Source organism: Azospirillum rugosum (assembly GCF_017876155.1).
GTDB classification, from domain to species: Bacteria; Pseudomonadota; Alphaproteobacteria; order Azospirillales; family Azospirillaceae; genus Azospirillum; species Azospirillum rugosum.
Genome location: NZ_JAGINP010000003.1, coordinates 115,344 through 230,686 on the forward strand (window position 1 = coordinate 115,344; position 115,343 = coordinate 230,686).

At 67.6% G+C, this 115,343-nt stretch carries 96 protein-coding genes and 1 pseudogene (2 of these 97 cut by a window edge); 58 read left to right on the forward strand and 39 right to left on the reverse strand.

Annotation, left to right across the window (positions count from 1 at the left end):
• Together J2851_RS05435 and J2851_RS05440 are read right to left on the reverse strand one after the other, a co-directional pair.
• Positions 1–2,059: the 5' portion of a tetratricopeptide repeat protein gene (locus J2851_RS05435; RefSeq protein WP_209764789.1), read on the reverse strand. Its footprint begins 11 nt before the window's first position; the window shows 2,059 of its 2,070 coding nt (coding positions 1–2,059); the start codon lies at positions 2,057–2,059; the stop codon falls past the left edge of the window.
• Positions 2,056–3,432 (reverse strand): GH1 family beta-glucosidase, encoded by a 1,377-nt coding sequence (locus tag J2851_RS05440; protein ID WP_209764791.1) that lies wholly within the window; start codon positions 3,430–3,432, stop codon positions 2,056–2,058. Before J2851_RS05440 ends, J2851_RS05435 begins: the two co-directional genes overlap by 4 nt.
• 104 nt (positions 3,433–3,536) lie before the next feature.
• On the opposite strand from J2851_RS05440, the gene J2851_RS05445 reads away from it, so the two are divergent.
• Both J2851_RS05445 and J2851_RS05450 read left to right on the forward strand, forming a co-directional pair.
• Positions 3,537–4,901, forward strand: a complete 1,365-nt coding sequence (locus J2851_RS05445) for a GH1 family beta-glucosidase (RefSeq protein WP_209764792.1) — start codon at positions 3,537–3,539, stop codon at positions 4,899–4,901.
• A 179-nt stretch (positions 4,902–5,080) separates the two neighbouring features.
• On the forward strand, positions 5,081–5,548 hold the full coding sequence (locus tag J2851_RS05450) for a Ros/MucR family transcriptional regulator (protein ID WP_246500434.1): 468 nt from the start codon (positions 5,081–5,083) through the stop codon (positions 5,546–5,548).
• A gap of 69 nt (positions 5,549–5,617) precedes the next feature.
• Here the strand turns inward: J2851_RS05450 and J2851_RS05455 are convergent, their stop codons facing one another.
• The gene (locus tag J2851_RS05455) at positions 5,618–6,913 is read right to left on the reverse strand and encodes a polysaccharide deacetylase family protein (RefSeq protein ID WP_209764793.1); all 1,296 of its coding nucleotides are present in this window, start codon (positions 6,911–6,913) and stop codon (positions 5,618–5,620) included.
• Between the two features lie 253 nt (positions 6,914–7,166).
• Here J2851_RS05455 and J2851_RS36670 point away from each other — a divergent pair.
• Positions 7,167–7,277 (forward strand): annotated as a pseudogene (locus tag J2851_RS36670) (helix-turn-helix domain-containing protein); the annotation flags it as partial.
• A 37-nt stretch (positions 7,278–7,314) separates the two neighbouring features.
• On the opposite strand, the gene J2851_RS05465 reads toward J2851_RS36670, so the two are convergent.
• The 18 genes from J2851_RS05465 to J2851_RS05550 form a co-directional block, all read right to left on the reverse strand.
• Entirely contained in the window at positions 7,315–8,076 is a 762-nt protein-coding gene (locus J2851_RS05465; RefSeq protein ID WP_209764794.1) for an SDR family NAD(P)-dependent oxidoreductase, read from the reverse strand.
• A gap of 118 nt (positions 8,077–8,194) precedes the next feature.
• Positions 8,195–9,844 carry an electron transfer flavoprotein-ubiquinone oxidoreductase gene (locus J2851_RS05470; RefSeq protein WP_209765071.1) on the reverse strand — a complete coding sequence of 550 codons (1,650 nt, stop codon included), beginning with the start codon at positions 9,842–9,844 and terminating at the stop codon, positions 8,195–8,197.
• Positions 9,845–9,875: 31 nt separating this feature from the next.
• Positions 9,876–10,706 (reverse strand): universal stress protein, encoded by an 831-nt coding sequence (locus J2851_RS05475; protein ID WP_209764795.1) that lies wholly within the window; start codon positions 10,704–10,706, stop codon positions 9,876–9,878.
• A gap of 141 nt (positions 10,707–10,847) precedes the next feature.
• On the reverse strand, positions 10,848–11,747 hold the full coding sequence (locus J2851_RS05480; RefSeq protein WP_209764796.1) for a hydroxymethylglutaryl-CoA lyase: 900 nt from the start codon (positions 11,745–11,747) through the stop codon (positions 10,848–10,850).
• Positions 11,748–11,749: 2 nt separating this feature from the next.
• On the reverse strand, positions 11,750–13,756 hold the full coding sequence (locus tag J2851_RS05485) for an acetyl/propionyl/methylcrotonyl-CoA carboxylase subunit alpha (protein WP_209764797.1): 2,007 nt from the start codon (positions 13,754–13,756) through the stop codon (positions 11,750–11,752).
• Positions 13,757–13,761: 5 nt separating this feature from the next.
• The gene (locus tag J2851_RS05490; RefSeq protein WP_209764799.1) at positions 13,762–14,544 is read right to left on the reverse strand and encodes an enoyl-CoA hydratase/isomerase family protein; all 783 of its coding nucleotides are present in this window, start codon (positions 14,542–14,544) and stop codon (positions 13,762–13,764) included.
• 14 nt (positions 14,545–14,558) lie between these two features.
• The gene (locus J2851_RS05495) at positions 14,559–16,166 is read right to left on the reverse strand and encodes a carboxyl transferase domain-containing protein (protein WP_209764801.1); all 1,608 of its coding nucleotides are present in this window, start codon (positions 16,164–16,166) and stop codon (positions 14,559–14,561) included.
• Between the two features lie 127 nt (positions 16,167–16,293).
• A complete protein-coding gene (locus J2851_RS05500; RefSeq protein ID WP_209764803.1) occupies positions 16,294–17,427 on the reverse strand; it encodes an acyl-CoA dehydrogenase in 1,134 nt (377 codons plus the stop codon).
• 102 nt (positions 17,428–17,529) lie between these two features.
• Positions 17,530–18,711: an acetyl-CoA C-acyltransferase gene (locus J2851_RS05505; protein ID WP_209764805.1), complete on the reverse strand. Its 1,182-nt coding sequence runs from the start codon at positions 18,709–18,711 to the stop codon at positions 17,530–17,532.
• A 24-nt stretch (positions 18,712–18,735) separates the two neighbouring features.
• Positions 18,736–19,908 (reverse strand): isovaleryl-CoA dehydrogenase, encoded by a 1,173-nt coding sequence (locus J2851_RS05510; RefSeq protein ID WP_209764807.1) that lies wholly within the window; start codon positions 19,906–19,908, stop codon positions 18,736–18,738.
• A gap of 246 nt (positions 19,909–20,154) precedes the next feature.
• Positions 20,155–21,648 (reverse strand): aldehyde dehydrogenase family protein, encoded by a 1,494-nt coding sequence (locus J2851_RS05515; protein ID WP_209764809.1) that lies wholly within the window; start codon positions 21,646–21,648, stop codon positions 20,155–20,157.
• A gap of 41 nt (positions 21,649–21,689) precedes the next feature.
• Positions 21,690–22,919, reverse strand: a complete 1,230-nt coding sequence (locus J2851_RS05520; RefSeq protein WP_209764811.1) for a phenylacetate--CoA ligase family protein — start codon at positions 22,917–22,919, stop codon at positions 21,690–21,692.
• A gap of 212 nt (positions 22,920–23,131) precedes the next feature.
• Positions 23,132–23,977 (reverse strand): ABC transporter ATP-binding protein, encoded by an 846-nt coding sequence (locus J2851_RS05525; protein WP_246500457.1) that lies wholly within the window; start codon positions 23,975–23,977, stop codon positions 23,132–23,134.
• Positions 23,978–24,056: 79 nt separating this feature from the next.
• On the reverse strand, positions 24,057–25,340 hold the full coding sequence (locus tag J2851_RS05530; RefSeq protein WP_209764813.1) for an ABC transporter substrate-binding protein: 1,284 nt from the start codon (positions 25,338–25,340) through the stop codon (positions 24,057–24,059).
• 37 nt (positions 25,341–25,377) lie between these two features.
• Positions 25,378–26,451 carry a branched-chain amino acid ABC transporter permease gene (locus J2851_RS05535; protein WP_209764814.1) on the reverse strand — a complete coding sequence of 358 codons (1,074 nt, stop codon included), beginning with the start codon at positions 26,449–26,451 and terminating at the stop codon, positions 25,378–25,380.
• Positions 26,452–26,466: 15 nt separating this feature from the next.
• Positions 26,467–27,354, reverse strand: a complete 888-nt coding sequence (locus tag J2851_RS05540; RefSeq protein WP_209764815.1) for a branched-chain amino acid ABC transporter permease — start codon at positions 27,352–27,354, stop codon at positions 26,467–26,469.
• 169 nt (positions 27,355–27,523) lie between these two features.
• Positions 27,524–29,458 carry a long-chain fatty acid--CoA ligase gene (locus J2851_RS05545; protein WP_209764816.1) on the reverse strand — a complete coding sequence of 645 codons (1,935 nt, stop codon included), beginning with the start codon at positions 29,456–29,458 and terminating at the stop codon, positions 27,524–27,526.
• Positions 29,458–30,339 (reverse strand): ABC transporter ATP-binding protein, encoded by an 882-nt coding sequence (locus tag J2851_RS05550; protein ID WP_209764817.1) that lies wholly within the window; start codon positions 30,337–30,339, stop codon positions 29,458–29,460. Before J2851_RS05550 ends, J2851_RS05545 begins: the two co-directional genes overlap by 1 nt.
• A 199-nt stretch (positions 30,340–30,538) precedes the next feature.
• Here J2851_RS05550 and J2851_RS05555 point away from each other — a divergent pair, with 199 nt between their 5' ends.
• The gene (locus J2851_RS05555) at positions 30,539–32,188 is read left to right on the forward strand and encodes an AMP-binding protein (RefSeq protein ID WP_209764818.1); all 1,650 of its coding nucleotides are present in this window, start codon (positions 30,539–30,541) and stop codon (positions 32,186–32,188) included.
• Positions 32,189–32,335: 147 nt separating this feature from the next.
• Here the strand turns inward: J2851_RS05555 and mmsB are convergent, their stop codons facing one another.
• Positions 32,336–33,226, reverse strand: coding sequence for a 3-hydroxyisobutyrate dehydrogenase (gene mmsB / locus J2851_RS05560; RefSeq protein ID WP_209764819.1), 891 nt, complete (start codon positions 33,224–33,226; stop codon positions 32,336–32,338).
• 65 nt (positions 33,227–33,291) lie between these two features.
• Entirely contained in the window at positions 33,292–34,431 is a 1,140-nt protein-coding gene (locus J2851_RS05565) for an isobutyryl-CoA dehydrogenase (protein WP_209764820.1), read from the reverse strand.
• 159 nt (positions 34,432–34,590) lie between these two features.
• Here J2851_RS05565 and J2851_RS05570 point away from each other — a divergent pair, with 159 nt between their 5' ends.
• The 3 genes from J2851_RS05570 (at position 34,591) to J2851_RS05580 (ending at position 37,598) form a co-directional block, all read left to right on the forward strand.
• Complete coding sequence (locus J2851_RS05570) at positions 34,591–35,280, forward strand: GntR family transcriptional regulator (protein WP_209764821.1); 690 nt, start codon at positions 34,591–34,593, stop codon at positions 35,278–35,280.
• 90 nt (positions 35,281–35,370) lie between these two features.
• Positions 35,371–36,921, forward strand: a complete 1,551-nt coding sequence (locus J2851_RS05575) for a malonate--CoA ligase (protein WP_209764822.1) — start codon at positions 35,371–35,373, stop codon at positions 36,919–36,921.
• 107 nt (positions 36,922–37,028) lie between these two features.
• Positions 37,029–37,598: a TetR/AcrR family transcriptional regulator gene (locus J2851_RS05580; RefSeq protein ID WP_209764824.1), complete on the forward strand. Its 570-nt coding sequence runs from the start codon at positions 37,029–37,031 to the stop codon at positions 37,596–37,598.
• Between the two features lie 97 nt (positions 37,599–37,695).
• Here J2851_RS05580 and J2851_RS05585 read toward each other — a convergent pair whose 3' ends face one another.
• The 3 genes from J2851_RS05585 to galE are packed head-to-tail and all read right to left on the reverse strand — an operon-like array spanning position 37,696 to position 40,466.
• Positions 37,696–38,883 carry a DUF2336 domain-containing protein gene (locus J2851_RS05585; protein ID WP_209764826.1) on the reverse strand — a complete coding sequence of 396 codons (1,188 nt, stop codon included), beginning with the start codon at positions 38,881–38,883 and terminating at the stop codon, positions 37,696–37,698.
• 13 nt (positions 38,884–38,896) lie between these two features.
• Positions 38,897–39,406 carry a MarR family winged helix-turn-helix transcriptional regulator gene (locus tag J2851_RS05590; protein ID WP_246500435.1) on the reverse strand — a complete coding sequence of 170 codons (510 nt, stop codon included), beginning with the start codon at positions 39,404–39,406 and terminating at the stop codon, positions 38,897–38,899.
• A gap of 40 nt (positions 39,407–39,446) precedes the next feature.
• Positions 39,447–40,466: a UDP-glucose 4-epimerase GalE gene (galE, locus tag J2851_RS05595; protein ID WP_209764830.1), complete on the reverse strand. Its 1,020-nt coding sequence runs from the start codon at positions 40,464–40,466 to the stop codon at positions 39,447–39,449.
• Positions 40,467–40,899: 433 nt separating this feature from the next.
• Here galE and J2851_RS05600 point away from each other — a divergent pair, with 433 nt between their 5' ends.
• The 13 genes from J2851_RS05600 (at position 40,900) to J2851_RS05660 (ending at position 57,816) form a co-directional block, all read left to right on the forward strand.
• Positions 40,900–42,612 (forward strand): type I secretion system permease/ATPase, encoded by a 1,713-nt coding sequence (locus tag J2851_RS05600; protein ID WP_281415994.1) that lies wholly within the window; start codon positions 40,900–40,902, stop codon positions 42,610–42,612.
• Positions 42,609–43,988 carry an HlyD family type I secretion periplasmic adaptor subunit gene (locus J2851_RS05605; RefSeq protein ID WP_209764832.1) on the forward strand — a complete coding sequence of 460 codons (1,380 nt, stop codon included), beginning with the start codon at positions 42,609–42,611 and terminating at the stop codon, positions 43,986–43,988. Before J2851_RS05600 ends, J2851_RS05605 begins: the two co-directional genes overlap by 4 nt.
• Positions 43,989–44,090: 102 nt before the next feature.
• A complete protein-coding gene (locus J2851_RS05610; protein ID WP_209764833.1) occupies positions 44,091–44,294 on the forward strand; it encodes a hypothetical protein in 204 nt (67 codons plus the stop codon).
• A gap of 514 nt (positions 44,295–44,808) precedes the next feature.
• Positions 44,809–45,630, forward strand: coding sequence for a calcium-binding protein (locus J2851_RS05615; RefSeq protein ID WP_209764834.1), 822 nt, complete (start codon positions 44,809–44,811; stop codon positions 45,628–45,630).
• Between the two features lie 88 nt (positions 45,631–45,718).
• Positions 45,719–48,073, forward strand: a complete 2,355-nt coding sequence (locus tag J2851_RS05620) for a glycosyltransferase (protein ID WP_209764835.1) — start codon at positions 45,719–45,721, stop codon at positions 48,071–48,073.
• A gap of 5 nt (positions 48,074–48,078) precedes the next feature.
• Positions 48,079–48,906: a class I SAM-dependent methyltransferase gene (locus tag J2851_RS05625; RefSeq protein WP_209764836.1), complete on the forward strand. Its 828-nt coding sequence runs from the start codon at positions 48,079–48,081 to the stop codon at positions 48,904–48,906.
• Positions 48,903–50,216: a glycosyltransferase family 4 protein gene (locus J2851_RS05630; protein WP_209764837.1), complete on the forward strand. Its 1,314-nt coding sequence runs from the start codon at positions 48,903–48,905 to the stop codon at positions 50,214–50,216. Before J2851_RS05625 ends, J2851_RS05630 begins: the two co-directional genes overlap by 4 nt.
• On the forward strand, positions 50,213–52,375 hold the full coding sequence (locus tag J2851_RS05635; RefSeq protein ID WP_209764839.1) for a glycosyltransferase family 2 protein: 2,163 nt from the start codon (positions 50,213–50,215) through the stop codon (positions 52,373–52,375). Before J2851_RS05630 ends, J2851_RS05635 begins: the two co-directional genes overlap by 4 nt.
• Positions 52,376–52,406: 31 nt before the next feature.
• Positions 52,407–53,720 carry a glycosyltransferase family 4 protein gene (locus J2851_RS05640; protein ID WP_209764840.1) on the forward strand — a complete coding sequence of 438 codons (1,314 nt, stop codon included), beginning with the start codon at positions 52,407–52,409 and terminating at the stop codon, positions 53,718–53,720.
• A 143-nt stretch (positions 53,721–53,863) separates the two neighbouring features.
• Complete coding sequence (locus J2851_RS05645; protein WP_246500436.1) at positions 53,864–55,042, forward strand: hypothetical protein; 1,179 nt, start codon at positions 53,864–53,866, stop codon at positions 55,040–55,042.
• 65 nt (positions 55,043–55,107) lie between these two features.
• Positions 55,108–56,295, forward strand: coding sequence for a polysaccharide pyruvyl transferase family protein (locus J2851_RS05650; protein WP_209764842.1), 1,188 nt, complete (start codon positions 55,108–55,110; stop codon positions 56,293–56,295).
• 211 nt (positions 56,296–56,506) lie between these two features.
• Positions 56,507–57,262: a hypothetical protein gene (locus J2851_RS05655; RefSeq protein ID WP_209764843.1), complete on the forward strand. Its 756-nt coding sequence runs from the start codon at positions 56,507–56,509 to the stop codon at positions 57,260–57,262.
• Positions 57,263–57,381: 119 nt separating this feature from the next.
• Positions 57,382–57,816 carry a group III truncated hemoglobin gene (locus J2851_RS05660; protein WP_209764844.1) on the forward strand — a complete coding sequence of 145 codons (435 nt, stop codon included), beginning with the start codon at positions 57,382–57,384 and terminating at the stop codon, positions 57,814–57,816.
• Positions 57,817–57,859: 43 nt separating this feature from the next.
• On the opposite strand, the gene J2851_RS05665 is transcribed toward J2851_RS05660, so the two are convergent.
• From J2851_RS05665 to J2851_RS05675, 3 genes are all read right to left on the reverse strand, one after another.
• Positions 57,860–58,357: a substrate-binding domain-containing protein gene (locus J2851_RS05665; protein ID WP_246500437.1), complete on the reverse strand. Its 498-nt coding sequence runs from the start codon at positions 58,355–58,357 to the stop codon at positions 57,860–57,862.
• Positions 58,358–58,405: 48 nt separating this feature from the next.
• Positions 58,406–60,823, reverse strand: a complete 2,418-nt coding sequence (locus J2851_RS05670) for a hybrid sensor histidine kinase/response regulator (RefSeq protein WP_246500438.1) — start codon at positions 60,821–60,823, stop codon at positions 58,406–58,408.
• A 139-nt stretch (positions 60,824–60,962) separates the two neighbouring features.
• On the reverse strand, positions 60,963–61,148 hold the full coding sequence (locus tag J2851_RS05675; protein WP_209764847.1) for a hypothetical protein: 186 nt from the start codon (positions 61,146–61,148) through the stop codon (positions 60,963–60,965).
• A 142-nt stretch (positions 61,149–61,290) separates the two neighbouring features.
• Between J2851_RS05675 and J2851_RS05680 the strand changes: the two genes are divergently transcribed.
• Positions 61,291–62,154, forward strand: a complete 864-nt coding sequence (locus J2851_RS05680; protein ID WP_209764849.1) for an LOG family protein — start codon at positions 61,291–61,293, stop codon at positions 62,152–62,154.
• 3 nt (positions 62,155–62,157) lie between these two features.
• Here the strand turns inward: J2851_RS05680 and J2851_RS05685 are convergent, their stop codons facing one another.
• On the reverse strand, positions 62,158–62,967 hold the full coding sequence (locus J2851_RS05685; protein ID WP_307419036.1) for a DUF3750 domain-containing protein: 810 nt from the start codon (positions 62,965–62,967) through the stop codon (positions 62,158–62,160).
• A gap of 142 nt (positions 62,968–63,109) precedes the next feature.
• Here J2851_RS05685 and J2851_RS05690 point away from each other — a divergent pair, with 142 nt between their 5' ends.
• Positions 63,110–63,574: a hypothetical protein gene (locus J2851_RS05690; RefSeq protein ID WP_209764853.1), complete on the forward strand. Its 465-nt coding sequence runs from the start codon at positions 63,110–63,112 to the stop codon at positions 63,572–63,574.
• A 499-nt stretch (positions 63,575–64,073) separates the two neighbouring features.
• Positions 64,074–64,466: a hypothetical protein gene (locus tag J2851_RS05695; protein ID WP_209764855.1), complete on the forward strand. Its 393-nt coding sequence runs from the start codon at positions 64,074–64,076 to the stop codon at positions 64,464–64,466.
• 211 nt (positions 64,467–64,677) lie between these two features.
• On the opposite strand, the gene J2851_RS05700 is transcribed toward J2851_RS05695, so the two are convergent.
• The gene (locus J2851_RS05700) at positions 64,678–64,953 is read right to left on the reverse strand and encodes a hypothetical protein (RefSeq protein ID WP_209764857.1); all 276 of its coding nucleotides are present in this window, start codon (positions 64,951–64,953) and stop codon (positions 64,678–64,680) included.
• Positions 64,954–65,102: 149 nt separating this feature from the next.
• Here J2851_RS05700 and exbB point away from each other — a divergent pair, with 149 nt between their 5' ends.
• The 5 genes from exbB (at position 65,103) to J2851_RS05725 (ending at position 68,721) form a co-directional block, all read left to right on the forward strand.
• Positions 65,103–65,945: a tonB-system energizer ExbB gene (exbB, locus tag J2851_RS05705; RefSeq protein ID WP_209764858.1), complete on the forward strand. Its 843-nt coding sequence runs from the start codon at positions 65,103–65,105 to the stop codon at positions 65,943–65,945.
• A 5-nt stretch (positions 65,946–65,950) separates the two neighbouring features.
• Positions 65,951–66,373 carry a TonB system transport protein ExbD gene (gene exbD / locus J2851_RS05710; RefSeq protein ID WP_209764859.1) on the forward strand — a complete coding sequence of 141 codons (423 nt, stop codon included), beginning with the start codon at positions 65,951–65,953 and terminating at the stop codon, positions 66,371–66,373.
• Positions 66,370–67,209 carry an energy transducer TonB family protein gene (locus J2851_RS05715; RefSeq protein ID WP_209764860.1) on the forward strand — a complete coding sequence of 280 codons (840 nt, stop codon included), beginning with the start codon at positions 66,370–66,372 and terminating at the stop codon, positions 67,207–67,209. Before exbD ends, J2851_RS05715 begins: the two co-directional genes overlap by 4 nt.
• Positions 67,210–67,468: 259 nt before the next feature.
• Entirely contained in the window at positions 67,469–67,660 is a 192-nt protein-coding gene (locus tag J2851_RS05720) for a hypothetical protein (RefSeq protein ID WP_209764861.1), read from the forward strand.
• Between the two features lie 98 nt (positions 67,661–67,758).
• Entirely contained in the window at positions 67,759–68,721 is a 963-nt protein-coding gene (locus J2851_RS05725) for a hypothetical protein (protein ID WP_209764862.1), read from the forward strand.
• A gap of 56 nt (positions 68,722–68,777) precedes the next feature.
• Here the strand turns inward: J2851_RS05725 and J2851_RS05730 are convergent, their stop codons facing one another.
• The gene (locus tag J2851_RS05730) at positions 68,778–68,987 is read right to left on the reverse strand and encodes a hypothetical protein (RefSeq protein ID WP_209764863.1); all 210 of its coding nucleotides are present in this window, start codon (positions 68,985–68,987) and stop codon (positions 68,778–68,780) included.
• Between the two features lie 183 nt (positions 68,988–69,170).
• Between J2851_RS05730 and J2851_RS05735 the strand changes: the two genes are divergently transcribed.
• A complete protein-coding gene (locus J2851_RS05735) occupies positions 69,171–69,515 on the forward strand; it encodes a hypothetical protein (protein ID WP_209764864.1) in 345 nt (114 codons plus the stop codon).
• Positions 69,516–69,537: 22 nt separating this feature from the next.
• Here J2851_RS05735 and J2851_RS05740 read toward each other — a convergent pair whose 3' ends face one another.
• From J2851_RS05740 to J2851_RS05755, 4 genes are all read right to left on the reverse strand, one after another.
• Positions 69,538–69,873: a hypothetical protein gene (locus tag J2851_RS05740; protein WP_209764865.1), complete on the reverse strand. Its 336-nt coding sequence runs from the start codon at positions 69,871–69,873 to the stop codon at positions 69,538–69,540.
• Positions 69,874–69,936: 63 nt separating this feature from the next.
• The gene (locus J2851_RS05745; RefSeq protein WP_209764866.1) at positions 69,937–70,158 is read right to left on the reverse strand and encodes a hypothetical protein; all 222 of its coding nucleotides are present in this window, start codon (positions 70,156–70,158) and stop codon (positions 69,937–69,939) included.
• A 57-nt stretch (positions 70,159–70,215) separates the two neighbouring features.
• Positions 70,216–71,781: a ribonuclease J gene (locus J2851_RS05750; protein ID WP_209764867.1), complete on the reverse strand. Its 1,566-nt coding sequence runs from the start codon at positions 71,779–71,781 to the stop codon at positions 70,216–70,218.
• A 424-nt stretch (positions 71,782–72,205) separates the two neighbouring features.
• Positions 72,206–73,183: a radical SAM protein gene (locus J2851_RS05755; protein WP_209764868.1), complete on the reverse strand. Its 978-nt coding sequence runs from the start codon at positions 73,181–73,183 to the stop codon at positions 72,206–72,208.
• Positions 73,184–73,345: 162 nt separating this feature from the next.
• On the opposite strand from J2851_RS05755, the gene J2851_RS05760 reads away from it, so the two are divergent.
• On the forward strand, positions 73,346–73,543 hold the full coding sequence (locus J2851_RS05760; RefSeq protein WP_209764869.1) for a CopZ family metallochaperone: 198 nt from the start codon (positions 73,346–73,348) through the stop codon (positions 73,541–73,543).
• 96 nt (positions 73,544–73,639) lie between these two features.
• Positions 73,640–74,812 carry a BON domain-containing protein gene (locus J2851_RS05765; protein WP_209764870.1) on the forward strand — a complete coding sequence of 391 codons (1,173 nt, stop codon included), beginning with the start codon at positions 73,640–73,642 and terminating at the stop codon, positions 74,810–74,812.
• Positions 74,813–74,976: 164 nt separating this feature from the next.
• Here J2851_RS05765 and J2851_RS05770 read toward each other — a convergent pair whose 3' ends face one another.
• Positions 74,977–76,800, reverse strand: a complete 1,824-nt coding sequence (locus J2851_RS05770) for a glycoside hydrolase family 15 protein (RefSeq protein ID WP_209764872.1) — start codon at positions 76,798–76,800, stop codon at positions 74,977–74,979.
• 169 nt (positions 76,801–76,969) lie between these two features.
• Between J2851_RS05770 and J2851_RS05775 the strand changes: the two genes are divergently transcribed.
• From J2851_RS05775 to gmd, 4 genes are all read left to right on the forward strand, one after another.
• Positions 76,970–78,724 carry a thiamine pyrophosphate-dependent enzyme gene (locus J2851_RS05775; RefSeq protein ID WP_209764874.1) on the forward strand — a complete coding sequence of 585 codons (1,755 nt, stop codon included), beginning with the start codon at positions 76,970–76,972 and terminating at the stop codon, positions 78,722–78,724.
• Positions 78,725–79,502: 778 nt separating this feature from the next.
• Complete coding sequence (locus J2851_RS05780) at positions 79,503–80,279, forward strand: response regulator transcription factor (RefSeq protein ID WP_209764876.1); 777 nt, start codon at positions 79,503–79,505, stop codon at positions 80,277–80,279.
• 129 nt (positions 80,280–80,408) lie between these two features.
• Complete coding sequence (fcl, locus tag J2851_RS05785; protein ID WP_209764878.1) at positions 80,409–81,377, forward strand: GDP-L-fucose synthase; 969 nt, start codon at positions 80,409–80,411, stop codon at positions 81,375–81,377.
• A gap of 113 nt (positions 81,378–81,490) precedes the next feature.
• Positions 81,491–82,561 (forward strand): GDP-mannose 4,6-dehydratase, encoded by a 1,071-nt coding sequence (gene gmd, locus J2851_RS05790; RefSeq protein WP_307419043.1) that lies wholly within the window; start codon positions 81,491–81,493, stop codon positions 82,559–82,561.
• Positions 82,562–82,642: 81 nt separating this feature from the next.
• Here the strand turns inward: gmd and J2851_RS05795 are convergent, their stop codons facing one another.
• Entirely contained in the window at positions 82,643–83,983 is a 1,341-nt protein-coding gene (locus tag J2851_RS05795) for a UDP-glucose dehydrogenase family protein (RefSeq protein WP_209764880.1), read from the reverse strand.
• Between the two features lie 679 nt (positions 83,984–84,662).
• Here J2851_RS05795 and J2851_RS05800 point away from each other — a divergent pair.
• From J2851_RS05800 to J2851_RS05905, 22 genes are all read left to right on the forward strand, one after another.
• Positions 84,663–85,883 (forward strand): glycosyltransferase family 4 protein, encoded by a 1,221-nt coding sequence (locus tag J2851_RS05800; RefSeq protein WP_209764881.1) that lies wholly within the window; start codon positions 84,663–84,665, stop codon positions 85,881–85,883.
• 133 nt (positions 85,884–86,016) lie between these two features.
• The gene (locus tag J2851_RS05805; RefSeq protein WP_209764882.1) at positions 86,017–87,597 is read left to right on the forward strand and encodes a lipopolysaccharide biosynthesis protein; all 1,581 of its coding nucleotides are present in this window, start codon (positions 86,017–86,019) and stop codon (positions 87,595–87,597) included.
• A gap of 425 nt (positions 87,598–88,022) precedes the next feature.
• Positions 88,023–88,733 carry a response regulator transcription factor gene (locus J2851_RS05810; RefSeq protein WP_209764883.1) on the forward strand — a complete coding sequence of 237 codons (711 nt, stop codon included), beginning with the start codon at positions 88,023–88,025 and terminating at the stop codon, positions 88,731–88,733.
• A gap of 46 nt (positions 88,734–88,779) precedes the next feature.
• The gene (locus J2851_RS05815) at positions 88,780–90,204 is read left to right on the forward strand and encodes a mannose-1-phosphate guanylyltransferase/mannose-6-phosphate isomerase (protein WP_209764884.1); all 1,425 of its coding nucleotides are present in this window, start codon (positions 88,780–88,782) and stop codon (positions 90,202–90,204) included.
• 121 nt (positions 90,205–90,325) lie between these two features.
• Entirely contained in the window at positions 90,326–91,423 is a 1,098-nt protein-coding gene (locus J2851_RS36495; protein ID WP_209764886.1) for a WecB/TagA/CpsF family glycosyltransferase, read from the forward strand.
• Positions 91,424–91,626: 203 nt separating this feature from the next.
• Entirely contained in the window at positions 91,627–93,090 is a 1,464-nt protein-coding gene (locus tag J2851_RS05825; RefSeq protein WP_209764888.1) for a sugar transferase, read from the forward strand.
• Between the two features lie 114 nt (positions 93,091–93,204).
• Positions 93,205–94,158 carry a UDP-glucuronic acid decarboxylase family protein gene (locus J2851_RS05830; RefSeq protein ID WP_209764890.1) on the forward strand — a complete coding sequence of 318 codons (954 nt, stop codon included), beginning with the start codon at positions 93,205–93,207 and terminating at the stop codon, positions 94,156–94,158.
• Between the two features lie 321 nt (positions 94,159–94,479).
• Complete coding sequence (locus tag J2851_RS35570) at positions 94,480–96,477, forward strand: carbohydrate-binding domain-containing protein (RefSeq protein WP_246500439.1); 1,998 nt, start codon at positions 94,480–94,482, stop codon at positions 96,475–96,477.
• A 243-nt stretch (positions 96,478–96,720) separates the two neighbouring features.
• On the forward strand, positions 96,721–97,203 hold the full coding sequence (locus J2851_RS36250) for an acyltransferase (protein ID WP_209764892.1): 483 nt from the start codon (positions 96,721–96,723) through the stop codon (positions 97,201–97,203).
• 165 nt (positions 97,204–97,368) lie between these two features.
• Positions 97,369–98,397: a Gfo/Idh/MocA family protein gene (locus J2851_RS05845; RefSeq protein ID WP_209764894.1), complete on the forward strand. Its 1,029-nt coding sequence runs from the start codon at positions 97,369–97,371 to the stop codon at positions 98,395–98,397.
• Complete coding sequence (locus J2851_RS05850) at positions 98,394–99,503, forward strand: DegT/DnrJ/EryC1/StrS family aminotransferase (RefSeq protein WP_209764895.1); 1,110 nt, start codon at positions 98,394–98,396, stop codon at positions 99,501–99,503. Before J2851_RS05845 ends, J2851_RS05850 begins: the two co-directional genes overlap by 4 nt.
• 26 nt (positions 99,504–99,529) lie before the next feature.
• Entirely contained in the window at positions 99,530–100,597 is a 1,068-nt protein-coding gene (locus J2851_RS05855; protein ID WP_209764897.1) for a Rossmann-fold NAD(P)-binding domain-containing protein, read from the forward strand.
• 37 nt (positions 100,598–100,634) lie between these two features.
• Positions 100,635–101,621 (forward strand): NAD-dependent epimerase/dehydratase family protein, encoded by a 987-nt coding sequence (locus J2851_RS05860; RefSeq protein WP_209764899.1) that lies wholly within the window; start codon positions 100,635–100,637, stop codon positions 101,619–101,621.
• On the forward strand, positions 101,618–102,829 hold the full coding sequence (locus J2851_RS05865; protein ID WP_209764901.1) for a DegT/DnrJ/EryC1/StrS family aminotransferase: 1,212 nt from the start codon (positions 101,618–101,620) through the stop codon (positions 102,827–102,829). Before J2851_RS05860 ends, J2851_RS05865 begins: the two co-directional genes overlap by 4 nt.
• A 259-nt stretch (positions 102,830–103,088) precedes the next feature.
• The gene (locus J2851_RS05870) at positions 103,089–105,362 is read left to right on the forward strand and encodes a GumC family protein (protein WP_343206566.1); all 2,274 of its coding nucleotides are present in this window, start codon (positions 103,089–103,091) and stop codon (positions 105,360–105,362) included.
• A 64-nt stretch (positions 105,363–105,426) separates the two neighbouring features.
• Entirely contained in the window at positions 105,427–106,665 is a 1,239-nt protein-coding gene (locus J2851_RS05875; protein WP_209764904.1) for a glycosyltransferase family 4 protein, read from the forward strand.
• 252 nt (positions 106,666–106,917) lie between these two features.
• A complete protein-coding gene (locus tag J2851_RS05880; protein ID WP_209764906.1) occupies positions 106,918–108,261 on the forward strand; it encodes an O-antigen ligase family protein in 1,344 nt (447 codons plus the stop codon).
• A 180-nt stretch (positions 108,262–108,441) separates the two neighbouring features.
• Positions 108,442–109,491, forward strand: a complete 1,050-nt coding sequence (locus J2851_RS05885; protein ID WP_209764908.1) for a glycosyltransferase family 2 protein — start codon at positions 108,442–108,444, stop codon at positions 109,489–109,491.
• Positions 109,492–109,752: 261 nt separating this feature from the next.
• On the forward strand, positions 109,753–110,709 hold the full coding sequence (locus J2851_RS05890; protein WP_209764910.1) for a glycosyltransferase family 2 protein: 957 nt from the start codon (positions 109,753–109,755) through the stop codon (positions 110,707–110,709).
• A gap of 688 nt (positions 110,710–111,397) precedes the next feature.
• Positions 111,398–111,667: a hypothetical protein gene (locus tag J2851_RS05895; protein ID WP_209764911.1), complete on the forward strand. Its 270-nt coding sequence runs from the start codon at positions 111,398–111,400 to the stop codon at positions 111,665–111,667.
• A 69-nt stretch (positions 111,668–111,736) separates the two neighbouring features.
• Positions 111,737–112,825, forward strand: coding sequence for a PqqD family peptide modification chaperone (locus tag J2851_RS05900; protein ID WP_209764912.1), 1,089 nt, complete (start codon positions 111,737–111,739; stop codon positions 112,823–112,825).
• Positions 112,822–113,820 carry a nucleotidyltransferase family protein gene (locus J2851_RS05905; RefSeq protein WP_209764913.1) on the forward strand — a complete coding sequence of 333 codons (999 nt, stop codon included), beginning with the start codon at positions 112,822–112,824 and terminating at the stop codon, positions 113,818–113,820. The genes J2851_RS05900 and J2851_RS05905 overlap by 4 nt, the downstream gene beginning before the upstream one ends.
• A gap of 30 nt (positions 113,821–113,850) precedes the next feature.
• Here J2851_RS05905 and J2851_RS05910 read toward each other — a convergent pair whose 3' ends face one another.
• Positions 113,851–114,264 carry a response regulator gene (locus tag J2851_RS05910; RefSeq protein ID WP_209764914.1) on the reverse strand — a complete coding sequence of 138 codons (414 nt, stop codon included), beginning with the start codon at positions 114,262–114,264 and terminating at the stop codon, positions 113,851–113,853.
• A 985-nt stretch (positions 114,265–115,249) separates the two neighbouring features.
• On the opposite strand from J2851_RS05910, the gene J2851_RS36500 reads away from it, so the two are divergent.
• Positions 115,250–115,343: the beginning of a LuxR C-terminal-related transcriptional regulator gene (locus tag J2851_RS36500; protein WP_209764915.1), read on the forward strand. The gene runs 674 nt beyond the window's last position; the window shows 94 of its 768 coding nt (coding positions 1–94); it begins with the start codon at positions 115,250–115,252; its stop codon lies beyond the right edge, outside the window.

Here is a 115,343-nt window from a genome sequence, read left to right on the forward strand (position 1 = left end):
CGAGGGCGCTGAGGAACCGGTCGCGGTCCAGGCGCGCATCGGAGGAGGGCGGGGCGGCGTCGAGCGCGTCGAGCAGGGAGCGGACCCGCTCGTCGAAGCCAGGCGCGCCCTTTTCCGTGAGGATCTGCACGAACACACCCCCGCCGCAGCGGAACAGGCGCCCTTCGGTGCCGATCGCCAGGATTCCGGGAGCCGCGCCGCGCCGGATCGCGTCGTCCGTGCCGGCGGTCAGCGCGATCTGGTCGAGGAAATAATGCAGCCGCCGCTCCGCCGTCCAGGAGACGAGGAAGCGCCGGACACGCTCGAACAGAGCGGCGACGGAGGGCTCCGGCAACAGGACCAGCAGGCCGCCGCCCACGCCGTCGTACAGGCGCGCGAGGTTGTCCGGGAAATATTGCAGGGCCAGCGGGCGTTCCGGGGACAAGGGTTCCAGGAAGGCCGCCGGGTCGGCCAGCACGCAGGCGTCGATGTCGGCCACCAGCAGCGGCGACCGGTAAAGCGCCATCAGGCGCGGCAGCCGCAGGAAGCGGGCGAAGGTGTAGAAGGTGGTGCGCGCCGCCCCGTCCAGCCCGGCGGGAGACGCCTCGGAACTCCAGCCTAGCCGGACACGTCGGAGCCGCCCGGCCAGCCCGGCGATGAAGGCCGGCGTGTCGGGGGTGGGATCGACGATGTGCAGGTGGACGGCTTGGGGGCCCGCCGCGAAGCGGTCGACGGAGGCGAGGAACAGCGGCCCGAAGCGGCGCAGATAGCCATCGTCGCAGGAGGCGACCACCACTGGGCCGGGGCCGGGCTCCGCCGCGCGCTCCAGCACGAAGGCCTCCTCCGACCGGGCCAGGGCGCCGGGGTCGAGCGCATCGACGCGGCGGGCGAACTCGTCTTCCAGCGACACGTGGGCCAGGAAGGGCAGGTGGGGCCGTGCCTCCGCGAACAGGCGCCGCGCCGTGGCGGTGTCGCCGCTGCGCGCCGCCAGGGAGCCTTGCAGGAACAGCGCCCAGGCGTGCAGTTCGGCGTCCGCGTCGCGCAAGGCGGCGGCGACCGGCGGCAGCAGGGCACTGACACGGTCCATCCGCCCGGCGGCCAGCAGCCTGTTGCACAGGCGCACGAGGTGGTAGTAGGCCGCCTTCCAATGGAAGCGCCCGCGCCGCCCGAGCCGGGCCATGGCGACGAGCGTGTCCGTCAGCCCGTCCAGGCGCCCAGCCGCCTCGAACAGCTCGGCCGTGCGCTGCCAGGGGGTCGGGTCGCCGGGGGTCAGCGCCATCAGCCGCCGGAAGGCGGCCAGCGCGCCGTCGGTGTCGCCGGCCTCGCCCAGGGCGGTGGCAAGCTGAAGCAGGCGGTCGGGGCGGTCGGGGACGAGCGCGGCGAGGCGGCGCAGCAGCGGCACCGCCTCCGCGGCCCGGCCGCCGTCGACCAGCGCGGCGCCGAGGTTCCCGGCCGCCTCCTCGAAGGACGGATCGACGCGCAGCGCGCGGCGGTAACCGTCGGCGGCCGCAATGGTCGCGCCGCGCGCCTGCGCCGTGCGGGCGAGGTTGAACAGGGCGCCGCGGTCGGCGGGCGCGCAGGCCAGCGCCGCGCGCAGCTGGTCCAGCGCGCCGCCGGGATCGCCCGATCCCTCCAGCGCCGCCGCGAGGTTCACGCGCGCGTCGGCGAAATCCGGGCGCAGCGTCAGGGCGTCGCGGTAGCGGGCGACGGCCTCGGCTGTGTCGCCCAACTGCCTCAGGACGTTGCCCAGGCTGAAGTAGGCGTCCGCGCTGGGCTGGAGCGCGATGGCCCGGCGCAGGCTGGCGGCGGCTTCGGCCAGCCGCCCTTCGGCGCGCAGCGCGCGGGCGAGGTTGGCGTGGTAGGCCGGGGCGCTGTCGCGCCGCGCGATGGCGGCCTCGATCAGCGCGATGGCGCGGGCGTTCCGCCCGGTTTGGGCGCACAGCACGCCGTAGAGGTGCAGCGCGTCGGGTTGGTCGGGCAGGGCGTCCACGGCCGCGGCGTAGAGCGGCTCGGCCTCGGCCAGCCGCCCAGCCTGGTGCAGCGCGGCGGCTTTGCGGAGGAGGTTCAGGGGATCGGTCACTCCCCAGATTCCGCCCCAGATTCCGCCAGGGCGCTGCCGATCAGCGCCGCGTACCAGTGGGCGGACTCCTTCGGCGTGCGCGTCTGCGTCGCGAAATCCACATGCACGATGCCGAATCGCGTGCCGTAGCCGCCCCCCCATTCAAAGTTGTCGAGCAGCGACCAGACGAAATAGCCGCGCACGTCCGCCCCGTCCCGCCGCGCGCCGGCCATCTGCGCGATGCAGGCGCGCAGGTAGTCGATGCGGGCGGTGTCCATCACGACGCCGTTGTCATCCGGCGCTTCGGGCGTCTTGGTGCCGTAGCCGTTCTCCGTCACGTAGATCGGCAGGCGGTAGCGGGCGGTGAGGTCGAGCAGAGCTTCCCGGAAGGCTTCGGGCTGGAGCGGCCAGCCGATGTCCGTGCGCGGCATGTCGGCCGGCGGCGACCCGAATCCGCAGCCCCAGACCATGGACGGGTCGGCCTTCGCGAACAGCGGCGCGTAGTGGTTCAGGCCGAACCAGTCCACGGGCCGCGCGATGCGCGCCATGTCGCCAGCCTGGACGTAGGGCTCGACGGCCCGGGCGATGCGCGGCGGGTAATGGCCGAGAATCTGCGCGTCGGGGAAGGCCAGGTTCCACAGCTCGTTGAACAGGGCGGCGCCCTCGACGTTGTCCGGCGAGTCGTCTTCCGGCCGGCAGGGCTGGACGCTGTGCACCGCGCCGATGGAGGCGCCGGGCACGAGGTCGCGCAGCACGTCCACGCCGGCCCCGTGAGCGAGGTTGACGTGGTGGATCACCTTCAGATGCTCCCCCCGGTCGGCAACGCTGGGCGCCCCCCAGCCGAGCGCGTAGCCGAACAGGGTGAAGACGGAGAACTCGTTGAAGGTCGCCCAGCGTTTTACCCGGTCGCCGTAGCGCTTGGCGCAGAGCACCGCGTAATCGGCGAACCAGCCCGCGCTGTCGCGGTTCGCCCAGCCGCCGTGGTCCTGCAAGGCCTGCGGCAGGTCCCAGTGGTAGAGGCAGGCCCAGGGCTCGATTCCCGCTTCCAGCAAACGGTCGATCAACCGGTCGTAGAAGTCGAGGCCCAGGGGATTCACAGCCCCCCGCCCGCGCGGCAGGACGCGCGGCCAAGCGATGGAGAAACGGTAGGCGCCGAGCCCGATGCGCCGCATCAGCGCCACGTCCTCGGCGTAGCGGTGGTAGTGGTCGCAGGCGACGTCGCCGGTGTCGCCGTTGTCGACTCGCCCCTTCAGCCGGCAGAAGGTGTCCCAGATGCTGGGGCCGCGCCCGTCCTCGGCCGCCGCCCCTTCCACCTGGAAGGCGGAGGTCGAGGCACCCCACAGGAAATCCGCGGGAAACCCGAGTGCGCTGGCGTTGGGGGACGGGCTGGTCATCGCTGGACGCTCCGCTGAAGGCTGCGGCCTCCATTATGCCTGTTTCTTCAGCACCCCGCCAAAGGTACTATCGCGAACGGAGTGGTCGCATGCGGGAGGGTGCCATGAGCGAAGACAGCGTTGCCCTTGCGGAGGCCGAATCCGCCGCCCCCCTGCGGCCGGATTTCGTTTGGGGTGTGTCGACCTCCGCATACCAGATCGAGGGCGCTGCGGCCGAGGACGGGCGCGGCCCCAGCATCTGGGACACGCGCTGCCGGACGGTGGGCGGCGTGGTGAACGGCGACACCGGCGACGTCGCCTGCGACCACTACCACCGTTACGCCGAGGACGTCGCGTTGATGAAGGGGCTGGGCGTGGACGCCTACCGCTTCTCCGTGGCGTGGCCGCGCGTCTTGCCGCGCGGGCGGGGGGCCGTGAATTCCCTGGGCCTCGACTTCTACGACCGCCTGATCGACACGGTCCTGGCGGCCGGCATCGAACCCTGGCTCTGCGTCTACCACTGGGACCTGCCGCAGGCGCTGCACGACCAGGGCGGCTGGGCCAACCGCGACAGCGCGGGCTGGTACGCCGACTACGCCGCGCTGCTCGCCCGCCGCTACGGCGACCGGGTGAAGCGCTGGATCACCTTCAACGAGTTCTCCGTCTTCACGCTGTTCGGCTACGCCATTCCCTGGGCGGCCCCCGGCATCACCGACCGGGAGCAGCACCTGCGCGCCATCCACCACGTGAACCTCGCCCACGGGGCCGGCGTGGACGTGATCCGCGACCTCGTGCCCGGTGCGTCCATCGGTGCCGTGCACAACCGGCAGCGCGTGCTGCCCGAAGGCGGCCGGCCGGAGAACGCGGAGGCGGCGGCGTTGCTGGACGAGCACTGGAACCTCGCCTTCTGTGATCCGCAGTTGTTGGGGTATTACCCACCACGCGTACAACGTGCGATCGAGCCCTTCGTCCGCGCCGGCGACATGGCGCGCATCGCGCGGCCCATGGACTGGTTCGGCCTGAACCACTATGGCCCCATCTTCGCGAAAACCGATCCGTCGACGACCTGGGGCTATGGCTGGGGGGAAGCCCCGCCGGATTCTCCAACCTATGGAGTCGGCTGGGCCATCTTCCCGGACGCGTTCCGGGACGAACTGCTGGAGATCACGCGCCGCTACCGCATGCCCATCGTGATCACGGAAAACGGCTGCGGCGGCAGCGATTCGCCCGACGAATCGGGCGCCATCAACGACCAGCACCGAATCAATTACCTCCGGATCTATAACGGGGCAATGCACGAGGCGATTCGCGCGGGAGCCGACGTGCGCGGATACTTCGTCTGGTCCCTGCTGGATAATTTCGAGTGGGGCAGCGGCTACGGCAACCGCTTCGGTGTCGTGCATGTCGACTTCGCGACGCAGAAACGCACGCCCAAAGCGTCGGCCCGTTGGTACGCGGATCTGATCAGGCGCCAGCGTTTTCGCGCCTGAGCCGGACAGCATTTCGCCGCCGTGGCGCACTACTGCCGTTCGACTGGCATGCGTCGGCGCGTGTCCTGCGTGAAACACATTACACAATTGCATGTTTATGTCGATGGACAGGCTTGCGCATCGCGCATCACTTTGCACATCCTCTCCTCTGGATCATTCGTCCTCAAAGGAAAACAAACATGCAGAGCAGCGACACCGAAGGGTCGGAGATGTCGAACACGGATTTGGTTGCGATGACCGGCAAGATCGTCGCGTCCTATGTCCGTTCCAACCAGATCGCCGTGAATGATCTTCCGAATCTCATTCGGGTCGTTCACCAGAGCCTCGCCGGCACCGGCCGCCCGGTCGAGCAGGAAGTCGTCGAGCTTCGCCCGGCCGTTCCCGTCAAGAAGTCGGTGAACCCGGACTACATCGTCTGCCTTGAGGACGGCAAGAAGCTGAAGATGCTGAAGCGCTATCTGCGCACGGCTTATGGCATGACTCCGGACGAATACCGCCGCAAGTGGGGCCTGCCGGCCGATTACCCGATGACCGCGCCGAACTACGCCGAGCAGCGCTCCGCCTTCGCGAAGTCGATCGGCCTTGGCAAAAAGGCCGCCGCCCCGGCCAAGCCGGCCCGCCGCGGCCGCGCCAAGAGCGCCGCCTGACGCGCCTTTCCGTCAGCCCGGCCCCTCTCCCCGATCGGGGGGAGGGGCGATAACACAGTGCCCGGCGCCTTATTTCTGGGCGATGCGCGGGGTGGCGAGGCTGTTCAGGCTGCTGATCCATTCCGACAGCGTCACGAATCGGCAGCCGCGCGTGCGCAGCAGCGCGATGGCCTTGGGCAGCGCGTCGGCGGTGGCGTTGTAGGTCGTGTGCATCAGGACGACGCTGCCGATGGCTCCCGTGGCCTCCACCTGGGCCATGATCTTGTCGGCGTCGCGGGTGTACCAGTCGCGGGTGTCGATGTTCCACAAGGCGGTGTTCATGCGCTCGCCCTGGACGACCTTCAGCGTGTCCTGGTTGTAGCGCCCGGCCGGCGGGCGGAACAGCACCGGATCGGCACCGGCGGCGGACAGGATTCGATTCGTCTCGGTGACCTCGTTGCGCTGCCCCTCGGTCGAAAGGTTGCGCATGTTGGGGTGGGTCAGGCTGTGGTTGCCGACCTCGTGCCCTTCCTGAACGATCCGCTGGATGATGCCCGGATGGCGGACCGCGACGTTCCCGATGGGGAAGAAGGTCGCCCGCACACGCTCGTTGCGCAGGATGTCGAGGATGCGCGGCGTCACCGACGGGTGTGGGCCGTCGTCGAAGGTCAGCGAGCACAGGTTCCAGCGGTTGGCCTTCAAGGCGCCGACGTCGACATGCGCATCGCTGCCCGGCACGATGGCGGCGAGCCGTGACAGGCGCGACGCCTGCCGTTCGATCTCCACCATCTCGCGGCTCTGGTCGGGCGTGTAGGTCACCACGCCGTTGCTGTCGCCATCCTCGATCGCCGAAGGCGGCCGGCTGGAGTCGCCGCCGGCCGGCGCATCCACCACGAGGCAGCTTCCGCCGCCGCCGACGATCCGGCGGCACATGAAGTTCGGGTCGAGGTCGGGCAGGGGCGCCGCCAGCAGGACATAGCCATCGTCCGGCACCCCGGGCTTCAGGAGCGCGACGCGCGGCACGAGGTCCGCGACCATGTCCGGCTGCCGGCGCACGACGTCCTTCCACGCGATCCAGGCGTCCACCTCCTTGCGGTAGGTTCCGAATTGGAGGGCCTTGGCGGAGGTGGGCGCCGGAGCCGTAGCCTCGGCCCGGGGAGACGGTTGGTCACGGCGGATCGTGGTGACCGTCGCCGCCGCCGGCAACGAGGCGTGCACGGCCGGTACGGACTCGGCCGCGCGGGCGGTTGCCGGCGCGGCCAGAACGGCCGCCGCTGCGACAACAAGCGTCGCGAAGAGCGGGCTGCGGTCTGGTAAGGAACGGGGATTCCGTCCGGACACCGAACCGAACAGCGGGGAAACGGACGAGCCCTTGCCTGATTTCATCTGCGATCGACCATCGTGATCGCCGCATTGTGGTCAGATTCGGGCGATACCCCTTATGAGATAGAGCAAAATTTCCACGGCCTCCACAGCGATCCGCGTTCCGGCTCACTTGTCACGGGATGGCAGCAATGTGCGGCCGATGCAATTTGCCATAATGTTCCTTATGGGATTTATGGGCGCAGCTGGGGCAGGTTCTATCCTAAAGTCCAACTCTTGTAACAGTACAAGGGCTTAGCGGCTTCAGGGGGTCCGGATGGGCACGCAGTATTCCCACATCGATCTGACGGAACGGCGGCGCATTCAGAAAATGCGTGACGCCAAGGTGCCGGTGGCGGTGATCGCGGCGGAGCTGGGCCGCACGCGGCAGCCCAGCCCTTTTCATCCCCGAAGTGCTGCGACGCTCACTGCGGTGCCATCCGGATGGCGCCGTCCAGGCGGATCACGTCGCCGTTGAGCATTTCGTTCTCCAGGATGTGCTGCACCAGACGCGCGTACTCGTCAGGCCGGCCGAATCGCTTCGGGAACGGGACGCTGGCGGCGAGGCTGTCTTGAACCTCCTGCGGCATGTTCAGCAGCATCGGCGTGCCGATCAGGCCCGGCGCGATGGTCATGACGCGGATTCCGCTGCGGGCGAGGTCGCGCGCGGCGCAGATGGTCAGCGCGACGATGCCGCCCTTGGACGAAGCGTAGGCCGCCTGCCCGATCTGCCCCTCATAGGCGGCGACCGAGGCCGTGTTGACGATGACGCCACGCTCCCCCGATTCGAGCGGGTCGAGCGTGCCCATGTCGGCGGCGGCGAGGCGCAGCATGTTGAAGGTGCCGATCAGGTTGACCTCGATCACCTTGCGGAAGTCGTCCAGCGCCATCGGGCCGTCGCGGCCGACGATTCGCTTGGCCGGCGCGACACCGGCGCAGTTCACCAGGACGCGGGCCGGGCCATGGGCCGCGCGGGCGTCGGCGACGGCCTTCTCCGCAGATTCGGCGCTGGACACGTCGCACAGCAGGCCCAGGCCGCCGATCTCCTCCGCCACCTGTTTCACCGCCGCCTCGTTCATGTCGAGCACGGTGACCTTGGCGCCGAGCTTGGCGAGGTGACGGGCGGTCTCCGCGCCCATGCCGGACGCGCCACCGGTGACGATGGCCGCCTGACCGTTGATCTGCATGGTGTTTTCCCCCTGAATGATGATTTTCGTAGGTTGGGTGGAGCCGCAGGCGCAACCCAACACCGCTGGCGTGGCGACGTGTGTTGGGTTTCGCTGACGCTCCACCCAACCTACGCGGTCACATGCCGCCGGGGTAGTTCGGGCCGCCGCCGCCTTCGGGCACGACCCAGTTGATGTTCTGGGTGGGGTCCTTGATGTCGCAGGTCTTGCAGTGCACGCAGTTCTGCGCGTTGATCTGCAGCCGCGGGTTCGTCCCGTCCTCGTTGCGCACGATCTCGTACACGCCCGCCGGGCAGTAGCGCGTCTCCGGCGCGTCGTAGAGCGCCAGGTTCACCCGGATCGGCGTCTGCGGGTCCTTCAGCGTCAGGTGCGCCGGCTGGTTTTCCTCGTGGTTGGTGTTCGACAGGTACACCGACGACAGCCGGTCGAATGACACCACGCCGTCCGGCTTCGGGTAGGCGATCTTCGGCGCCTCGCCGGCCTTCTTCAGCGTCGCGTGGTCGCCGTGCTTGTGGTGCAGCGTCCAGGGCGACTTGCCCTTGGTGGCCGTCTCGTAGGCGGCGTTGGCCAGCCCCGCCCACAGCCCCTTCTGGAAGCCCGGGCGGATGTTGCGGACCTCAAACAGTTCCTTCCACACCCAGGACGCCTTCAGCGCCTCCGGGTAGGCGGTGACCTCACGCCCGTTGGTGCCGCCGGTCAGGTGCTCGAAGATCGCCTCGGCCGCCAGCATGCCCGACTTCATGGCGGTGTGGTTGCCCTTGATCTTCGGCACGTTCAGGAAGCCGGCGGCGTCGCCGACGATCAGCCCGCCGGGGAAGGTGAGCTTGGGGATCGACTGCAAGCCGCCCTCCGACAGCGCGCGGGCGCCGTAGGCGATGCGCCGGCCGCCCTCGAAGGTCGGGCGGATGGCCGGGTGCGTCTTGTAGCGCTGGAACTCCTCGAACGGCGAGAGGTGCGGGTTCTCGTAGTCGAGCCCGACCACGAAGCCGACCGACACCAGGTTGCCCTCCATGTGGTAGAGCCAGCTGCCGCCGTAGGTCTTGGGGTCCATCGGCCAGCCGATGGTGTGGACGATCAGGCCGGGCTGCGACTTGGCGGGGTCGACCTCCCACAGCTCCTTGATGCCGATGCCGTAGGTCTGCGGGTCGACGCCGTCGCGCAGGTCGAACTTGTCGAACAGCGTCTTGGTGAGCGAGCCGCGGCAGCCCTCGGCGAAGATGGTCTGCTTGGCGTGCAGCTCCATGCCCGGCGTGTAGTTGCCGGTGCGCTCGCCGTCCTTGCCGATGCCCATGTCGCCGGTGGCGACGCCCTTGACGGCGCCGTCCTCGTCGTAGAGCACCTCCGCCGCGGCGAAGCCGGGGTAGATCTCCACGCCCAGCTCCTCGGCCTGGGCGGCCATCCAGCGGGCGAGGTTGCCGAGGCTGATGATGTAGTTGCCGTGATTGTGCATCTGCGGCGGAGTGAAGGGCGACTTCAGCGCCTTGGTCGGGGTGAGAAAGAGGAAGCGGTCCTCGCGGGCCGGCGTGGTGAGGGGTGCCCCCTTCTCCTTCCAGTCCGGGATCAGCTCGTCGAGCGCGTGCGGCTCGAACACGGCGCCCGACAGCAGGTGGGCACCGACCTCCGAACCTTTCTCGATGACGCAGACCGACAGCTCCTGCCCGGCCTCATTGGCCAGCTGTTTCAGGCGGATGGCCGCGCTCAGGCCCGACGGGCCGGCTCCGACGACGAGGACGTCGTACTCCATCACCTCGCGCGGGTCGCGATCCATCGCCTCAGCCATGTCGGTTTTCCTCTTTTTCTTAGTGGGACAACAATACGGGCAGGGTCATCTGCCGCAGAATCTGGCGGGTGTTGCTGCCGCGGCCGAACAGCGGGAATAAGGAGCCGCCATAACCGCCGAAGCCGCCCATCACCAGCAGGTCGGCGCCGTGGTCGGAGGCGCGCGACAGCACGGCGTCCATGGGCGTCATGGTGCTGATGGTCAGGCGCTCCTGCTCCGCGGTCACACCGTGGCTCGCCAGATGCTCCAGGATATCCACCTGAGGAACGTTGCCGCCCTCCCCTCCTCCGGGATGCGTGTGGAAGGCGAGAAGAAGCACCGACGACGCCCGCTTCAGCAACGGCAGGGCGTCGTTCACGGCGCGCGCGGCCTCACGGCTGCCGTTCCAGGCGATGACCGGGCGGTCGCCCAGGCGCGGGAAGCGGCCGGCGTGGGGCACGACCAGGATCGGGCGTCCGGCGTTGAGCACCACCTCCTCGATCAGGTCCGGCGGCACGCGGTTGTCGCCGTTCGGGTCGTGCTGGCCGAAGATGGCGAGGTCGACGTAGCGGCAGCAGATGGTCGTCTCGGAAATGACGTGGCCGTATTCGCCGTGGCCGAGCTGCCACCAGCGGCATTTGACGCCGGCCTCGCGCGCCTTCGCCTCGAAGCTGTCCTTCGCCCGCTCCGCCGCCTGGAGCAGCGCCGGCCCGGCCCGCCGCGTGACGATGCCGGCGCCGGAGGTCTCGCTCTGCGCGAACAGGCCGGTCAGGGTGGCGCCATGGCTCTGCGCCAGGGACAGGGCGAGGGTCAGGCGCTCTTCGCACCGTTCGGTGTCGTCCAGATGCACCAGCAGGTTCGTGTAGCTCATGGCACCCTCCCCGTTTCAATTGTGTCCCCTCTCCCCTCTGGGGAGAGGGTTAGGGTGAGGGGGTCCTGCTTCGCTGGGACGTCCGGCAGAAGCGCAACCCCCTCACCCCGACCCTCTCCCCAGAGGGGAGAGGGAGATTGACTACGCACAGCCCCGCGCGCGGGCGACCTTGGACGCCGTCGGACGGGCGATGGCTTCGCTGATGTAGGCTCCCGCCGCGACCAGCCTGTCCAGATCCACGCCAGTGTCGATGCCCAGCCCGTTCAGCATGTAGAGCACGTCCTCGCTCGCCACGTTGCCCGATGCTCCCTTGGCGTAGGGACAGCCGCCCAGGCCGGCGACGGAGCTGTCCACCACCGCCACGCCCAGCTCCAGCGCCGCCAGGATGTTGGCGAGCGCCTGCCCGTAGGTGTCGTGGAAGTGGACGGCGATCCGGTCCATCGGCACGCGCTCCGCCACCGCGGCGATCATCGCCTGGGCCTTGCTCGGCGTGCCGGTGCCGATGGTGTCGCCGAGCGAGATCTCGTAGCAGCCCATGGCGAGCAGCTTGCCCGCCACGTCGGCCACCGCGGCCGGCGCGATCTCCCCCTCATAGGGGCAGCCGAGCACGCAGGAGACGTAGCCGCGCACCGGCAGTCCCTGGGCCTTGGCGGCCTCCATGACGGGCGCGAAGCGCTCCAGGCTCTCGGCGATGGAGCAGTTGATGTTCTTCTGGCTGAAGCTTTCGGAGGCCGCGCCGAAGACCGCTACCTCGTCGGCCTTGGCGGCGAGCGCGCCCTCCAGTCCCTTGGCGTTCGGCGTCAGCGCGACGTAGCGCACACCCGGCTTGCGCCGGATTCCGGCGAAGACGTCGGGCGTGTCGGCCATCTGCGGGACCCACTTGGGCGAGACGAAGCTGCCGGCCTCGATCGCCGTCAGGCCGGCGTCGGTCAGGCGGTCCACCAGCCCGATCTTCACGTCGGTGGGGACGATCTGCTTTTCGTTCTGGAGGCCGTCGCGCGGGCCGACCTCCACCATGCGGACGAATTTGGGCAGGCGCATGCTCATTTCTCCTCCCCGACGTCGAGGACCAGCAGGTCCACGCCTTCGGACACCTGATCGCCGGCCGCGAAGTTCACGGCGGTGACGGTGCCGGCGGCCGGAGCCTTGATGGTGTGCTCCATCTTCATGGCTTCCAGCAGCATCAGCGGCGCCCCGGCTTCCACCGCCTGGCCGGGCTCGACCAGCACGCGGACGACGGTGCCCGGCATCGGCGCCGTCAGACGGCCGGAGCCGCCCTCCTGGTCAGCGGCGCGGGCGGTCGGGTCGTCGAGGTGCAGGCGCCACACCGACCCGTCCGACAGGATGGTCAGGTCGAGGCCCTGGAAGACCACCGTGGCGCGGGTGCGCACGCGGTCGATGGTGGCGGTCAGCGTCTCGCCGTCCCAGGCCACGTTCTCGGCGCGGATCGCCGGGCGGCCCTCCACCTCCACCTCGTAGCCGGTCGGGCGGAAATGCAGGGTCAGCGGGCGCGGCGTCTCGCCGTCGATCAGGCGCAGGTCATGGTGGTTGTCGTCGTTCAGGCGCCAGCCGCTGGCCGACAGCCAGGGCGAGTGCGGGTCCGACGCGGCGCGGCGGGCCTTCTTCGTCTCGGCGTTGCGGCGGAGCAGAACGGCGAGCGCCGCCAGCACCAGCCCGCGGTCAGGCACCGGAGCCGGCGGGGGCAGCAGGTCGGCGCGATAGCGCTCGATGAAGCCGGTGTCGATCTCCACCCCGCGGAAGGCCGGGTGCGCCGCGATGGCGCCCAGGAAGCCGACGTTGGTGGTGACGCCGACGACCTCGTAGGCGCCCAGGGCCACGCGCAGGCGGCGCAGGGCTGCGTCGCGGTCCTCGTCCCAGACGATCAGCTTGGCGATCATCGGGTCGTAGAACATGGTGACTTCGTCGCCCTCACGGACGCCGGTGTCGACACGGACATGCTCGTTTTCCGCCGGCGGGCGCAGGCGGACGAGGCGGCCGATGGCCGGCAGGAATTCCCGCTGCGGATCCTCGGCGTAGAGCCGCGCCTCGAAGGCGTGGCCGCGGCGGGTCAACTGGTCCTGCTTCAGAGGAAGCGTGCCGCCGGCCGCCACGCGCAGCTGCCACTCCACCAGATCCTGGCCGGTGATCTTCTCGGTCACCGGATGCTCGACCTGGAGGCGGGTGTTCATCTCGATGAAGTAGAAGCCGCCGTCCTCGTACAGGAACTCCACCGTGCCGGCGCCGACGTAGTTCACCGCCTTGGCGGCGGCCACGGCGGCCTCGCCCATGCGGCGGCGCAGGTCGTCGGGCAGGCTGGGGGCCGGGGCCTCCTCGATCACCTTCTGGTGGCGGCGCTGGATGGAGCAGTCGCGCTCGAACAGATAGACGCCGTTGCCGTGGGTGTCGCAGAAGACCTGGATTTCCACGTGGCGCGGCCGGCCGAGATACTTTTCCAGCAGCACGCTGTCGTCGCCGAAGGCGGCCTTCGCCTCGCGCTTGGCGCCGGCCACCGCGTCGGCGAACTCGGCCGGGGCGCGCACCACGCGCATGCCCTTGCCGCCGCCGCCGGCCGAGGCCTTGACGAGCACCGGGAAGCCGATGCGCTGCGCCTCCGCGGCCAGCGTCTCCAGGTCCTGCGCCTCCCCATGGTAGCCGGGGACGAGCGGCACGTCGGCCTGGGCCATGACGCGCTTGGACTCCGCCTTGGAGCCCATGACGCGGATCGCCTCGATCGGCGGGCCGATGAAGACCACGCCGGCCTCCGCGCAGGCCGCCGCGAAGCCGGCGTTCTCCGACAGGAAGCCGTAGCCGGGGTGGATGGCCTGGGCGCCGGTCTGCTTGGCCACATTCAGGATCACGTCGCCGCGCAGGTAGCTTTCGCCGACCGGAGCGGGGCCGATGCAGACGGCCTCGTCGGCCATCTCCACATGCATGGCGCGGGCGTCGGCCTCCGAATAGACGGCGACGGTGCGGATGCCCATGCGGCGGGCGGTGCGGATGACGCGGCAGGCGATCTCGCCGCGGTTCGCGATCAGAATCTTGTCGAACATCGGTCTCAGCTCCGCCACGCCGGTTCACGCTTGTCCAGAAAGGCGCCCACGCCCTCCTTCCCCTCGTCGCTCGCCCGCTGTCGGGCGATGCGCTGGGCGGTGTCGAGCATCACGTCGGTGCTCATCGGCCGGCGCGCCACGGCGCGGACCAGCTCCTTCGCCGCGGTCTGCGAGGCCGGGCCGCATTGCAGCAGATTGCGCAGGGTGGACGCTACGGCGCCTTCCAGCTCCTCCGCCTTCACGGTCTGGTGCAGCAGGCCGAGCCGCAGGGCTTCCGCGGCGGAGAAGCGCTCGGCCGTGAGGAAGTAGCGGCGGCAGGCGCGCTCGCCCATCGCGGCGATGACGTAGGGGCTGATGACCGCGGGGATCAGGCCAAGCCGCACCTCGGTCAGCGCGAAGCTGGCCGTGTCGGCGGAAATGGCGATGTCGCAGGCGGCGACCAGCCCCACCCCACCGCCGAAGGCCGACCCCTGCACCACGGCGACCGTGGGCTTCGGGCATTCGTCCAGCGTGCGCAGCATGGTGGCGAGGCCCATGGCGTCCTGGACATTCTCCTCGTGGCTGTAGCCGGCCATCTTCTTCATCCAGCCGAGGTCGGCGCCAGCGGAGAAGCTTTTCCCCGCCCCACGCAGCAGGACGGCGCGGACGGCCGGATCGGCGCCCAGCTTCCGGAAGGCGTCGGTCAGGTCGGCGATGACGTGCTCGTTGAAGGCGTTGTGCACCTCGCCCCGGTTCATGGTGACGGTGGCGACGCCATTTGCGGCCGTGTCGATCAGAATGTCGCTCATGCTTCGGACCCCCATCACATCCGGAAGACGCCGAAGGTGGTCTTCTCGACCGGCGCGTTCAGCGATGCCGACAGGCCGAGGCCCAGCACCATGCGGGTGTCCGCCGGGTCGATGATGCCGTCGTCCCACAGCCGGGCGGAGGCGTAGTAGGGATGCCCCTGGTGCTCGTACTGCTGGCGGATCGGGGCCTTGAAGGCCTCCTCCTCCTCCGGCGCCCAGCTCTTGCCCTGGGACTCCATGGCGTCGCGGCGGACCTGGGCGAGCACGCCGGCCGCCTGCTCCCCGCCCATGACGGAGATGCGGGAGTTCGGCCACATCCAGAGGAAGCGCGGGCTGTAGGCGCGGCCGCACATGCCGTAGTTGCCGGCGCCGTAGCTGCCGCCGATGATGACCGTGAATTTCGGCACCTTGGCGCAGGCGACGGCGGTGACCAGCTTGGCCCCGTCCTTGGCGATGCCGCCAGCCTCGTACTTGCGGCCGACCATGAAGCCGGTGATGTTCTGCAGGAAGACCAGCGGAATGCCGCGCTGGCAGCACAGCTCAACAAAGTGCGCGCCCTTCAGGGCGGATTCGCTGAACAGGATGCCGTTGTTGGCGATGATGCCGACGGGATAGCCGAAGATGTGGGCGAAGCCGCAGACCAGCGTCGTGCCGTAGAGCGGCTTGAACTCGTCCAGCACCGAGCCGTCCACGACGCGGGCGATCACCTCGCGCACGTCGAAGGGCTTGCGCGGGTCGCTGGGGATCACGCCGTACAGCTCGCGCGGGTCGTAGGCCGGCTCCTGCGGGTCGCGCAGGTCGAGGTCGATGCGCTTGGTGCGGTTCAGGTTCGACACGACCTTGCGCGCCATGGCGAGCGCGTGCGCGTCGTTCAGCGCGTAATGGTCGGTGACGCCGGAGGTGCGGGAGTGGACGTCGGCCCCGCCCAGATCCTCGGCGGAGACCACCTCGCCGGTCGCGGCCTTTACCAGCGGCGGGCCGCCCAGGAAGATGGTGCCCTGGTTGCGGACGATGATCGCCTCGTCCGACATGGCCGGGACATAGGCGCCGCCGGCCGTGCAGCTGCCCATGACCACCGCGATCTGCGGGATGCCCTGGGCCGACATGTTGGCCTGGTTGAAGAAGATGCGGCCGAAATGGTCGCGATCGGGAAAGACCTCGTCCTGGTTCGGCAGGTTGGCGCCGCCCGAATCCACCAGATAGATGCAGGGCAGGTTGTTCTGCTGGGCGACTTCCTGCGCACGCAGGTGCTTCTTGACGGTCAGCGGGAAATAGGTGCCGCCCTTCACGGTGGCGTCGTTGACGACCACCATGCATTCCTGGCCGGCGACGCTGCCGATGCCGGTGATGATGCCGGCCGCCGGGATGTCGTCGTCATAGACCTGGTAGCCGGCCATCTGCGACAGCTCCAGGAACGGCGAGCCGACGTCGAGCAGCTGGCGGATGCGCTCACGCGGCAGCAGCTTGCCGCGCGACAAATGCTTGTCGCGCGCCTTCGCGCCGCCGCCCTGCTTGATGGCGCCGACCTTCTCGCGCAGGTCGGCGACCAGCGCGGACATGGCGTCGGCGTTCGTCTGGAACTCGGCGGAGCGCGCGTTCAGGGCGCTCTTCAGGACGGTCATGGCCGTCGTCCTCCCGTCTTCTTCTTTGTTGCCGGTGTTGTTGCCGTTGGGTTTCGGCTTCGCCTGCACCCAACCTACGCGGTCATCCGTAGGTTGGGTGGAGCGCGGCGAAACCCAACACCCCCCTTTAAGAAGCAAGCGCGCGGCTGATGACCAGCCGCTGGATGTCGCTGGTGCCCTCGTAGATCTGGCAGACGCGGACGTCGCGGTAGATGCGCTCCACCGGGAAGTCGTTCAGGTAGCCATAGCCGCCGTGGATCTGGATGGCGTCGGAGCAGACGCGCTCCGCGATCTCCGAGGCGAACAGCTTCGCCATGGCGGCTTCCTTCAGGCAGGGCTCGCCCGCGTCGCGGAGGGAGGCTGCGTGCAGGACCAGCTGCCGCGCGGCCTCCACCTTCGTCGCCATGTCGGCCAGCCGGAAGGCCACCGCCTGGTGCTGGATGATCGGCACGCCCATGCTCTGCCGCTCCTGCGCGTAGCGGACGGCGTGGTCGAGGGCGGAACGCGCCATGCCCACGGACTGGGAGGCGATGCCGATGCGCCCGCCCTCCAGGTTGGCGAGCGCCACCCGGTAGCCGCCGCCCTCCGCACCCAGCATCAGGTCGGCCGGGATGCGGCAGTCCTCCAGCACGATCTGGCAGGTGTCGGAGCAGCTTTGGCCCAGCTTCTCCTCGACGCGGGCGACTTGGAAGCCGGGCGTGTCGGTCGGCACGATGAAGGCGGTGATGCCCTTCTTGCCGGCGTCCGGGTTGCTGACCGCGAAGACGATGGCGACGTCGGCGTTCTTGCCCGACGTGATGAACTGCTTGGTGCCGTTCAGGACCCAGTGGTTGCCGTCGCGGCGCGCGCGGGTCTTGATGGCCGCCGCGTCGGACCCGGCTTGCGGCTCGGTCAGGCAGAAGCAGCCGAGCTGTTCGCCGCGCGCCATCGGCTTCAGGAAGCGTTCCTTCTGCTCGGGGCTGCCGAATTTCAGGATCGGCATACAGCCGACGGAGTTGTGCACGCTCATGATGGTGGAGATGGCGCCGTCGCCGGCCGCGATCTCCTCGATGGCGAGCGCGTAAGCGACGTGGTCGGTGCCGGCGCCGTCGAACTCGTCGGGCACCAGCATGCCCATCAGGCCGAGCTGGCCCATCTCGGCCAGTTCCTCCCTGGGGAAGGCGCCGGTCCGGTCGCGTTCGGCGGCGGTTGGCGCCAGCCGCTCCGTCGAGAACGCGCGCGCCATGTCGCGCACCATCCGCTGCTCTTCCGTCAGCCGCATGTGTTTCCTCCCGAATGCCATTGCCCCCACCCTCCCCGCTTCGCGGGTCCCCTCCCTCCCCTGCGTAGCGGGGGAGGGTTAGGGTGGGGGCAATACTCCCCCTCAGACCAACTCCACCGCCACCGCCGTGGCCTCGCCGCCGCCGATGCAGAGCGAGGCGACGCCGCGCTTCAGCCCGTTCTTCTCCAGCGCCGCCAGCAGCGTCACCAGGATGCGCGCACCCGAGGCGCCGATAGGGTGGCCCAGCGCGCAGGCGCCGCCGTGGACGTTGATCTTGTCGTGGGGAATATCGAGTTCGCGCATCGCGGCCATGGCGACCACGGCAAAGGCCTCGTTCAGCTCAAAGAGGTCCACGTCCTTGGCCGACCAGCCGGCGCGCTCCAGCACCTTGTTGATGGCGCCCACGGGCGCGGTGGTGAACCAGGCCGGGGCCTGGGCGTGGTTGGAATGCGCCTTGATCTCCGCGATGATCGGCAGGCCCAGCTTCTCCGCGTTCGACCGGGTGGTCAGCACGAGCGCCGCCGCACCGTCGGAGATGGAGGAGGCGTTAGCGGCCGTTACCGTGCCGTCCTTGGCGAAGGCGGGCTTCAGCGTCGGGATCTTGGCCGGGTCGGCTTTCAGCGGCTGCTCGTCCTTGTCCACCACCGTGTCGCCTTTGCGGCCCTTGACCGTGATGGCGGTGATTTCCTTCTGGAAGCTGCCATCCTCGGTGGCGCGCTTGGCGCGGGCCAGGCTTTCCACGGCGTAGGCGTCCTGGGCCTCGCGGGTGAACTGGTAATGGGTGGCGCATTCCTCCGCGAAGGTGCCCATCAGCCGGCCGCGGTCATAGGCGTCCTCCAGCCCATCGAGGAACATGTGGTCGAGCACCTTGCCGTGCCCCAGCCGGTAGCCGCCGCGCGCGCGGTCCAGCAGGTAGGGGGCGTTCGACATGCTCTCCATGCCGCCGGCCACCATGACCGAGGCCGAGCCGGCCTTGATCAGGTCGGTGGCGAGCATCACCGCCTTCATGCCCGAGCCGCAGACCTTGGAGATGGTGGTGCAGCCCGCGGCCTCCGGAATGCCGGCGCCGATGGAGGCCTGGCGGGCGGGCGCCTGGCCGAGGCCGGCCGGCAGCACGTTGCCCATGAAGACCTCGTCCACGGCGTCGGGCGACAGGCCGGCGCGCTCCAGCGCCGCCTTGATCGCGGCGGAGCCGAGCTGCGGCGCAGTCAGGCCCTGCAACTCGCCCTGGAAGCCGCCCATCGGCGTGCGGGCGGCGCCCGCGATGACAACGGTGTCGGTCATGACCCTCTTCCCCTCCCTTGGCGCTTACGCCGTTTCCTTGAACAGCTCGCGGCCGATCAGCATGCGGCGGATCTCGCTGGTGCCGGCGCCGATCTCGTAGAGCTTGGCGTCGCGCAGCAGGCGGCCCGTCGGGTATTCGTTGATGTAGCCGTTGCCACCCAGGGTTTGAATGGCCTCCAGCGCCATCCAGGTCGCCTTTTCCGCGGCGTAGAGGATCGCGCCGGCGGCGTCCTTGCGGGTGGTCTCGCCGCGGTCGCAGGCCTTGGCGACGGTGTACACGTAGGCCTTGGCGGCGTTCATGATCGTGTACATGTCGGCGATCTTGCCCTGCATCAGCTGGAACTCGCCGATGGACTGGCCGAACTGCTTGCGGTCGTGGATGTAGGGAATGACCACGTCCATGCAGGCCTGCATGATGCCGAGCGGCCCGCCGGCCAGCACAGCGCGCTCGTAGTCCAGGCCCGACATCAGCACGTTCACGCCGCGCCCGACGCCGCCCAGGATGTTCTCCTCCGGCACCTCGCAGTCCTCGAACACCAGCTCCCCGGTGTTGGAGCCGCGCATGCCCAGCTTGTCGAGCTTCTGCGCAACGGAGAAGCCCTTGAACGACTTCTCGATCAGGAAGGCGGTGATGCCCTTCGGGCCGGCGTTGACGTCGGTCTTGGCGTAGACCACCAGCGTGTCGGCGTCCGGGCCGTTGGTGATCCACATCTTGGTGCCGTTCAGGACGTAGCGGTCGCCCGTCTTCTCGGCGCGCAGCTTCATCGACACGACGTCGGAGCCCGCGTTCGGCTCCGACATGGCGAGCGCGCCGATGTGCTCGCCGGAGATCAGCTTCGGCAGGTAGCGGCGCTTCTGCTCCTCCGTGCCGTTCTTGCGGATCTGGTTGACGCAGAGGTTGGAGTGCGCGCCGTAGCTGAGGCCGACCGAGGCGGAGGCGCGGGAGATCTCCTCCATCGCCACGACATGCTCCAGGTAGCCCATGCCGGCCCCGCCATACTCCTCCTCCGCCGTGATGCCGAGCACGCCGAGGTCGCCGAACTTGCGCCACAGCTCGTTCGGGAACTCGTTGGTCCGGTCGATCTCCGCCGCGCGGGGAGCGATCTCGTCGGCGGCGAAGCTGCGCACCGAATCGCGCAGCATGTCCGCGGATTCGCCGAGGTCGAAGTTCAGGGTCGGGTACTGGTTGGACAGCATGGTCTGGGCGCTCCCCCGATGATCGCTTTTTCTTTCTGCCATACGGCTGCGTATGGGACCGTACGGTAGCGTATGGACGTGGGCGTGGCAAGGGGTAGTGGGGAGTGGTCGTACTGGGCCCCCACCCTAACCCTCCCCCACCTTCGGCGAGGGAGGGAACTGCCGCCGGGCGTTCCTGAAAGCCCTCCCCCGCGAAGTGGGGGAGGGTTGGGTGGGGGCCCAGTGCGACCACTCCCCCACCCCACCTCACTTCATGTTGATCATGATCGTCTTCTTGTGGGTGAAGTGCTCCAGCATCGCCTCCAGCGAGGCTTCCTTGCCGAGGCCGGAGGCCTTCACGCCGCCGTAGGAGATGTTCGGCTGCACGACCAGGTTCTGGTTGACCTGGACGAGGCCCGCCTCCAGACGGTGCACCGCGTCCATGGCCAGCTTCAGGTCGCGGGTCCAGATGGTGGCGGCGAGGCCGTATTCGGTGTCGTTGGCCTGCGCGATCACCTCTTCATAGTCGGTCCAGCGGATGACGCAGCAGACCGGGCCGAAGATCTCCTCCTGCGCGATGCGGTCGCTGTTCTTCACGCCGGTGAAGATGTGCGGCTGGACGTAGAGGCCCTTGGTCAGGTGCTCCGCCGTCGGCATGGCGGAGCAGACATGCGCGGTCGCCCCGCCTTCCTTGCCGATGGCGATGTAGCTCTGCACGCGGTCCATCTGCTGCGGGGAGACGATGGTGCCGATGTCGGTCGTCTCGTCCAGCGGATCGCCCATCTTCATGGCGTCCACCTTCTCCTTCAGCTTGGCGACGAAGGCGTCGTGGATGCTGTCGTGGACGAAGATGCGGGACGACGCCGTGCAGCTCTGGCCCTGGCGGGTGAAGCGCATGCCGGCGATGGCGCCCGCGATGGCCTGATCCATGTCCGCGTCGGCGCAGACGATCATCGGGCTCTTGCCGCCCAGCTCCAGCGTCACCGGGATCAGCTTTTCGGCGGCGGTCTTGTAGACGATCTTGCCGGTCTCGACCGAGCCGGTGAAGGTCACCTTGTGCACGTCCTTGTGCGCGACAAGCGGTGCGCCGCATTCCGGCCCGTAGCCCGAGAGGATGTTCACGAGGCCGGCCGGCAGCACCGTGTTGATCAGCTGCACGACGCGCAGCACGGCAAGCGGCGCCTCCTCCGCCGACTTCACCACCACGGCGTTGCCCGCCACCATAGCCGGGGCGATCTTCAGCGCCATCAGCAGTAGGGGCACGTTCCACGGGATGATCGCGCCGACGACGCCGACGGGCTCGCGCACGGTCATGGTCAGCATGGACGGGTTGAAGGGCACCGTTTCGCCCTTCAGCTCCGGCGCCAGGCCGCCGAAGAAGACGAAGGCGTCGGCCAGCACGCCGGCCTCGACGCGCGATTCGGTGCGCAGCGCCTTGCCGGTCTCCAGCGCGATCAGCTTGGCGATCTCTTCCTTGTGGGCGTCCAGGATGCGCCCGCACTCGGCGACCAGCTTGCCGCGCTCGCGCGCCGGGCGCTTGGCCCACTCCTTCTGGGCGGCCTTGGCGGAAGCGACCGCGGCGTCCACGTCGGCGGCCTCGCCGAAGGCCGCCTGGGCGACGGTCTCGCCCGTGGCCGGGTTCACCACCGGGAAGGTCTTGCCCGAGGAGGCCGGGCGGAACTCCCCGCCGAAGAAGTGCTTGCCCGACAGCGCCGTGGCGAGCGCGAAGGGGTCAAGCTGCAGGTCGGTGCTGACGCTCATTTCTCAGGGATCCTCTTGGTATCGGGTCGTTTGTTCTTAGTTCAGGTCCGCGTGTCGTCGATGACCTTGCCGTCGTTCGGCAGGGTGCCGGGGGCGACGAACTCCACGGTCCCCTTCAATTTGGTGACGGACGCCAGAGTTTCACGCAAGGAGGACGCGAGCGCCTCGCCCGATTCCGCCGCCTCGCAGCGGAGAGTCATGGTGTCATTGGCGTCCTGCCGCCCGACGACCAGCCGGGCCTTGGCCACTTGCGGGTGGCGGCGGACGACCTCCGCGACCTGCTGCGGGTGGACGAACATGCCCTTGACCTTGGTGGTCTGGTCGGCGCGGCCCATCCAGCCCTTCAGCCGCATGTTGGTCCGCCCGCAGGGGCTCTGGCCCGGCAGAACGGCCGACAGGTCGCCGGTGGCGAAGCGGACCAGCGGGTAGGCCGGGTTGAAGATGGTCACCACCACCTCCCCCACCTCGCCTTCCGGTACGGGATCCCCGGTGCCCGGCCGCACGATCTCGATGATGGCGCCCTCCTCCACCACCAGCCCGGCGCGGGCCGGCGTCTCGTAGGCGACGATGCCGAGATCCGCGGTGCCGTAGCTCTGGTACACATTGATGCCGCGCCCCTCGTAGAAGGCGCGGGCGTCGGGCAGGAACGGGCCGCCGGCGACGTGGCCGACCTTGAGCGAGGATACGTCGAGGCCAAGCTCGTCGCCTTTCTCCAGGATGATCTTCAGGAAGTCCGGCGTGCCGATGTAGGCCTTGGGCTTCAGCTGCGCGATCACCTGGGCCTGCATCTCCGTGTTGCCGGTGCCGGCCGGGATGACCGCGGCCCCCAGCGCGTGCGCGCCGGTCTCGAACATCGAGCCGGCGGGCGTCAGGTGATAGGCGAAGCAGTTCTGCACCAGGTCCCCGCCGCGGATGCCCGAGGCGTACAGCGCGCGCGCGGAGCGCCAGGGGTCCTTCCCGTGCGGCTCCGGATCATGGATCGGGCCGGGCGAGGCGAAGACGCGGGCGAGTTGCCCGATGGCGATAGCGGCCAGCCCGCCGAAGGGCGGCGCGTCCTTCTGCAGCGCGATGAGGTCCGACTTGCGCGTCACCGGCAGCCGCGAAAGCGCGGCCCGGTCGCGGATCGAGGCCGGGTCGACGTCGGCCAGCAGCCGCGCGAAGTACGGCGCGTTCGCCCTGGCGTGCGCGATCTGCGCCGGCAGCGCGGCGAACAGCTCCGCCTCGCGCTGGTCGGGGGAACGGGTTTCGAGTTGGTCGTAGAAGTCGGACACCGATGCCTCCGGCGTTTTTCTTTGGTTCGGTGGTCGCGTTGGGCCCCGACGAGTTCTAGCGTTGGGCCCCAACAAGTTGTCGCATTGGGCCCCCACCCTAACCCTCCCCCATCTTCGACGGGGGAGGGAACTCCGCTGCTCCCGCGCTCAACCCCTCCCCCCGCGAAGTGGGGGGAGGTTGGGAGGGGGGCCCAGAACAACCACTCTTCAGGTCAAATCCACCGCTTGCGGCGCTTGAAGCTCTTCAGGTTCTTGAAGCTCTTGCGCTCTTCGTTGCCGCCGCCGAGGTAGAATTCCTTCACGTCCTCGTTGTTGCGCAGCTCCTCGGCGGTGCCGTCCAGCACGACCTTGCCGTTCTCCATGATGTAGCCGCGGGTCGCGGCTTGGAGCGCCATGCGGGCGTTCTGCTCCACCAACAAGATGGTGACGCCAAGGTCTTTGTTGATCTGGCGGATGATGCTGAAGACCTCCTTCACCATCAGCGGCGATAGGCCCATGGAGGGCTCGTCCATCAGGATCAGCTTCGGGCGGGCCATCATGGCGCGGCCGATGGCCAGCATCTGCTGCTCGCCGCCCGACAGGTAGCCGGCCAGCCCGGTGCGTTCCTTCAGGCGGGGGAAGTAGTGGTAGACCATCTCGATGTCGTCCTTCACGCCGCCGTCGCGGCGGGTGAAGGCGCCGAGGCGCAGGTTTTCCTGGCAGGTCATGTCGCCGATGATGCGGCGGCCTTCCATGACCTGGAAGATGCCGCGCCGGACGATCTGGTCGGGGTCGATGCCGTTGATGCGCTCGCCCGCGAAGGTGACGTCGCCGCGCGTGACCTCGCCGTCCTCGGTCTTCAGCAGGCCGGAAATGGCCTTCAGGGTGGTCGACTTGCCGGCGCCGTTGGCGCCCAGCAGGGCCACGATCTCACCCTCCGGCACCTCCAGGCTGAGGCCACGGAGCACCAGGATGACGTCGTTGTAGACGACCTCGATGTTGTTGACGGACAGCAGCGGCGCCTTGGCCGTGCCGGGAACCGGGGCCGGAGCGACCGCGGTGGCGGTTGCAGCGTTCATCATGCGGCACCTGATGCGTAGAAGGGCAAGGGTGCCCCCGTCGCCGCCCTTTCACGGCGGCGGCGGGGGCGCTCCGGACTTACCAGCCCAGCCACTCCGGCTTGCGCGGGACGTCGACGGTGGCGATCTTCTCCAGCTTGATCGTGCCGGCCTTCACCAGCTCGTCCACCGACGCGCCGGTCTCGCCCTTCACGTTGGCGCGGTAGATGTTGACCTTGTCCATGCCGCGGTGGTCGGTCTCGGTCCAGGTGGAGGGGACGCAGACGCCCTCAAGCCCGGCCGGGACCCAGTCCTTCTTCTGGTACATGCCCTTGCGGATGTTCGGGCCGGTCACGCCGCCATTGGCCTTCGCCCAGTCCATCGCTTCCTTCATGTAGAAGGCGGAGCAGATGCCGGAGACGTAGTGCACCGGGCGGTAGGCGGTGCCGGCCGCGTCGGACATCTTGGAGATGTCCTTGACCGTCTTCATGCCCGGCGCGTCGCCGCCCCAGATGGTGGCGGTGCGGACCGGGAAGATGACGCCGTTGGCGGCGGTGCCAGCGGCCTTGGCGGCGTTCTCGTCCATGCCCCAGACGTTGCCCATGAACTGCACCTGCGCGCCGACCGTCTGGCAGGCCTTCAGCACGGAGATGTTGGAGCCCGCCGTGTTGCCGAGGTAGGCGTAGTTGGCGCCGGCCTCCTTCAGGGTCAGGCACTGGGCGGTGTAGTCGCCCGGCGTCAGCGCGAACTGCACGGCCGGCAGCACGTCGAAGCCCAGCTCCTTGGCGAGCGCCTCGCCGGCCTCCTTCGGGGCGTTCGGGTAGGGGTGGTTGGCGCCCATGTGGACGTATTTCGGCTTGCCCGAGCCGCCCTTCTTCTTCCAGTCCTCGGCCGCCCAGGTCAGCATGGCGCGCAGGCCGTCGGAGTAGGACGGGCCATAGAAGAAGTTGTAGGGCGCCGGCTTGGAGCCGTGCGGGCCCTTGCCCGTCGGGTCGGTCAGGTGGCCGGAGTAGGAGCCGGAGTAGAACGGGATCTCGTCCTTGCCGACGAAGCCGGTCAGCGCCTCGGTGTCGGCGGTGCCCCAGCCCTGGATGGCCGCGACCTTGTCGCTGCCCGACGACCACTTCTTGTACTGGCTGATTGCGCGCGGCGCCTGGTAGCCGTAGTCCACCGTCTCCACGGCCAACTGCGTACCGCCGACGCCGCCGTTCTTGTTGATGTAGGCGAGCGCGTCGGCCACACCCTGCGCGAAGGGCACGCCCACGTCCGACGTGGCGCCCGACTGGTCGGCGAGGTGGCCGACCGGGATCTTCTGCTGGGCGTTGGCGGCGGCGGTGAAGGCCAGGACCGTGGCGGTCGCAAGCAGGACGGTCTTCATGGTCATAGTGCGTTTTCTCCCGTTCATTATGTTTTTCAGAAGCTTAGTGCGCGAAGGGATACAGTTTCCAGTAGGCCTTGATCTGCTTCCAGCGGTGGGCCAGCCCGTCCGGCTCGAAGACCAGGAACAGGATGATCACCAGGCCGATGGCCATCTCGCGCAGGAAGGCGATGGCGTCCTTCAGGTTCAGCGCGGCGTCGATGGCCGTGCCGGACAGGGCGGTGGTGATGGCCTGCATCACCTCCGGCAGCAGCACCATGAAGGCCGTGCCCATCAGCGACCCCATGATCGAGCCCAGGCCGCCGATGATGATCATGCCCAGGAACTGGATCGAGAAGAGGATCGTGAAGCCCTCCACCGACACGAACTGCAGGTAGTGGGCGTAGAGCGCGCCGCCGATGCCGGCGTAGAAGGCCGAGATGCCGAAGGACATCGTGCGGTACTTGGTCAGATTGATGCCCATGATCTCGGCGGAGAGATAATGGTCGCGCACCGCCACCAGCGCGCGCCCGTCGCGGGTGCGCATCAGGTTGGTCGCCAGGATGTACATCACGACCATGTAGACCAGCACGACGTAGAAGAAGCGCTCGTCCGTGTCGAAGGCGAAGCCGAACAGGCTGAAGGGCTCCGCGATGGTGCCGGCGGTGCCGCCGGTGAACCAGTCGGCCCGCGCGAAGAAGTCCTGGAGGATGTACTGCGCCGCCAGCGTGGCGATGGCGAGGTACAGGCCCTTCAGCCGCGCCGCCGGAACGCCGAACAGCATGCCGACCGCCGTCGTCATCACGCCGGCCAGCGGGATGGCGAGCGCCACCGGGATGGCGAAGCTGTTGGACAGCCAGGCCGAGGCGAAGGCGCCGAAGCCGAAGAAGGCGGCGTGGCCGATGGAGATCTGGCCGGTGAAGCCCACCAGGATGTTCAGCCCCAGCGCCGCGATGCCCAGGTAGCCGATCTGGATGCACAGGTTCAGCCAGTAGCGGTCCATGAAGGCCGGGAAGACCAGCAGGATCAGGACGCCCAGGATCGCGAAGTTGCGGCTGGTGACGGTCGGGAAGATGGTGGTGTCGGCGGCGTAGGTCGTCTTGAAGTCGCCGCAGGGGATGAGACTGATGTTCGCCATGGTTGCGGCCGCTCCTTACACGCGCTCGATGTCTTTGGTGCCGAAGAGGCCGTAGGGCTTGATCATCAGGATGACGATCAGGACGTAGAAGGGGGCGATCTCGTACATGTTGCCCCAGTTCAGCCACTGGCTGTCCACGTAGTGGGCCAGGTTCTCCAGCACGCCGACGATCAGCCCACCGAGCACCGCGCCGGCCACGCTGTCCAGCCCGCCCAGGATGACCGCCGGGAAGACCTTGATGCCGAAGAAGGACAGCGCGGAGGACACGCCGTTGACCACGCCCACGGTCACGCCGGCGACGGCGGAGACCATGGCGGAGATGGCCCAGCTCATCGCAAACATCTGGCGGACCGAGATGCCCAGCGACTGCGCCACCTGCTGGTCGAAGGCGGTCGCCCGCATGGCGAGGCCCATGCGCGAGTATTTGAAGAACCAGCCGAAGCCCGCCATGATCAGCAGCGAGATGGCCAGCGACATGACGTAGACGGTCTGCACCTCCAGCCCGAAGACCGACATGGTCGGGCTGCCGAAGATCGGCGGGAAGGGCTTGGCGAAGACGCCGAACATCCACTTCATCATCGCCTGGAAGAAGATCGACAGGCCGATGGTGACCATGATGACGGAGATGATCGGCTCCCCGATCATCGGCCGCAGCACGACGATCTGGAGCACCACGCCGAAGATCAGCATGAAGGCCAGCGTGATCGGGAACCCGATCCAGAAGGGCAGCTGCCAGTGGGTCAGCAGCCACCAGCAGGTCCAGGCGCCGATCAGCAGGAACTCGCCCTGGGCGAAGTTCACGATGCGGCTGGCCTTGTAGATCAGCACGAAGGACATCGCCACGACGCCGTACAGCGCGCCGACGATCAGCCCGTTGACGAGAAGCTGGAAGAGCAAGGTCATGGGCGGGTCTCCCCGAAACCGCAATTCTTATCCCCTCTCCCCCCCGGGGAGAGGGTTAGGGTGAGGGGGTTCGCGGGGGACTGGGAGGTTCGGCAAACGCCAGTCCCCCTCACCCCGACCCTCTCCCCGGGGGGGAGAGGGAGAAAAGTGCGCGTCTTCATGGGGCCACCTATGCCGCGACCGGCGCCGGCTTCTTCGCCGGAGCGGGCAGCAGGTCGACGACCTTTAGCACGGTGCGGATGCGCTGTTTGGTGCCGTCCTGGAAGGTGATGGTGGTGTCCACGTCGATGGACGGCTGGCCGGCGTAGATGGAGTCGATGATCTCGCCGTACTTCTCGGCGATCACGCCGCGGCGCACCTTGCGGGTGCGGGTCAGCTCGCCGTCATCGGCGTCCAGTTCCTTGTAGAGGAGCAGGAACTTGGTGATGCGCTGGTACTCCGGCAGCGTGGCGTTGACCCGCTCCACCTCCTGGCGCAGCAGCTCGTAGACCTCCGGCTTCGACGACAGGTCGGAGTAGGTGGTGAAGGCGATGCGGTTCTTTTCCGCCCACTTCGACACGATGGGGAAGCGGATGCAGATGATCGCCGACAGGTACGGGCGCTTGTTGCCCAGGATGACCGCTTCGGCGACGTAGGGGCTGAACTTCAGCTTGTTCTCGATGTACTGCGGGCTGAAGCGGTCGCCGTTGCTGGTGGTGGCGATGTCCTTGATGCGGTCGATGATGACCAGATGGCCCTTCTTGTCGAAGAAGCCGGCGTCGCCCGTGTGCATCCAGCCGTCGCGCAGGTCCGCCGTGGTCGACGCCTCGTTCCGGTAATAGCCGGCGAACATGTTGGGATGGCTCACCACGATCTCGCCAACGCCGTTCTGGTCGGGCTCGATCACCTTCACCTTCACGCCGTCGTCGAAGGGCACGCCGACCGTGTCGAAATCCACGTCGCCCGAGCGGTGCACCGTGTAGGCGCCCATGGTCTCGGTCTGGCCGTAGATCTGGCGCAGCGGCACGCCCAGCGCCTGGAAAAATTTGAAGGTGTCCGGGCCCAGCGCCGCACCGCCGGTCGCCGCCGACTTCAGGTTGGTGAAGCCCAGCCGGTCTCGCAGCGCTGCGAAAAGAATGCGATCGGCAACGGCGGAGCGCGTTCCGTTGGCGAGCGCCTCCAGCCCCAGCTTCATGCCGTAATCGTACATCTTCTGCTTGAAGGGGGAGCTGTCCATCATCCGCGCGCGCACGTCGGCGGCGATCTGCTCCCACAGGCGCGGGGCGAACAGCACGAAGCTCGGCCCGATCTCGCGGAAGTCGTTCATCATCGTCTCGGCTTCCTCGACGAAGTTCACGCGCATCCGCGACACCATGCCCATGCCGACCGCGTAGATCTGCTCCATGATCCAGGACAGCGGCAGCACCGACACATACTCGTCCGTCGGCCCCTTGGGATCGACCGACAGGTAGCTGGCAACGTGGCGGATCAGCCGCCCGGCCGGCAGCATGGCCAGCTTCGGGTTGGAGGTGGTGCCCGACGTGGTGCAGAGCACCGCGACATCCTCGCCCTTCGTCGCCGAGACCAGCTCGTCGTAGAGGCCCGGCTTCTCCGCGTGCAGCGCATTGCCCAGCCGCACGAGGTCCGACGCCTCCATCAGGCGCGGGTCGCTGTATTTGCGCATGCCGCGGGGGTCGGAATAGATGATGTGCTTCAGGGTGGGCAGGCGCTCGCCCAGGTTCAGCAGCTTGTCGACCTGCTCCTCGTCCTCCGCGAAGATGACGTGCACGTCGGCGTAGGTGATGAGGTAGGCGACCTCCTCGTCCATGGCGTCGCGGTAGATGCCGAGGCTCATGGCGCCCATGGCGTGGGCGGCGATTTCGCCCATCACCCAGTCCGGCCGGTTGTCGCCGAGCAGGGCCACCACATGGCCGCGCTCCACGCCCAGCTTGATGAGGCCCAGCGTGAAGGCGCGCACGCGGGCGTGCACGTCGGCCCAGGTAAACTCGCGCCAGATGCCGAAGTCCTTCTCGCGCATGGCGACCTCGCCGCCATGGTCGCGGGCGTGCAGGGTCAGCAGCTTGGGCAGCGTGTCGTGCTGGTTGAGATCGGGAAGCTGGGACATCACGCGACCTCCTGCTTGGGCTGCGGGGGAGCCTCTTCCTCGTCGTCCTCGCCGAGGTAGGCGCGCTTGACGCGCGGATCGGCCAGAACCTCCTCCGGCGAGCCCTCGCCGATCTTCTTGCCGAACTCCAGCACCATCACGCGGTGGGAGATGTCCATCACGACGCCCATGTCGTGCTCGATCATCACCACCGTCATGCCGAACTCCTCGTTCAGGTCGACGATGTAGCGGGCCATGTCCTCCTTCTCCTCCAGGTTCATGCCCGCCATGGGCTCGTCCAGGAGGATCAGGTCGGGCTTCAGCGCGATGGCGCGGGCCAGTTCGACCCGCTTGCGCAGGCCGTAGGACAGCGTGCCGGCCGTGGCCTTGCGCACATGCTGGATTTCCAGGAAGTCGATGATCTCCTCCACCTCGCGGCGGTGGGAGAGTTCTTCCTTGCGCGCCCCCGTCAGCCAGTAGAGGGAGCCGGTGAAGAAGTTGTTCTTCAGCAGGTGATGGCGCCCGACCATGATGTTGTCGAGCACCGTCATGTGGCCGAACAGCGCCAGGTTCTGGAAGGTGCGGCCGATGCCGAGCGAGGCCCGGTGGTTCGGCGTCATGCCGGTGACGTCGCGGCCCTTGAAATAGACCTTGCCGTCGGTCGGCCGGTAGCGGCCGGAGATGCAGTTGACCATCGAGGTCTTGCCGGCCCCGTTGGGGCCGATGATCGAGAACAGCTCCCCCTTGCGGATGCGGAAGCTGACGTCGGTCAGCGCCTGCACGCCGCCAAAGCGCAAGGACACGCCCCGGGCTTCGAAGATGACGTCCGATGGGGAGGCCGCGCGGGTGGCGTCGGCCGGCTGGGCGTAACCGCGTGGCGGTGCGGTGGGCGCGCCTGACATTTCCTCCTCCGTTGCTGTGGAACTGATTTTGTCGTTCGCCGGAATGTTCGGTTGGCGAACTGGTCCATATTGTGGACCGTCCTTTGTGCAACACCGGCACTATAAACCGCGATCGGCACAGTTTTCAACACGGACATTCCGCCGATGCATGTTTTTTCGGGCGACATTCGGCCGCAAGGTCCATAATATGGACCTTGCCATGACCCGAACCGTGACCGACATCGAATCCCCCTCCTCCGGCGCGTCCGGTGGCACGCAGAGCCTGGAGCGCGCGCTGACCCTGCTGCGCACCGTCGCCGCCTATGGGGCGGACGGCGCGCGGTTGTCCGACCTGATGAGCGACACCGGCCTGTCCAAGGCGACCGCGCACCGGCTTCTGACCGCGCTGGCGCGGGAGCGCTTCATCGACCAGGACCCGCGCAGCCGCCGCTACCATCTGGGGCCGGAGCTGGACGAACTGGGCCGCATCGCCGCAGCCCGTTACCACCCGGCGGACGAGCAGGCGCCGGAGGCCGTCGCCGTGCGCCCGACCGCCTTTCTGCGGCCGGAATACCAGGGCGACGCGATCCCCTTGGCCGACCTGCTGTGCGACCGCCATGCCCGCACCGACGGCGCGCACGCCGCCCTGCTGCACGAGAGCGTCGCCGGCCAGACCACCGAGCTGAGCTTCTCCCGGCTGGAGCGCGATTCGGCCCGCTTCGCCACCGTCCTGCGCCGGCTCGGCGTCGGGCGCGGCGACCGGGTGGCGGTGCTGCTGCCCAAGGGTCCGGAGCTGCTGATCGCCGCGCTGGCGATCTGGCGGCTGGGCGGCGTCTACATGCCGCTGTTCACCACCTACTCGGCCGCCGCGGTGGCCTACCGGCTGGCCGACAGCGAGGCGGGGGCGATCGTCACCACCGGCTTCCTGCGCCGTAAGATTCCGCGCGACAACAGCCGCCCCCTGGTGATGGTGGAGGGCGACGAGGCCTTCGGTCCCGGTGCCGACGCGGTGCCCTTCTGGTCCGCCCTCCACGAATCCACCCCCATGGCCGAGGTTGCCCGCTACGCCGACCGCGACGCCTTCGCGCTGATCTACACCTCCGAGTCCGAGCCGAAGCCGCTCGGTGTGTCCCTGCCGGTCAAGGCCCTGTCGGGAATCGAGCAGTACATGCGCATCGGCCTCGACCTGCGCGACGACGACATCTACTGGAACATGGCCGACCCCGGTTGGGCCTATGGCGCTTATTACGGGCTGGTCGGGCCGCTGCTGCTGGGGCGCACCACCATCTTCTGCGACGGCCCCTACGACGTGCGGCAGGGCTACCGGATGCTGACCAAGTTCGGCGTCACCAACCTGACCTGCGCGCCATCCCAGATCCGCGCCTGGCACAGCGCCGACCCGGAGGGCGGGCCGCGCCAGCTGGCGCTGCGGATCCTGTCCGTGGTCGGCGAGCCGCTGCCGCCGGAGTTGATCGGCTGGGCCAACCGGGTGGTGGAGGTGCCGCTGCTCGACCAGTACGGCCAACGCGAAACCGGCATCTTCATGATGAACCGCTACGACCCCGACCACGCCGACCGGCCGGCGGACGCGTCGCTCGGCCGGCCGATGCCGGGCTTCCGCGTGGTGATCCTCGACCCGCAGGGCCGCGAGGCCCCGGTCGGCGGCGCCGGCGAGATCGCCATCGACGTGGAGAACTCGCCGCTCTTCTGGTTCGAGGCCTACGCCAACGACCCGGACCGCACCGCGTCCCGCTTCCGCCACGGCCGCCGCTATTACCTGACCGGCGACTGGGCCTTCCTGGACCGCGGCGGCAACATCCACTTCCGCGGCCGGGCGTCCGACGCCATCGTCATGCAGCAGGGGGAGTGAGGTCGCCCTTGCCCCCACCCTTCCCACGCCTTCGGCGCGGGCCCCTTCCCTCCCCCGCTTCGCAAGGGAGGGAGAGATCCCCTCCCCTGCGAAGCGGGGGAGGGTTAGGGAGGGGGCAAGCGAAGCAAGGCGGTCAGCCTGAAAACCTTACTTCTGCCCGCGCAGCATGTTGACGATGCCGGAGAAGTCCTTGCCGCCGAAGCCGGCGTTGCAGAACAGCGTGTAGAGCTGCGCCGCCTCGCCGCCCAGCGGCAATGGGCTGCCGGTGCTCTGGCCGGCCTCGACCGCCAGCTTCAGATCCTTCAGCATCAGCGCGGCGGCGAAGCCCGGCTGATAGTCGCGGTTGGCGGGCGAGGTCGGGACCGGGCCCGGCACCGGGCAATAGCTGGTCAGCGACCAGCACTGGCCCGACGACTTCGACGCCACGTCGAACAGCTTCTGCGACTCCAGCCCCAGCTTCTCGGCAAGCGCGAAGGCCTCCGACACGCCGATCATGGAGATGCCGAGGATCATGTTGTTGCAGATCTTCGCGGCCTGTCCGTTGCCCGGCCCGCCGGTGTGGACGATGGCCTTGCCCATGGCGGCCAGGATCGGCTCGGCGCGCTTGAAGGCGTCTTCCGTGCCGCCGACCATGAAGGTCAGCGTGCCGGCTTCCGCCCCGCCGACGCCGCCGGACACCGGCGCATCGACCATGGCGAAGCCGGCGGCCTCCGCGGCCGCGGCGACGGCGCGGGCGCTGTCCACGTCCACGGTGGAGCTGTCGATGAACAGGCTGCCGGGCTTCGCGCTGGCGATGACGCCGCCTTCGCCGGTGTAGACCTCCCGAACATGCTTGCCGGCGGGCAGCATGGTGATGACGACCTCGGCCCCGGCCGCCGCGGCACCCGGGCCGGCGGCGATGGTGGCGCCCGCGTCACGAGCGGCGGCGCAGGCGGCCTCCGACAGGTCGAAGGCCTGCACCGCGTGGCCGGCCTTCAGCAGGTTGCGCGCCATCGGCCCGCCCATGTTGCCGAGTCCGATAAAGGCGATCGTCGCCATTGCATTTCCCCCTATTTTTGCGCCGCCGGACGTTGTCGCCGGTGGATTGAGTATTGATGCGGCGGTCAGCCGCCCACCAGCTGGCGGGCGATGATGACGCGCATGATCTCGTTGGTGCCTTCCAGGATCTGGTGGACGCGGAGATCCCGGAAATACCGCTCGATCGGGTATTCCTTGATGTAGCCATAACCGCCGTGCAGCTGCAGCGCCTCGTTCACCACCTGGAAGCCGATGTCGGTGGCGAAGCGCTTGGCCATGGCGCAGTGCATGGTCGCCTCCGTCGAGGCGGCGTCGAGGCTGCTGGCCGCGCGGTGCAGCATCAGGCGCGCCGCGTCCAGCTCCGTCGCCATGTCGGCGAGCTTGAACTGAAGCGCCTGGAAGGCATTCAGCGGCTTGCCGAACTGCTTGCGCTCCGCCGTGTAGTCGATGGCCTGCTCCAGGCAGAAGCGTGCGCCGCCGATGGAGCAGGCGCCGATGTTCAGGCGCCCGCCGTCCAGCCCCTTCATGGCGATCTTGAAGCCGTCCCCTTCATCGCCGATGCGGTTGGCCACGGGAACGCGGCAATTCTCGAAGATGACCGCCGAGGTCGGCTGGCTCTTCCAGCCGAGCTTGTGCTCCTGCTTGCCGAAGGACAGGCCGGGCGTGCCCTTCTCCACCGCGATGCAGGAGATGCCCTTCGGTCCGGCCTCCCCCGTGCGGACCATGCAGACATAGACGTCGGACGAGCCGCCGCCGGAGATGAAGGCCTTCGACCCGTTCAGGATGTAATGGTCGCCATCGCGCTCCGCCCGCGTGCGCAGGCTGGCCGCGTCGGATCCGGCACCGGGCTCCGTCAGGCAATAGCTGGCGAAATGCTCCATGCTCGTCAGCTTCGGCAGGAAGCGCTCGCGCTGCTCCGCGCTGCCGAAGCGGTCGATCATCCACGACGCCATGTTGTGGATGGAGATGTAGGCCGCGGTGGAGGGGCAGGCCGCCGCCAGCTCCTCGAAGATCACCGCGGCGTCGAGCCGGCCGAGGCCGGAGCCGCCGACGTCGTCGCCCACATAGATGCCCGCGAAGCCCAACGCGGCCGCCTGCCGCAGCGTGTCGACCGGGAACAGGGATTCTTCGTCCCAGCGGGCCGCGTGCGGCGCCATTTCCTGGCGCGCGAACTCGCGCGCGGTGTCGCGGAACGCCTGCTGTTCCTCGGAAAGCGCAAAGTCCATGCGCATCCTCCCACAAGACCGCTTGCGCGGACGCCTCCCAGGGATGGCGTTCCGACGCTGATTGTTGAGTCCGAGCACTATCACACTGGATACGCGGTGTCCATCTCTTGTATACAGAGAGTGACAGCCCCGTGGATGGAATATGAGGACGCGCTCGGGATGAGCGATCGGATTGCCGACAGCGAGAAAAAGGGCCTGACCCGCGCCGACGAGGTAAGGCTGGCCATCGAGGAGGACATCTTCCTCGGCCGCCTGCGCCCCGGAACGCGCCTGGACGAGGAAAGCCTGGCGCAGCGCTTCAACATATCGCGCACGCCGATCCGCGAGGCGATTCTCCAGCTCGTCCACGCCGGGCTGGTGGAAAAGCAGCCGCGGCACGGCGCCGTCGTGGCGCCGCTGAAGCTGCACCGCATGGTGCAGATGTTCGAGGTGATGTCGGAGATCGAGGGGCTGTGCGCCCGATTCGCCGCCCGCCGCATGTCGGAGGAGGAAAAGCAGGCCCTGAAGCGGCTGCACGACGCGTCCAACGCGCACATGAAGGCGCGGGAACTGGACGCCTACTACGCCGTGAACCGCGAGTTCCACGAGGCCATCCAGGCGGGCAGCCACAACGAGCCGCTGCAGGAAATCGCGCGCGGCCTGTTCGCCCGCCTCGCCCCCTACCGACGCTACCAGCTGAACCACCCATCGCGGATCAACGACAGCTTCGACGAACACGGCGGCGTGGTCGACGCCATCCTGGCCGGCGATCCGGAGGCCGCCTACACCGCCATGCGCCGTCACGTGACCATCCAGATCGACATCTTTGCCGAGTTCGTGTCCATCATGGGCGGGAATGGGATACAATAGACGGATTATCTGTATACAAAAATCTGGTCAGGCGAACACCGGTGTGGTAGATCCGGGCTCCAGCTTTGGTGCGCATGGGAGGAAGGGCACATGTCCGATGCAGCGTCCGCGGTCAGCGGCAACATCTTCGATCTCTTCCGCTCCCGCTTTCCGGCGGACCGCAGCCGCCCCTTCGCAGTGCTGGAGGACGGCCGCGCCGTCACCTACGGTGATTTGGAAGCGCTGACCGGCCGCTACGCCCACCTGCTGTCCGACCTCGGCCTGAAGAAGGGCGACCGCGTCGCGGTGCAGGTGGAGAAATCCGTCGAGAACATCGTCCTCTATCTCGCCACCGTGCGCGCCGGCGGCGTCTTCCTGCCGCTGAACCCCGCCTACACCAAGGCGGAGGTCGAGTATTTCCTGACCGACGCGGAGCCGCACGTCTTCGTCGCCAAGCCGGAGACCGCCGACGGCCTGCGCGAGGTCGCCGACAAGGCCAAGGTCGCGCATCTGCTGACTCTCGGCACCAAGGGCGACGGGACGCTTCCGGAGCTGGCGGCGGCAAAGGACCCGGCGTTCGACACGGTGTCGGCCGACGCCGACGACCTCGCGGCGATCCTCTACACGTCGGGCACCACCGGGCGGTCCAAGGGCGCGATGATGAGCCACCGGAATCTCGGCTCCAACGCGCTGACGCTGCATTCCTATTGGGGCTTCCGGCCGGATGACGTGCTGCTGCACGCCCTGCCGATCTTCCACACGCACGGCCTGTTCGTGGCGACCAACTGCGTGCTGCTGAACGGCAGCTCCATGATCTTCCTGCCGAAGTTCGACGCGGATCAGGTGATGGCTCTGCTGCCCCGGGCCACGGTGATGATGGGCGTGCCGACCTTCTACACGCGCCTGCTCGCCCACCCCGGCCTGACGCGGGAGGCGACCGCGCACATGCGGCTGTTCATCAGCGGCTCCGCCCCGCTGCTGGCCGACACGCACAAGGAATTCGCTGCCCGCACCGGCCAAGCGATCCTGGAGCGCTACGGCATGACGGAGACCGGCATGCTGACCTCCAACCCGCTGGACGGGGAACGCATCCCCGGCACCGTCGGCTTCCCGCTGCCGGAGGTCGAGTTGCGCGTCGTCGATCCGGAGACGGGCAAGACGCTGGACACGGACGAGATCGGCATCATCGAGGTGAAGGGCCCGAACGTCTTCTCCGGCTACTGGCGGATGCCGGAAAAGACCAAACAGGAGATCAAGCCGGACGGCTTCTTCATCACCGGGGACGTCGGTAAGGTGGACGGGCGCGGCTACGTCCACATCGTCGGCCGGGCCAAGGACCTGATCATATCCGGCGGCTTCAACGTCTACCCGAAGGAGGTCGAGACGGTCATCGACGCCATCGACGGCGTCGTGGAATCCGCCGTGGTCGGCGTCCCGCACCCGGACTTCGGCGAGGCGGTGACCGCCGTCGTTCTGCGCAAGCCCGGCGCCACGCTGGACGAGGTCGCCGTGGTCGCGGTGTGCAAGCAGCAACTGGCCAACTTCAAGGTGCCGAAACGGGTGTTCTTCGTGGACGAGTTGCCGCGCAACACCATGGGCAAGGTGCAGAAGAACCTGCTGCGCGACGAGCACAAGGGTATCTTCGCTCCCGCGAAAGCGTAGAGGCGTTTCCAGGTCCCGGTGATTCCTGCGGCCTGCCCGGCCTTTTCCGGTTATGGTGCGTCGCGCTGTTGTCGGTACGCCACCGTATGGCCCGGGGAGCATCGTTGATGGAAGCGAAGACGCTGAACCGCGAATCCTGGCTGTCCGCCGCCTTCTCCGCCCTGGCGGAGGGCGGCGTCGAACAGGTGCGCGTGGAGGTGCTCGCCAAGCGGCTGAAGGTCACCAAGGGCAGCTTCTACTGGCACTTCCGCGACCGGATGGAACTGGTCGAGGCGATGCTGGAGGGGTGGAAGGTCGGCCGTATCGAGGCAATCAAGATGCAGACGCGGCTGGACGGCTGGGCGCCCGCCGACCGGCTTCGCGACGTCCTGTCGCTCTACGGTGGAACCAGCAACCCGCGCGGCATGGCGATCGAGTTGGCGATGCGCGACTGGGCCCGCCGTGACCCGCGCGCCGCGGAGATCGTCGCGGAGGTCGACCGCGAGCGCCTGCGCTGCGTGTCCGACCTGTTCGCCGGGATGGGGCTGACCGCCGACGAGGCCTTCGCGCGGGCCTACCTGTTCTATTCGTTCATTTTTGGGGAAGGCCTGCTCGCCCGCTCCGCCGCGCCGGACCGGTTCGAGAAGGCGCGGGACATCTGCGGGCGGGTGCTCGTGCCGGGGGATGCGGAGGGGTAGGCGCGCCGGCTGCCGCGTGCCCCCACCCTCCCGCTTCGCGGGTCCCTCCCTCCCCCGCTGGGCGGGGGAGGGTTAGGGAGGGGGCAAAGGCAAGCGCTTACGTCCCCGTCCGCACGGGCGCAAACGGAAGGCCCGCCTGGTCCAGCGCGCGGTCGATGACATCGTCGGACGCGCCGTCGAACAGCTGGAGCAGCAGGTCGTCCACGACCCAATCGTTGGTCGGGGTCAGGGCGGCGAACAGCTCGCCCATCACCTCGGCCTGGAAGTCGTCGCGGCGGTTGTCGCTGCCTTCATACTCCATGCGCTTGGCGACGCCGATGGCGATCTGGAAGGGCGGGACCAGGACCGCGGCGACCGACGCCTGCTTCAGCACCGCCCGGAGACCGAGCGCGCCGTCGTCCCAGGCCAGGGTGCGCGCGGCCTCGCTCGTGACTCCGGCCTTGGCGCCCAGCCCGGCGGAGAACAAGGCGATGTCGCCGGCGCACAGCACCCGGAACAGTAGCGCCGCGGTGAAGCGCCCGTTGGCGTGAAGCCAGCGGGCCACCGCCTCCACATCCTCCGATCCGCGCAGCGCCGGGCGCAGCAGGCGCATGGTCGCCGCCTCCCTCCCGCGGTTGGTCAGCCGCTCCACCAGCTCCCGCGACAGGCCGTGGGTGTGGGCGAGCGTCGCCCGAACGGCGTCGGAGACGAAGGCGACCAGCCGCTCCACCACGGCCAGCGGCAGGCCGGGGCGGGTCGCCGCCGCCTCGCTGACCATGCGCACCCGGCCGAAGCGGTCGAGCGCCCGGTGCAGCGACGGCTCCGTCACCTCCGCCCCCGGGTTGCGCAGCAGGGTGGTGACCACGGCGACGTTGCCCGATTCCACGATCGCGCCTGCCACCCGCGCCGACACGGCGCGCCGGCCAGCGATGGCCATGTGCTTGCCGCTGTCCGGGTCGGCCAGCACGTCGAGCAGAAGCTCGTCGCTGAGCGACCCGCTGTCGCGCAGGATCGGGAAAGCGACCCGCCCGACGTCCTTCACCAGCCGCTCGGCCAGTTCCTCGGTCAGCATGGGGTTGTTGCGGATCTGCCAAGCCACGGCCTCGCGCACGGCGGCCTGGGCGTCGGCGGCGAAGCAGTGCATCACCTCCAGCGCCAGCGACCGCTCGGCCTCGGTCAACCGGCCCTGTTCGAGGTCGTGGACCAGCTTCGCCATCGTCTCGATGCGCGCCTCCGGCGAGGGGGAGGCGAGCAGCCGTTCGACGTCGCGGGCGGAAAGGCCGGGGGATGGAGAGGAATCGGTCATCGTCAGTGATCCTTCAGTCGAGACCCTGGCCTGCGTAGCGGACCATGTCGCCCCAGATGCGGTCGAGACGGCGCAGCGTGCGGTAGGCGGCCTTCAACTCCATCGCCTCCGCGTCGTTGCGGACGAGCGCCGACGCCTGGATCTGCTCGAACGATGTCAGCTCGTCGCGCAGCGCCCGCCCCTTCTCGGTCAGGCGCAGCCGGGCGGTGCGGCGGTCCCGCTGGCTGGCCCCGCGGTCGATGTAGCCGGCCTCCACCAGGATCTTCAGGCTGTAGGACGCGTTCGATCCCAGATAGTAGCCGCGCTCCATCAGATCGCGGACCGACGGCTCGTCGTCGCCGATCAGCATGACCATCAGCGCCTGCACCGGCCCGATGTCGTCGATGCCCTGCTTCAGCAGGCCCGCGCGCACCACGTCGAGAAAGCGGCGGTGCATCCGTTCGATCAGCCGGGCGAGCCCGTGGTATTCGGCGAGATCCGCCTGATCGACGGAGTCGGGATCGTTCCGGCGCTGCGTGTTCATGGCCAACATCCCTTCACTCGGCACCCCCTCATCGGGCCGCTCATTCGGCGGCCTGCGCCACGGCCGGACCGCGGTAGCCGTTCGGGTTGCGGCTGCGCCACGCCCAGGCGCCGCCGATGATGCTGTCCAGGTCGGGGAAGCGCGGGTTCCAGCCCAGCTCCGTCCGGATGCGCTCGCTCGACGCGATCAGCACCGCCGGGTCGCCGGCGCGGCGCGGGCCGACCTTCACCGGAACCTTCAGCCCGGTCACGCGCTCCACCGCCTCGATCACCTGCCGGACGCTGTAGCCCGTGCCGTTGCCGAGGTTGTAGCGGACGCTGCGCGTCTCCAGCACGTCCACCACGCGCAGGTGCGCGTCGGCGAGGTCGCAGACATGGATGTAGTCGCGCACGCAGGTGCCGTCCGGCGTCGGGTAGTCGTCGCCGAAGATCTCGATGTGGGAGCGCTTGCCCGCCGCGGCGTCGAGCACCAGCGGGATCAGGTGGGTCTCCGGGTGATGGTCCTCGCCCAGCAGCCCGTTGGGGTGCGCGCCCGCCGCGTTGAAGTAGCGCAGGCAGGCGGAGCGAAGGCCGTGGCAGCGGTCGGCCCAGTGCAGGGCGCGTTCGATGAAGAACTTCGACTCGCCGTAGGGACTGCCGGGGTCGATGGCGGTGTCCTCGTCGATCGGCAGGCGTTCCGGCGTGCCGAACAGGTTGGCCGTGGACGAGAAGACCATCTTGCGCACGCCGGCCTCGACCGTCGCGCGGATCAGGTTCAGCGAGTTGACCGTGTTGCCGTGCAGGTAGAGATGCGGGTCGCGCATCGATTCCCCGACTAGCGACAGGGCGGCGAAGTGGAACACCGCGTCGAAGCGCCATTCGGCGAAGACGCGCTTCAGCGCGTCGGTGTCGGCCAGATCGGCTTCGACGAAGGCCGCCTCCGCCGGCACGGCCGCACGATGTCCCTGGCGCAGGTTGTCCAGGACGATAACCTTGGCGCCGCGGTCCAGCAGTTCCGCCACGCAATGGCTGCCAACATAGCCGGCGCCACCGGTCACGAGGACGGTCATGGGCGAGTTCATCGCAAATATTCCTTGGATTTGAGAAATAATCGAGGTTCCGGTGCACCCGCCATCGTCAAAGGAGGAGACCACCTTCGGAAGCGAGGCAAATGTTGCGTGGTGCAGCATGCCGTGTCTTCAAGCCAAAGGCCAGTTGACGAAAAAGAGGCAAAACTGTGGCGCCCACGCCGACGGGTGCTTGGAATTTCTTTTGGAATCAGCGGCTTGTGAGCGGTTTTCTACCGCTTTCGATGGAGCGCGAAGGGGGTAGCGCCCCAAACTTATCACACGCCTGTCGTCGGTCGGAGACGTAAGCGAAAGCATGCGGGTGCTTTCCTGACCGTTCCAGAGCGGTCTCAGAAAGAGAAGAGCCAAACAACAATTCGTTAACCAAACGATCATTGTTTGGGAACCGCCTGCGCGACGGCAATGGGAAGGACCTTGTATGAGCGGAATGGATCGGTCGCTGCTGACCCAAGCCTATCGGAAGATAGGCCGCGGCCTACTCCTGGCCGGCGCATTGAGTTTCTTCGTGAATCTGCTGATGCTCGTGGTTCCGCTCTACACCATGCAGGTCTACGACCGCGTGATGAACAGCCACAGCGTGGAAACGCTGACCATGCTGGCGATCATCGCGGTGGGCGGGCTGGTGCTGTTCGGCGTGCTGGACTACATCCGCGCCCGCGCCTTCATCGTGTCGGGCGCGGTGATCGCGCACCGCTTCAACGTCCCGGCGCTGGAAGCGGCGATCGTGGACGCGCTGGGCGGCGGGATGCGCAACGCCGGCCAGACCATGCGCGACCTGAACGACCTGCGCAACTTCATGTCCGGCAGCGCGGTGACCATCCCGCTGGAGCTGCTGTGGACCCCGATCTTCCTGGTCATCCTGTTCATCCTGCACCCGGTCTATGGCTGGATCGCGGTGGGCTCGGCGCTTCTGCTGCTGGCGATGAACGCGCTGACCGACGCGCTGACCCGCCGCCCCATCGCCGAGGCGAACGAGGCCTCCGCCAAGGTCTACGCCGACGTGGCGAGCGCCGTCCGCCACGCCGAGGCCATCGAGGCCATGGGCATGTTGCCGGCGCTGGCCCGGCGCTGGCAGGCGGCGCAGACCGGCTCCGCCTCGCTGATCGACCGGGGCACGCTGATGTCGCGCGGCATGGCGTCGGCCTCGCGTTCGCTGCGCCTGATCATCCAGATTGCCACTCTCTCCGCCGGCGCGGCGCTGGTCATCAACAACGAGGCCTCGCCCGGCAGCATGATCGCCACCGGCCTGATGATGGCCCGCCTGCTGGCGCCCTTCGAGCATCTGGTGGACAACTGGCGCCTGTGGGTCGGCGCGATGACCGCGCACAAGCGCATCCGGGAGCTGCTGAACGGCGAAGGGCAGCGGCGCGGCACCATGGCCATGCCGATGCCGCAGGGCAAGATCAGCGTGGACCGCGTCAGCCACGTGCCGAAGGGCCTGTCGCGCCCGGTTCTGCGCGGCGTGTCCTTCGCGCTGGAACCCGGCGAGGTGCTGGGCATCATCGGCCCGTCCGGCGCCGGCAAGTCCACGCTGGCGCGCCTGCTGGTCGGCATCTGGGAGCCGACGGCCGGCGGCATCTACCTGGACGGCACCAGCACCTTCCTGTGGGAGCGCGAGAGCTTCGGCAAGTACGTCGGCTACGTGCCGCAGTCGGTCGCCCTGCTCGACGGCACCATCGGCGAGAACATCGCCCGCATGGCGAACGCCGACCCGGCGGAGATCGTCCGCGCCGCCCGCATGGCCGGGGTCCACGACATGATCGGCCGCCTGCCCTTCGGCTACGACACGCCGGTGGGGGAGAACGCCTTCGCCCTGTCCGGCGGGCAGCGGCAGCGCATCGCGCTGGCCCGCGCCCTGTTCGGCCGGCCGCGCCTGATCGTTCTGGACGAGCCGAACTCCAACCTCGACCATGACGGGGAACAGGCCCTGCTGCACGCCATCAACCAGGCCCGCGCGGAGGGCGCCACCATCGTGATGGTCGCCCATCGCCCCTCCATCGTGTCCGTCGCCGACAAGCTGCTGGTCCTGAAGGACGGCATGGTCGAGCATTTCGGCGCCCGTTCCGAGGTGTTGAAGCTGGTCCAGCCCGGCGGCGCGGTGAAGGTCGCCCGCCTGGTCCGGACGGGAGAATCCGCATGACGAACGCCACGATCGAGCAGCCGGCCCTGTCGGCCGCCACTGCTGCTTCGGTTCCCGCTTGGGCACCGGTCATCGACGTCGCCCCGCACGAGCCGTCGCTGCGCGGCACCGCGCTGGCCGGCGCGCTCGCCGTCGCCATCGGCTTCGGCGGCTTCTTCGGCTGGGCCTTCCTGGCCGACCTGGACAGCGCAGCACTCGCCCCCGGCACGGTGATGGTGGAAAGCCACCGCAAGACCATCTCCCACCTGGAGGGCGGCATCCTGCGGGAGCTGCTGGTGCAGGACGGCGACGTGGTGAAGGCCGGGCAGATCCTGCTGCGCCTCGACACGACGCAGAGCGGCGCGGTGGTGGCGCAGATCCAGGGCCAGTATTGGACGGCGCTCGCCCGGCTCGCCCGCCTGCGTGCGGAGCAGACCGACGCCAAGACCCCGGTCTACGCCGAGGAGCTGCTGAAGGCCGCCAAGAGCAACCCCGTCGCCGCGGAGGCCGTGAGCGCCGAGCAGCGCCTGTTCGAGTCGCGCCGCGACAGCTACGAGGGGCAGGTCGCCATCCAGCGCAAGAACATCTCGCAGCTGCGCGACGAGATCGCCGCGCTGGAGGCGCAGCGCGCCGCCACCGCCGACCGCCTGCGCTACACCCAGGACGAACTGCACATCGTCGAGGGGCTGCTCGCCAAGGGCTACGAGCGCAAGCCGCGGCTGCTGGAACTGCAACGCAACGTCGCGGACGGCAAGGGCCGACTCGGCGAGCTTCAGGCGAACAAGTCCAAGGCCGAGCAGGCCATCGCCGGGGCGGAACTGGAGATCATCAACCTCGCCAACACCCGGCGGTCGGAGGTCGGCACCGACCTTCAGACCGTGCAGGCCAACGTGTCCGACCTGTCCGAGCGGCTGCGCGGCGCCGACGACGTGCTGAAACGGCAGGAGGTCGTGGCGCCGCAGGCCGGCAAGGTGACGGGCCTGCGCTTCTTCACGCCGGGCAGCGCCATTCCCGCCGGCCAGCCGATCCTCGACATCGTGCCGCAGAACGACGACCTGATCGTCGAGGCGCGCGTATCGCCGGCCGACGTGCAGCATGTGGAGATCGGCGCCAAGGCCATGGTGCGGCTGACCGGCTACCGCCAGCGGGTCGTCCCGCCGGTGCCGGGCAAGATCATCACCTTCTCCGCCGACCAGTTGCAGGACGACCGCACGGGCCAAGCCTATTTCATCGCCCGCGTCAGCCTGGACGCCGACACGCTGAAGCGCCTGCCGAACGTGGAACTCCATCCCGGCATGCCGGCGGAGGTGATGATCCACGGCCATTCCCGCAAGGCCATCGACTATTTCCTGACGCCGCTGACCGACGGCATGAACCGCGCGCTGCGCGAGCAGTAAGGCTGCTTTTCGAATCCGGTCCCCCCTTTTCCGGCGAGGGAGAGGGGGCACAATCATTTCCCAAATGTTGTGTTGCGGTGCTGGCAACCACAGGAGCGTTACATGGACCGGGATCGATTGAAGCGAGTCGCCAAGGCCTTGGGCGACGTGCACCTCTATGACAAGCACCACACCGGCGAGTTCATCGCCATGCGCCTGCGCGACTCGCTGGCCGACAATCCCGGCTACGACGCCGCGGACGTCGAAGACAAGCTGATGGAATTGGCAAGGGTAGCGTTGACCGCCGCAGAAGAGGGTGAAGAGTAAAGGCGGTTTGCGTGGCGTTTTATTTTGAAATTGGTGGCGTCGGGCTCCGGCCCTGACTCCCCGCGCGTGCCGCGGCGCAGGCGCATCAGGCCCCCTCCCCATAGGTCATACGGGAGGGGGCGCGGCATCGCGGGCTTTCCGGCCGCAAAGGCGCTTTCTCAGCAACTTTTTCGCTGAACAGGCCTGCCGCTTTGAAAGTTTTTTAAAATCGACATACCCAAGTAGTCACGCAGCGGCATGGATAGCCGACCGCCGAGGGCGTCCATGTCGCCATCCAAAGACAAAATGCTTAGAAATTCGTCGCGTTTTGAAAGCAAAGAACATCGCATCAAGCAACGAACATCTCCGATTATTACATTTCGACTCTCGAAGCTCAACATTTTCCTGCGTTTCGCCTCGTCAATGTCACAGCATCACCGCCCAATATTTGGCTATAGCGTTGGGGGTAACTCGCCATTTCGGGGTAGGTGAAAACGCCACCCCAACCCAATCACATCGTTAAGGAGTATCAACAATGGCCACCCTTCCTGGCGGCAACTATGACGATGTCAATCTCGGCACGAATCACAGCGATCTGATCGACGGGGGCAAGGGCGACGACGTCCTGTTCGGTGGCAATGGCCATGACACGGTGATCGGCGGCGAAGGTGACGACGCCCTGTTCGGCGGCAACGGCCAGGACGTCGTGACTGGCGGCGATGGCGACGACGTCATGATGGGCGGCAACGGTGCCGACTCGCTCAGCGCTGGCGGCGGCGACGACTACCTCAGCGGCGGCAACGGCGCCGACGTGCTGGCGGGTGGCGCCGGCAATGACATCATCGACGGCGGCAACGGCAACGACGTCCTGTCGGGCGGCGCCGGCGATGATGTCCTGCACGGCGGCAACGGCGACGACCAGCTGCTGGGCGGCGACGGCAACGACATGCTCGACGGCGGCAAGGGCGCCGACATCCTGTCGGGCGGCAACGGCGACGACTACCTCAGCGGCGGCGACGGCGCCGACTCGCTGCTCGGCGGGGCCGGCAACGACATCCTGGTCGGCGGCAAGGGCGACGACATCCTGTCCGGCGGCGCCGGCCATGACGTGTTCGTGTTCTCCGGCGGCGGCGGCCAGGACGTCGTGCTCGACTTCCGCGCGGGCGAGGACGTGCTGCAGATCGACCGCAACATCAACGGCCTCAAGATCGGCGACGCGTCCGACCTGGCGTCGCGTGTCACCGACCATGGCGGCGATGCGGTCATCGACCTCGGCAACGGCGACAGCATCACGCTGAAGGGCGTGTCGGCCGAGGACATCCACAACCACCCGAACGACTACTTCGTCATCCACTAAGCGGCCGGCCCGGCGGCGTGCGCACCCCCGCGCGCGCCGCCGCAAGGTCCCCATGACATTCCGGCCGACCGTTTCTGGGTGAATGCGCATGACCGTTCTCGCCGTCCTGCCGACCTCCACCACCATCGCTCCCGCGCAGCTGCATGCGTTGGGAGACGATTTCGTTCTCGCGTCCTGGGAAAGCGACGGTCCGGAGACCTCCGGCCGCGTCGTTCCCACGCTGGACGGTGCCGAGGTTCGGCCGCCCTACACCACGCTGTCCGTGCGGACGAGCTGGGGCGGGCAGCGCGTGCTGTCGATCCTGCGCACCCCAAATCAGCCGGGCGCCGCGGCCCGGTTCGTCGCCCAGGGCCGCGTAATCGCGGAAGCCCCGACCGACACCGATTTTCCCCACCTGGATCCGGCCTTCCTGCTGGGCAGCCTCGACGCCGGCTCCCGCCTGCGGGTGGTGCGGTTCCTGTTCGATTTCGCGCGCTCCACCCCCTCGCTGCGCGGCGACGCCGGATTCGCCGCCGTCTGCCGCCGCCTGGTGCTGGAGCTGTCGCCCGTTCCCTCCCCCGTCACGGCGCGCGCCGCAGCGACCGACGAGCTGCTGCTCTGCGCCGGGTCGCTGTCCGCCGGATTCGGCGAGGTGACGGGGGCGGTGATCATCGGCCACGGCGCCGTCGGCCCGGCGCCCTTCGACATCTGCGTCGGCTCCGCCATCGACAAGCGCGGGCGCCTGGGGATGTCCTTCCTGGTCGACCGCGTGCTGTGCGTGCCCGGCAACCTGCTGGTGGTGATGGGCCGCAACGGGCTGGCCTGCCGCAGCTTCGACGCGGTGCGCGCCAACCTGCCGACCCTGACCGAGCATCTGTCGACGCGCCGCGACACGCCGCTGAACCTGCGCCAGCACATCCTGCGCGGCCTCGCCCAGCGCGGCCGGTCCGACGCGACCGCCGCCGCCGCGGTGCGCGAGCTTCAGGTGCTCGCCCCGCTGCCGAAGCGGCAGGTGGCCGACGCCAAGCGGTCCATCGGCGCCTCCCTCGACCTCGCCGTGCCGACCGGCGACGGCGGGCTGTTCCTGGCCGGCTGGGTGCACGACCCGCACGGCCTCGGCGCCGGCCTCAGCGTGCAGACCCCCTTCGGCGCCGAACGGCGCCTGGAGGTGCTGGAGAACCGTTTCCCGCGCGAGGACGTGGCCAAGCTGTTCGGCACCGGGTCCACCGACCGCAGCGGCTTCGTCGCCTACCTCCCCGGCGCGCCGGAACCGGCCGCGGTTCTCCAGGTGCATGCGGAGCTTCTGCTGGGCTCCGGCGGGTCAATCAAGCTGGTGCCGCCGCTGCGACCGCTGTCGCCGGCCGAGGCCCGCGCCGCGGTGCTGGGCAGCCTGCCGCCGCAGTTCGCCACGCCACAGCTGCTGGAAACCGTCCTGGCTCCGGCCGTCGCCCCGCTGCACGCAGCCCACATGGCGAGCCGCCGCGCGCCGGAGATCGTGTCCTTCGGCCGCCGGCCGGAGAACCCGTCGGTTTCGCTGATCATCCCGCTTTACAAAACATTGGAATTCTTGCGGTTCCAGCTGTCGAGCTTCGCCACCGATCCAGGCATGGCGGACGCGGAATTGATCTTCGTGCTGGACAGCCCGGAGCAGCGCGACGAGCTGGTGCACCTGCTGCAAGGCTTTCACGGGCTCTACGGCCTGCCGATGACGCTGCTGGTGCAGCCGGCCAACTACGGCTATTCGGCGGCCAACAACGCCGGCGCCGGAGTCGCCGCTGCACCCCGGCTGCTGTTCCTGAATTCCGACGTCATCCCGGACCGTCCGGGCTGGCTGGCGTCGCTGCTCGCGGCGCTGGAGGAGCGGCCGGGCACCGGTGCCGTCGGGCCGAAGCTGCTGTTCGACGACGACAGCCTGCAGCACGCCGGCCTCTATTTTGACCGCGACGTGCGCGGCCGCTGGTTCAACCACCACTACTTCAAGGGCCTGCCGCGCGACTTCCTGCCGGCCCGGCGGGAGCGCAGCGTGCCGGGCGTGACCGGCGCCTGCCTGCTGATGCCGCGCGACGCCTTCGAGGCGGTGGGCGGCTTCTGCGAGGACTACGTCATCGGCGACTTCGAGGACAGCGACCTCTGCCTGCGCGTCCGCCAGGCCGGGATGGACATCCGCTACATCCCCTCGGTGGAGCTGTACCACCTGGAACGCCGCTCCATCAGCCGGCACACGGGCTACACGCGCGGCGTGGCGTCCGAATACAACGCGTGGCTCCACGCCCGCCGCTGGTCGGGCCTGATGGAGGAGCTGATGGCCCATGACTGGGACGAGGCCGCTCCGCCGCCATCGCGCCGGCCGCTGGAGGAAAGCCTGCTGCGGCCGATCACGGTGTCCAACGACCTGACCCCGCGCCCGTCGCTCATCGCCGACTCGCCGCATCACAGCGGACGCGCAACCCGGAAACGGAAATAACGGACATGAACGAGATCCTGACCGGCAACCGCCTCGCCGTCCTGCGCCGCAACACCGACCCGCGGCTGGAGTGGCTGTGCGCGCAGATCGCGCGCAACCGCTTCCTGCCGGTGCCGCCGCCCGACCGCGTCTTCATCGGCGACGGCGATTTCCGCGCCATCGGGGCCGAGTTCCTGCGCCACTTCGTGCGCTATGGCGGGCTGAAGCCGACCGACCGCGTGCTGGAGATCGGCTGCGGCATCGGCCGCATGGCGGTGCCGCTGACCCAGTATCTGGAGTCCTCCTACGACGGCGTGGACATCGTCGAAGACGGCATCCGCTGGTGCCAGGAGGCGATCACGCCGGCCTATCCGGAGTTCCGCTTCCAGACCCTGGACGTGGCGAACGCGCTCTACAACCCCGGCGGCCGGTTCGACGCGGCGAAGTCCACCCTGCCCTACCCCGACCACGGGCACGACTTCATCATCCTGACCTCGGTCATCACCCACCTGCGCACGGCCGAGACGGTGCGCTACGCGGCGGAGATCGCCCGCGTGCTGCGGCCGGGCGGGCGCGTCTTCCTCAGCCTGTTCCTGGTGGACGCCAAGGCGCGGGACGGCATCGCCAAGAAGACCGCCCGGCCGGCCTTCATCGACGCGCCGGGTCCGGAATACATCGCCGACGAGAACGCGCCGAACGCCGCCGTCGCCTATTCCGAAGCCTTCCTGCTAAGCGTGTTCGAAGCCCAGGGGCTGCGCCCGGCGAAGCCGGTCCTGCGCGGCCACTGGAGCGGGCAACGCGAGGCCGAGAACTTCCAGGACCTGCTGGTGCTGGAGAAGGAGGGGGCGCGATGAGCAATGCCTCCGGTCTTCCCCGCGTCCTGATCGTCGCCCACAACCACCCGAGCCTGCATCCCGGCGGCACGGAAATCTTCGCGCACGAGTTGTTCCGCGGCATCAAGGCGCTGGGGGCGGAAGCCCTGTTCCTCGCCTGCACCAACGGCATCCACCGCGACCGCAAGCCGGGCACGAACCTCCAGACGTTGGGCCGCAGCGCTGACGAGGTGGTGCTGTGGGCCGGCCACTTCGACCATTTCTTCCAGAGCCAGATCGACCTGCACGGCATCGTGCCGGACCTGTCGAACCTGCTGCGCGCCTTCCGGCCGGACATCGTGCACATCCACCACACCCTGCTGCTGGGCGTGGAGATGCTGTTCCTGATCCGCCGCATCTGCCCGGAGGCGCGGATCGTCTACACGCTGCACGACTACTACCCGATCTGCGCCAACGACGGGCAGATGGTCACGACGAACGGGCACGCGCTTTGCCGGGCGTCCTCGCCGGACGCCTGCCACCGCTGCTTCCCCGACCGGCCGGCCGACCAGTTCGTGCTGCGCGAGAAGCACATCAAGGCGATGTTCGGCCTCGTCGACCAGTTCCTGGCGCCCAGCGCCTTCCTGCGCGACCGCTACGTCGCCTGGGGCATCCCGGCCGACCGGATCGAGGTGATGGAGAACGGCCGCCCGGCGGTCGATCCGGCGCCGCACCGCGCGCTGCCCGCGGGGGCTCCGCGCAACGCCTTCGCCTATTTCGGCAACCTGAACCCCTTCAAGGGCGTGACCGTGGCGCTCGACGCCGTGGCGCGGCTCGCCCGGACGGGCGCGGACTTCTCGCTCGCGGTGCATGGCGGGGCGCCGTTCCAGACCGACGCCTTCAAGGCCAAGGTCGAGGAGGGTTTCAAGGGGGCCAAGGGGCACGCCGTCCAGCACGGTCCCTACCGCCGCGAGGAGATGGCCGACCTGATCGCTGCCTGCGACTGGGTGGTGATGCCGTCGATCTGGTGGGAGAACGCACCGCTGGTCATCCGCGAAGCCTTCCAGCATGGCCGCCCGGTCATCTGCAGCGGCATCGGCGGCATGGCGGAAGCGGTGTGCGACGGGGTGGACGGGCTGCATTTCCGGGCGGGGGACGCCACGGATCTGGCCCGAGTCATGAATCGCGCGATGACCGAGCCCGGACTTTGGGAAAGGCTCGTGTCCAACATACCGGTGGTCCGCACGACCGAAGAGGCCGCCGAACAACACGTCATGCTGTATGACGAAATAATATGGGGTGATGGGGGAGCGCATGGGCAGGGCTCTATTGCGGGGAGCATCGCAGGATGAAGGAACCGATCACCAAGGCCGACATCACGGCGGCCATTCTACTTGACGAGGACACGCTGGTGCTGTTCGGCGCCATCGACCGGACCTTGCCGACCGCGGGGGTCGTGCATCTCGACGGTTCGGTCGAAGGGCGCTACGGCGGCCGGTCCTGGACGGACGCGGAGGGCGAGCGCTGGTTCCTGGGCGGTGTCCGCGTGGCGGGGCTGGCGCAGCTGCGCCCATCGCGGGTGGAAATCGCCGACGAGGGCGGGGAGCGGCTGGTCCTGCCACGCCTGTCCAACGTCCGCACCAACCCGTCCCACCTGATCGCCGCGCTGAAGGCCTTCCAGCCGGGGGCGCTGTCGCTGGCGCTGGACTTCGCCATCGCGCTGCAAGCGTCTTCCGACGGGACCAGCGACCGCATCGGCCGCCTGCTGGCGGGCCTCGTCCAGGAGGTCTCGCAGCCCGACGGCTTCACCGAGGTGTTCGGCCGCTTCCGCGACGGCAGCCTGATGCTCCAGGGCTGGGCGCGCAGCTTCAAGACCGGCGCGCAGAAGATCCTGATCGAGGCGGAGGACATCGGTATCCACCGCGCCACCGCCGGCTCCTTCGCGCGGCCCGACCTGCCGTCGGACGCCGCCGGCGTGCTCGCCGTGCTGACCGACCCGACGCCCGCCCCCGGTTCCATCCGCCGCATCCACTACCGCGCCGCCGACGGCTGGCGCCACATGGAGATCTTCGAGCAGCGCACCATCCTGCCGGAGGGCGTGGCCGCCGCCCATGTCCGCGACATGCTGGGCAACCTGCAGGATGCCGAGGCGCGGCAGGCGGTCACCCGCATCGCCGCGTCGCGCTACGACGGTGCGGAAACGGTGTCGCAGCTCGACGTGCCGGTCCGCATGGGGATGGACATGGTGCTGCGCGTGCCCGGCGCCGGCCTGTTCGTCGCCGGCTGGATGCTCGATCCCACGCACCAGGTGCGCGCCGTCACGCTGAAGGGGCCGGGCGTCTCCGCCCGCCTGGACGGCGAGTGGTCGCGGCTGTCGCGCCGCGACGTGACGGAGGCCTTCCAGAACGACGGCCTGTTCGCCGGCCGGCTGGTGCCCGGCCAGGACCAGCACGGCTTCACCGTCTTCGCGACCGAGCCCGCGGGCGTGGCGAAGACGGCCGACTTCCATCTGGAGCTGGAGCTTGCCAACGACCGCTTCGCCTTCCTGCCGCTGAGCTGCCTGCCCCCGGCCCCGGAAGCGCTGAAGCGCATGCTGTCGCTGGTGAACCTGGACAGCCCGTCCATCGAGACGCTGATCGCCCGGCACGTCGGGCCGATGCTGCGCACCGCCCGCACCCGCGGGTCGGATCTGCGGGCCACCGGCATCCACCCCATGGGCCGGCCGGTGAAGACGCCGCGCGTGTCCGTCGTCCTGCCGGTGACCGACCGGCGCGAGGACGTGGACCTGAACATCGCCCGCCTCGCCATCGATCCGGACTTCGCCGACACCGAGCTGCTGGTCGTCGCCACGGCCGGCACGCACGAGCGGCTGGGCGGCGCGGTGCGGCAGGCTGCGGCCTTCTACCGGCTGTCGGTGACCTTCGTCGCAGCGCCCGAGGCGACCGACGCGTTCGAGGCCATCGCCGCCGCCCTGCCCCACGCCCGGGCGGAGCGGGTGCTGATGCTGTCCCCATCGGTCCTGCCGACGGAGAAGGGATGGCTGTCGGCGCTGGAGCGGGTGTCGCGCAAGTCCGGCGGGCCGGTGATGGTCAGCCCGACGCTGCTGTACGAGGACCACTCGATCCGCTTCGCCGGCATCATGGCGGTGGAGGGCTCCGACGGCGCCAAGACCTTCGAGCGCCGCTACGCCGGCTACCCGCAGGACTGGCTGAAGGAGCACGAGGCGGCCACGGTGGACGCCGCCGCCCCGGAATGCGCGCTGCTGCCCAAGGACGCGCTGGCCCGCGCGCTCTCGACCATGGGCTCCTACATGGGGGCCGACCACAAGGGGCTGGACCTCTGCCTGCGCCTGCGCGCGCTGGGCGGAGCCTGTGTCTGGCTGCCGCGCGTCACGCTGGTGGCGCTCGACGAGCAGCCGCGCGACGCGCACGCCGACCGCTGGCGCCGGGCGGGCGCCATGGTGGACCGGTGGAGCTTCGAAGACACCTGGTCCGCCCGCGTCGCCGCCTGACCCCGCAAGCCCATTCGAGATCGGCCGAACCATGAGCAACAAGCGCGTCCTGATCATCAGCCACGGCCATCCCGCCTTCTCGCTGGGCGGCGCGGAGGTGGCGTCCTACAACCTGCACCTGGGCATGCACGACCTGCCGGGCTGGGAAAGCCATTACCTGGCCCGCACCGCGCCGCCGGTCACGCCGCACGGCAGTTCCGCCCTGATGGCGCTCCGCCAGAAGGAGCGCGAGGTCCTCTACTACGCCAACGACTACGACCACTTCCGCCTGTCGAACCGGAACCTGCCCGGGCTGGAGAAGGACTTCGTCCGCTACATCCGCGACCTGCAGCCGGACGTGGTGAACTTCCACCACTTCATCGGCTTCGGCGTGGAGACCATCCAGGCGATCCGGCAGGCGCTGCCGCGCGTGCCGATCGTGGTGACCTTCCACGAGTACCTGTCCATCTGCAACCACCATGGCCAGATGGTGAAGACCAGCCGCAACACGCTGTGCTACCGCTCCAGCCCCGCGGACTGCGCCGGCTGCTTCCCGCACATCGGCGAGGCGGAGTTCTTCAAGCGCGAGCTGTTCCTGAAGACCTTCCTGGAGCAGGCGGACTTCTACGTCAGCCCGTCGAACTTCCTGATCGACCGCTACGTCGACTGGGGCCTGCCCCGCGAGAAGTTCCGGATGATCGAAAACGGCCTGACCATCGAGGGCATCGCCCCGCCCCGCCCGCTGGCCCGCGGCGGCAAGCGCAACCGCTTCGCCTTCTTCGGCCAGTTGACCGAGTTCAAGGGCGCCCATGTCCTGGTCGAGGCCATCGGCCGCATCTCGGAAAAGGCCTGGGGCGAGGACGGCGCGCTGATGATCTTCGGCGGCAACCTGGAACGCCAGCCGGAGGCCTACCAGAAGAAGTTCAACGAGGCGGTGGAGCGCGCCGGCGACCGCGTGCGCTTCTACGGCAGCTACCGCTCCGCCGAACTGCCCGGCCTGATCAAGGACGTGGACTGGGTGGTCATGCCCTCCATCTGGTGGGAGAACTCGCCGGTGGTGATCCAGGAGGCCTTCCTGCACGGCCGCCCGATCATCAGCAGCAACATCGGCGGCATGGGCGAAAAGGTCACCCACGGCGTGGACGGCCTGCATTTCCGCAACGGCAGCGTCGAGGACCTGGTCGACCGCATGACCGAGGCGCTGACCACCCCCGACCTGTGGGACCGCCTGCGCATGCGCATCCGCCGCCCGATCGACCGCGCCGAATGCGCCCGCCGCCACGCGGACATCTACGACGCGCTGATCGCCGCCGCGGGTGGCGGCGCGGTTTCCATGCCCGAGCGGGCCGTGGCGCAGAAGGTGTGAGAGCCCTGATGCGGACGCGCGAGCACGGCTACGGCGGCCCCCTCCCTAACCCTCCCCCGCCGGGGGCGGTGGAGGGGACTGCCGCCGCCTTTCCCAAGTCCCCTCTCCCGCGAAGCGGGGGAGGGATAGGGAGGGGGCAACGGATGCTGCACATCCTGCGCGCCGCCCTGTTGGCGTCGTCGATGCTGCTCGCCTCCAACGCCGCACACGCCGCCGACCTGCGCGTCTCCCCCGCTCCGGGTGCTGCGCCGGAGACCGTCTACGATCACCGCAGCCAGGCCTGCGAGGCGTGGGACGTGCCCGACGCTCCGGCCCGCGCCTGGAAGGGGGCCGATGGCACCGTCCATCTGCTGGCGGCGCACACCAACGCCCGCACGCTGTCCGGCCCGTCGTTGGACCGCCTGCGCCACGACTGCCGCGTGGTGTTCAAGTCCGGCAAGCGCGACGATCCGGCCCGCTACGACGACGTGGGCTGGCTGACCTCGCCCTACACGCTGGACGGGACGACCGTCTACGGGCTGGTCCACAACGAGTATCACGGGCACAAGCGGCGCAACCTCTGCCCGGCGGGCGACTACATGGCCTGCTGGTGGAACGCGCTGACCCTCACCGTCTCCAAGGACGGCGGGCAGAGCTTCGGGCCGGGGCGCTACGTCGCCGGCATTCCGTACAAGTTCCGCGGCGACCTTGGCCGCCGCGCCGGGCTGTTCGCGCCCAGCAACATCGTGGAGCGCCAGGGCTGGTACTACGCCATGGCCTTCGCGGAGGGCATCGGGGAGCAGAAGCGCGGCGTCTGCCTGATGCGGACCCGCGACCTCGGCGACCCGAAGTCCTGGCGGGCTTGGGACGGGCGGGACTTCACCGTCCGCTTCGCCGACCCCTACGCGGAGGGCGAGGCCGACGCCGCGGCCCACGCCTGCGCGCCGCTGCCGCCCGGCCGCCTGCCCTTCACCGTCACCAGCCTTGTCCGCCACAGCGGTACCGGGTTGTGGGTCGCGGTGATGGCCGGGCGTCGCGCGGAGCGGCCGGGGGCGCAGCCGGTGTCCGGCGTGTGGACCTCCACCTCCCCCGACCTTGTCACCTGGTCGCCGCCGCGGCTGGCGCTGGCCGCACCGCTGCTGACCGACAAGGCCTGCGGCGTGGCGGAGAGCTACTACTACCCGGCGATCCTCGATCCCAACGCGAAGACGCGGAACTTCGAGGATGTCGGCAACAACGCGTACCTCTACATGACGCGCCTTGCGCAAAACGGCTGCAAGCCGACGCAAGACCGCGATCTCGTCCGAATAATGATCCGCCTTGAGCCAATCACAGGCGGGTAAAATCAACAAACGGTTCGCTTCGAAACTCGACCATTCCACCACACCCCCGATCCAGGAGAATTGCGTTGGCTAACATTCTAGTCATGATTCCCTCCGGCGAAGTCTATGATCATGACTGCGTGCGGTGGTACGGCTATCAGAACATTCAGCGCAGCATCAATCATTACCACAACATCGGCGACGCCTTCGTCTACGACTCGTCGCTGAAGCTGCTGACCTTCGACCGCCTGGACGTCGTGGAGATCCGCGAGTTCAAGCAGGAGGTGGTGGACAAGGCGAACGCGGAATACGACTACGTCTTCCTGCGCGGCTCCAACTACATCCACAACCACATGACCTGGCCGGAAGCGACCGAGCAGGTCCTGTCGAAGCTGCGCATCCCGGTGATCGCCTTCGGCGTCGGTGCCCAGGCCCCAGCCACCGGGAAGATGGAGCTGTCGGCCGAGAGCAAGCGCATCTGGCAGATGTTCGCCGACAAGTCGACCACGCTGGGCGTGCGCGGCACCTACACGGCCGAAGTGCTGTGGGACCTCGGCATCAAGAACGTGCGCATCGTCGGCTGCCCGACCGCCTTCCGCAACCGTGATCCGGAACTGCGCATCGACCTGCCGTCGCTGGACAGCGTGCGCAACGTCGGCATCACCATGCGCCGTGAGGTGTCGGCCCACTATTCGCCGGACGTGAAGACCTACCTGGCGCGCCACCGCGACTTCGTGAAGGACATGAGCCGCCGCTTCGACACCGTCCTGATGATGCAGGGCGAGGTCGAGGAGAAGAAGCTGCTCTGGGGCACGGACGAGCAGAAGGCCGAGGCCTGGGAGGAGCTGCACAACAACCCGTGGCTGAAGACCGGCTACTTCGACGAGGAGCTGGACGAGCTGTACCGCACCCGCCTGTGGTATTCGGACGTCGTCGCGGACTACGAGAACCTCGTGCGCTCGAAGGACCTCGTGCTCGGCTACCGCCTGCACGGCAACCTGATGGCCCTGTCGAACGGCACGCCGTCGATCTACTTCAGCTACGACAGCCGCACGGCGGAGTTCGCGGAGACCTTCGCGATTCCCTGCTACGACGTCTATTCCGACAAGCCCTTCGTCCTTGAGGAATACTGGGACCAGAGCCTGTTCGAGAAGTTCAACCGCACCTTCTACCAGCGCTACCGCGACATGCGGGAGTTCCTGGACGAGAACTACCTCCCGCACCGCATGCCGAGTCCGGCCGCGCGCAAGACCCCGCAGCGCAAGGCGGCCTGACGGCGCGCGACGCCGGGCGCGGCACCCTCTCAGCCCAACCCGCTCCCCCGCCGCGGGCTGGGCCGAGGTGGTGCCGGGCCTCGGCGTCGCCGTTGTCCTGTTCTGTTGGGTTGCGCTGCGCTCCACCCAACCTACGAAGCGAGCACCGTAGGTTGGGTGAAGCGCAGCGCAACCCAACACCCCCCGTTCCAGCCGACCGGAAGAGCGAACCATGCCCGACACCGCCATTCCCGAACCTGTCGCTACCGAAATCGTTCCGTCCGTCATCGAGGGGCGCGTGGACGCGATCCAGGCCGGCCGGATCTATGGCTGGGCCTGGGACCGCTCCTACCCGAACGACCGGCTGGACGTCGAATTCCGGGCGGAGACGCCGGACGGGCGCGGCCTCGTGCTCGGGCGCACGCTGGCGGACCGTCCGCGCGAGGATCTCGTGGGCGGTGGCTTCGGCGATGGCCACCACGCCTTCGAGGCCGACCTCGTCCTGCCGCCGGACCTCGACCCGACCCGCGTCGTGGCGGTGATCCACGCGCCGAGCACGGGAACCATCACCACCTTCGTGCAGCCGAGCGCCGAGGAAAAGCTGCTGGAGCGCACGCTCGCCCCGCACCTGATGCGCATCGGCGATGGCGTCGAGGCGGCGCGCCGCGACAGCCAGAGGATCGTCGCGACCCAGCAGGGCATCGCCCGGCTGCTCCGCGACCTTCAGGAGCGCGTCGGGGCCGAGCAGGCCGGCAACGCCGCCTCCGCGGCGCAGCAGGCCGCCCACGCCGAGACTTTGGTGGACCTGAAGGAGCGCATCGCCGGGCTGGAGGTATTCCTGGTCCGCATGGACACGACCATGCGCGGCTTCGACACCGCGCTGAAGGCCAAGGCGACCTCATCGACGGCCCCGATCATCGCCGCCGGGATCGGCGCCGCCGTGGGCGCGCTGGTCGCGGCGGTCATAGGGCGCTTCATCTTCCATTGATCCTGGACCACTGATCCCCGCAGGGACGGGTTGCAGGGCTGGCGGCGAAGCGCGCGTGGCTCTATATAGGGCGCTTCTGCCCGGGGTGCCCCCGGAGGACAGGTCAGGACGCCGTCAGCATGGACCAGAACCGCTTCCCGTCGCCGCAAGCCGCCACCATCGCCGAGCGGGTCGCCAAGACCGGCATCGACGAGGCGATGATCGAATCCCTGGTCCGCACATTCTATGGCAAGATCATGGCCGACCCCGTCCTGGGGCCGATCTTCGGCGCCGCCATCACGGACTGGGAGCCGCATCTGCAGAAGATGATGGACTTCTGGTCCTCCGTCGCGCTGCTGACCCACCGCTACGACGGCCGCCCCGTCCCGGCGCATGTCCGGCTGGACATCCGCCCGGAGCATTTCGAGCGCTGGCTGACCCTGTTCCGCGAGACCACCGCCGAGGTCTGCACGCCGGAGGCCGCGGTCTTCTTCGAGGACCGCGCGCAGAACATCGGCCGCAGCATCCAGATGGGCGTGGACTTCTTCCGCAACCAGATGGCGGCCCGGGCGTAAGCCCCCTCCCCCGCCGCCGCGGCGGAAGAGGGGGAAAACGGCCTTACGTCGCCCGCACCGGCTTGCCCGGCACGCCCCAGCTTTGCGTGAAGTCGCGGACGCCGGGGATGGTCATCAGGTTCGCGTCCTTCACATAGACATACTGCTTGGGGCCAAGCTCGTACTCGGTCAGGGTGACGCCCTTGGCCTGGCAGCGCTTCAACTCGTCCGCCTTGATCGGCCGGTCGGAGACGACCATGTCCGGCGTCTCCAGCCCAACGCCGGCGCAGAAGGCGCGGAAGCCGCTGTTGGTGCCCTCGGCCACGAGGCGGGGCTTGGTGTCGGGCGTGCCGCCGAAGCGGTCGGCCGCGGCGCCGATCGGGCCCCGCATCGCCGGGCTGCCGACGATCCAGATCCCGCGCTCCTCCGGCGGCGGCTTCGGAACGCTGGGAGCGGGCAGCGTCGCGGTCTGGCGCGGCGGCTGTTGGAAGCCGGGGAACTGGCACCCCGCCAGCACGACCGCCGCGGCAAGCGCGGCCATCCCCTTGGTGACGACTCTCAATCGGTCCTCCACTGAAACGTTTTGTACAGTCCGACTTGGGACTAACGCTCAACCCGGCCGTACGGCTCCGAGATGGCGGGCGAGTGAGGCTTCCAAAAGGCGCGGCGTCACCGGCTTGTGCACCAGGGCGATGCCGTGGGCGGCAGCGTCGCGCTGCGGTTCGGGCCCGATCTCGCCGGTGATGATGATGGCGGGCACGCCATCGTCGAACATGTCGCGGATGCGCAGGATCGCCTCGGTCCCGACCCGCCCCTGGCGCAGGCGGTAGTCGGCCAGCACCACGTCGGGCCGCCGGGCGACGGCGCGGAGCCGGGTGATCGCCTGGTCCGTGCTTCCGGCGGTCAGGACGTCGAACCCCCATTCCCGCAGCATCGTCGCCAGCCCCATCATGACGATGGCGTCGTCCTCCACCACCACGGCCAGCCGCTGCTGCTGGTTCGCCGCTTCCCGCATGGGGACCGGGCTCACCGGCTGCGGTGCGGCCGCGCAGTCCGGCCCCCGATCCATGCGCTGCACCAGGGGAACGTCGACCGAAAAGATCGAGCCGCGCCCGGGGTGCGAGACCATTTCCACCGGATGGACGAGCAGGTGCGAGAGCCGCCGCACGATGGCGAGGCCCAGGCCCAGGCCCCGGTCGCGGTCGCGCTCCGGATTGCCGACCTGATGGAACTCCTCGAAGATGCGTCCCTGCTGCTCAGGCGCGATGCCGATGCCGGTGTCGTGGACCTCGATCCGCAGCCGGTTGCCGTGCGGGGTGCAGTCGACCAGGATGCGCCCGCGCTCGGTGTAGCGGATGGCGTTGTCGACGAGGTTGCGCAGCATGCGGCCGAGCAGCACCCGGTCGCTACGCACCCGGCCGGTGCAGGGGATGACCTGCCAGCCCAGCCCCTTGGCCTCGGCGACCGGGGCAAAGGCGGCGGACAGCGGGCCGATGAGGTCGGCGATGCAGAACTCCTCAATCTGCGGGGCCACGATTCCGGCGTCGAGGCGGGAGACGTCCAGCAGGCTGTCCAGAAGGTCCTTCAGCGTGTCCAGCCCTTGCTGCAGCCGGTCGAGCACGGCGCGGCCCGGCTCGTCGGCGACGTGGGCGCGGAGCGCGCCGGCGAACAGCAGGATCGACTGCATGGGCTGGCGCAGGTCGTGGCTGGCGGACGCCAGGAAACGGCCCTTGGACCGGTCCGCCTCCTCCGCCGCCTGCTGGGCGCGGCGGATGTCGTGGATGTCCACCGCCGTGCCGATCCAGGACACGATCCGCCCCTCCTCCCGCATCGGCACGACGCGGGTGAACTGCCACCGCCACGCGCCGTCGGCCCGCCGCACCCGCATTTCCATCTGGTAGGGAGTGCCCGCAGCGATCGCGCCGCTGCGCAGCTCCAGGAAGTGCTTGCGGTCGTCGGGGTGGACGAAGTCCCATTGGTTGGGCCCAAGCCGGTCGATCCCGGTGTAGCGCCGCCATTCGGAGTTCACGAACTCCACCGACCCGTCCGCCCGGTTGATCCACATGAACTGCGGCGTGTGGTCGACCAGGTTGCGGAAGCGCGCCTCGCTGACCCGCAGGGCCTCCTCCGCGCGCTTGCGGGCGGTGATATCGCGCGCCACGCCGGCCACCCCGACGGTGGCGCCCGCGGCGTTGCGCAGGGGCATCACCGCGATCATCAGCACCCGGGACCCGATGCCGTCCGGAAACGGCAACTCCTCCTCCACCGTCTCCTCGCGCCCGCTTTCGACGACGCGGCGGCACAGGGCGTCGAGCCGGGCGGCGTCCTCCGCCGGGAACAGGTCGTGGTCGCACAGCCCCACCACCTCGTCGCGGCTGCGCCCGAACAGGCGGGCGGTGGCGGAGTTGACGAGCGTGAAGCGGCGGTCGCGGTCCTTGGCAAAGATGGGGTCGCTGGCGCTCTCGATGATGCTTTCCAGCAGCGCGTGCTTCTCGCGCAGCCGCTGTTCGGCCTCGCCGGTGGCCATCTCCGCCGCGCGCACCTCCAGCTGGTGCATGGCGAGGCGGGCGAACTCCTCCAGGTCGTTGCGGCTCTCCTCGTCGAACTCCGGGCGGGGCTTCATGTCGATGATGCAGAAGGTCCCGATCAGCAGCCCGTCCGGCGTCTTCAGCGGCGCGCCCGCGTAGAAGCGCAGGTGCGGCGGTCCGGCCACCAGCTCGTTGTCGGCGAAGCGCTCATCTTGGGTCGTGTCGGGGATCACCAGAACCTGGTCTTCCAGGATGGTGAAGGCGCAGAAGGAAATCCGGCGCTCGATGGCCTCCGACACCAGGCCGAAGCGCGCCTTGCACCACTGCCGCGTCTCGTCCACCAGGTTGACCAGCGCGATCGGCGCGTCGAAGTGGCGGGACGCGAGCCGCGTCAGGCGGTCGAACACCGGTTCCGGCGGCGTGTCGAGCACGCCATAGCCCTTGAGCTTGTCGATACGGGCAAGCTCGTTCAAAGGCCATGGCGGCTCGATGCGGCTCAATGCGGCTCCTTGTCCCATGCTCCGGATTCAGCGCGCCGAATGTTTTTCGGTCTAGCACAAAATCCTAGCAACATCGGCCCGGTGAGGAGCGTGCTCTTACGGACAGGGGATTCCCTGCACAAAAGTCGGGCAAAGTTCCTCAGCGGTCTTGCTGGTAGCCCTGATGGGTCGTGTTCTGCTTCGTATTGCCCTGGCGATCCTGCTCCTCCAGATTTTCCGGCGTCGGGCGGGTGGCCGCCTGATCGTCCTTGCTGACCTGCGGCGCGCTGCCCGGTCCCTTGTCGCTGCGTGCGGCCGGGGGGACCGGCGGCATGGATTTGGACATTCCAACTCTCCCCTGTTGCAACACCCCTCGGCAACATCCCCTTGGCGCCGGCGGTTCCCTCGCCGGAAAAGGCGCGGCATTCAAGCGCCGCACCCCCTACATGCTCTACAAGAGACCCATGTCCTTGAACGGGGAGACAGGAATGCCGGACAGCACGCCGAACCACGAATCCTCCAGCTACCGCCTTGCCTTCGAAGACCGCGACTTCCTGCTGGGCGAGCCGATGCGCGGCGTGCGCTTCATGCTCGAATACGCCAAGCCGGAGATGCACCTGAAGGCCTGGGGCATCCGCTCGACCATCGTGGTGTATGGCAGCGCCCGCGTTCCGTCGCCCGAGACGGCGGAGCGGATGCTGCGCGAAGCCCGCACGCCCGAGGAGAAGGCGCATGCCGAGCGGCGCGCCAAGCAGGCGCCCTGGTACGAGGAGGCGCGCAAGTTCGGCCGCATCGTGTCGGAGCGGGGCGGCGCGCTGGCCCCGACGCCGGACGGGCAGCGGGACAACGTCATCGCCACCGGCGGCGGCCCCGGCCTGATGGAGGCCGCCAACCGCGGCGCGCAGGAGGCCGGCGCCCCCAGCATCGGCTTCAACATCAGCCTGCCGCACGAGCCGCACCCGAACCCCTTCAGCACGCCGGATCTGACCTTCCGCTTCCACTACTTCGCCATCCGCAAGATGCACCTGGCGATGCGGGCCAACGGGCTGGCGATCTTCCCCGGCGGCTACGGCACCTTCGACGAGGCCTTCGAGATCTTGAACCTGCGCAACACGAACAAGGCCTCCCGCCTGCCGATCGTGTTCGTCGGCCGGGACTATTGGAACGAGGTCGTCAACTTCCAGGCTCTGGCCGACCACGGCATGATCAGCCCCGGCGACCTCGACCTGTTCGACATCGTGGACACGGCCGAGGAGGCCTGGGACTGCATGAACCGCCTGGGCCTGAAGCGCGGCGCGCCGCCGCTGGGCCCGGCGGGGACGGGCCAATCCTCGGCCGACGAGGAGGCGTGACGCTCAGCCCTGCGGCGCCGCACCCTCCTCCGCCGTCTCGGCCGGCGGGGGAGCCGCGGCGCGCAGGCCCCGGCCGAAGGGGGCGATGCGGCCGATGCCGGGGAACTTGATGGCGAGGTCCAGCGGGTCCACCCCCACGGTCAGGCCGAGGAGGTTCAGCTCCACCCCCTCCTCCGCCGCGACCAGCAGGCCGGCGGCGCCGAACAGGTTCAGCTGCCAGCCGGTGCCGCTGGGGGCCCGTGCCACGAAGGGGGCGGCCAGGAAGTCCTTGCCGAGCGCCGTCGCCGGCAGGTCGAGGCGCAGTTCCGGCACCGCGCGCCCGACCCAGGCGGCGAAGGTGTTGCTGTTCGGGCCGGGCCACAGCCGGTATTCGCCGGCGTAGGGGTAGCGGCTCGCCGCCTCCGCGATCTTGGGGATGGCTGCCTCCGCGTCCGCCCCGCGCAGCTCGGCCAGCACCGAGGGCTGGGACCCGAACCAGCGCCCGTCGGGGTCGCGGTTGCTGACCGACACCGCCGGCAGCCCGCGGTAGACGCGCCAGCCGATCACCTCGTAGACGGTGTAGGCGCGCGCCCCCGCCGGCTTCACCGCGAACCAGGGGTGCACGCCGAAGGCGCCGCGCCAGGACAGGGCGCGGGCCGCGTAGACCTGGACCACCGCCTCCGCCGTGGTCGCCGGGTCGGGCGCCAGGCCCACGGGGCTGCGGTCGGCGCGGCTCCAGTCCACGCCCAGCGACGCGGAGCCCGACGCGATCACGAAGGCCGGCCCCGTCAGCAGCAGGACCAGCAGCAAAAGAAATCCCAGTATCACCTTCACCCGCCTCTCCCGCCTACCCTGCGGTGTTGCCCACGGCATCCTTGTTCCAATGCTACCATCGCCTCTCCGCCCCTCCCTGTTGTAGGAAAGAGACCGTGCCAATGCCCCGCGCCACCACCGACGCCATCCGAGGAACCGCCCGATGACCGCCGATCCTTCAGTGTTTCCGGCTGATCTCGTCGACCGCATCACCCGGCAGGCGCCCACCCGCGCCGCGACGGCCGAGGTCGCGCGGGCGCTCGGCTGGACGACCGGGCCCAGCAAGAAGGGCTGGAAGGTCGTGCAGCCGACCGGCTACGTCGGCGGCATGGTCGTCCCGCCGAGCGCGGAGACGGCCGCCGCCGAAGTCTGGTTCGACCCGGACGGCCGCGAGCGCGGCCTCACCGGCCCCAGCGAGGAGTTCCCGCCCTACCTGACCAGCCTCGACACGGCACTCGGCGCCATCCCCGCGGAGCGGCGGGCCGACCTTCTGCGCCGCGCGCTGGACCGCCACCGGGACTGGCAGACCGAGTCCGGCCGGGACGACGCGGCGCTGTCGCGGCTCGCCGCCTTCGTCATCGCTGAGTGGCTGTCGGAGCGGGCCGTGCAACGCAATGAAACGCCGTGAAACATCAAACGCGATGATGTCGCACGGACGATCGTCGTGAAAGGGTGGCAATGCCAGGGGGATTCACCACAAAGACACGAAGGGCACAAAGAACGTCACAAAGAGGGCCGACGCCGGCCATAGGTGTTAATCGCTGCACCAATGTGCAACGGGATTTTTTCGGCGCTGTGCGGGCGGAGTTCGGCCGTTTGTGATTTTGATCCTATAGAGTTTCGCGGGCGGACGCAACGGGAACGCGGGCTTTATCTCCCCTCTCCCGCCCCGGGAGAGGGTGGCCGCAAAGCGGCCGGGTGAGGGTCGTGCGAGGATCAAGGCGCTGATCCTTGGGTGTACCCTCACCCTCCCGCCGTTTCACGGCGGGACCCTCCCTCTCCCGGGGCGGGAGAGGGAACTCGCTCCCGTTGTTGCGCTGGCGCGTTGGTATAGGGGAGGCTTGACCGGGGCCGGATGGCCGTCACCTTTCTTGGACCGTCAATGTTCCACGACAGGAGCGGCCACCATGCGTGCCAGCCTGAAGCGTACCAGCCTCGCCGCCGTCGCGCTCCTCCTTGCGCTGCCGGCCTGCGAGGCGTTGCAGCCGGACTACAAGAAGGCGTCTGCAACGCATCTGAAGGGAAACGAGATCTCGTCCCTTCTCACCGGGAAGTCGATCAGCCTGTCCAACCCGCGGGGCCGGTCCTACACCAACAGCTTCGGCCGCGACGGGCGCGTGATGATTTCCGGCGGCAAGGGCAACCTGTACGGGGACTGGAAGGTGGCCGGCGACCGCTACTGCCTGACGCTGGACGAGGACAAGCGCGAGCAGTGCATGGACATCTACAGCGTCGGCGACGGAACCTACCAGATGGTCAATTCCGACGGCACCCTGCGCAACACCTTCAAGGTGCAGTAGCAACCCTTCGGGGCGATTTCGCCCGGAGGGTGCGCTCCATTCATAAGACAGCCGTCATCCCCGCGAAGGCGGGGATCCAGAGCGTTTCGGAGCGGTACGCTGTGCGGAGTTCTGGATCCCCGCTTTCGCGGGGATGACGGTGGTCCTGCGAATGGAATCGTGTCTCGGCGTGCGACAGCCCTGACAACCCTTCAAGCTGCAGCAACCGCGGTCACCAGATCGTCCGGGCCAGACGGTCGCCCTGCTGGGTGAGGCTGTCGAACCGGGCGCGGGCGGTCGGCTCGTCGGCCCAGTCCTGGGGCTGGACCACGGTGGCCACGGTCTCCGGCCGGTCGGGCGCGCTCGGCCGTTCCGCGCCGCCGGTGTTCGGAGTTTCTGATTCCAGCCCATAGGCTCGTCCGTCCCTCACCTCCAGGACGGCGAAGCGGCCGTCTTGCTCGATCAGGCGGAAGCTGCCGTTTTCGGTGACGGTGCGCGCGCTGCCCATGGTCGCTGCCAATCCCTGTTTGCCAATCCCTGTTTGCGGGTCCCGTTGACAACCATGCTGCGGTGCGTTCGTCGCGGCAATTTTTGCTGTGCAAATGAGAGTCGTTCGCACTATACAGGAGAGGCACACCCCAGGGACGCCCGACCGCCATGCTCCAGACCATCACGCCGACAACCACCCGCATCCGCGCCGTCGCCGCCGCGGCCGGAGCCTTCCTTCTGCCCGCGGCCGCCTGGGCGCAGGACAGCCTTCCCACGGCTCTTCCCCCGGAGGTGGCGCCGGTCGCCACGGCGACTCTGCCGCACGACCTGTCGCCCTGGGGCATGTTCATGTCGGCCAGCCCCGTCGTGCAGGCGGTCATGACCGGGCTGGCGCTGGCGTCGGTGGCGACCTGGACGATTTTCCTGGCGAAGTCCATCGAGCTGTCCAAGGCCAAGCGCCGGGCGCGCGCCGCGCAGGCGGCGCTGGAGCAGGCGCGGAGCCTGACGCAGGCGGCGGAGGCCATCGGCTTCGACAAGACCCCGGCGACCGCCTTCCTGCGCGCGGTGATCGCGGAGGCGCACCAGTCCGCCGACGCCCCGTCCCTGGACGGGCTGAAGGAGCGCGCGGCCTCCCGGCTGGAGCGGATCGAGGCGGCGGAAGGGCGGCGCATGATGCGCGGCACCGGCATCCTCGCCAGCATCGGCTCCACCGCCCCCTTCGTCGGGCTGTTCGGCACGGTCTGGGGCATCATGACCAGCTTCGTCGGCATCGCGAAGACGCAGACGACCAACCTCGCCGTCGTGGCGCCGGGCATCGCGGAGGCGCTGCTGGCCACCGCCATCGGGCTGGTCGCGGCCATCCCGGCGGTGGTCGTCTACAACGCCTTCGCCCGGTCGATCGGCGGCTACCGCGCCCAGCTCGGTGATGCGTCGGCGGCGGTGCAGCGGCTGCTGAGCCGCGACATGGACCGCCGCGCCCTGCCCCGCGTGTCTTCCAAGGCGGCGGAGTAACGGCGATGGCGGCGCGTCTGGACAACGGGGACGACCTGTCCGAGAGCCACGACATCAACGTCACGCCCTTCATCGACGTGATGCTGGTGCTGCTGATCATCTTCATGGTGGCGGCCCCGCTGGCGACGGTGGACGTGCCGGTGGACCTGCCGGCCTCCACCGCGCAGCCGCAGCCCCGCCCCGACAAGCCGCTGTTCCTGACCATCCAGGGCGACCATTCCCTGTCCGTGGGCGACGCGCCGGTGGCGCGCGGCCAGCTCGCCGCGGCGCTGGACGGCGTGACCGGCGGCGACAAGGGCGCCCGCGTCTTCCTGCGGGCCGACCGCAGCGTGGATTACGGCGCGCTGACCGAGGTGATGAACGACCTGCGCGCCGCCGGCTACCTGAAGATCGCGCTGGTCGGCCTTGACGGCTCGGCCGCCAAATGAGCGCGGCGCCCTTCCACGATGAGGACGGGCGCGACGGCCGGCCTCTGGCGCGCTGGGGCGGCAGCCTTCTGCTGGTGCTGGGCGCCCACGCCGCGGTCGGGATCGGCGCCATGTCCTGGCGCGTGGCCATGGACGAGGCTGCGGCCCCGCCCCCCGCGGTCATGCTGGACTTGGCACCGCTGCCCGAGATCGCCCCGCCGCCGCCCGCCGTGGAACCGATTATCCCGGAGCCCGAACCGCCGCCCGAACCGGTCATCGAACCGCCGGAGCCCGAACCCGTGGTGGAGCCGGAGCCGATCCCGGAGGTGAAGCCCGAGCCGCCCCCGCCGGTTCCGGCCGAGGTCTCGCTTCCCGAACCGCCCAAGCCGAAGCCCAAGCCGAAGGAGCCGCCCAAGCCGCAGCCGCCGAAGGTCACGCCGCCGAAGCCGCAGGCGCAAGTGAAGCCGGCGCCGACCCCGCCGCAGGCGACCACCGCCCAGACCGCCCCTTCCGCCCCGGCCGTGGCGTCCTCCCCGTCGCCGGCCCCCGCGGTCGCGCGGAACAGCACGGCGGTGCCGACGTGGCAGGGGCTCGTGCTCGGCCACCTGGAGCGGCACAAGCGCTACCCCCGCAGCGCCCAGCTGCGCCGCCAGCAGGGCGTGCCGCAGGTCCGCATCGTCATCGACCGGTCGGGCAAGGTGCTGTCGGCGCGGCTGGAGAAAAGCTCTGGCATCGAGGCGCTGGACGAGGAAACGGTGGCATTGGCCGAACGCGCCTCCCCCCTGCCCGCCCCGCCGCCGGAAATGGCGCAGGACCGGATCGAGCTGGTCGTGCCCGTGCAGTTCGTGATGCGGTGAAATCCCCTCTCCCCTCTGGGGAGAGGGTTAGGGTGAGGGGGTTGCGCTTTTGCCGGACGTACCAAGGTGTCGGGGCCCCCTCACCCTCCCCTCTCCCCAGAGGGGAGAGGGTTGAACGGCCAAATGTGATGGTCCTGGGGCATTTCGGAGTCCCAGCTTGACAGGGCAGAGCCCCTGACCCACCTTGTGCAGTGCAGCAAAAAACAAGAACCCAATCTCCTGGGGGAGACGCCTTCTCAATCCTTTGAGGAGGTCTCTGATGAACACGCCTTCCAGCTTCGCGTCCGCCCTTCCAACGCAGCGTGACGCGCGCCTGATCCGCCGCAAGGCCGCGGCGTTACGGGCAGCGCATATCCGTTCCCTGATCCGCCGCATGGGCGCGGCGTTCGGCAGCTTGAGGGCCGCCTTGAGCGCCATCGCCCCTGGGACGGCGGGTGCGCGGCGGGCATAGCGCCCGTCCATTCTTTCAACATCACGGTGTACGCCCGACGGCGGGCCGCGCAAGCGGTGCCGCGTGGGCCTTTTGTTTTCATGTGTGGAGTTTCAACGATGGAGAGACGAGCGGTCGCCTTGGGCGGCTTCGGAGGTTTCAACCTGCATGGTGCGGGCGTGCTGACGGCGCTGGGGCGCCTGGACGTGATGCCCGACCTGTTCACGGTGACCTCCGGACAGATCGTCGTGCTGGCCTCATGGCTGCGCGGCGAGGACGTGCGCAGCCTGCTCCTGAACCACAAGGGTGCCTCCGGCGGGCTGCTCCAGGCCTGGCGGACGGCCATGTTCGGCCACAGCGGGGTGTTCCGCCCGACGATCCAGGAGCACGCCCGGCGCTGGCTGGACGTGCCGCTGTCGCCGGACGCCATGCTGGAGCGGCTGATGCCCGCGCGGCAGTACGCCCCGGTGCGCGACCCCGACACGGTCGCGGAGGTCGCCCGGACGCTGAACGAGGCCGAGGTCGGCGTGGTGTTCAACACCTACGACTTCCGCGCCGGCGAGGGCATCCTGCACGGCAACCCCGCCGCCAAGCGGCTGATGGCCGGCGAGGTCGGGCTGGAGGACATCACGGCGGAGGCGGTGGAGAGCGCGCTCTGGCTCTACCTCTACGGCTTCGAGGAGGCGCCGGGCGGGCTGATCGACGGCGCCTATCACCGCAGCGTCATCCTGGCGGAACTGCATGGGTTCGACGAGGTGACGGTCGCCGCCCCCTTCCCCGTCTCGTGGCTGGGCCCGGTGCCGCGCAACCAGCTGGAGGTCGAGAACTGGAAGATCCGCCAGTGGTTCGCGAACTCCTACAAGGCCGAGGTGGCGCGGCTGCGCCGCGTGATCGAGCTGATGGAGCGCGGCACGCTGAACGACCCCGCCTATCGGATCCGCAGCCTGACGGAGCTGCCGCTGCGTCGGCACTACGGCTATTTCGACTATTTCACGGAAAAGGAGGAGGTGTTCGACGACGCCCTTCTCCAGGCGCTCGACCGGTTCGGCGAGCCGGCGCGGCTGTGCGTCGGCGCGGAATGAGCTGACGGTGCAGGCTGGGTGGAGGGCCTTCGCCGGCGCTCCACCCGGCCTTTTGCTTATGACGGCCTGTCGGCGGATTCGCTGACGACCGGAACGCCGTCGAGGTCGCGCGGCAGGTCGGCCGGGACGCCGGACCGGAAGCGGACCGACAGGGCATAGCCGTCGTCGACCTTGGCGACCTCGACGCGATCCATGCCCGGCAACTGGCTCAGGGTCGACAAGTAACGGTCACGGGCGGCTTCCGCGGCTTCCTTGGCAACTGGCATCTGGACCTCCCTAGCTTTTGTAAAAAGTTGGTGACCCAAACAATATCAGTCAAGGCCGTTATCCTTACGGCACCCGCGCGCACGGTCCATCCTCCCGGCACGGGAAACCGTTGCGCCGGTTCCGCCGTTCATGACAGGCGAATGTGACAACCCGCCATGTCGGCGGACCGGAAGAGAGGCCCCATGGACGCGTTGGACCCCGTTGCCGAGGCCCGGCGGCAGGCCGGATTGGAAATCCAGGCCCTGGCGGAGGATTTTGAGCGCAGCGACGAATCCGCCTTCCGGCGCACCCGCATCGTCTGCTGGGTGGCCGTGGCGGTGGTGACGCTGATTTTGCTGGTTTTGCTGACGGCCGGCGCGGACTGGCGCTACCTGCTGGGATTCTGGGTGGTGATCGTCGGCTTCACCGGGGCGGCCTACGCGGTGTCCACCCACCGCCAGCGGCAGCAGACGAGCCGCCTGCGCGCGCTGGCGACGCGCTGGCTTACTGGGGGGCTGACCGGCGGCGAGGCTGTTCCGCCGGTGTGATGGGCCGCCGGTGTGACGCGTGTCACGCCGTGTGCGAGCCGCGGCGCTTGCGGCGGGTCTGGAAGCGGTGGATGCGCTCGATGACGTCGCCCAGCTCCGCCGCCTCCTCGACCTCGCCGAGGTGGAGCAGGACGCGGATGTAGGTGTCGATCAGGCCGAGCACGGCCTCCTCGTCGGTCACGCCGTAGGCGGCGCGGCCCAGCGCGTCGACGATCAGCGTGCCGCTGTCGGCGAGCGCCTCCGCCACCGCGTTGATGGCCTCGTCGAGCGCGTCGTCGTCGTCCGCCGGGGCGTCGAGGACCGGGTCGAGGATGTCGGGGAAGGAAAGCCGGTCGGCGGGATCGGGATAGCCAGCCATGGGCAACTCTCCGGTGTCAAAGGCAGGAAGGCCCGCCGCGGACGAACGGTCCGTTCGTCGGCGTCAGGCGGCCTCCTGCAGGGGTGACTGGCGGGCGAGGCGCAAGGCCTGGTCCTGGGCCGTGCACAGGTCCGGGTAAGTGGCGGCGGGCCGTCCGTCGACGACGACGGCCCAGCCACTCCGGACTCCGGCGGCCTTATACTGCAACGTAATGCTCCGGTCGGCGCCTTCCAGTGCCATGCGGAGCGGGGTCGTGAACGACCAGGTCAGGTGTTGTTGTGCCATGATCCTCCTCCTTCGAGGATCGCCTTCAAAATCGTCCGGGGGATTCGGACGGCCGCCTCAGGCGGCCACCCTTGTCGTGATCCTGGCCGCGGCGGAAGCCTCCACGGCCTCCGTCTCTTCGGGCAGGCCGGCCCAGGGGACCAGCTCCCGCCCATTGTTGGCGAGGCGCTTGGCCTCGATGTGGCCGACCACCGCGGTGCCTTCCTTGGCGATCCGCAGGATGTCGCCATCCTCCGGGATCAGCGCCCGGTCCACGCCGCAGGCGCGGGCGAGGCGGGCGTGCGCCTCCAGATGCTCGATCGTGCCGTGCACCGGGACCGCGAAGCGCGGCCGGACCAGGTCGTACATGCGGACCAGGTCGTCCCGCTTCGGGTGGCCGGAGACGTGGATCGGCGCGTCGGCCGGGGTTACCACGTCCACCCCCTTGGCCTTGAGGTGGCTCTGGATGTCTTCCAGGGTCGCCTCGTTGCCGGGGATGGCGCGGGCGGAGAAGATCACTGTGTCGCCGGATTCCAGCCACAGCTCGCGGTGGGCGTCGCGGGCGAGCCGGCTGAGCGCCGCGCGCTCCTCCCCCTGGCTGCCGGTGCACAGGAACACGAGGTTCCGGCGCGGCGTCCAGGACGCCTCCATGATGGAGATGAACTCCGGCGCGGTTTCCAGGTAGCCGCTGGCGCGGGCCGCCTTCTCCATGCGCAGCATGGAGCGGCCGACCAGCACGACCTTGCGGTCGTTCGCCTTCGCTGCCTCAGCGACCGCCTGCATACGCGCCACGTTGGACGCGAAGCCGGTCACCGCGATGGCGCCCTTGCGGCCGCGGAAGGCCTCCATCAGGCCGGCGCGGGCGTCCGCCTCCGACCCGGTGGTGCCGTCCACGTTGGCGTTGGTGCTGTCGCACATCATCGCCAGCACGCCCTGGTCGCCCAGCCGCTTCAGCGCGGCGACGTCCATGGTCGGGCCGACCAGCGGGTTCGGGTCGAACTTCCAGTCGCCGGTGTGCAGCACGTTGCCGGCCTTGGTGCGGATCGCCAGCGACACCGGCTCGGGGATCGAGTGGGTGACGGTGATCGATTCCACGCCGAACGGGCCGACGTTGAAGGACGCGCCCGGCTCGAACACCCGGATGCGGACGTGGCGCAGGGCGCCCGTCTCCTTCAGCCGGTCGCGGATGACGTGCGCGGCGAAGGGGGTGGCGTAGATGGGGCACTCCAGGCGCGGCCACAGATGGTGGATGGCGCCGATGTGGTCCTCGTGCGCGTGGGTCACGACCAAGCCCACGACGTCGTCCATCCGCTCCTCGATGAAGGAGGGGTCGGCCATCAGGCTGTCGATGCCCGGCGCCTCGTCGCCCATGAAGGCGACGCCGGCGTCCACGATCAGCCATTTCCCGGCATGGCCGTAGAGGGCCATGTTCATGCCGATGCGCGAGCAGCCGCCCAGGGGGAGGAACAGGATCTCGTCGTCACCGGGGACCGGGCCGGGAGGCGGTCCGGAGGGGGTGCGCTTCAGGGGCGCACGGTTCTTGTTGTTGTTGCCGGCGCCGCCGTGCTCATGCGGGCGGTGCGGGAACTGGGGGCGGACTCCGCCCTTCGGCGCCGCACGGCGGCGCTTATTGTCAAACGTCATACGACCTTCTGCTTCGTCACTCTCTGTGCCGGCATTCAACGCTGCCGGACGGGCGTGCATCGCGTGTCGATGCGGATCTGGACCTCCCCGGTCTGGTCAGCGGCGCCATGACACTGGGGAGGTGTCGAGGCAGCCTGCCGACGCGGGGGCCGGGGAGGAGGGGTTTCGAGCCAATAATTCAGGCGCAGGCTTTAGTCAACGACCGAATACAGGTCGAGGACCGGGCAGCGCAACCGAAAAAACGGCTCGGAAGGGAGATCGCCGAAAAGTACCGTCGGTTACAACGGCCGTTTTCCAGCGACCGAGCTTATATGCGCCTCGCAACGGATGTTTCAAGGGACGGCGACAAGAGCGGCGACGACGATCGGCATGGCTGCCCTGCAGCGGGTTTATAAGGGCGGGTTTATAAGGGGATGCGCATGTGTCAGGCGGAGCAGGACCCGCCGCCGAGCACGCAGAACTTCGCGCAGTGGCGGTGGTTCAGCTTGACCGCCCCGTGGTCGAACTGCCCGCCATCGGCGCGCGCGGCCTCGGCGAGGCTGTTGCCCATCTCGAAGCGGGGGTCGTAGGGCAGAAGCGTGCAGGGCAGGACGACGGCGCGCTCCGCCCCCTTGCGCCTCACCACCATGCGGCTGGAGGCGCACATCATCGCGTCCGGCCGGAGATTCAGGATGCCCCAGCAGGCGGTGGTGATCTCCGGCACCTCGGCCGTCTCGTCCATCTCCGGGAACAGGACGAGCGCGTGCGGGTCGGCGGCGTCGAGGGCAAGGCCATGTTCCGCGAACAGGCGGGCGTAGCCGGCGCGCATTGCGGCCTGGTCCTCGCCCCAGCGGGTGCGGCCGGCCACGGTGACGGAGAAGCCCTCGCGGACCAGCCACCCCAACCCGGCCATCGCCTTGGCGAAGCTGCCCGCGCCGCGCTCCTGGTCGTGCAGCGCCGCGCTGTGGTGGTCCAGGCTGACGCGCAGTTGGAGCCGGCCGCCGTGGCGCTCGCGCAGGGCCGACAGCGCGGCGCGCACCGCGGGGCGCTGCATCGGGCGCATGGCGTTGGTCAGGACCAGCACGCGGAAGCCGCGGTCGAGGCACAGGCCCGCCAGTTCCGCCATGCTCCGGTTCAGGAAGGGCTCCCCGCCCGTGAAGCCGATTTCCCGCACCGGCAGCCCGTCCGCCGCGATCTCGTCCAGGAAGGGCAGGACGTCGGCCGGTTCCAGGTAGGCCAGCCGGTCGTTGCGCGGGCTGGATTCGATGTAGCAGTGCCCGCAGGTGATGTTGCACAGGCTGCCGGTGTTGAACCACAGAGTCTCCAGCCCGCTCAGCGGTACGCTCGCCCGCCGCTCCCCCTTCGCGGTCCAGTCGGGATCGGTGAATTTGGCCCGTGTGGCGGGCGGGGCGGCAAGCGTCATCCTGAATCCTGTGGCGGTCTTCGTTGTGTGGTCCGGGTCGGTCGGTCGAGTGAAGATGGGCCGGTCGCGGGCCGCCGCCACTCACAAGAGCGTGTGCCGGGTGCGGCCGGGAACCGCCCCCGGCGGGGAACGGTTGCGTCAGTCAGCAGAAGGGAGAGCGACATGTACACCCTGAAGGTGAAGGGCATGACCTGCGGGCACTGCGCCCAGACCGTGACCCGCGCGCTGGAGGCGATGCCGGAGGTGGAGCGGGCGCTGGTCGACCTGGACCGCGGCGAGGTCACCGTGGAGGGCAAGGCCGACCCGATGATGCTGACCCGCGCCATCACGGAGGCTGGCTACGAAGTGGCGGACGCATAAGCCGGCGCGACCCTTCCGCGCTGCCCCTGTTGTCTGGGCACGCCCGGCAAACGGGCTCCGCAGAAACGGACCATAACGAATTCGGGAGATCAACCCATGGCAGACTATGAAAGCCGTTGGAGGAACGACCAGGGCTACCGGCGCGATGACGATCGCTGGAGCGACCGCGGGCGCAACGAGGATCAGCGCTGGGGCCGGGAGGATTACGGCCGCTCCGGGCGCGACAGCATGAGCGGTGGTGGGCGTCAGCCCGGCTACGGCTATGAAGGATCCGGCCGCGAAGGCTACGACTATGGCCGCGATTACTGGCGGCAGGAGGAGGGGCGCGGCGGGTTCGGCCAAACCGCCGGCGGCCGCGATTACGGCAGCCGTGACTTCGGTGGCCAGGATTACAGCAGCCAGGGTTATGGCGGCCAGAGCTACGGCGGCCAAGGGTCCGGCAGCCAAGGGTATAGTGGACGCAACTTCGGCGGCCAGGGTTACGGCGGCCGGGATCGGGGCTCCTTCGGCCAGGACTATGGCTCCCGCGGCTATGGCTCCCGCGATTACGGGGCCGATTACGAGTCCCGTGGCGACTATGGCCAGGATTTCGGCGGTTCCTACGGCTCGCGCGGCGGCATGGGCAGGATGGGCGGCAGCATGGGCGGCGGAATGGGCAGCGGTATGGGCGGCTTCGGCCGGTCGAATTACCGCAGCTCCGACTACCGGGGATCCTCCGACTATGGGCGCAGCCGGGATTACCGCGGCGACCAGGACCGCGGCTTCTTCGAGCGCGCCGGCGACGAGATGGCCTCCTGGTTCGGCGATGACGACGCGGAGCGCCGCCGCCGGATGGACGCCCAGCGCGGCGACCGCGGCGCCGAGCATCACCGCGGCCGCGGCCCGCGCGGCTACGCCCGCTCCGACGAGCGGATCCGGGAGGACGTCAGCGACCGCCTGACCGACGATCCCTACATCGACGCGTCAGAAATCGACGTGACCGTCAGCAACTGCGAGGTCACGCTGTCCGGCACCGTCGACGACCGCCGGACCAAGCGCCGGGCCGAGGACGTCGTGGAGTCCATTTCCGGCGTCCGGCACGTGCAGAACAACCTGCGCGTCCGCCAGCAGAGCTACGGCGGCAGCGGCACGACGGCGGGCACGACGGCGGGCGCCTCGGCCATGGCCGGCCTCGGCACCACCGGCACCGGCCTGGGCAGCATGAGCGGCACCGCCGGGACCACCGGCACGACGACCGCCAGCACCACGCGCATGGGCACGGCGCGCTGATGTGAGACCCTCTCCCAGCCCTGCTGGGAGAGGGAGGGGCCCGCCGCGGAGCGGCGGGAGGGTGAGGGCAAGGTGTTCCCGTGGAACCTAGCCCTCACCCTTCCCACGCCGGAGGCGTGGGCCCCTTCCCTCTCCCTGCGGAGCAGGGAGAGGGTGATATTTGGCTACTTCCCCCCATTCCCGTTCGTCTGAGTGCGCTGCTTCGCGGGTTTCGCGCCGCGGGTCAGGTTGTGGGCGGTGGTGACGAGGGCGATGTGGGAGAAGGCCTGGGGGAAGTTGCCGACCAGACGCTTGGCCTTGGTGTCGTACTCCTCCGACAGGAGCCCCAGGTCGTTGCAGAGCGCGAGAACGCGCTCGAACAGGGCCACCGCCTCGTCCCGCCGTCCCTGGAGGACGTAGGCGTCGGCGAGCCACAGGGTGCAGGGAAGGAACACCCCCTCCCCGTCCGGCAGGCCGTCGTCGGCCTCCTCCGTCCGGTAGCGGAGCAGGAAGCCGTCCTGGAGCAGGTGCTTCTCCACGGCAGCGATGGTGCCTTCCACGCGCGGGTCGGTGATGGGCAGGAAGCCGACCAGCGGGATGGCGAGCAGCGCCGCGTCGACGTGCCTCGCCCCGTAATACTGGACGAAGCTGTTCATCTCCGGCGAAAAGCCGTGCTCGCAGACGTTCTGGTGGATGGCGTCGCGCAGCGCCCGCCAGCGGTCGAGCGGCGCCTTCAGCCCGAACTTCCGGGCACTCTTCAGCATGCGGTCCACCGCGACCCAGGCCATCACCTTGGAATGGGTGTAGTGGCGCGACTGGCCGCGCACCTCCCAGATGCCTTCGTCCGGCTGGTTCCAGACCGTCGCCAGATGGTCGATCAGCGCGCATTGCAGGCTCCAGCCCTGGTCGGTGACCCCAAGGCCGCCCAGGCGCGCCTGGTGCACGGCGTCCATCAGCTCGCCGTAGATGTCGAGCTGGAGCTGTCCGGCGGCGGCGTTGCCGATGCGGACGGGCGACGCGCCCTCGTAGCCCGGCAGCCAGGGCACCTCCCATTCCTGGAGGCGCCGTTCCCCGCCGATGCCGTACATGATCTGGATCTGGTTCGGGCTGCCGGCGACGGCGCGCATCAGCCATTCCCGCCAGTCCTGCGCCTCCTCGTAGAAGCCGGCGTTCATCAGGGCCAGCAGGGTCAGCGTGGCGTCGCGCAGCCAGCAATAGCGGTAGTCCCAGTTCCGCACGCCGCCCAGCTTCTCCGGCAGGGAGGTCGTCGGGGCGGCGACGATGCCGCCGGTCGGCCGGTAGGTCAGCGCCTTCAGCGTCACCAGGGAGCGAATGACCGCGTCGCGCCAGGGCCCCTCGAAGGTGCAGCGCGCGCACCAGTCGTCCCAGAACTGGAGCGTGTCGCACAGTGCCGCCTCAGGGTCGACGGGCTCCGGCGGCGGCAGGTGCGAGGGGGAATAGGTCAGCACGAAGGGGACGCTCTCCCCCTCCCCCACCGTGAAGTCGGAGACGGTGCAGAGCCCCTCGCCGCGGAAGAGCACCGGCGTGCGCAGCGTCACCATGTCCGGGCCGGCGACGGCGCGCAGAGTTTGCGGGCCAACGCGCGACACCCAGGGCACCGTGCAGCCGTAGTCGAAGCGGATGGTCATCTCCATGCGCATCGGCACCCGGCCGCGGCGGCCGCGCACGATGCGGACGATGTCCGACGCCTGCCCGCGCGGCGGCATGAAGTCCACCACCGTCACGGCGCCCTCGGCCGTCTCGTACTCCGTTTCCAGGACCAGGCTGTCGCCGCGATAACGGCGGACCGGTTTGGCGCCGGCGTCGCTGCTGGCGTTATGGGGGCGCAGCTGCCAACGGCCATGCTCCGGCGTGCCCAGCAGGGCGGCGAAGCAGGCCTCGGAATCGAAGCGCGGCCAGCACAGCCAGTCGATGGAGCCGTCCCGCGACACCAGGGCCGCGGTCTCGCAGTCTCCCAACAGGGCGTAGTCCTCGATCCGGGACGGCATGAAAGCACCCGAAAGTGGTTTGTCGAACGTGCAACGCCTGCAACGACGGCCGGCACCGACGGGTTCCGCGCCGGTAAGGCCATGAACGACTTGTCATGGAACCGGTCGCGTCCCGGCGGGTTGGCCCAGAAAAGCCTTTTCCTTCCGACCCGATAAGACGGAGACACCCATGGCGAGCACCGCGTCCGACGTCCTGGTGGACGTGCTGGTGAACTGGGGCGTGGACACGATTTTCGGCATCCCCGGCGACGGCATCAACGGCATCATAGAGGCGCTGCGCAAGCGCAAGGACGAGATCCGCTTCGTCCAGGTCCGCCACGAGGAGGCCGCCGCCTTCATGGCCTGCGGCTATGCCAAGTACACCGGGAAGCTGGGCGTCTGCATCGCCACGTCGGGGCCGGGCGGCATCCATCTGCTGAACGGGCTGTACGACGCAAAGCTGGACCACCAGCCGGTGCTCGCCATCACCGGGTTGCAGTTCCACGACCTTGTCGGCACCTACACCCAGCAGGATGTGGAGCTGGACAAGCTGTACCAGGACGTCGCGCTGTACAACCAGCGCATCATGGGGGCGGCGCACGTCCGCAACATCACGACGCTGGCCTGCCGCACGGCGCTGGCCCACCGCGGTGTGTCCCACATCACCATGCCCGTGGACCTTCAGGACCAGACGGTCGACGAGGACATGCGGGCGCCGCGCAACGTCAAGGGCCACAACACCGACCTGTTCGCCCCGGAGCTGCCCGTCCCGTCGGAGGAGCAGACCCGGCGCGCCGTGGAGATCCTGGACGCCGGGCAGCGCGTCGTCATCCTGGCCGGCCAGGGCGCGCTGCGCGCCACCGACCAGCTGGAGCGGCTGGCCGACAAGCTGGGCGCCGTCATCGTCAAGGCGCTGCTGGGCAAGGCGGCGGTTCCGGACGACAGCCCCTTCACCACGGGGCAGGTCGGGCTGCTCGGCACCGCGCCGTCGCAGGAGGCGCTGGAGACCTGCGACACGCTGCTGATCGCCGGGTCGACCTTCCCCTACATCGAATACTACCCGAAGCCGGGGCAGGCCCGCGCCATCCAGATCGACATCGACGCCGCCCGCATCGGCCTGCGCTACCCGGTGGAGGCCGGGATGGTCGGCGACTGCCGGCTGGCGCTGGACATCCTGATCGACCGCGTGAAGCCGCACCCCGACCGCTCCTTCCTGCAAAAGGCGCAGGCCGGCAAGGCGGAGTGGATGACACTGATGGAGGAGCGGGGGACGCGCACCGACACGCCGATGAAGCCGCAGGTCGTCGCGTGGGAGCTGGGCAGGCGCCTGTCCGACACGGCGCTGGTCGCCTGCGACAGCGGCACCATCGCGACCTGGTGGGCGCGGCAGATTCCGGCCAAGCGCGGGCAGATGCACACGCTGTCCGGCAACCTCGCCTCCATGGCGCCGGGCCTGCCCTACGCCATCGCGGCGCAGATCGCCTATCCGGACCGTCAGGTGGTGGCCTTCGTCGGCGACGGCGGCTTCTCCATGCTGATGGCCGATTTCGCCACGGCGGTGAAGTACGGGCTGCCGATCAAGGTGATCATCAGCAACAACCGCTCGCTCGGCCAGATCAAGTGGGAGCAGATGGTCTTCCTCGGCAACCCCGAATATGTCTGCGACCTCTACCCCATCGACTTCGCCAAGGTGGCGGAGGCCTGCGGCGGCAAGGGCTTCACCATCACCGACCCGAAGGACTGCGGCGCCGTGCTGGACGCGGCACTCGCCCACCCCGGCCCGGTGGTGGTGGACTGCATCGTCGATCCCAACGAGCCGCCGATGCCGCCCAAGGTCCAGGCCAAGCAGGCACTGCATTTGGCGGAGGCGCTGGCGCGCGGCACCCCGGACGCGCTGAAGATCGCCGCCACCGTCTTCAAGGACCGCGCGCGGGAGATCATCTGAGGCGTCCGATTCCCGCCTGTCGCCTTGCCGGCCGGGTGACGGGCGACGATGCCGGCGGCTGTTGACCGGCTTGATGGGCGGCGTTCTTTCCACGGAACGCCGCCTCGCTTTGTGCGTTGGAGCTTGCGGCATCACCGGTCCGGCTCATCGTCTCAGGGGTCGAAGCGCCATTTTCCTGGCGGGGTACGCCTGTTGCGCCGCAACAAAAACACCCGCCTTGCGGTGGTGCCCCCTCTCCCGCCTGTTGGACATTGGGAGATATCCTTCATTCTTGGGTGGATGGTCGGTCGCTCGCGACGTCATCACATGGACGTACCGTCGGCACCAAGACCAGAGGCAGGCGACGGATACCCTGGTGTCGGAATAGGTATTCGCGAGCCGGCTCCGGGCGACCCTTTGCGTCGTATTGCGCATTTACGCCCATTTTCATTCTGATAAAGTCCAATTCCGCTCGCTGCTGGATCATCGTCTTCAGCGCTGAACGGGGCGCATCCTTGAGCGGGGCGGCACGGAGCGCCAATGCCGCGGCCGGTTCGGCCAATCCTATCCAAGCCGCGTACGGACTCGCACTCCAAGGGGACGCCGTACCGTCCACAGCCGCTTCAGCCATTCGCAGGAGCGGGACGATCATGGCGTAAGAGATGCGCCGCCATGTGGCCGCCGAGGTTGCGCAAGGGGATTCCAATCACGGCAGCGGTCGGAAGCACAGCACAGGCAGAATTGCCGGGCACGTTCTAGAATCGGGGGGCTAGACATGACAAAAGAATCGGCGATCAGAATGTTTCCGAAAGGGGGCGTGTCGGCCTCCTCCATGGCGCGCGGAGATGACTCCGCCGTCGGCACACGCCGGTCGTCGCTTCTGGTCATCGACAGCAAGCCCATGACGCTGGAGAGCAGCGCCGCCTGGCTGGCCAACCATCTGCCGGGCCTGTCCGTCGTCCCGCTTCCATCGGTCGACATGGCCTTGCAAGCCCAAAAGCGGATGCACGATGTCGACGGCGATCATGTGTCCGTCATCCTGCTGAACATCGGAGCGGCCTACACGTCGGACCCGCGTGTCGCCGACGATCTCGGCCGGCTCGACGATGAATTCCCCAACGTCCCGGTCATCGTCATCTCGGACCGCGAGGAGGTCGAGGCCGTCGCGGAAGCGCTGGAATGCGGCGTCCGTGGCTACATCCCGACGAGCATCTCGCTGCCCGTCGTCGTCGGCGCGATCTATCTGGTCCAGGCGGGCGGAATCTACGCCCCGCCCTACGCCCTCATGGAGACGAGCCGGCGGAGCACGCTGCGCCTGACGGACCACGCCATGCCCGGCAACAGCGCGATGCCCGGCTTCACGCGCCGCCAGATGCAAGTGCTGGCCTTCCTCCGCCAAGGCACGCCGAACAAGATCATCGCGCACGAGCTGGCGATGTGCGAGAGCACGGTCAAAGTCCACGTGCGCCACATCATGAAGAAGCTGCGGGCGACCAACCGCACGCAGGTCGCCTTCCTGACCGCCAGCCTGTTCGGCGAAAGCGGCTCCGGGTATGTGTCGGAGCATGAGCACTGAACGGGGCATCACGGTGCCCTGACCGATTTTCCCGCAACGAAGGACGGCCGAGCCTGCGTCCGCGTCCCCAACGCACGGACGGCGCTTCCATACGGCTGCCTTCCGTGCGCATCGATCGAAGGCTTCGCGATGACATCCATGTTTGACCTTCACGGGCGCCGCGTCTGGGTCGCGGGGCATCGCGGCATGGTGGGTTCCGCCGTCGTCCGGCGGCTCGCCCGCGAGCGTTGCAGCGTCCTGACCGTGGAGCGCTCGGCCGTCGACCTGCGCCGGCAATCCGACGTCGAAACCTGGATCGCGGAGACCCGTCCGGACGCGATCATCCTCGCCGCGGCCAAGGTCGGGGGCATCCATGCCAACGACACCCACCCCGCCGAGTTCATCTACGACAACCTCGTGATCGAGACGAACATCATCCACGCGGCGTGGCGGTCGGGGGTCGGGAAGCTCCTGTTCCTCGGGTCTTCCTGCATCTACCCGAAATTCGCGCCGCAGCCGATGACGGAGGATGCCCTCCTGACCGGTCCCCTGGAGCCGACGAACCAGTGGTACGCCATCGCCAAGATCGCCGGCATCAAGCTTTGCCAAGCCTACCGGCGCCAATACGGCTGCGACTTCATATCCGCGATGCCCACCAACCTGTACGGGCCGGGCGACAATTTCAGCCGGACGTCGAGCCACGTCCTGCCCGCGTTGATCCGCAAGGTCCACGAGGCGGTCGAGCACGGGCAGGAGACCGTGGAGGTGTGGGGCACCGGGCGTCCGAGGCGGGAGTTCCTGCACGTGGACGATCTGGCCGACGCCCTGGTCTTCATGCTGCGCCACTATTCCGGCGAGGAGCATCTGAACGTCGGCACCGGCACGGATGTGAGCATCGCGGAGCTGGCCCAGACCGTCGCCGACGTCATCGGCTATCGCGGCCGCTTCTCGTTCGACGCGTCGATGCCGGACGGAACCCCGCGCAAGCTGATGGATGTCGGCCGGCTGGCAGGGCTTGGTTGGCGCGCGCGCATGGACTTGCGCACCGGCATCGCCCAAACCTGCGACTGGTACCGGACCGCTCTCAACCAAGGACTGGTCCGCGCCGCGGCCGAATGATCAGGCTGGCCAGCGCCATGGTCCAAGGCGCCATGGTCCAAACGTTCCGACGCTTTCGTGCCGAACATCCATCGGGGGAGCACACGGCTCCACAGCAACATGAGGATTCGAACGTGAGCAAGACTGCGCTGATCACCGGTGTTACTGGGCAGGACGGTGCCTATCTGGCCGAAATCCTGCTGGACAAGGGCTATATCGTCCATGGCGTCAAGCGCCGCTCCTCATCCTTCAATTCCGCCCGTGTCGAACACCTGTACCAGGACCCGCACGAAAGCGGCGTTCGCTTCTTCATGCATTACGGGGACCTGACCGACGCGACCAACCTCATCCGACTGGTCCAGGAGGTCCAGCCGGACGAGATCTACAACCTCGCCGCCCAGAGCCACGTGCAGGTGAGCTTCGAGACGCCGGAATACACGGCCAACGCCGACGGGATCGGCACGTTGCGCCTGCTGGAGGCCATCCGCATCCTCGGGATGGAGGAACGGACGCGCTTCTACCAGGCCTCCACGTCCGAACTCTACGGCAAAGTGCAGGAGACGCCGCAGCGCGAGACGACGCCCTTCTACCCGCGCAGCCCCTACGCGGCGGCGAAGCTCTACGCCTATTGGATCACGGTGAACTACCGCGAGGCGTACGGCATGCACGCCTCCAACGGCATCCTGTTCAACCACGAGAGCCCGATCCGCGGCGAGACCTTCGTGACGCGCAAGATCACCCGGGCCGTCGCCGCCATCCAGCACGGCCTGCAGGATGTGCTCTACCTCGGCAACCTGGACGCCAAGCGCGACTGGGGCCACGCCCGCGACTATGTCGAGGGCATGTGGCGCATGCTGCAGCAGCCGGAAGGCGGCGACTACGTCCTGGCCACCGGCGAGGCCCACTCGGTGCGCGAGTTCGTGGAACTGGCCTTCGCCCGCGTCGGAAAGACCATCGAATGGCGGGGCAAGGGCGTGAACGAGAAGGGCTACGACGCGAGCACCGGCGCTCCGCTCGTCCGCATCGACGAACGCTATTTCCGGCCGACGGAAGTCGATCTGCTGCTGGGCGATCCGTCCAAGGCGCACCGGGAGCTTGGCTGGCGACACGGCACGACCTTCACCGACCTGGTCAATGAGATGGTGGACGCCGACCTCCACCAGTTCGCGGTCAGCCTGGACTACGCCAAGCACCGGTTCGACTGACGGGCGCTTCAACGACGTGCGGGCTGCGGACCGGTCGGTCCGCAGCCCGCATTTTTTATCCTGTGCCGTCCTTGGCTCCGGTTACGACCGTGCTTCGGCGGGGTGCGCCGGCCGGCCGATGGAGCTGTAGCTGAAGCCGGCCTTCGCCATGTCGCCGGGATTGTAAATGTTGCGCAGGTCGATCATGACCGGCCGCTTCAGCAGCGTCTTGACCCGCTTCAGATCCAGCGCGCGGAACTCGTTCCACTCCGTCAGGATCGCCATGCAGGAAGCGCCGTCCAGCGCGGCGTAAGCGTCTTCCGTCCACTCCACGCCGGGCAGCAGCTTGGCCGCCTCCGCCATGCCCGCCGGATCGAAGGCGCGCACGTGGGCGCCGGCCGCCTGCAGCGCCGCGATGATGTCAATGGCCGGGCTGTCGCGCATGTCGTCGGTGTTGGGCTTGAAGGTGACGCCCAGCACGCCGATGGTCTTGCCGTCCACCACCCCGCCGCAGGCGGCGATGATGCGCTCGGCCATCTGCTTCTTGCGCTTGTCGTTGATGTCCACCACCGTTTCGATGATGCGCAAGGGGCTGCCCATCTGCTGCGCCGTGCGGACCAGCGCCAGCGTGTCCTTGGGGAAGCAGGAGCCGCCGTAGCCCGGGCCGGGGTGCAGGAACTTCCGGCCGATGCGCCCGTCCAGCCCGATGCCGCGGGCGACGTCGTGCACGTCCGCCCCGACCTTCTCGCACAGGTCGGCGATCTCGTTGATGAAGGTGATCTTGGCCGCCAGGAAGGTGTTGGCCGCGTATTTCGTCAACTCCGCCGTCTCCAGCGAGGTCACCACGATCGGCGTCTCGATCAGGTAGAGCGGCCGGTAGAGCCGGCGCATCACCTCGCCTGCCCGATCGGAGGTGGCGCCGATGACGACGCGATCCGGGCGCATGAAGTCGCCGATGGCCGAGCCTTCGCGCAGGAACTCCGGGTTGCTCGCCACGTCGAAGTCGGCACCAGGCGCAAAGTCGGGGCGGACGCGGCGGATGATCGCCTCGACCTCGCGGCCGGTGCCGACCGGCACGGTCGACTTGGTGACGACCACGGTGTAGCGGTCGAGGTTGGCGGCGATCTCCTCCGCGGCGCCGAAGACGTAGGAGAGGTCGGCGTGGCCGTCGCCGCGGCGGGTCGGCGTGCCCACGGCGATGAACACGGCGTCGACGCCCTGCATCGCCTCATTCAGGTCCATGGTGAAGGACAGGCGGCCCGCGGCGACGTTGCGCGCCACCAGGTCGTCCAGCCCCGGCTCGTAGATCGGGATCTCGCCGCGCTTCAGGCGCTCGATCTTGCCCGCGTCCTTGTCGACGCAAGCCACGTGGACGCCGAATTCCGAAAAGCAGGCCCCGGACACCAGCCCGACGTAACCTGTGCCGATCATCGCAACGCGCATGGAGTCCCCTTTCCTTATTCTACACGCGTGCCGCACCAGCCGTCCGTCCGCTTAGGACCGGCAGCATCCGGTCGTTGAGTGATGTCTGGGGCTGAGGCTGGTGGGAGCGTGCCGCACACCCGTGCGTTCGTGGTTTCCGCGCAGCGGCCTGTGCGCAAGCGGCGTCCTGACCGGGCCGCGCCACCGGGCTGTTCCGCTGGGGCCGCGCCGTCACACGTCCAGGCCGCCCGCCGATGAAGCACAGTCAAGGCCATGTGATCTGAATGTTTGCACAACACCAACTGAACGGAGAAGTCGTCCAGATGTCCTAATCACATTCCGACAACGATTGACTTCATGGAATTACTTGGCCGTCCATATACGGCATAGGGACGCTACGCATTTTTGTGAATTGCCGGACCGATGCCGCGGCATCACCGCAACGACCGGGCGCACATCCTCCCTTCGGCGGAGGCCGGTCATCCCTGCTCATGATGCGCAATGCGTATTCGAACAAAGTGAGGAATGGCGCCGCGTCGGTTGCTGGCTGACACTCCTCAACAATGAGGTTTGGCCGCGGCCAGGATCCACAGGATGCCGGAAAGGGCGTTCCTCCACGCCGTCTCCTGTTCCGGAGCATGAAAAATCAGCCAAAGGGCCACCGAATGTGCGGCGGCGATCCCTTCCATAAGGATTCACCATGAAAATCCTGATCTTTGCCCATCGCTTGGAAATCGGTGGCACGCAGTTCAACGCCATCGAACTCGGGGCGGCCTTGCGGGACCAGCACGGCTTCGACGTCGTCCTGTGGGCCACGCCGGGGCCGATGCTGTCGCTGATCGAGCGAAAGGGACTGCGCTACGTGGCGGCCCCGGACGCCCGGCTGCATCCCTCGCCGACGCGGATGCAGGAGCTTCGCGCCTTGGTGCGGCAGGAAAAGCCGGACCTGATCCACGCCTGGGACTGGTGGCAGGGGCTGGAGGCCTATTACGCGACCCACCTGCCCATGAAGGTGCCGTTGATCGTCACCGACATGATGTTCGATTTCAACCGCGTGCTTCCCAAGGCGGTGCCGACCACCTTCGGGACGCCGCAACTGGTCGAACGGGCTGCAAAGTCCGGTTGGAAGCGGCCTGAACTTCTGTTGCCGCCGGTGGACGTGGTCCAGAACGCGCCCGACGCAGTGGACGCCCGCCCGTTCAAGGAACAGTTCGGGGTGCGCGACGACGAGATCACGCTGGTCACCGTGTCGCGACTGGCAGAGTTCATGAAGGCCGACGGGATCATACGCACGGTCGAGGCCGTTCGCCGGCTTGGCCGACACATGCCCCTGAAAGCGTTGATCGTCGGCGACGGCACGGCGCGGTCCCGGCTCCAGGCCATGGCGGACGACGTCAACGCGGAATTGGGGCGTTCCGCCGTCGTGTTGACCGGGCCGCTGGACGACCCGAGGCCGGCCTATGCGGCCGCGGACATCGTCATCGGCATGAGCGGATCGGTCATGAGGGCCATGGCCATCGGCAAGCCGGTGATCATCCAGGGATGGAGCGGGTTCGCCGCGGTCTTTTCTCCGGACACCGCCCCCACCTTCCATTACACCGGGATGTACGGAACCGGCGACGGCGATCCGTCAAATCAGTGTCTCTCGGATGCGATCTGCCGGCTTGCCGAGGATGCGTCGCTGCGCACCGAACTCGGGCGGTTCGGCCGCGACTTCATCCTCCAGCACCACGCCCTCGACGTCGTGGCTCCGCGTCTGGCCCAATTCTGCCGGTCCGCGTGCGAAGAGGCTCCGCGCCTGCCCGTGATCGCCAAGGATGCCTTGCGCACCGCAATGATCTACTGCCGGGAACGGCGATTCCTCTCGGCGTCGCGCGACCTCCTCCCAACCGATCGCAAGCCCCTCTGGAAAATCTCGTGACCGGCGGGTTCGGCCCTGGGAGCCGTTCCCGGCCGATCAGCGGGCCGTTGCCATTGCCATGGAGGGTTCCTTGAATTGGAGGTGGAACGACGCGGGGGTGAGGCTTCGAGCGCTGTTCCTCCGTTCGCCACGGATGCCATGGCGACGTCCGCCCGCGGCACGCACCACGCTTGGAGAGCAGGGCGACGGCGAAGGGACGATCACCGACGTTTCCGGCTCGGCCATGCCGGACCGCGCCGTGGCGGACGTGTCCAATGGCGAGATCAGGGCGCGGTCCGTCCACGGGAGCGGCTTCGTTCTTGCCCTTCAGCTGTTGCGCCTTTTCGTCCGGCTCGGCTCGATGGTGGTCATCGCGCGCCTGCTGTCGCCGGCCGATTTCGGCCTGGTGGCCATGGTGCTTCCGGTGGTCGCGTTCGCCAGTGCCTTTCAGGAACTCGGGTTGGGGGCGGCGACCGTGCAGAAGGCCTCCGTGACCTTCCAGCAGATCAGCACCCTGTTCTGGATCAACGCCACGGCCAGCGGAGTCCTCGCAGCGCTTCTCGCCGTCGGCGCGCCATATGTCGCGTCCTTCTACGGCAACGCGCAGCTGACCGACATCACCGTCGCCTTCGCCGGGATCCTGCTCGTGAGCGGCCTCGCCGCGCAGCATCTTGCCCTGTTCAGGCGGCAGATGAAATTCGTCGCCCTGTCCTTCATCGATTCCGCCGCGATGGTGACGGGCGTGGCCGTCGGGTTGCTGTCCGCCTGGTTCGGCGCCGGCTTCTGGGCGCTGGTCGTCATGAACGGAACGGAGGCCGTCGTCCGGCTCACCCTGCTGTGGATCGTCAGCGGATGGACACCCGGCCGCCCCGGGAACCTGCGCAGCGTGGCGTCGATGGTGGCCTTCGGCGGCAACATGGTCGCGTCCTCCGTCATCTTCTATGTCGTCCGTCACCTGGACAACATTCTGATCGGCAAATACTGGGGTGACGTCGCCCTGGGACTGTACAGCCGGGCCTACAACCTGGTGCTGTTGCCCATCGCGAACATCACCGATCCGGTCAGCGGCATCATCATCGCGGCGTTGAGCCGCCTTCAGGACCATCCCGACCAGTATCGCGCCTACTTCCTGCGCGCGGTTTGCCTGACGGCGAGCCTTGGAATGCCCATTGCCGTGTTCTGCATCGTGGAGGCCGAACTCGTCATCGGCATCGTGTTCGGGAAACAGTGGCACGAGGCTGTGCCGATCTACATCGCGCTCGGTCCCGTCGCGATCACGGCCACGTTCAATTCCTCAACCTACTGGGTGTACGCCAGCCTGGGGAGGGCGGAACGGCAACTCCGCTGGGCGGTGATCGCCAGTTCGATCTTCGCCCTCTCCTTCGTCCTCGGGCTTCCCTACGGGCCGATCGGCGTCGGCATCGCCTACAGCGCCGCCTTCTGCCTGCTCCAATTGCCGAGCCTCGCCTACTGCTTCCGTGGGACGCCGATCCGGTTGGGGGATTTCCTGCTCATGATCAGCGTCCCGGGCCTGGCGTCGCTGGCGGCGGCGGGCGTCACGCTGGCGGTGCACAGGATGGTGGCCGTGGCGAACCCCATCGCCACGCTGGGCATCGCCGGCTTGGCCTTCTTCGCGTCTTATGGCGCCGCGTACCTCGCACACCCCGTCGGGCGGCAGAACCTTCATCACTTGCGAGGCATTTTGGCGGAATTGAAGAGCCGCGTTCGGCAATGACGCCGTGCCGACAGCAGGAGCAGGACGGTCCGCCGTCCGCATCCCCCGACCGGCCACTCCTCAAAAGGGAGGATGTCAGAGTAGATTTTCCGATACTCATGCCTCTAAGCAGTACGCAGACACTGTGAACCGATACTGGCCATCCTGCGAAATGCCGATTTACGGATAGCCCGAATTTATGTAGCGTGATGTGGTTCATCTATTATCGGTGACTCGGTAAAATTTTTTAATGACCTGATTTCGCGCTTCCATCATTTCGAATGCCGAGTGGGCATTGGTGGAAATTGAGACTGAAAGCGCTGCCGCGTCCTTGGAACCCGTTCTTAACGGCCTACAGCCCCGGTGGGCATCAAGCGACAGCAATCACGCCCCGGATGCAATCCCAGCCCGACAGCGGATGTGCACGCCAAAGGAGGAAGGCAGAAATGGTGGAGAACCAGCCATCGCAAGCGAAGCTGACAATCTTGTTCGCCGACGAGAACAGTCTGACGCGTGATTGCTTTGCCCTGAGCATCGGCGCTCTGGACAGCGGCATCACCGTCCACGCCGTTCCGTCACTGGACGACGCCCGGCAGTTGGCCCGGCAGTTCTCCCGGATCGACGCCATTCTCTGCAATTTCGGGTCGGGGCGGGACGTCAGGCCGATCATGCCGCAGGCCATCCAGGAAGCCGTGGCGGCCTTCCAAGACATTCCGCTCATCGTCATTTCCGATTCCGACGACATCGTCACGATCCTCGAATGCCTGCGCACGGGTGTGCGCGGCTACATCGTGTCGAGCCTCGGCCTCGGAGTGGCGCTCGAGGCGATCCGTCTCGTGGTGGCCGGCGGGACCTTCATCCCGGCCAGCTCGCTGAACAAGCTGGCGCCGATGCCGATGCAGACGGTGAAGGGGCCGGACGGTCACGCGGACATGGACAACATCGGAGGACTGACCCCGCGCGAGATGGCGGTGCTGAACTGCCTGCGCGAGGGAAAGTCGAACAAGATCATCGCCTACAAGCTCGGCATGTGTGAGAACACGGCCAAGGCGCACGTGCGCAACGTGCTGAAAAAGCTGGGCGCGACCAACCGCACGGAGGCCGCTTATCTGGCCCACACCCGGTTTTCGAGCCCCACGAACATCGCCAACGGATGAATGGGCCAACGGATATTTGGCCGGCGCTGAACAAGGGGTTTGGCACATGGACAAGCGCATCATTCCCATTCTGCTGTCGGGAGGAGCCGGCGTTCGCCTATGGCCGATGTCGCGCGAGCTGTATCCGAAGCAGTTCCTCACGCTGTGCTCGGACAAGTCGCTGCTTCAGGAAACGGCCCTGCGCGTGGCGGATCGCGAGCGGTTCGCCGCGCCCATCGTCGTCTGCAATCACGAGCACCGCTTCATCATCGCGGAGCAGATGCGGCAGATCGCCGTGCAGCCCGACGCGGTCATTCTGGAGCCGCACGCGCGCAACACGGCTGCCGCTTGCGCCGTCGGCGCCCTGCGCGCGCTCGCCGTCAGCCCGGATGCGCTGATCCTCGTTCTTCCGGCCGACCACATCATCCGCAACCTTCCGGCTTTCGCGCAGGCGGTCGGGCGCGCCGCCGAGGCGGCCTCCGCGGGCTATCTGGCGACCTTCGGCATCGCGCCGACCGGGCCGGAGACCGGTTACGGCTACATCCGCCGCGGGTCGCCCCTCAGGAGTCAGCCGGACGTCCACCATGTCGTCTCGTTCACGGAAAAGCCGGAACGCGCCGTGGCGGAGCGTTACCTCGCCGAAGGTTCGTACAGCTGGAACAGCGGCATGCTCCTGCTTCCCGCCTCCACCCTGATCGACGAGCTGGCCCGATACGCGCCCACGGTGCTCGACGCCGCGCGGGCGTCGCTCGAACGCGGGCGGACCGACCTGGACTTCTTCCGGTTGGACGCGGACGCCTTCGCGCAGGCGCCGTCCATCTCCATCGACCATGCCGTGATGGAGCAGACCGACAAGGCGGTGGAGGTTCCTTGCGACATCGATTGGGCGGACGTGGGCAACTGGGCCTCGCTCTGGCAGGTCGGAACGAAGGACGGCAACGGCAACGTCACGCGAGGCGACGTGATCACGTCCGACGCAAGCGATTGCTACATTCGCAGCGAAGGACCGCTGACGGCCGTTCTCGGCCTCGACAACGTCGTGGTCGTCAACACCGGCGACGCGGTTCTGGTCGCCGCCCGCGACCGGGCGCAGAACATCAAGGAGGTGGTGGACCATCTGCACCGCGCCGGGCGGACGGAGCCGACCACCCATCGCCTTGTGCACCGGCCCTGGGGGAGCTTCCAATCGATCCACGCCGGCAATCGCTTCCAGGTCAAATGCCTGATCGTCAATCCCGGAGCCCGCCTGTCGCTGCAGAAGCATTATCACCGCGCCGAACACTGGATCGTGGTGCAAGGCACGGCACTGGTCAGGCGCGACGACGAGGAGCGCATCGTCTATGAGAACGAATCCGTCTACTTGCCCATGGGCGCGGTCCACCGGCTTGAAAATCCGGGGAAGATGCCGTTGCACCTGATCGAGGTTCAATCCGGCTCCTACCTCGGCGAGGACGATATTGTCCGCATGGAGGACACCTACGGCCGGAATTAAAGTGTTTTCCGGATAGGCCCGGGCACGCCGCGGCCCGCCGACCTTGGACGGTTCTTCCCGGCGCAACCGATGCGGCAGCATTGGTTGCGCCTGTTCTGTTTGGGGTCCGCTGAGTCCGGCGGTGTGGATCGCCGCTCAAACGACCATCCTCTTTTCGATGGATCGCGATGTTCCACCATGGTCCACCATGGGGGTATTGCGTCGAATTACTGAATATGTTCGCACCGGCACCCGCCGTAACATCGCAAAGCATCGCGGCACCTTCTCTGGATGCCGCACTCCTATTTTCCAAAATCCCGGTGTATTCATGAAGAACAACGCAATGCCGTTTGTCGCGACCCGGAGTTCCGGGGCAAGAACGACATCGGATGCGGCAATCCACGCACCAGCGACCACACCATGGATCAATCTTTTGGGCGTGCGCGTGTCCGCGATCAACATACCCACGGCGGTGGAGCGAATATTGGGGGCCATCGCTGCGGGGCAGAAAGGTTACATCTGCGTCCGCGACGTCCACGGCATGGTGCGATGCCAGAAGGACACACCGTTCCGTCACATCCACAATCGCGCCTTCCTGGTCACGCCCGACGGAATGCCGCTTGTCTGGGCGCTGCGGCTGTCCGGTCACAAGGACGCCGACCGCGTCTACGGGCCGGACCTGATGATGGCGCTGTTCGATCACGGCCGAACGCAGGGCATCAAGCATTTCCTGTACGGGGCATCCCCGCACACCCTCGCCCTTTTGAAGCAGAGGCTTCTGGAGAAGTTTCCCGATGCCAGGATCGTGGGGACCTACTCCCCCCCCTTCCGCGACCTCACCGATGACGAAGAGCAATCCATCAGCACCATGATCAACGAGTCCGGCGCGGACGTGCTGTGGGTTGGGTTGAGCACGCCGAAGCAGGAGCTTTGGATGGCGCGCATGCGGCAGCGCTTGACGGCCTCCATGCTGATCGGCGTCGGAGCCGCCTTCGACTTTCACGCAGGCGTCAAACGCCAGGCGCCGCGCTTCATCCAGCGCAGCGGCTGCGAGTGGATGTTCCGCCTGGCCTGCGAACCGCGAAGGCTGTGGCGCCGCTACGCCGTGGCCATTCCCAGCTTCATCGTCCTGGCACTGTCGCAGCTGTGCAAGCTCAAGGAATTCCGCATCGATCCGGATGTGGGCGGCGAGTTGCCGGTGTCCGCAGCCGGTCGTGGGAAGCGTTTGGAAAATCGATGACAGCACCGATGATGGATGTTCCATCGGCGCCGCGCAGTGGCATGCCGTTTTCGTTCTGACATCGCGCTTTTGACTGCGCGCAATTTGCCTTCCGACACACCGCAACCGCGAGCATCACGTCGGTCATTACCACAGGACTTCGCTCGCTCGTCTTTTGGCATGCCAAACGAATATCGCAAAAGCAAAAGCGCTGGGAGGTTCGGATGCCGAATGCGGATGAGCAGAGGATCGACCTTAAGGTCGCCGCGGATCACCCTTTTGCGCGCGACTACGGTGAATCGCGGAAGGGTCTTCAAGGCGGCGCCATCGCGCCCACCACCGGGCGGCTGTTCGTCAACACAGCGTTGATCCTAAGCGACGCAGCGTCCTTCGTCGCTGCCCTTTCCTTGGTGAAGACGGGGTTCAGCGGCTATGTCGATCCGGACATGCTGACGCGGACCATTGCGCTGATTGCGGTCGTCCTGGTGATCCTGTTTTCCTGCGCGTCCCTGTACCCGGGATACCGTCTGTACGACCATGAGCACCTGAGCCGGCGTTTGAAAATCATCTTCGACGTGGGCATCGTTTCGTTTTTGATCTTTGCCGTCGCACTGGGAGACTGGCCGACCGCCTTTGCAATTGTCGGCTTCCTGGTTCTTGCGTCGATCGTTCAGCCCATTCTGCGATCGGCGGTCCGCGCGTTGCTGCACCAAGCCGGCTGCTGGGGAGAAGGGACCGCGCTGATCGCCGGACCGCAACTGACCCCGGTCCTGCGCGAGTACTTCCAGAAGAATTGGCAGTATGGCGTGAATCCGTTGCCATGGACCCTGGCTCACCGCTGGCCGCTCAACGCCGCCGGCGACGCGCCCCACCCCTCCTGGTATCGCAAGCCGGATGTCGTGCTGGTGGCACCGGACCAGATCGCCCGGTTTGACGATTTCGACGCCGTTCGGCGGGACTATCGGGACGTCATCGTTCTGGCGGATACCCCGCACATCAAGATATCGGGCCTTCAGCCCTGCCAGGTCGGAGGGCACATCGGCCTGCGCATCGGCGCCTCCCCGGAGGGCCGGCCCCGCAAGCTGCTGCGCCGTGCCATCGACGTCATGATCGCCCTGCCGGCCATCCTGCTTTTCGCCCCGGCGCTGCTGATTGCGGGGTTCGCGATCTGGATGGTCGATCCCGGCCCGGTCATCTATCGGCAGGCGCGCGTCGGGCTGGCCGGACGGACGCTCCACATCGTCAAGCTCCGGACCATGTACCGGGATGCCGACGAGCGGCTGCGGCAGTTGCTGGAAGCGGACGAGGCCGCGCGCCGGGAGTGGTCGTCTTACTTCAAGCTGAAAAACGACCCTCGGATTCTGCCCTATGTCGGACGTCTCCTGCGCGCGACGAGCCTCGACGAACTTCCACAACTGATCAACGTTCTGCTCGGTGACATGAGCATCGTCGGGCCCCGGCCATTTCCCGAATATCACCTGAACGCCATGCCGGCGGAATTCCGCAGCAAACGGTGCACCGTGTCCCCGGGCCTGACCGGGCTTTGGCAAATCTCCGACCGAAGCAGCGCCGACGTCGAAACCGCCCAGCGTCTCGATTCATTCTACATCGACAACCGTACCGTCGCGTTCGACTGGATGATCATCATCAAGACCGCGCTTGCCGTCATTCGATGCAAAGGGACGTGACGGGATGCGAAGGCGCATCCGGATCGGACCAGCTCAAGCCTGGAAACCCATGGACCGCCGATCACGCTGACCCGCTCCTGAACAGAGGCGTGCAAAAGAAAAGGAAGTCAGGATATGAATGAACGGAAGCGAGTTCTCGTTACCGGAGGTGCCGGATTCCTCGGCTCCTTTCTCTGCGAGCGGCTGCTGGCCGATGGGCACGAGGTCCTCTGTGTCGATAACTATTTCACCGGATCACGTGAAAACATCGGGCATCTGCTCGACCACCGGAACTTCGAGGTTCTGCGCCACGATGTGACCTTCCCGCTCTACGTCGAGGTGGACGAGATTTACAATCTCGCTTGCCCGGCCTCGCCCATCCACTACCAGTTCGATCCCGTCCAGACCGTCAAGACCAGCGTGCACGGGGCGATCAACGTGCTGGGCCTCGCCAAGCGGACCAGAGCGAAGGTTTTCCAGGCCTCGACCAGCGAGGTGTACGGCAACCCGTCGGTCCATCCGCAACCGGAGTCCTACTGGGGCAACGTCAACCCGACCGGCCCCCGCGCCTGCTACGACGAGGGGAAACGCTGCGCGGAGACGCTGTTCTTCGACTACCATCGTCAATACGGGGTCCGCATCCGCGTGGCGCGCATCTTCAACACCTACGGGCCGCGGATGCATCCGCAGGACGGACGCGTCGTCTCCAATTTCATCGTCCAGGCTCTGCGCAACGAACCGGTCACGATCTATGGCGAGGGAACGCAGACCCGCTCCTTCTGCTATGTGGACGACCTGATCGAAGGGTTCGTCCGGCTGATGAGCGCCGAGGACGACGTGACGGGGCCGATCAATTTCGGCAACCCCGGAGAGTTCACCGTCCTGGAACTGGCCGAGCTGGTGATCGAGATGACCGGGTCGAAATCGCGGATCACGTTCAAGGCGTTGCCGCAAGACGATCCGCTGCAGCGGAAGCCGGACATCGCCCAGGCACGCGAAAAGCTTGGCTGGCACCCCACCATTCCGCTCGCCGAGGGTCTCGAAAAGACGATCGCCTATTTCGATAAGAGATTGCACGGCATGCGATAAGGCACGCACCCAGCATCGCTGCTCCCATCCCTTTGACGGCGCGGCGTTTTTTGGATGAGGACGCAACCTGCGGCCGCTCTGTTTTCGGCAGCCTCACCATGTGCCCGCGCGCGCAATAGGCCGCGGCTGTGACACAAAAAGGGCAGTGATTGTGACCACCGTGTAATAAAACGAGTCGCATTTGTGAAGCAATAAAGTGGTATCTAAAATGATTCATGAATCGTTAATCTGCCGATCTCTATCGTCCCGTGGCGTTAATGCTTTGCACCCTCGCGTTGCGAAGCGACTTACGATAGCATGCATAGGAATTGGAGTAAGCAGATGGCCAAGTCTACTCTTCCCGTCCGCTGGGCGCCGCCCACGCTGAAGGCCGGCTACACGGTCGTTGACCTGAACAAGACGGGATCGCAAGACTGGTTCCAGTTCGCTCCGGACGAAGACGTTGTGTTCATCGCGTCCAACACCACGCGAACCCTTCCGCGCCTGCATACCAGCGGCGGTCACAACATCATTGTGGTCGGCGGTGAATACACCCCGGCCGCTGGAACCACCGCCGACGCCACGCTGAAATTCGGGAATGTGACCGGCGAAGTCTGGATCGAAGGCGTTCACATCGACAACAAGAACGTCGAGCGCGACGCGATCGCCGCGTTGAGCCCCAGCGGCAAGGCCGCCACCGTCACCATCCAGAATTCGCGCATCGACAACATCCTCGGCAGTAAGGCGAGCGTGCATGGCGACGTTTTCCAGCCGCATGGTCCCATCGGCGACCTGCGCGTGTTCAACGTCACCGGCGAGACCTCCTGCCAGGGCTTCTTCCTGGCGCCGCAGAACCACATCAGCTCGGTGACGATGGAGAACGTCGACATCGACTACCTGCCGGGCGGGGATCCGCAGACCTGGGCGTACTACTTCGTCGACAATTCGACGATGGGTTCGCTGTATCCCGTTTCGCTGAAGAACGTGTACGTCGACGAGCGCGACGGTCAGAACGCGGAGCAGAGTTCCGTGTACCCGCCGACCTCCCTCGGCGGTGCCGTCCGCAACGGCGACACCATCACCTGGCCGAAGCTTCCCTACACGGGCTCGATGACCGTGGGTGATCCGAAGACCGCTTCGGGCGACTTTGTGGACAACTCCCAGATCGGCCTGGGCTACACCCGCGATCTCAGCAAGCCGGTCGTCTACGCGCCGACCGACGGTTCGACCACGCCCACCTCGCCCACCCCTCCGACTTCGCCGGGCGACGGCTCGACCACGCCCACCTCGCCGACCGGCTCGACGAGCATCACGGTCAACGCCTCGGGTACGGTGGCGGGCGGCGTGTACGCCCACTTCAAGGTTCTCTTGGACGGCAAGGCGATCGGCGAAGGCACGACCACCGGCACGGCCAAGGACTTCACCTTCAAGACGGACGCGGCCACCGGTCAGGCCCACAAGGTGCAGATCCAGTACGACAACGACGGGGCGGTCAACGGCGCCGACCGCAACCTGATCGTCAACAAGGTCACGATCAACGGCCACGCCGTAAACCCGACCGACAGCAACGTCACCTACGACAAGGGTGCGCTGGACGGTGTGGACGTGATCAAGGGCCAGTCCAAAATGTGGTGGGGCGGAACCCTGGTCATCAACGCCGATCAGTCCTACTTCCAGACGTCGTCCACGGCGCCGACGGCCCCGACGCCCCCGACCACCGGCGGCACCAACGCGGCGGCGATCACCGTGAACGCCTCCGGCTCCGCGGCGGGCGGCACATACGCCCACTTCAAGCTGCTGGTCGACGGCAAGGCGGTGGGTGAGGGCACGACCACCAGCACGGCCAAGGACTTCACCTTCAAGACCAGCCTCACCGCCGATCAGGCGCACAAGGTGCAGGTGCAGTACGACAACGACGGTTCCGTCAACGGCCAGGACCGCAACCTGATCGTCAACAAGGTGACCATCAACGGCCATGCCTCGAACGCCACCGCGTCCAACGTGACCTACGACAAGGGCGCGCTGGACGGCCAGGACGTGGTGAAGGGCCAGTCGGGCATGTGGTGGAACGGCACGCTGGTCGTCAGCGCGGACAAGAGCTGGTTCCCGGCCTCCGCCACCACCGCCGGCACGGCCACCGCCCAGTCGCTGGACGGTGCAACCAACCTGTGGACCCACGTGGCCACCCAGGACACCCAGGCGGCCAACGGCAGCGCCGCCGATGGAACCGTCCATTACGACCTGCAGAACAGCACGACCGTTGGTGAAACGACGGCGCACACGCTGGCGCTCGATCACGACCACCTGCTGCACCAGCATCACCAGGACTTCGCGGCCTAACACAGCTTCGACATCCGAGCATCCAAGGTTCCGAGAACGCCGGCAGTCAATCTGCCGGCGTTTTTCTTTTGCCCCGGCAGGGACGGCGGGCCGCCGCGCGATGGCGCTCGGAGTGCTTTTTACGTCCCAGGGCTTAGCCAGCCTACAACCACCGGCGTTCCTGCGGATTGGGATCGTTTCGACGCAGCCGCGACACGATAACGTGGAATCGAAACAAACGCCTTTCGCATCGGAATAACAATCATGCCCATTTCAAACGACGTGCGTCTGGGCGACAACACCCGAATCTTCCAACCTGATCTTGTGAACCTTTACGGCTGCACCATCGGAGACGAGACAAAGGTCGGTGCTTTCGTCGAAGTGCAAAGGGGCTGCACCATCGGGGCCCGCTGCAAGATCTCCTCGCATTCCTTCCTGTGTGAAGGCGTGGTCATTGAAGACGAGGTGTTCATCGGCCACGGGGTGATGTTCATCAACGATCCCTTCCCCCGTGCCACCACCGCCGAAGGCCGGCTGCAGGACATGGACGACTGGATGGTCGTTCCGACCCAGGTCCGGCACCGGGCGTCGATCGGGTCGAACGCGACGATCATGTCCGGCATCACCATCGGGACCAACGCCCTTGTTGGCGCCGGCGCGGTCGTGACCCACGACGTGCCGGACCACGCGATTGTGGCCGGTGTGCCCGCCCGGGTCGTCGGCGACGTCCGCCACCGCTCCGACTGAGCGCCTGGCGCCCCGCTCCGATGCTCCGGAGCAGACGCGTCGGTTCGCCCCGGCCCGCACGGAGTGGTCCGGCTCACCGACGGCCGGCTCACCGACGGCCAACTCACCGACGGAATGCCCTTCAAAAGGCCGGTTCATAGCCGGCAGACATCACGCGAGGGTCTGATGATCAAAATCGGCATTATCGGCTACGGCTATTGGGGCCCCAATCTCGCACGCTGTTTTTCCGAAGCGGACGGGGCTCAGGTCGCCGCCATCTGCGACGCATCGCCGGAAGCCCGGGCCCGCGCGGCCAAGCGCTATCCCGGCATCTCCGTCGTCTCCGATCCGCAGGAGGTGATGAGCGACCCCACCATCGACGCGGTGGCGATCGCGACACCGGTCCGCACCCATTACGGCATCGCCCTGGCGGCCCTGTGCAGCGGCAAGCATGTGCTGGTCGAAAAGCCGATGACGGAAACCTCCGACCAGGCCCGCCGCCTGATCGACGAAGCCGCCCGGCGCAACCTCGTCCTGATGGTCGACCACACCTTCGTCTACACGCCGGCGGTCCGCAAGATCCGCGAGCTGGTGGCGCGCGGCGACCTGGGCGACATCTACTACTACGACTCCATCCGCGTGAATCTGGGCCTGTTCCAGCGCGACGTCAGCGTGCTGTGGGACCTCGCGGTCCACGACCTGTCGATCCTGGAATATGTGCTGGGCGACCAGCCCGTCGCGGTGTCCGCCAACGGCGCGTGCCATGTCGTCGGCACGCAGGAGAACACGGCCTACGTCACCCTGTTCTTCGGCTCCGGCACGATCGCGCACGTCAACGTCAACTGGCTGGCGCCGGTGAAGGTGCGGCAGACGCTGATCGCGGGCAGCCGCAAGATGATCATCTACGATGACCTCGAACCGGATGAGAAGGTCAAGGTCTACGACAAGGGCGTCACCGTCGCCAACAGCACCGAGCAGATCTACCAATCGCTGATCGGCTACCGCTCCGGCGACATGTGGGCGCCGCAGCTCGCCACCACCGAGGCGCTGCGCACCGAGGCGGACCACTTCATTGCCTGCGTGCGCGATGGAGAGACGCCCATCACCAACGGCGCCGCCGGGCTGCGCGTGGTCAGCCTGCTGGAGGGGGCCAGCCTCTCCATGAAGCATCGCGGCGGCCCCATCGATCTCGACGTCATGCGGAGAGCCTCGTGATCCCCTATCTCGATCTTCAAAGCCAGTACCGCTCGATCCGTCCCGAGGTCGAGAAGGCCGTTCTGGATGTCCTGGCGAGCGGTCAGTACGTCCTCGGCGCGCCGGTGGAGGACTTCGAAAAGCGGTTCGCCCGCTACTGCGGCGTCCGGCACTGCGTGGCGGTCAACACCGGCACGTCGGCCCTGCATCTGGCGCTGCTGGCGGCCGGCATCGGACCGGGGGACGAGGTCATCACCGTTCCGATGACCTTCATGGCGACGGTCGCGGCGATCGTCTACACCGGAGCGAAGCCCGTTCTGGTGGACATCGATCCCCGCAGCTGGACCATGGATCCGGCCAAGGTGGAGGCCGCGATCACCCCCCGGACCAAGGCGATCCTGCCGGTGCACCTGCACGGCCAGATGGCCGACATGGCGCCCCTGCTCGACATCGCCCGCACCCATGGCCTGACGCTGATCGAGGACGCCTGCCAGGCGCACGGCGCCCGGTACCGCGGCCAGACGGCCGGGAGCCTCGGCGATGCGGGCTGCTTCAGCTTCTATCCCGGCAAGAACCTGGGGGCGGCTGGGGAAGGCGGGGCGCTGGTCACCGACCGGGACGACATCGCCGAACAGGCACGCCTGTTGCGCGACTGGGGCCAGACGGTGCGCTACCGCCACGACGTCATGGCCTTCAATTACCGGATGGACGCCATCCAGGGGGCGGTCCTCGGCGTCAAGCTGTCCCACCTCGACGGCTGGACCGAGGCGCGGCGCGCCGTCGCCGCCCAGTACGACGAGCATCTGGCCGAGGGAGGGATGGCGCTTCCCGCCCGCATCGAGGGGCGCCGCCACGTCTACCACGTCTACGCCGTCTGCGTGCCGGAACGCGACCGGGTGCGCGGCCTGCTCAACGAGGCGGGGGTCAGCACCGGGATCCACTACCCGATCCCCATCCACCTCCAGCCGGCCTGCGCCGACCTCGGCTACGGCCCCGGCGACTTCCCGGTCACGGAACGGTTCGCGCGCGAGACGCTGTCGTTGCCGATCTTTCCGGAAATGACCGGGGAGCAGATTGCCGACGCTGCCAAGGCCCTGCGCAGCGCCGTCGCGACACTGGCAGGCTGAGCGGCCGGCAACGGGGAGATGCGCGGATGACGATGCTTCTGCCAGGAAACGCGCCGCCGGGATTCAACCCGGCGCGGCTGGTCGCCCTCATGCGCGCGGGGGTCGAACGGTGCGGGCTCGACCTCCGCGGCATCACCGTCCTGACCGAAGCGGCGTCCGGCGCCTACGCCAGCACGGCCATCCTCGCCGCGCTGGCCGGGGCGGACCGGGTGCATGCGGTCGTGAAGGACACCGCCTATGGCTCGGCGGACGCCGTGCGCGCGGAGGTCGAAGGCTTGGCCGCCATGGCCGGCGTGGCCGACCGGCTGCTGATCTTCACCGGAGATCCTGTGGAGTTGGCCGCCGACACCGACCTCGTCACCAACAGCGGCCACGTCCGGCCGATCGATGCCCGGATGATCGAGCGACTGCCCGGCCACGCCGTGATCGCGCTGATGTATGAGGTGTGGGAGTACCGGCCGGCCGACATCGACCTTGCCGCCTGCGCGGCGCGCGGCATCCCGGTGGTCGGCGTCAACGAGCGTCACCCGTCGGTGGACGTCTTCTCCTTCCTCGGCCCGTTGGCGGTGCAGGAACTCCATGCGGCCGGCATTCCGGTTTATGGGAGCCGCATCGCCCTGCTGTGCGACAACCCCTTCGCCCCGTTCATCGAACGCGGTCTGACGGGGATGGGGGCGGAGGTGCTGACGGTGGACCACCCCGGCGCCCTCCCGTCCGGGTGCTGGGACGCCGTGCTGGTGGCCCTGCGCCCACGCGGAGCGCCGGTGTTCGGGGCCGACGACGCCGCGCGGGTTCGTCGCCAATCCCCCGGAACGGTGCTCGTTCAGTATTGGGGGGACGTCGACCGCAACGCGGTGCATGAGGCCGGCCTGCCGCTGTGGCCCCCGGCCGCCCCCCGTCCCGGTCACATGGCCGTCCTGCTGCCCGCCATCGGCCCGGATCCCATCGTGCGCCTGCAAGCCGGCGGCCTGCGCGCCGCGGAGTGGGTGCTGCGCAACGGCACGGCGTCCTGCCTGCCCGGAGGCATCGCGGAATTGCTGCCCACGCCTTCGGCCCCCTCGACCCCGGCCGGGGCGGAAACGGCCCGGGCGTGAGCCAAAAAACCAACCATATCGCTGGAGACGTCGCAAAATGGACCTGAAGAACAAACGGATCCTGGTGACCGGCGGGGCGGGTTTCGTCGGATCGCACATCATCGACCTGCTGCTCGATGAAGGGTGCGACCGGGTGTATGCGCTCGACAACCTGGTCCGCGGCAACCTTGGCAACCTGACCTCGGCCCTGGCCTCCTCGCGCGTCGAGTTCGTGCACGGCGACATCCGCGACCGGGCTCTGGTCGGCCGTCTGGTGGGCGAAAGCGACGTGGTGTTCCACCAGGCGGCGCTGCGCATCATCCATTGCGCGGCCGAGCCCCGGCAGGCGATGGAGGTCATGGTCGACGCCACCTTCGACCTGCTGGAAAGCTGCGTGAAGCACAGGATCGAGAAGGTCGTGGCCGCGTCCTCCGCCTCCATCTACGGCTTGGCCGAGGCGTTCCCGACGACGGAGGGGCATCATCCCTACGCCAACCGCACGCTCTACGGCGCGGCGAAGCAGTTCAACGAAGGCCTGCTGTCGTCCTTCAACGACATGTACGGGCTGGACTACGCGGCGCTGCGCTACTTCAACGTCTATGGCCCGCGCATGGATATCCACGGCAAGTACACCGAAGTGCTGATCCGTTGGATGGAGCGGATCGCCGCTGGACAGCCGCCGGTGATCTTCGGCGACGGCTTGCAGACGATGGACTTCGTCCACGTCCGCGACGTGGCGCGCGCCAACATCCTGGCCGCGCGGGCCGACCTTGACGGGGCCGAACCGTCGGGCCGCGTCTTCAACGTGGCGAGCGGCATCGAGACCAGCCTCCTGCAATTGGCGCAGGCGACCGCCAAGGTCATGGGCCGGCCCGACCTGGTTCCGGTCCACGAAGAGGAGCGCAAGATCAACCCGGTGTCCCGCCGTCTCGCCTCCACCGATCTGGCGCGGCGCGTTCTCGGCTTCGAGGCGTCCATCGGTTTGGAGGAAGGCTTGGCCGGTCTCGTCGCGTGGTGGCAATCGCAGAAGGTGGATGCGGCATGATCCCCCTCACAAAACCCATGGTCGGGGCGGCTGAGTCCGAAGCGGCTGCAGCAACCATCCTGTCCGGCTGGCTGACCCAGGGTCCGGAAGTGGCGGCGTTCGAAGCCGACTTCGCACGCACGGTCGGCGCGCCGCACGCCTGCGCCGTGTCGAACTGCACCACGGCGCTTCATCTCGCGCTGCTGGCGGTGGGTGTGAAGCCTGGCGACGAGGTGATCACCGTCAGCCATTCCTTCATCGCCACGGCGAACGCGATCCGCCAGTGCGGGGCAGTCCCGATCTTCGTGGATGTGGAGCCGGACACCTTCAACATGCTGCCGGACGCCGCCGAGGGGGCGATCACGCCGAAGACGCGCGCCATCCTCTGCGTCCATCAGATGGGCATGCCCTGCGACCTGACGCGGATCGCGGCGATCGCCGCGGCCAACGGCATCGCGTTGGTGGAGGACGCGGCGTGCGCCATCGGCGCGGAGATCCGGATCGACGGCGCCTGGCGGCCGGTCGGCCAACCGGTCGGCGACGTCGCGTGCTTCTCGCTCCACCCCCGCAAGGTCATCACGACGGGGGAAGGCGGCATGCTGACCACCCGGTCGGACGCTCTGGACCGTCGATTCCGCCTGTTGCGCCAGCATGGCATGGACATCAATGACCGTGAGCGGCATTCCGCCCGTGCCGTGACCTTCGAGTCCTACGCCGAGCCGGGCTTCAACTACCGGATGACCGACTTCCAGGCCGCCATTGGAAGGCACCAGCTGCGGCGTCTGCCGGAGATCGTGGCACGCCGGCGGGAACTGGCCGACGGCTATCGGCAGCGGCTGGCGGATCTGGTCCCGGAGGTGGCGGCCCCGCACGAACCGGATTGGGCGCGTTCCAACTGGCAGAGCTATTGCCTCCGCCTTCCGACCAGGGTCGACCAAAAGGCGGTGATGCAGGCCATGCTGGATTCCGGCGTCGCCACCCGCCGCGGCATCATGTGCACCCATCGCGAGCCGGCCGGCGCCGACATTCCGGTGCGCCACCCCCTCCGCCAATCGGAACTGGCGCAGGACCACGGCCTCATCATTCCGCTCTACCCGCAGATGACCGATGACGACCTCGACCAGGTGGTGGACGCGTTGCGCACCGCCCTGGACCGGGCCGCGGCCGCGTCCGGAGCCGGCCGTCCGGGCACCGACCGCGCCCGCGTTTCCGTCGGGGACCATTCCTGACGCCGGGTTTCCGGATCGGTCGCCCGGAACGTCCGGCGTTTTGGCAAATGCTCCAAAAGTTGGCGCTGCATCGCCCAAGTACTCATTTTTGAGGAATTGGGCATTTCGACGTTATGGACGACTCTTGTCGCCTAACGCACCCGATGGTTGGGAGCGCCAGCGCAAGCCTGGTGGGAGTCTCGGTATGGCGGTTGTCGAACGCGTGCCTTCGTCGCCCCTGAGTGCCACGTACAGTCCACCGTCCGACAGGGACTTGACGGTGACTCCTTGGCTGTCCCGCATGATCCGGATGTACTGGCAGCAGAAGTACGTTCTCCTTGCGTCCGTCGCGCTGTTCGTCGGGATCGGCTATCTGTACGTCAACAGCAAGCCGCCGCTTTACCGCGCGACGGCGACGCTGATGCTGGATCCCCATCAGCGGACGGTGATCGATGTGGCTCAGGTGGTCACGCCGTTCCGGCCCGACGAGCTGTCGATCGAAAGCGAGATCCAGGTCCTGCAATCGGCGGACATCGCGCTGAAGGTCATCGCCAAGGCACATTTGGACCAGTTGCCCGAATTCAGTCCGGCGGCCGAGCGCGCGTTAGCCGCCATGGAGGAGAGCGAGGCCGTCAGGCGGATGAACGGCGCGGAATCGCCCATGACCGTGGCGGCGTTGCTCACCGACCTTCGCGACCTGTGGGCCGAGGCCAGGCGACAGCTCGACGCGCTCTGGTGGGGCGACGCCGCAACCGATGCCGAAGCCTCCAATCCGGCCCGCGACGCGCGGCGCGACCAGACCGTCATGCTGGAGCGGTTCGAGTCCGCGCTCCAGGTCGGCCCGCTCGGCCATTCGCGCGTGATCGGGGTTACGTTCACGTCGCAGGATCCCGTGCTCGCGGCCACCGTTGCGAACACCATCGTCGAAACCTACCTGGCCCAGCAGGCGAGTGGCCGGCTGAAGGACACGGTGAAGGCGAACGACTGGCTGGAGCAGCGCGCCCATCAGTTTCGCGGCGAGGCCGAGCAGGCTCAGAAGGCCTATCTGGATCGGCTGACGAAGGCACAGCCGACCGCCGGCGTGGACGTCGAGCTGTTGCGCGACCAGCTGCTCCAGCTGAACCGCAGCATCGCGCAGGCCGAAGCTGACTACAAGGCGGTCCGCGACCGCCGGGAACGGATGGAAAAGCTGGCGGCGAGCGGCGACCTCGCCAAGCTCGCCGCCGAGTCCAAATCGGAGAACCTGGAGGCGATCCGCCTTCAAACCGTCATTCTGGAACGCCGACGGGCCGAACTCACCCGGCAGCTCGGCAACATGCATCCCACGATGTCGGCCCTGAACGCTCAGATTGCCGCGGTCCGGCAGTCGATGAACGGCGAGGCCCAGCGGCTGGTGTCCGACACCGCCGCCGAGGAAGGGGCGATGAAGAGCCGCCTGGAGGCGCTGCAAGAAAACGCCAAGCGGACCCAGGAACGGCTCCGCACCTTCCAGGAGGCAAAGGCGGAGATCAGCACCCTTGAACGGGAAGCGCGGAGCAGCGAGGAGATCTACAACACCTTCTTGACCCGCTACAAGGGAACGAGCGCCGCCCCGCTGGTGCAGCCGGAGGCCTGGGCCGTGTCCACGGCGCTACCCCCCGCCGATCCCGCATTGCCCCGCGGACGGGTGATCCTCATCCTCGCCGGGCTGTTCGGTCTGGGTCTCGGTGGTGCCGGCGTCACCCTGCGCGAGCTTCTGCAGACCGGGATGAGGAGCAACGACGAGATCGAAGAGCAGTGCGGGTTGCGTGGGTTGGGCCTGTCCCCCTCCCTGCCGCGCCGCGTGGCCAGCCGCCGCGACGTCGTGTGGTATGTGCTGGAAAACCCGCGCTCCCCCTTCGCGGAATCCATTCGCATCATCATCAGCAACACGCTGGCCCTGCTTCAGCCCTGCGACCGCGGCGGCGTCCTCAGCGTGGGATCGGCGTGGCAGCATGAAGGCAAGTCGACGGTCGTGGCGTCCGCCGCGACGCTGCTCGCGATGAGCCGCTTCCGCGTCCTCGTGATCGACGGCGACATCCGCAAGCCGTCGCAGCACGACCTCTTCCGCTTGCCCAACGGTCCGGGCTTGAGCGAATACATGAGCGGCATGTCGGACGACATGCCGGTGCCCCAGATCAGCCCGGAGACCGGCATCCATCTTCTGACCAGCGGCATGGCCGGAATCACCGACGCGCGGGCCCCCCTGTATCTGAACCACGGCGACAGGCTGCAACGGCTGGTCGATTGGGCTCGCCACTACTACGACATCATCCTGATCGACATGCCGCCCTGCATGCCCGTGGTGGACGCCCGGATCATCGCATCGCTGAGCGACCGCTGCATCTTCGTGTCGCGCTGGCGCTCCACCCCGATCAGCAAGATCAAGTATTCGTTGCGTGAATTGAAGGCGGCCGGCGCCGACATCGCCGGATTGGCGCTCGTGCAGGTGGATGTGCGCAAGCATGCCGCGTCCGAATACGGCGACAGCGGCATCTACTTCAAATATGGCCGCCGGCGACCGCGGGAACATTGACGCCCAAGCCGCGCTCCCATGGACAAATCGGCTTCTGACACTATGCCCGGCGGAAGGGGAACCCATGCGCCCAGAGATCACCGGCACAGCTCGCAACGTCGGCCCCACGATGGCCGGCCCGGCCAAAGTCGCGATCGTCTACCGGATCGTCCCTCACTACCGCGTCGCCTTCTACAAAGGGCTGAGCGCCTTCCTGGCGCGACGCGGGGTGGAGTTGACCCTGTTCGGCGGGCAACCGCTGCCGGAGGAGGCGTTCGAGGACTGCGGCAGACACATCGACTGCCACGTCTTCGCGCCCAACCGGTACGTCCACAAGCAGATTTATTACCAGCCGCTGTTCAACAGGCTGAAGGACTTCGATCTCGTGGTGGTCGAACAGGCGAATTCGGCCCTGCTGAATTACCCTCTGTTCCTGCGCCGGATGCTGGGCGTCGGACCCCGCCTGGCCTTCTGGGGGCATGGCGACGACCTGCAGCAGCAGGCGCCCGCCCGCCTGCGCCGCGCGATGAAGCGCTTCCTGTCCTGCCGCGTGGACCACTGGTTCGCCTACACGGACTCCGTGAAGTCGATCGTGCGGAACATGGGTTTTCCGGAAACCCGCATCACCGTCGTGCAGAACGCCATCGACGTGTCGGCGACCCTGAGCCTTGCGGAGGAACTCACGCCGGCCGGTCGCACGGCAATCCGCGAGCGGTTCGGGCTGCCCGACGCGCCGACCGCCGTGTTCTGCGCGCGCCTGATGGAGGGAAAGGGGCTGCCCTTCCTGATCGACGCGTGCGAGCGAGCCCGCGCGCGCATCCCCAACCTGCATCTCCTCGTCATCGGGCAGGGGCCGCTCGGCCCCTGGCTCGACCGGCAGGCGAAGGAAAAGCCCTGGATCCGACCGCTGGGCGCGCGCTACGGCCGCGAGAAGGCGGAGATCCTCAGCACGGCTGATGTGTTTCTGCTGCCGTCCTTCGTCGGCCTGTCCATCCTCGATGCCTTTGCCGCCGGGCTGCCCGTCCTCACCGCCGACTTTCGCAATCATAGCCCGGAGGTGGATTATCTCCAGGACCGGGTGAACGGACTGTTCGTGACGGGCCGGCCCGACCCGGACACCTACGGGGCTGCGATCACGGACGTCCTCACCGATGACTCCTTGCGTCGACAGCTCCGCGACGGTGCCCTCCAGACCGCCCGGCACCGAACGGTGGACGCCATGGTGAGCAATTTCGGAAGCGGCATCCTTCAGGCCCTGGACGCAACCGGGCGGTTCAGCCAACGCGCGGCGGAGCCGGCCGGATCGACATGGCCCGTGCCATGAGCCCGCCCCTGCGGTCCGACGCGGAAGCGGAACCGGGCGAACCGCGCGAGCGCGTCGGGGCACCGTGTCGTCAAGCCGGCCGCCGACACGACAGCACGCCGCGGACCTTTCCGCGTTCGAGTGGCCGGTCCTTGACCGGCGGCTCGCGTCCTTTCCACCGGGCCCTCCGTCACCGGAAAGGCGGGGCGCGTTGGAAGCCGACCGGGGGACTGGTCCAGCCGAAGCACAAACTCTGATCAGGGAGACCAGCGCTTGGCGTTGTCTGCATGGAACTCCGCAGCTTCCGATGACAGCCCGCGGAACCGCGCCGCGGTGGCCGACGCGTTCGACCGCAGCGCACCCGCCCGCAGCCGCAGCGAGCGGGCCGCAGCGTGGGGACAGGCCATCCTCGCCGCGAGCATCGCCTATCTGATCCTTCAGCACAGTCCGCTGAGCGGTGACGGGGGCGAGTTCGCGGCGGAAGGTTCCGGGAACGGCATCCGCCAATTGGTGTGGATGGCCCTGTTCGCTGCGTCGGCACCGCTGGCGTGGCTGGCGCGCGAACGGTTGCTGCCGGTGCTGCTTCGGCTTTGGCCGTTGTGGCTTGCGCTCGCCTGGTGCTGGATGAGCATCGCGTGGTCGGCGGCGCCCGCCGTCAGCGTCAAGCGGCTGGTGCTGATGACGATCATCGTGTTGGTCTGCGTGACCGCGGTGAGCGCAATCGGCCGGCTGAGCGTCGTCTGGAGGACCATCGCGCTCACCCTGGCGGCGATCGTCGCGATCGACATTGCCGTCGCGCTGCTTGTCCCGTCCCTGGGGCGGGGGGCGGACGGCAGTTTCACCGGCATCCACACCACCAAGAACACCGCCGGCGCCTTTGCCTCCATCACCATCCTGATCTGGTCGTTTTGGATGATGACGGCCGCGGGGACGCGATGGTGGCAGGTTTCCATCGTCGTCTGCCTGTGCACCCTGCTGTTCCTGGCCGGCACCGGAAGCAAGACGTCGCTTGGGGCCGTGGGGCTGAGCGGCGCCATCGCCTTCTTCCTCGGCTTTTCCCTGCGGGCCGGTCCGCTGGCCGGCGCGCTTGCGGCGAACGTGATGCTCGCCGGCGGTGCGGTCGTGGCGCTCGCCGTCACGCTGCTCTCTCCCCGGAGGGTCCTGCTCGCGCTGTTCGGAGACGCGACGCTGACGGGACGAACCGAGCTTTGGGCCTTTCTGTGGCAGTTCGTCGACCGGCACTTCTTCACCGGGGTTGGCTATCAGGCGCTGTGGATGACCGGATCGATCGGGTTGCTGGAGCGCTGGCAGCCGACCTTCCTGAACTGGGCGATCCAACAGGCGCACAACGGCTATCTGGATGCACTGCTGACCGTCGGTGCTGTCGGACTGGCGCTGGGCATCGTCGTGCTGCTGTCGGCGCTTTTCATGAGTCTGGCGATGGAGCGACGGGCCGATTGCCGCGGCTACGGCATTCTCGGGGCCGCCCTCGTCATTTTCGCGATGATCCACAACCTGACGGAAAGTTCGCTGTTGCGGCCGGACCACATGGTTTGGGGCATGACGATCCTGGCGCTGGCCTGCGCCGCGCTGCCGCGCCATGACGCGTCCCGGTAAGGGCGCGCTCCACGTCCGCCTTTGTGGGCCAGCCCAGTCCTCCCGTTGGCCGCTCTTTACGTCCCAAGGCTTAGCCGACCTACAACCACCGGCGTTCCTGCGGATTAAGATCGTTTCGCTGCAGCCCCGACACGATAACGTGGAAACGAAACAAACGCCTTTCGCATCGGAATAACAACCATGCACGCTTCAAACGACGCGCGTCTGGGCGACAAAACCCGCATTGACTCCACCATCGACGCGGTCGCCATCGAGACGCCGATTTGCACCAATTACGGCACCGCCCCGGCTGATAAGCCGGAAATGCGAATGGGATTCCTTCGAGTGGATGTATGTATTGCGACTTTCAAGCGCGCGACTCTTTTGGCAAAGACTTTGAAATCTCTGTTCGAGATGGATATACCGGACGGATTTCAAGTTCAAGTGATTGTCCTTGATAACGACCGTGCCGAATCTGCGCGGAGTGTTGTCGCGCAGGCGGAGGCGCCACCACATATAAAGCTGATATATGAAGTTGAACCACAGGCCGGTGTCGCGCATGCGCGCAACAGAGCTTTGCGAGCATCTGGCGGAGACTATGTCGCTTTTGTTGACGACGATGAGACAGTCGACAAATCCTGGCTGGTTCATCTGTTGAAGGCGTGCAAGGAATTCGAGGCGGACGTTGTGTTTGGCCCCGTGCTTTCAGTCCTTCCCCCGAATTCCCCCACATGGATTTCGCAGTCTAAGCTCTTCGACAGGCGACGCTTTCCCACAGGAACGCCACGATCAACGGGTGGTGCAGGAAGCGTTTTGATGACGCGTCGTATATTGGAACGAGCTGGACGCGATTTCAATGATGCTTACAACAATGGCGGAGAAGACACAGAGTTCTTCTTCCACCTCAAGAAAATCGGGGCAAAACTGATATGGTGCGATGAAGCGATCGCGTGGGAGGACGTCCCTGACGAGCGCGCCACTATAAAATGGATGGCGATGAGGAATTACAATCATGGACGGATCTATGCCCGCGTTGTCGCGCCCGGAGAATCATTTATGATGAAAGTGTATTCCTTTATCAAACGTCTGATGGCCGCCGCATTGCTCACCGTCACGGCTATGTTTGCGCTGGTGACGGGAAAGCATGTTGCCGCACGATTCGCGATGATCGCTGTTCGGAATTTCGGGCAAGCTCTTGAGTATTTCGCGGTTCTCGTCGGAAGGCGGGGTGGTGGATCGGCGGTCCTGTGATGGTGGCTTCCTCGTGGGCTCCGAGCAGGCCTTTTCTCCGGCGCCGCCCATTATGAACGAACCGGACGAAGGCGAGACAGAGGGTTGGCTTTCCTGGTCGACGGCGCGAGGCCGGACCTTCCAGGACACGAATTCCGGTGCCGCTTGGCGGCAATGGACCAGAGTTGACCTTTCAGGCCATCGAAGACGGCGATCTAAAATGCTGAAAAGCGCATCTTGGGCCTGATCGGCGTGGCTTTGGACGACCAATGAGAAAACTTCATGACGAACATAGACTTTTCAGTGATCGTGCCATGCTACAACGCTGAATCGTTTGTTGAAGAAGCGCTGCGGTCGGCATTGGGCCAATCACATGTGTCTGTTGAGGTGATCGTTATCGATGACGCTTCAAAAGACCGAACGGCCGATATCGTTTCCGAATGGTCTTCGCGAGACAGCCGAGTAAAGCTCATCGTGAATGAGAAGAACGTCGGGCCCAGCGCCTCACGGAACGCCGGTCTAAGGCATGCAAGGGGCGATTGGGTTGCGCTGCTTGACGCTGACGACGTGATGGCACCAAGCCGATTGCATACTTTGAAGAAGATTGCGGACGCTTCAAACGCCGATATGATTGCCGACAATTTGACAATTGTCGCGTTCCCTCATGGAACGGAAAAGACTTCTGCGTTCAAATTTCTCGATCCGCACACGGAGATCGACATAGGGATCGACGATCTCATCAGGCATAGCGCGATCCGTGGCGACGGGCTTTCAATCGGTTATGCCAAGCCGATCATAAGGCGGAACTTCATTGCCAGTACGGCCGTCAGATACAAAGAGGACATAAGAATAGCTGAGGATTTTGTATTCTATTTTGAGTGCCTTCTTCATGGGGCGAAGTTTAGGCTCATTTCTGAAGAATTCGGTTATATCTACAGGCGTCGAGAGAGTTCGCTCACAAAATCGGGCGGGTGGACCCTTCAGTGCTTGCTCGACATCAACGAATATCTAATTCGGAAACATGGCGACCACCTAACGGGTGAGTGCAAAACATTGCTCCGTCAGCGACACAAAAAAATAGAGTCTGATTTTTGTTACTATCATTTTACCGCCGCGGCGAAAATAGGCGATTTTACGGGTGCTTGGAGATATTTTAGGAAATCCCCTGAGAGTGCATGGAGTATAGGGGGAAGATTGTATGCAAGCCTTGAGCGAGCGCTGAGAATTCGAGCGAAGTAGGACCGGTCATCACATCGGCTCCCCGCCGATTTCAAGCCTGCTCCCACCACGTCAAATCTTCTTCCATTCGGCAGGCCCGTTGCGCAGTGCGCACCGCACTGCCTGGGCTTGCACCATGCTCGATGCGGTGCATCGGTCATCGTTGCATTGTTTTGCACAACACGTTGCATCACGAAGATGGCAGAATCTGTCAATCCTTCATGATGATTAGTCAACAATGCTGCCGATGAATTGCCTTCGTAATTTCGCCCGATCCAATGGAATGGACGGGTCGCACAAATCACGACCCGCGTGATCCGCCAAGGGCGCGTGGAGCGAGCGCGTTCCGCACGCCACGCAGGACCATGGTCCTTGCTCGGTGCCGCTCGTCACGCGTCGATTGCTGGCAAAGGCGGGTGATGCACGGGTTTGTCAGGACTATGGTCCAAAATTTTGCGCGCGCTTGCGATCATTTTCGGGATTGTGCGGCGGGTCCGGCTGCCGACGTGCCGCCCGTACCCTGCCGCGGCGAGGGGCCGTCATCGAAACTTTCGGAGCGTTCTGGCGCGCGCAAGGTCATGCGGGTGAGGCCAAAGGGTTAGCCTCAACATGGAAGACACCATCTATTCGAACTTGCCCCGGATCCGCGCTTAACATCCAATGTTCGCGCCTATGGGTCCTGCAAACAGAGAAACCTAGGAGAGTGCGAATGGATACGCGCAAAACCCACACCAGCTCCGAGACCACGCCGCTTGCCGGCGATGATTTGGAACGGCGTAAATTCTTGGCAACTTGCGGAAAATTTGCCGTCGTGACATCGCCTGCCGTTACGACGCTGCTGTCGACTTCGCTGACGTCGCAGGCCATCGCAAAATCCCATGGCGGGCGCGGATCGCATGCCAACAATGGATACGGCAATGGCGGGAGCGACGGAGTCCCCGGCAAGTCGGGCAAGAACCACAACGACCACGGCCGCTGATTCCAAGGCAGACAATCAGACAGGCCGGCGGAGACTATGTCAGCGGTGCACCATGAGCGATACCGTCCGGTGACAGGCGCATCCTTCGCCGTCATCGGCCGGCACGCCGTGCTTTTCCATGAAGCGCGGCAGGTGCTGTTCGAGTTGAACGACGTCGCAGCGTTCGCGTGGTGCCGATTGTCTGACGGAGCCACGGTCGACTCGGTCGTTGCCGCCAGCATCGACTGTGGCCTCCCCCTCCAGACAGCCCGAAAGCAGGTCGAGGCCGCCGTTTCCGACTGGATCGACCAGGGTCTGCTTGTGGCCGTCCCCTGTTTCCGGCGACGCCAACGGGTGCGGCTGGGCACCTTTTGCGGTGAGATTTCCTACGACGCCGACGACCTCGCCGATATCGCCGAGCCGGAGTTCCGGAACCTGGAAACCCGGAGTCCGGACGCCATGGACATCGCCCCGGACCGGCGGTTCGAGGTGGTCGAGCGGTCCGGTGGCTTTCTGCTCCAGGCCGACGGGATCGAGCCGGTCACCGGGCGCCGTGACGAGCTTGTCCCGGCGCTCAGGGCGGCGCTGACAGCGGACGTCTTGCGTTCCGCCCACTACGAGATTGCCCTGCACGCGGCCTGCCTGACGTCCGGCCCGAACGCCCTGCTGATCAGCGGCTGTCCAGGGATGGGGAAATCGACCCTGGCGGTGGCGCTGGCGCGGGCGGGCCTGGGTTACGGCGGCGACGACGTCGCGCTCCTGCACGCCGACGGGCAGGTGACGGGGCTTCCTTTCGCGCCGGCCCTCAAACGCGGATCATGGCCCCTCCTGGAAAGATCCTGGCCCGGCATCGCCGACGCCGTCATCCATTCCCGACCGCACGACCGGCAGGACGTGCGCTATCTTCCGATGGTTCCCGCCGCCGAGGCGATGCCCCGCCCGGTGCGCTGGTTTGTGAGCCTTCACCGCCACGAGGGCGCCTTCCCAAGGCTGGACAGGGTGGACCCGATCGACACGTTGCGCGATCTGATTGGCGGCGCATCCTCACGGGACGAACGGCTGACGGCGCGTGCCTTCCGAGCGATTCACGCCGCGCTCGCGTCGGCGCACTGCTTCCGCCTGACCTATTCGGACCTGGACGCCGCTGTCGACCTGCTCGTCGGGACGTGCCGATCGTGACGGGCCGCACCCCGTTCGAATCCGTGGTCGCCTGTCTCCAGGGCCGGCCACCGGCGGGAGCGGACTGGCTGGACATCGTCGAGGTCGCCAACCGTTATCTCGTCACGCCGACGTTGTTCCGCGCGCTTGAAGGGTGCGAGGGCGCGCCGGTGCCCCAGGACGCGTTGGACTATCTCCGCTTCATCCATGACCGGAACCGCGAACGGAACCTGCGGCTGCGTGCGCAGGCCGTCGAAGCCATCGAAGCGTTGAACCGGTGCCACATCCGCCCCCTCCTCCTCAAGGGCGCATGCGTTCTTCTCACCAGCCCCGATGACCGGATCGGCGCGCGTCTCCTGACCGACCTGGACATCGCCGTGTCGAGGGAACACCTGCCGCGTGCCGCGGCATGCCTCGCGCGCTTGGGGTACGAACCGCTTCCGGATGCGGTCGGCGAGCACGCGCTGGCAGCGTTCGCACGGCCCGACGACGTCGGATCGATCGACCTGCACTTCCGGCCCCCGGGTCCGGAAGCCTTCCACCATCCGGACCGGCTGGCGGAAAGCGCCACTGTGGTCCGTGTCGGGAACGGGCAGGCCCTGCTTCCCTCGCCGACGTTTCGAGCGCTCCATCTGATCGTGCACGACATGCTGCACGACCAGCAGACTGTGACGGGGGCCATCGACCTTCGGCATCTCTGCGATCTGGACGAGCTGGCCAGGATGCCCAACGGAATCGACTGGGGCACGCTGGCCGCGCTCCTGCCCGATGGGCCGGGCCGATCGGCGCTGCACACCCAACTGCTGGCCTTGCGCACGCTGTTCGGGACCCGCACGCCGCTCACCCCGTGGTGGCGCATCCGTCCCTTCCTCCAGCACTGGCGGCGGATGCAGCAGGCCTGCCATCCGACACGGATGGAGCTGATCCGCACAGCCTACCGAACTCTTTACAAACGCCCAAAGGCCTTCGTCCGGACCTTCATCCCGAAACGCACGGCAAAGCGCATGGGGGGCTGACGCGGCTGATTCCATCCAGACAGGCACGGTTCACGCCAGCGTGCCCCCGGCGTGAACCGTCCGGATGGCCCAGAGGATGGTCTTCAGATCGTCGTCGTGCGTGATGATACCCCGGATGTTGTTCCACACCGGCCTCAGCGCGGGGAAGGAAGCGCGCCGTTCCGACAAGACAATGATCGATAGGTCGGGGCGTACTTCGAGAATTCGGGTGATCAGGTCCACCACTCCCGGATCGCCCGGAGCGGTGCTGTCCAGCCGGACGATGACCACGTCGCAGATGCTGGCGGTGTCGATGCCCCCGATGTCGCATGGCGAAGCCATGACAAGAATATCGTCGGCCTGCGAGGCCAGGGCTCTGGTCAAACTTTCGCGAAGCAAGGTCTTCTTATCGAACAGGATGACAGAAATTCTTGGATCTTCGTAGATGAGGGATTTCTGATGCATGGTCGACTGCCGTGGCGCCCGCCTGAACGGGGGCGAGGTTGCGCGTAGACCTATTGTTTATGGCTGACGCAGCGTTGCGACATTGGCAATTGGGATAAGCAACGCAGCAAAGCCCGCCGTTTCCCCTCATCAAATCGGCTGAATCGCCCCTGCACCCCGCCGGGACGGTGCCTCGTCCACCCATGCGGCTCCTCGGAAAGGCCGGAAAACGAATGGCCGGAGGACGAGTGGCCGGAGGACGAATGACATGGGGAACGGTCTGTGCAGCTATGGGCGCAATCGCAAATGCCATGACCGAACCCATGACCTTTGGCCGATGGTTGTATGGCTTGAGCGGCTGTCTTTCAAAACTGTAACGCCGTTACATCGCTGCATCATTTCCAAAATAGGTGGTAGTGAGCTGATATTTACATGCACCGCTATGCGCTTGTTTGCTGTTGACGGGCACTAAAACGTGCGGTGCTATACGTACCGTGTAAAGCTGGATCAGCAAGGAACGACGATCAGTATATGGATGCGCAACCATTCTGAAGCCATAAGACGAAGCGATACGATGCCTTCCCCCTTAACCGTCCGTTACAGCAGCAAGCGCTGCATGCCCATTGAAAGCGCGCCATTGAAGTCTGCTCAATTTTGAAGGATGGGAAATTCCGAGAACGCCCGTGAGAGTTGCCAGACGGGCTTGTCATGGGCGGGGGTGAGTCGGGGACGCTTTGCGACCGGACGCAAGGCGTGGTGGGGGATGAGAAGCCCGTTTGGGGAACTGGTCGCGGATTGTCTTTCTATGCCGCACCGCCGCACGCGTGCTTGTCCTTCCTTCCAATCTCCCGATGGCGTCAAGGGATCAACCGCGCAGGACATATGAACGCGGGAAGCACGGAAGGAGATGACGTTAATGGGTTCGCAACAATGCTCAATGCCGGTTCCGGAGGCTTTCGACCCACAGTTCCTGGGATCGAAAGCCTCTGAAGAGCGGAAGGCAGGCGTGACCGTCGACACCAACAAAGTTGCGCAGGGCATAACGAAAGCCCGCAGTGCCAAGAATATAACGGTTCTGTTGCTCGACGACATGCTGCTCA

Bases quoted from the DNA above. Each gene is read 5' to 3' on its own strand.
- J2851_RS35570 (WP_246500439.1), top strand. From the start codon at position 94,480: ATGGCCAAGTCTACTCTTCCCGTCCGCTGGGCGCCGCCCACGCTGAAG.
- J2851_RS05810 (WP_209764883.1), top strand. From the start codon at position 88,023: ATGGTGGAGAACCAGCCATCGCAAGCGAAGCTGACAATCTTGTTCGCC.
- J2851_RS05890 (WP_209764910.1), top strand. From the start codon at position 109,753: ATGACGAACATAGACTTTTCAGTGATCGTGCCATGCTACAACGCTGAA.
- J2851_RS05680 (WP_209764849.1), top strand. From the start codon at position 61,291: ATGCCGGACAGCACGCCGAACCACGAATCCTCCAGCTACCGCCTTGCC.
- J2851_RS05825 (WP_209764888.1), top strand. From the start codon at position 91,627: ATGCCGAATGCGGATGAGCAGAGGATCGACCTTAAGGTCGCCGCGGAT.
- J2851_RS05655 (WP_209764843.1), top strand. From the start codon at position 56,507: ATGCCCGACACCGCCATTCCCGAACCTGTCGCTACCGAAATCGTTCCG.
- J2851_RS05720 (WP_209764861.1), top strand. From the start codon at position 67,469: ATGAACACGCCTTCCAGCTTCGCGTCCGCCCTTCCAACGCAGCGTGAC.
- J2851_RS05715 (WP_209764860.1), top strand. From the start codon at position 66,370: ATGAGCGCGGCGCCCTTCCACGATGAGGACGGGCGCGACGGCCGGCCT.
- J2851_RS05565 (WP_209764820.1), bottom strand. From the start codon at position 34,431: ATGGACTTTGCGCTTTCCGAGGAACAGCAGGCGTTCCGCGACACCGCG.
- J2851_RS05590 (WP_246500435.1), bottom strand. From the start codon at position 39,406: ATGAACACGCAGCGCCGGAACGATCCCGACTCCGTCGATCAGGCGGAT.
- J2851_RS05910 (WP_209764914.1), bottom strand. From the start codon at position 114,264: ATGCATCAGAAATCCCTCATCTACGAAGATCCAAGAATTTCTGTCATC.
- J2851_RS05830 (WP_209764890.1), top strand. From the start codon at position 93,205: ATGAATGAACGGAAGCGAGTTCTCGTTACCGGAGGTGCCGGATTCCTC.
- J2851_RS05495 (WP_209764801.1), bottom strand. From the start codon at position 16,166: ATGACCGTCCTGAAGAGCGCCCTGAACGCGCGCTCCGCCGAGTTCCAG.
- J2851_RS05735 (WP_209764864.1), top strand. From the start codon at position 69,171: ATGGACGCGTTGGACCCCGTTGCCGAGGCCCGGCGGCAGGCCGGATTG.
- J2851_RS05800 (WP_209764881.1), top strand. From the start codon at position 84,663: ATGAAAATCCTGATCTTTGCCCATCGCTTGGAAATCGGTGGCACGCAG.
- J2851_RS05730 (WP_209764863.1), bottom strand. From the start codon at position 68,987: ATGCCAGTTGCCAAGGAAGCCGCGGAAGCCGCCCGTGACCGTTACTTG.
- J2851_RS05700 (WP_209764857.1), bottom strand. From the start codon at position 64,953: ATGGGCAGCGCGCGCACCGTCACCGAAAACGGCAGCTTCCGCCTGATC.
- J2851_RS05805 (WP_209764882.1), top strand. From the start codon at position 86,017: ATGCCATGGCGACGTCCGCCCGCGGCACGCACCACGCTTGGAGAGCAG.
- J2851_RS05510 (WP_209764807.1), bottom strand. From the start codon at position 19,908: ATGCTGTCCAACCAGTACCCGACCCTGAACTTCGACCTCGGCGAATCC.
- J2851_RS05490 (WP_209764799.1), bottom strand. From the start codon at position 14,544: ATGAGCGACATTCTGATCGACACGGCCGCAAATGGCGTCGCCACCGTC.
- J2851_RS05475 (WP_209764795.1), bottom strand. From the start codon at position 10,706: ATGAGCTACACGAACCTGCTGGTGCATCTGGACGACACCGAACGGTGC.
- J2851_RS05750 (WP_209764867.1), bottom strand. From the start codon at position 71,781: ATGACGTTTGACAATAAGCGCCGCCGTGCGGCGCCGAAGGGCGGAGTC.
- mmsB (WP_209764819.1), bottom strand. From the start codon at position 33,226: ATGGCGACGATCGCCTTTATCGGACTCGGCAACATGGGCGGGCCGATG.
- J2851_RS05505 (WP_209764805.1), bottom strand. From the start codon at position 18,711: ATGACCGACACCGTTGTCATCGCGGGCGCCGCCCGCACGCCGATGGGC.
- J2851_RS05465 (WP_209764794.1), bottom strand. From the start codon at position 8,076: ATGCAGATCAACGGTCAGGCGGCCATCGTCACCGGTGGCGCGTCCGGC.
- J2851_RS05795 (WP_209764880.1), bottom strand. From the start codon at position 83,983: ATGCGCGTTGCGATGATCGGCACAGGTTACGTCGGGCTGGTGTCCGGG.
- J2851_RS05555 (WP_209764818.1), top strand. From the start codon at position 30,539: ATGACCCGAACCGTGACCGACATCGAATCCCCCTCCTCCGGCGCGTCC.
- J2851_RS05500 (WP_209764803.1), bottom strand. From the start codon at position 17,427: ATGCGGCTGACGGAAGAGCAGCGGATGGTGCGCGACATGGCGCGCGCG.
- J2851_RS05740 (WP_209764865.1), bottom strand. From the start codon at position 69,873: ATGGCTGGCTATCCCGATCCCGCCGACCGGCTTTCCTTCCCCGACATC.
- J2851_RS05660 (WP_209764844.1), top strand. From the start codon at position 57,382: ATGGACCAGAACCGCTTCCCGTCGCCGCAAGCCGCCACCATCGCCGAG.
- fcl (WP_209764878.1), top strand. From the start codon at position 80,409: ATGACATCCATGTTTGACCTTCACGGGCGCCGCGTCTGGGTCGCGGGG.
- J2851_RS05860 (WP_209764899.1), top strand. From the start codon at position 100,635: ATGGACCTGAAGAACAAACGGATCCTGGTGACCGGCGGGGCGGGTTTC.
- J2851_RS05540 (WP_209764815.1), bottom strand. From the start codon at position 27,354: ATGACCTTGCTCTTCCAGCTTCTCGTCAACGGGCTGATCGTCGGCGCG.
- J2851_RS05755 (WP_209764868.1), bottom strand. From the start codon at position 73,183: ATGACGCTTGCCGCCCCGCCCGCCACACGGGCCAAATTCACCGATCCC.
- J2851_RS05885 (WP_209764908.1), top strand. From the start codon at position 108,442: ATGCACGCTTCAAACGACGCGCGTCTGGGCGACAAAACCCGCATTGAC.
- J2851_RS05445 (WP_209764792.1), top strand. From the start codon at position 3,537: ATGAGCGAAGACAGCGTTGCCCTTGCGGAGGCCGAATCCGCCGCCCCC.
- J2851_RS05625 (WP_209764836.1), top strand. From the start codon at position 48,079: ATGAACGAGATCCTGACCGGCAACCGCCTCGCCGTCCTGCGCCGCAAC.
- exbD (WP_209764859.1), top strand. From the start codon at position 65,951: ATGGCGGCGCGTCTGGACAACGGGGACGACCTGTCCGAGAGCCACGAC.
- galE (WP_209764830.1), bottom strand. From the start codon at position 40,466: ATGAACTCGCCCATGACCGTCCTCGTGACCGGTGGCGCCGGCTATGTT.
- J2851_RS05530 (WP_209764813.1), bottom strand. From the start codon at position 25,340: ATGACCATGAAGACCGTCCTGCTTGCGACCGCCACGGTCCTGGCCTTC.
- J2851_RS05780 (WP_209764876.1), top strand. From the start codon at position 79,503: ATGTTTCCGAAAGGGGGCGTGTCGGCCTCCTCCATGGCGCGCGGAGAT.
- J2851_RS05600 (WP_281415994.1), top strand. From the start codon at position 40,900: ATGGATCGGTCGCTGCTGACCCAAGCCTATCGGAAGATAGGCCGCGGC.
- J2851_RS05605 (WP_209764832.1), top strand. From the start codon at position 42,609: ATGACGAACGCCACGATCGAGCAGCCGGCCCTGTCGGCCGCCACTGCT.
- J2851_RS05645 (WP_246500436.1), top strand. From the start codon at position 53,864: ATGCTGCACATCCTGCGCGCCGCCCTGTTGGCGTCGTCGATGCTGCTC.
- J2851_RS05485 (WP_209764797.1), bottom strand. From the start codon at position 13,756: ATGTTCGACAAGATTCTGATCGCGAACCGCGGCGAGATCGCCTGCCGC.
- J2851_RS05545 (WP_209764816.1), bottom strand. From the start codon at position 29,458: ATGTCCCAGCTTCCCGATCTCAACCAGCACGACACGCTGCCCAAGCTG.
- J2851_RS05455 (WP_209764793.1), bottom strand. From the start codon at position 6,913: ATGAAATCAGGCAAGGGCTCGTCCGTTTCCCCGCTGTTCGGTTCGGTG.
- J2851_RS05470 (WP_209765071.1), bottom strand. From the start codon at position 9,844: ATGGATCGCGACCCGCGCGAGGTGATGGAGTACGACGTCCTCGTCGTC.
- J2851_RS05745 (WP_209764866.1), bottom strand. From the start codon at position 70,158: ATGGCACAACAACACCTGACCTGGTCGTTCACGACCCCGCTCCGCATG.
- J2851_RS05865 (WP_209764901.1), top strand. From the start codon at position 101,618: ATGATCCCCCTCACAAAACCCATGGTCGGGGCGGCTGAGTCCGAAGCG.
- J2851_RS05575 (WP_209764822.1), top strand. From the start codon at position 35,371: ATGTCCGATGCAGCGTCCGCGGTCAGCGGCAACATCTTCGATCTCTTC.
- J2851_RS05525 (WP_246500457.1), bottom strand. From the start codon at position 23,977: ATGAACGCTGCAACCGCCACCGCGGTCGCTCCGGCCCCGGTTCCCGGC.
- J2851_RS05585 (WP_209764826.1), bottom strand. From the start codon at position 38,883: ATGACCGATTCCTCTCCATCCCCCGGCCTTTCCGCCCGCGACGTCGAA.
- J2851_RS36250 (WP_209764892.1), top strand. From the start codon at position 96,721: ATGCCCATTTCAAACGACGTGCGTCTGGGCGACAACACCCGAATCTTC.
- J2851_RS05875 (WP_209764904.1), top strand. From the start codon at position 105,427: ATGCGCCCAGAGATCACCGGCACAGCTCGCAACGTCGGCCCCACGATG.
- J2851_RS05580 (WP_209764824.1), top strand. From the start codon at position 37,029: ATGGAAGCGAAGACGCTGAACCGCGAATCCTGGCTGTCCGCCGCCTTC.
- J2851_RS05570 (WP_209764821.1), top strand. From the start codon at position 34,591: ATGAGCGATCGGATTGCCGACAGCGAGAAAAAGGGCCTGACCCGCGCC.
- J2851_RS05620 (WP_209764835.1), top strand. From the start codon at position 45,719: ATGACCGTTCTCGCCGTCCTGCCGACCTCCACCACCATCGCTCCCGCG.
- J2851_RS05630 (WP_209764837.1), top strand. From the start codon at position 48,903: ATGAGCAATGCCTCCGGTCTTCCCCGCGTCCTGATCGTCGCCCACAAC.
- exbB (WP_209764858.1), top strand. From the start codon at position 65,103: ATGCTCCAGACCATCACGCCGACAACCACCCGCATCCGCGCCGTCGCC.
- J2851_RS05895 (WP_209764911.1), top strand. From the start codon at position 111,398: ATGGATACGCGCAAAACCCACACCAGCTCCGAGACCACGCCGCTTGCC.
- J2851_RS05480 (WP_209764796.1), bottom strand. From the start codon at position 11,747: ATGCGCCTGCCCAAATTCGTCCGCATGGTGGAGGTCGGCCCGCGCGAC.
- J2851_RS05535 (WP_209764814.1), bottom strand. From the start codon at position 26,451: ATGGCGAACATCAGTCTCATCCCCTGCGGCGACTTCAAGACGACCTAC.
- J2851_RS05760 (WP_209764869.1), top strand. From the start codon at position 73,346: ATGTACACCCTGAAGGTGAAGGGCATGACCTGCGGGCACTGCGCCCAG.
- J2851_RS05550 (WP_209764817.1), bottom strand. From the start codon at position 30,339: ATGTCAGGCGCGCCCACCGCACCGCCACGCGGTTACGCCCAGCCGGCC.
- J2851_RS05635 (WP_209764839.1), top strand. From the start codon at position 50,213: ATGAAGGAACCGATCACCAAGGCCGACATCACGGCGGCCATTCTACTT.
- J2851_RS05515 (WP_209764809.1), bottom strand. From the start codon at position 21,648: ATGAGCGTCAGCACCGACCTGCAGCTTGACCCCTTCGCGCTCGCCACG.
- J2851_RS05815 (WP_209764884.1), top strand. From the start codon at position 88,780: ATGGACAAGCGCATCATTCCCATTCTGCTGTCGGGAGGAGCCGGCGTT.
- J2851_RS05440 (WP_209764791.1), bottom strand. From the start codon at position 3,432: ATGACCAGCCCGTCCCCCAACGCCAGCGCACTCGGGTTTCCCGCGGAT.
- J2851_RS05770 (WP_209764872.1), bottom strand. From the start codon at position 76,800: ATGCCGTCCCGGATCGAGGACTACGCCCTGTTGGGAGACTGCGAGACC.
- J2851_RS05695 (WP_209764855.1), top strand. From the start codon at position 64,074: ATGCGTGCCAGCCTGAAGCGTACCAGCCTCGCCGCCGTCGCGCTCCTC.
- J2851_RS05775 (WP_209764874.1), top strand. From the start codon at position 76,970: ATGGCGAGCACCGCGTCCGACGTCCTGGTGGACGTGCTGGTGAACTGG.
- J2851_RS05855 (WP_209764897.1), top strand. From the start codon at position 99,530: ATGACGATGCTTCTGCCAGGAAACGCGCCGCCGGGATTCAACCCGGCG.
- J2851_RS05675 (WP_209764847.1), bottom strand. From the start codon at position 61,148: ATGTCCAAATCCATGCCGCCGGTCCCCCCGGCCGCACGCAGCGACAAG.
- J2851_RS05640 (WP_209764840.1), top strand. From the start codon at position 52,407: ATGAGCAACAAGCGCGTCCTGATCATCAGCCACGGCCATCCCGCCTTC.
- J2851_RS05845 (WP_209764894.1), top strand. From the start codon at position 97,369: ATGATCAAAATCGGCATTATCGGCTACGGCTATTGGGGCCCCAATCTC.
- J2851_RS05610 (WP_209764833.1), top strand. From the start codon at position 44,091: ATGGACCGGGATCGATTGAAGCGAGTCGCCAAGGCCTTGGGCGACGTG.
- J2851_RS05765 (WP_209764870.1), top strand. From the start codon at position 73,640: ATGGCAGACTATGAAAGCCGTTGGAGGAACGACCAGGGCTACCGGCGC.
- J2851_RS05690 (WP_209764853.1), top strand. From the start codon at position 63,110: ATGACCGCCGATCCTTCAGTGTTTCCGGCTGATCTCGTCGACCGCATC.
- J2851_RS05725 (WP_209764862.1), top strand. From the start codon at position 67,759: ATGGAGAGACGAGCGGTCGCCTTGGGCGGCTTCGGAGGTTTCAACCTG.
- J2851_RS05450 (WP_246500434.1), top strand. From the start codon at position 5,081: ATGCAGAGCAGCGACACCGAAGGGTCGGAGATGTCGAACACGGATTTG.
- J2851_RS05615 (WP_209764834.1), top strand. From the start codon at position 44,809: ATGGCCACCCTTCCTGGCGGCAACTATGACGATGTCAATCTCGGCACG.